This is a genomic window from Paraglaciecola sp. (assembly GCF_039942875.1).
Classification (GTDB): domain Bacteria; phylum Pseudomonadota; class Gammaproteobacteria; order Enterobacterales; family Alteromonadaceae; genus Paraglaciecola.
Genome location: NZ_JBDVBQ010000024.1, coordinates 230,687 through 346,029 on the forward strand (window position 1 = coordinate 230,687; position 115,343 = coordinate 346,029).

General features: G+C 38.5%; 92 protein-coding genes and 2 tRNA genes (2 of these 94 running past the window's edge). 63 read left to right on the top strand and 31 right to left on the bottom strand.

The window, feature by feature from the left end; translation table 11 throughout:
- Window positions 1-1,026 carry the 3' portion of a cystathionine gamma-synthase family protein gene (locus ABJE44_RS07580; protein ID WP_348112441.1) on the top strand. The gene continues 213 nt to the left of window position 1, outside the view, so the window shows 1,026 of its 1,239 coding nt (coding positions 214-1,239); its start codon lies beyond the left edge, outside the window; it ends in the stop codon at window positions 1,024-1,026.
- 228 nt (window positions 1,027-1,254) lie between these two features.
- Window positions 1,255-2,415: an FAD-dependent oxidoreductase gene (locus tag ABJE44_RS07585; protein ID WP_348112442.1), complete on the top strand. Its 1,161-nt coding sequence runs from the start codon at window positions 1,255-1,257 to the stop codon at window positions 2,413-2,415.
- 75 nt (window positions 2,416-2,490) lie between these two features.
- Here ABJE44_RS07585 and ABJE44_RS07590 read toward each other — a convergent pair whose 3' ends face one another.
- On the bottom strand, window positions 2,491-2,874 hold the full coding sequence (locus ABJE44_RS07590; protein WP_348112443.1) for a VOC family protein: 384 nt from the start codon (window positions 2,872-2,874) through the stop codon (window positions 2,491-2,493).
- 141 nt (window positions 2,875-3,015) lie between these two features.
- Between ABJE44_RS07590 and ABJE44_RS07595 the strand changes: the two genes are divergently transcribed.
- Window positions 3,016-3,825, top strand: coding sequence for a hypothetical protein (locus tag ABJE44_RS07595; RefSeq protein ID WP_348112444.1), 810 nt, complete (start codon window positions 3,016-3,018; stop codon window positions 3,823-3,825).
- Between the two features lie 60 nt (window positions 3,826-3,885).
- Here ABJE44_RS07595 and ABJE44_RS07600 read toward each other — a convergent pair whose 3' ends face one another.
- Together ABJE44_RS07600 and ABJE44_RS07605 are read right to left on the bottom strand one after the other, a co-directional pair.
- A complete protein-coding gene (locus ABJE44_RS07600) occupies window positions 3,886-4,278 on the bottom strand; it encodes an OsmC family protein (RefSeq protein ID WP_348112445.1) in 393 nt (130 codons plus the stop codon).
- Between the two features lie 8 nt (window positions 4,279-4,286).
- Window positions 4,287-5,135 (bottom strand): S1-like domain-containing RNA-binding protein, encoded by an 849-nt coding sequence (locus ABJE44_RS07605; RefSeq protein ID WP_348112446.1) that lies wholly within the window; start codon window positions 5,133-5,135, stop codon window positions 4,287-4,289.
- A 159-nt stretch (window positions 5,136-5,294) separates the two neighbouring features.
- Between ABJE44_RS07605 and ABJE44_RS07610 the strand changes: the two genes are divergently transcribed.
- The 3 genes from ABJE44_RS07610 to ABJE44_RS07620 are packed head-to-tail and all read left to right on the top strand — an operon-like array spanning window position 5,295 to window position 8,843.
- On the top strand, window positions 5,295-6,164 hold the full coding sequence (locus ABJE44_RS07610) for an aminotransferase class IV (RefSeq protein ID WP_348112447.1): 870 nt from the start codon (window positions 5,295-5,297) through the stop codon (window positions 6,162-6,164).
- Between the two features lie 32 nt (window positions 6,165-6,196).
- Complete coding sequence (gene alr / locus ABJE44_RS07615) at window positions 6,197-7,282, top strand: alanine racemase (protein WP_348112448.1); 1,086 nt, start codon at window positions 6,197-6,199, stop codon at window positions 7,280-7,282.
- Between the two features lie 40 nt (window positions 7,283-7,322).
- Window positions 7,323-8,843, top strand: a complete 1,521-nt coding sequence (locus tag ABJE44_RS07620; RefSeq protein ID WP_348112449.1) for a serine carboxypeptidase — start codon at window positions 7,323-7,325, stop codon at window positions 8,841-8,843.
- 27 nt (window positions 8,844-8,870) lie between these two features.
- Here the strand turns inward: ABJE44_RS07620 and cmoB are convergent, their stop codons facing one another.
- A complete protein-coding gene (cmoB, locus tag ABJE44_RS07625) occupies window positions 8,871-9,842 on the bottom strand; it encodes a tRNA 5-methoxyuridine(34)/uridine 5-oxyacetic acid(34) synthase CmoB (RefSeq protein WP_348112450.1) in 972 nt (323 codons plus the stop codon).
- A 134-nt stretch (window positions 9,843-9,976) separates the two neighbouring features.
- Window positions 9,977-10,708 carry a carboxy-S-adenosyl-L-methionine synthase CmoA gene (cmoA, locus tag ABJE44_RS07630; RefSeq protein ID WP_348112579.1) on the bottom strand — a complete coding sequence of 244 codons (732 nt, stop codon included), beginning with the start codon at window positions 10,706-10,708 and terminating at the stop codon, window positions 9,977-9,979.
- 313 nt (window positions 10,709-11,021) lie between these two features.
- On the opposite strand from cmoA, the gene ABJE44_RS07635 reads away from it, so the two are divergent.
- The 3 genes from ABJE44_RS07635 to ABJE44_RS07645 all read left to right on the top strand — a co-directional run bounded on the left by ABJE44_RS07635 (window position 11,022) and on the right by ABJE44_RS07645 (window position 17,964).
- Window positions 11,022-11,654: a response regulator transcription factor gene (locus ABJE44_RS07635; RefSeq protein WP_348112451.1), complete on the top strand. Its 633-nt coding sequence runs from the start codon at window positions 11,022-11,024 to the stop codon at window positions 11,652-11,654.
- Window positions 11,655-11,673: 19 nt separating this feature from the next.
- The gene (gene add / locus ABJE44_RS07640) at window positions 11,674-12,666 is read left to right on the top strand and encodes an adenosine deaminase (protein ID WP_348112452.1); all 993 of its coding nucleotides are present in this window, start codon (window positions 11,674-11,676) and stop codon (window positions 12,664-12,666) included.
- 507 nt (window positions 12,667-13,173) lie between these two features.
- Window positions 13,174-17,964 (top strand): PAS domain S-box protein, encoded by a 4,791-nt coding sequence (locus ABJE44_RS07645; RefSeq protein ID WP_348112453.1) that lies wholly within the window; start codon window positions 13,174-13,176, stop codon window positions 17,962-17,964.
- 276 nt (window positions 17,965-18,240) lie between these two features.
- Here ABJE44_RS07645 and nagB read toward each other — a convergent pair whose 3' ends face one another.
- Window positions 18,241-19,044 carry a glucosamine-6-phosphate deaminase gene (gene nagB / locus ABJE44_RS07650; RefSeq protein ID WP_348112454.1) on the bottom strand — a complete coding sequence of 268 codons (804 nt, stop codon included), beginning with the start codon at window positions 19,042-19,044 and terminating at the stop codon, window positions 18,241-18,243.
- A 213-nt stretch (window positions 19,045-19,257) separates the two neighbouring features.
- Here nagB and ABJE44_RS07655 point away from each other — a divergent pair, with 213 nt between their 5' ends.
- The 7 genes from ABJE44_RS07655 (at window position 19,258) to ABJE44_RS07685 (ending at window position 29,258) form a co-directional block, all read left to right on the top strand.
- A complete protein-coding gene (locus tag ABJE44_RS07655; protein ID WP_348112456.1) occupies window positions 19,258-20,265 on the top strand; it encodes a LacI family DNA-binding transcriptional regulator in 1,008 nt (335 codons plus the stop codon).
- Window positions 20,266-20,494: 229 nt separating this feature from the next.
- Window positions 20,495-21,769, top strand: a complete 1,275-nt coding sequence (locus ABJE44_RS07660) for an MFS transporter (protein WP_348112457.1) — start codon at window positions 20,495-20,497, stop codon at window positions 21,767-21,769.
- Between the two features lie 17 nt (window positions 21,770-21,786).
- Complete coding sequence (locus ABJE44_RS07665) at window positions 21,787-22,758, top strand: glycoside hydrolase family 130 protein (protein ID WP_348112458.1); 972 nt, start codon at window positions 21,787-21,789, stop codon at window positions 22,756-22,758.
- Between the two features lie 114 nt (window positions 22,759-22,872).
- Window positions 22,873-23,859: a type I phosphomannose isomerase catalytic subunit gene (locus ABJE44_RS07670; RefSeq protein WP_348112459.1), complete on the top strand. Its 987-nt coding sequence runs from the start codon at window positions 22,873-22,875 to the stop codon at window positions 23,857-23,859.
- Window positions 23,860-24,035: 176 nt separating this feature from the next.
- The gene (locus ABJE44_RS07675) at window positions 24,036-25,058 is read left to right on the top strand and encodes a LacI family DNA-binding transcriptional regulator (RefSeq protein WP_348112580.1); all 1,023 of its coding nucleotides are present in this window, start codon (window positions 24,036-24,038) and stop codon (window positions 25,056-25,058) included.
- A gap of 119 nt (window positions 25,059-25,177) precedes the next feature.
- A complete protein-coding gene (gene nagA / locus ABJE44_RS07680) occupies window positions 25,178-26,323 on the top strand; it encodes an N-acetylglucosamine-6-phosphate deacetylase (protein ID WP_348112460.1) in 1,146 nt (381 codons plus the stop codon).
- A 265-nt stretch (window positions 26,324-26,588) separates the two neighbouring features.
- A complete protein-coding gene (locus tag ABJE44_RS07685; RefSeq protein ID WP_348112461.1) occupies window positions 26,589-29,258 on the top strand; it encodes a TonB-dependent receptor in 2,670 nt (889 codons plus the stop codon).
- Window positions 29,259-29,394: 136 nt separating this feature from the next.
- Here ABJE44_RS07685 and ABJE44_RS07690 read toward each other — a convergent pair whose 3' ends face one another.
- Window positions 29,395-30,108, bottom strand: a complete 714-nt coding sequence (locus tag ABJE44_RS07690) for a DUF6445 family protein (RefSeq protein WP_348112462.1) — start codon at window positions 30,106-30,108, stop codon at window positions 29,395-29,397.
- Between the two features lie 148 nt (window positions 30,109-30,256).
- Between ABJE44_RS07690 and ABJE44_RS07695 the strand changes: the two genes are divergently transcribed.
- Window positions 30,257-31,144 (top strand): BadF/BadG/BcrA/BcrD ATPase family protein, encoded by an 888-nt coding sequence (locus ABJE44_RS07695; RefSeq protein WP_348112463.1) that lies wholly within the window; start codon window positions 30,257-30,259, stop codon window positions 31,142-31,144.
- Window positions 31,145-31,205: 61 nt separating this feature from the next.
- Window positions 31,206-33,509: a family 20 glycosylhydrolase gene (locus tag ABJE44_RS07700; protein ID WP_348112464.1), complete on the top strand. Its 2,304-nt coding sequence runs from the start codon at window positions 31,206-31,208 to the stop codon at window positions 33,507-33,509.
- 29 nt (window positions 33,510-33,538) lie between these two features.
- Here the strand turns inward: ABJE44_RS07700 and ABJE44_RS07705 are convergent, their stop codons facing one another.
- Window positions 33,539-35,350, bottom strand: coding sequence for a glycoside hydrolase family 3 protein (locus tag ABJE44_RS07705; RefSeq protein ID WP_348112465.1), 1,812 nt, complete (start codon window positions 35,348-35,350; stop codon window positions 33,539-33,541).
- Between the two features lie 652 nt (window positions 35,351-36,002).
- Between ABJE44_RS07705 and ABJE44_RS07710 the strand changes: the two genes are divergently transcribed.
- Together ABJE44_RS07710 and ABJE44_RS07715 are read left to right on the top strand one after the other, a co-directional pair.
- A complete protein-coding gene (locus ABJE44_RS07710; protein WP_348112466.1) occupies window positions 36,003-39,458 on the top strand; it encodes a hypothetical protein in 3,456 nt (1,151 codons plus the stop codon).
- A gap of 553 nt (window positions 39,459-40,011) precedes the next feature.
- Window positions 40,012-41,334, top strand: coding sequence for a methyl-accepting chemotaxis protein (locus tag ABJE44_RS07715; protein ID WP_348112468.1), 1,323 nt, complete (start codon window positions 40,012-40,014; stop codon window positions 41,332-41,334).
- 311 nt (window positions 41,335-41,645) lie between these two features.
- Here ABJE44_RS07715 and ABJE44_RS07720 read toward each other — a convergent pair whose 3' ends face one another.
- On the bottom strand, window positions 41,646-43,220 hold the full coding sequence (locus ABJE44_RS07720) for a sugar porter family MFS transporter (protein WP_348112469.1): 1,575 nt from the start codon (window positions 43,218-43,220) through the stop codon (window positions 41,646-41,648).
- Window positions 43,221-43,599: 379 nt separating this feature from the next.
- Here ABJE44_RS07720 and ABJE44_RS07725 point away from each other — a divergent pair, with 379 nt between their 5' ends.
- Both ABJE44_RS07725 and ABJE44_RS07730 read left to right on the top strand, forming a co-directional pair.
- A complete protein-coding gene (locus tag ABJE44_RS07725) occupies window positions 43,600-44,748 on the top strand; it encodes a histidine kinase (protein ID WP_348112470.1) in 1,149 nt (382 codons plus the stop codon).
- Window positions 44,745-45,563 (top strand): LytTR family DNA-binding domain-containing protein, encoded by an 819-nt coding sequence (locus ABJE44_RS07730; RefSeq protein ID WP_348112472.1) that lies wholly within the window; start codon window positions 44,745-44,747, stop codon window positions 45,561-45,563. Before ABJE44_RS07725 ends, ABJE44_RS07730 begins: the two co-directional genes overlap by 4 nt.
- A 35-nt stretch (window positions 45,564-45,598) precedes the next feature.
- Here the strand turns inward: ABJE44_RS07730 and ABJE44_RS07735 are convergent, their stop codons facing one another.
- Window positions 45,599-46,888 carry a DEAD/DEAH box helicase gene (locus ABJE44_RS07735; protein WP_348112473.1) on the bottom strand — a complete coding sequence of 430 codons (1,290 nt, stop codon included), beginning with the start codon at window positions 46,886-46,888 and terminating at the stop codon, window positions 45,599-45,601.
- A 395-nt stretch (window positions 46,889-47,283) separates the two neighbouring features.
- On the opposite strand from ABJE44_RS07735, the gene ABJE44_RS07740 reads away from it, so the two are divergent.
- The 6 genes from ABJE44_RS07740 to modC all read left to right on the top strand — a co-directional run bounded on the left by ABJE44_RS07740 (window position 47,284) and on the right by modC (window position 51,654).
- Entirely contained in the window at window positions 47,284-47,769 is a 486-nt protein-coding gene (locus ABJE44_RS07740) for a CreA family protein (protein WP_348112474.1), read from the top strand.
- 283 nt (window positions 47,770-48,052) lie between these two features.
- On the top strand, window positions 48,053-48,601 hold the full coding sequence (locus tag ABJE44_RS07745; protein WP_348112475.1) for an RNA polymerase sigma factor: 549 nt from the start codon (window positions 48,053-48,055) through the stop codon (window positions 48,599-48,601).
- Between the two features lies 1 nt (window position 48,602).
- Window positions 48,603-48,968, top strand: a complete 366-nt coding sequence (locus tag ABJE44_RS07750) for a DUF6768 family protein (RefSeq protein WP_348112476.1) — start codon at window positions 48,603-48,605, stop codon at window positions 48,966-48,968.
- 118 nt (window positions 48,969-49,086) lie between these two features.
- Window positions 49,087-49,854 (top strand): molybdate ABC transporter substrate-binding protein, encoded by a 768-nt coding sequence (gene modA, locus ABJE44_RS07755; RefSeq protein ID WP_348112477.1) that lies wholly within the window; start codon window positions 49,087-49,089, stop codon window positions 49,852-49,854.
- A complete protein-coding gene (gene modB / locus ABJE44_RS07760; RefSeq protein WP_348112478.1) occupies window positions 49,851-50,546 on the top strand; it encodes a molybdate ABC transporter permease subunit in 696 nt (231 codons plus the stop codon). Before modA ends, modB begins: the two co-directional genes overlap by 4 nt.
- On the top strand, window positions 50,536-51,654 hold the full coding sequence (gene modC / locus ABJE44_RS07765) for a molybdenum ABC transporter ATP-binding protein (RefSeq protein ID WP_348112479.1): 1,119 nt from the start codon (window positions 50,536-50,538) through the stop codon (window positions 51,652-51,654). The genes modB and modC overlap by 11 nt, the downstream gene beginning before the upstream one ends.
- Before the next feature lie 29 nt (window positions 51,655-51,683).
- On the opposite strand, the gene ABJE44_RS07770 is transcribed toward modC, so the two are convergent.
- Entirely contained in the window at window positions 51,684-52,586 is a 903-nt protein-coding gene (locus ABJE44_RS07770; protein ID WP_348112480.1) for a LysR family transcriptional regulator, read from the bottom strand.
- 142 nt (window positions 52,587-52,728) lie between these two features.
- Between ABJE44_RS07770 and ABJE44_RS07775 the strand changes: the two genes are divergently transcribed.
- The 11 genes from ABJE44_RS07775 (at window position 52,729) to rpsO (ending at window position 64,150) form a co-directional block, all read left to right on the top strand.
- Window positions 52,729-53,181 carry a MaoC family dehydratase gene (locus ABJE44_RS07775; RefSeq protein WP_348112481.1) on the top strand — a complete coding sequence of 151 codons (453 nt, stop codon included), beginning with the start codon at window positions 52,729-52,731 and terminating at the stop codon, window positions 53,179-53,181.
- Window positions 53,182-53,503: 322 nt separating this feature from the next.
- Complete coding sequence (locus ABJE44_RS07780) at window positions 53,504-56,191, top strand: TonB-dependent receptor (protein WP_348112482.1); 2,688 nt, start codon at window positions 53,504-53,506, stop codon at window positions 56,189-56,191.
- A gap of 143 nt (window positions 56,192-56,334) precedes the next feature.
- Window positions 56,335-56,637 (top strand): 4a-hydroxytetrahydrobiopterin dehydratase, encoded by a 303-nt coding sequence (locus ABJE44_RS07785; protein WP_348112483.1) that lies wholly within the window; start codon window positions 56,335-56,337, stop codon window positions 56,635-56,637.
- A gap of 210 nt (window positions 56,638-56,847) precedes the next feature.
- A tRNA-Met gene (locus tag ABJE44_RS07790) sits at window positions 56,848-56,924 on the top strand.
- Window positions 56,925-57,009: 85 nt separating this feature from the next.
- Window positions 57,010-57,086 (top strand) — tRNA-Met (locus ABJE44_RS07795).
- 541 nt (window positions 57,087-57,627) lie between these two features.
- Window positions 57,628-58,086 carry a ribosome maturation factor RimP gene (rimP, locus tag ABJE44_RS07800; RefSeq protein WP_133470456.1) on the top strand — a complete coding sequence of 153 codons (459 nt, stop codon included), beginning with the start codon at window positions 57,628-57,630 and terminating at the stop codon, window positions 58,084-58,086.
- 50 nt (window positions 58,087-58,136) lie between these two features.
- Window positions 58,137-59,630, top strand: coding sequence for a transcription termination factor NusA (gene nusA, locus ABJE44_RS07805; RefSeq protein WP_348112484.1), 1,494 nt, complete (start codon window positions 58,137-58,139; stop codon window positions 59,628-59,630).
- 22 nt (window positions 59,631-59,652) lie between these two features.
- Entirely contained in the window at window positions 59,653-62,262 is a 2,610-nt protein-coding gene (gene infB, locus ABJE44_RS07810; protein ID WP_348112485.1) for a translation initiation factor IF-2, read from the top strand.
- Window positions 62,263-62,375: 113 nt separating this feature from the next.
- Window positions 62,376-62,804: a 30S ribosome-binding factor RbfA gene (gene rbfA, locus ABJE44_RS07815; protein ID WP_348112486.1), complete on the top strand. Its 429-nt coding sequence runs from the start codon at window positions 62,376-62,378 to the stop codon at window positions 62,802-62,804.
- Between the two features lie 3 nt (window positions 62,805-62,807).
- Window positions 62,808-63,764, top strand: a complete 957-nt coding sequence (gene truB, locus ABJE44_RS07820; RefSeq protein WP_348112487.1) for a tRNA pseudouridine(55) synthase TruB — start codon at window positions 62,808-62,810, stop codon at window positions 63,762-63,764.
- A 116-nt stretch (window positions 63,765-63,880) separates the two neighbouring features.
- Window positions 63,881-64,150 (top strand): 30S ribosomal protein S15, encoded by a 270-nt coding sequence (rpsO, locus tag ABJE44_RS07825; protein WP_133470461.1) that lies wholly within the window; start codon window positions 63,881-63,883, stop codon window positions 64,148-64,150.
- 129 nt (window positions 64,151-64,279) lie between these two features.
- Here the strand turns inward: rpsO and gltA are convergent, their stop codons facing one another.
- Window positions 64,280-65,560: a citrate synthase gene (gene gltA, locus ABJE44_RS07830; protein ID WP_348112488.1), complete on the bottom strand. Its 1,281-nt coding sequence runs from the start codon at window positions 65,558-65,560 to the stop codon at window positions 64,280-64,282.
- A gap of 540 nt (window positions 65,561-66,100) precedes the next feature.
- On the opposite strand from gltA, the gene sdhC reads away from it, so the two are divergent.
- The 10 genes from sdhC to ABJE44_RS07880 all read left to right on the top strand — a co-directional run bounded on the left by sdhC (window position 66,101) and on the right by ABJE44_RS07880 (window position 78,610).
- Window positions 66,101-66,475, top strand: coding sequence for a succinate dehydrogenase, cytochrome b556 subunit (gene sdhC, locus ABJE44_RS07835; RefSeq protein ID WP_348112489.1), 375 nt, complete (start codon window positions 66,101-66,103; stop codon window positions 66,473-66,475).
- On the top strand, window positions 66,469-66,816 hold the full coding sequence (sdhD, locus tag ABJE44_RS07840) for a succinate dehydrogenase, hydrophobic membrane anchor protein (protein WP_348112490.1): 348 nt from the start codon (window positions 66,469-66,471) through the stop codon (window positions 66,814-66,816). The genes sdhC and sdhD overlap by 7 nt, the downstream gene beginning before the upstream one ends.
- Entirely contained in the window at window positions 66,817-68,586 is a 1,770-nt protein-coding gene (gene sdhA / locus ABJE44_RS07845; RefSeq protein ID WP_348112491.1) for a succinate dehydrogenase flavoprotein subunit, read from the top strand.
- Window positions 68,587-68,597: 11 nt separating this feature from the next.
- Window positions 68,598-69,308, top strand: a complete 711-nt coding sequence (locus ABJE44_RS07850; protein WP_289031785.1) for a succinate dehydrogenase iron-sulfur subunit — start codon at window positions 68,598-68,600, stop codon at window positions 69,306-69,308.
- A 128-nt stretch (window positions 69,309-69,436) separates the two neighbouring features.
- Complete coding sequence (locus tag ABJE44_RS07855) at window positions 69,437-72,265, top strand: 2-oxoglutarate dehydrogenase E1 component (RefSeq protein ID WP_348112492.1); 2,829 nt, start codon at window positions 69,437-69,439, stop codon at window positions 72,263-72,265.
- 9 nt (window positions 72,266-72,274) lie between these two features.
- Window positions 72,275-73,750, top strand: coding sequence for a 2-oxoglutarate dehydrogenase complex dihydrolipoyllysine-residue succinyltransferase (gene odhB / locus ABJE44_RS07860; protein ID WP_348112493.1), 1,476 nt, complete (start codon window positions 72,275-72,277; stop codon window positions 73,748-73,750).
- 125 nt (window positions 73,751-73,875) lie between these two features.
- Window positions 73,876-75,042: an ADP-forming succinate--CoA ligase subunit beta gene (sucC, locus tag ABJE44_RS07865; RefSeq protein WP_348112494.1), complete on the top strand. Its 1,167-nt coding sequence runs from the start codon at window positions 73,876-73,878 to the stop codon at window positions 75,040-75,042.
- Window positions 75,042-75,914: a succinate--CoA ligase subunit alpha gene (sucD, locus tag ABJE44_RS07870; protein ID WP_289031779.1), complete on the top strand. Its 873-nt coding sequence runs from the start codon at window positions 75,042-75,044 to the stop codon at window positions 75,912-75,914. Before sucC ends, sucD begins: the two co-directional genes overlap by 1 nt.
- A 666-nt stretch (window positions 75,915-76,580) precedes the next feature.
- Entirely contained in the window at window positions 76,581-77,933 is a 1,353-nt protein-coding gene (locus tag ABJE44_RS07875; RefSeq protein WP_348112495.1) for an AAA family ATPase, read from the top strand.
- A gap of 2 nt (window positions 77,934-77,935) precedes the next feature.
- A complete protein-coding gene (locus ABJE44_RS07880; RefSeq protein ID WP_348112496.1) occupies window positions 77,936-78,610 on the top strand; it encodes an RloB family protein in 675 nt (224 codons plus the stop codon).
- Between the two features lie 494 nt (window positions 78,611-79,104).
- On the opposite strand, the gene ABJE44_RS07885 is transcribed toward ABJE44_RS07880, so the two are convergent.
- Entirely contained in the window at window positions 79,105-80,028 is a 924-nt protein-coding gene (locus ABJE44_RS07885) for a manganese-dependent inorganic pyrophosphatase (protein ID WP_133468875.1), read from the bottom strand.
- 494 nt (window positions 80,029-80,522) lie between these two features.
- Between ABJE44_RS07885 and ABJE44_RS07890 the strand changes: the two genes are divergently transcribed.
- Entirely contained in the window at window positions 80,523-80,987 is a 465-nt protein-coding gene (locus ABJE44_RS07890; protein WP_348112497.1) for a hypothetical protein, read from the top strand.
- 143 nt (window positions 80,988-81,130) lie between these two features.
- Here ABJE44_RS07890 and ABJE44_RS07895 read toward each other — a convergent pair whose 3' ends face one another.
- The 6 genes from ABJE44_RS07895 to ABJE44_RS07920 all read right to left on the bottom strand — a co-directional run bounded on the left by ABJE44_RS07895 (window position 81,131) and on the right by ABJE44_RS07920 (window position 87,179).
- Window positions 81,131-81,670, bottom strand: a complete 540-nt coding sequence (locus ABJE44_RS07895; protein ID WP_348112498.1) for a redoxin domain-containing protein — start codon at window positions 81,668-81,670, stop codon at window positions 81,131-81,133.
- Window positions 81,671-81,831: 161 nt separating this feature from the next.
- Window positions 81,832-82,470 carry a hypothetical protein gene (locus ABJE44_RS07900; protein WP_348112499.1) on the bottom strand — a complete coding sequence of 213 codons (639 nt, stop codon included), beginning with the start codon at window positions 82,468-82,470 and terminating at the stop codon, window positions 81,832-81,834.
- A gap of 14 nt (window positions 82,471-82,484) precedes the next feature.
- A complete protein-coding gene (locus ABJE44_RS07905) occupies window positions 82,485-83,159 on the bottom strand; it encodes a HupE/UreJ family protein (protein ID WP_348112500.1) in 675 nt (224 codons plus the stop codon).
- Window positions 83,149-83,640 carry a DUF6644 family protein gene (locus ABJE44_RS07910; protein ID WP_348112501.1) on the bottom strand — a complete coding sequence of 164 codons (492 nt, stop codon included), beginning with the start codon at window positions 83,638-83,640 and terminating at the stop codon, window positions 83,149-83,151. Before ABJE44_RS07910 ends, ABJE44_RS07905 begins: the two co-directional genes overlap by 11 nt.
- Before the next feature lie 12 nt (window positions 83,641-83,652).
- Entirely contained in the window at window positions 83,653-85,350 is a 1,698-nt protein-coding gene (locus ABJE44_RS07915; RefSeq protein WP_348112502.1) for a DUF6152 family protein, read from the bottom strand.
- Between the two features lie 248 nt (window positions 85,351-85,598).
- On the bottom strand, window positions 85,599-87,179 hold the full coding sequence (locus tag ABJE44_RS07920) for an L-lactate permease (protein ID WP_348112503.1): 1,581 nt from the start codon (window positions 87,177-87,179) through the stop codon (window positions 85,599-85,601).
- A gap of 306 nt (window positions 87,180-87,485) precedes the next feature.
- Here ABJE44_RS07920 and ABJE44_RS07925 point away from each other — a divergent pair, with 306 nt between their 5' ends.
- Window positions 87,486-88,004 carry a GNAT family N-acetyltransferase gene (locus ABJE44_RS07925; protein ID WP_348112504.1) on the top strand — a complete coding sequence of 173 codons (519 nt, stop codon included), beginning with the start codon at window positions 87,486-87,488 and terminating at the stop codon, window positions 88,002-88,004.
- An 81-nt stretch (window positions 88,005-88,085) separates the two neighbouring features.
- Here ABJE44_RS07925 and ABJE44_RS07930 read toward each other — a convergent pair whose 3' ends face one another.
- Window positions 88,086-88,496, bottom strand: a complete 411-nt coding sequence (locus ABJE44_RS07930; protein WP_348112505.1) for a hypothetical protein — start codon at window positions 88,494-88,496, stop codon at window positions 88,086-88,088.
- Window positions 88,497-88,750: 254 nt separating this feature from the next.
- Here ABJE44_RS07930 and dapB point away from each other — a divergent pair, with 254 nt between their 5' ends.
- The 4 genes from dapB (at window position 88,751) to greA (ending at window position 94,856) form a co-directional block, all read left to right on the top strand.
- Window positions 88,751-89,554, top strand: coding sequence for a 4-hydroxy-tetrahydrodipicolinate reductase (dapB, locus tag ABJE44_RS07935; RefSeq protein WP_348112508.1), 804 nt, complete (start codon window positions 88,751-88,753; stop codon window positions 89,552-89,554).
- Between the two features lie 309 nt (window positions 89,555-89,863).
- A complete protein-coding gene (carA, locus tag ABJE44_RS07940; RefSeq protein WP_348112509.1) occupies window positions 89,864-91,009 on the top strand; it encodes a glutamine-hydrolyzing carbamoyl-phosphate synthase small subunit in 1,146 nt (381 codons plus the stop codon).
- Between the two features lie 44 nt (window positions 91,010-91,053).
- Window positions 91,054-94,272 (top strand): carbamoyl-phosphate synthase large subunit, encoded by a 3,219-nt coding sequence (gene carB, locus ABJE44_RS07945; protein WP_348112511.1) that lies wholly within the window; start codon window positions 91,054-91,056, stop codon window positions 94,270-94,272.
- Between the two features lie 107 nt (window positions 94,273-94,379).
- A complete protein-coding gene (gene greA, locus ABJE44_RS07950; RefSeq protein WP_133468886.1) occupies window positions 94,380-94,856 on the top strand; it encodes a transcription elongation factor GreA in 477 nt (158 codons plus the stop codon).
- 99 nt (window positions 94,857-94,955) lie between these two features.
- On the opposite strand, the gene ABJE44_RS07955 is transcribed toward greA, so the two are convergent.
- Together ABJE44_RS07955 and ABJE44_RS07960 are read right to left on the bottom strand one after the other, a co-directional pair.
- A complete protein-coding gene (locus ABJE44_RS07955; RefSeq protein WP_348112513.1) occupies window positions 94,956-95,711 on the bottom strand; it encodes an NUDIX domain-containing protein in 756 nt (251 codons plus the stop codon).
- Window positions 95,712-95,716: 5 nt separating this feature from the next.
- Window positions 95,717-96,751 carry an MBL fold metallo-hydrolase gene (locus tag ABJE44_RS07960; RefSeq protein WP_348112514.1) on the bottom strand — a complete coding sequence of 345 codons (1,035 nt, stop codon included), beginning with the start codon at window positions 96,749-96,751 and terminating at the stop codon, window positions 95,717-95,719.
- Between the two features lie 789 nt (window positions 96,752-97,540).
- On the opposite strand from ABJE44_RS07960, the gene ABJE44_RS07965 reads away from it, so the two are divergent.
- The 3 genes from ABJE44_RS07965 (at window position 97,541) to ABJE44_RS07975 (ending at window position 102,252) form a co-directional block, all read left to right on the top strand.
- Window positions 97,541-98,050 carry a hypothetical protein gene (locus ABJE44_RS07965; RefSeq protein ID WP_133468889.1) on the top strand — a complete coding sequence of 170 codons (510 nt, stop codon included), beginning with the start codon at window positions 97,541-97,543 and terminating at the stop codon, window positions 98,048-98,050.
- Window positions 98,051-98,173: 123 nt separating this feature from the next.
- Window positions 98,174-98,926 carry a hypothetical protein gene (locus ABJE44_RS07970; RefSeq protein ID WP_348112515.1) on the top strand — a complete coding sequence of 251 codons (753 nt, stop codon included), beginning with the start codon at window positions 98,174-98,176 and terminating at the stop codon, window positions 98,924-98,926.
- A 92-nt stretch (window positions 98,927-99,018) separates the two neighbouring features.
- A complete protein-coding gene (locus ABJE44_RS07975; protein WP_348112517.1) occupies window positions 99,019-102,252 on the top strand; it encodes an SPOR domain-containing protein in 3,234 nt (1,077 codons plus the stop codon).
- A gap of 72 nt (window positions 102,253-102,324) precedes the next feature.
- Here ABJE44_RS07975 and lnt read toward each other — a convergent pair whose 3' ends face one another.
- The 5 genes from lnt to miaB all read right to left on the bottom strand — a co-directional run bounded on the left by lnt (window position 102,325) and on the right by miaB (window position 107,830).
- Window positions 102,325-103,848, bottom strand: a complete 1,524-nt coding sequence (gene lnt / locus ABJE44_RS07980; protein WP_348112519.1) for an apolipoprotein N-acyltransferase — start codon at window positions 103,846-103,848, stop codon at window positions 102,325-102,327.
- A gap of 28 nt (window positions 103,849-103,876) precedes the next feature.
- The gene (gene corC, locus ABJE44_RS07985) at window positions 103,877-104,737 is read right to left on the bottom strand and encodes a CNNM family magnesium/cobalt transport protein CorC (RefSeq protein WP_348112521.1); all 861 of its coding nucleotides are present in this window, start codon (window positions 104,735-104,737) and stop codon (window positions 103,877-103,879) included.
- Window positions 104,738-104,814: 77 nt separating this feature from the next.
- Window positions 104,815-105,303: an rRNA maturation RNase YbeY gene (gene ybeY, locus ABJE44_RS07990; RefSeq protein ID WP_348112522.1), complete on the bottom strand. Its 489-nt coding sequence runs from the start codon at window positions 105,301-105,303 to the stop codon at window positions 104,815-104,817.
- Window positions 105,304-105,314: 11 nt separating this feature from the next.
- Entirely contained in the window at window positions 105,315-106,358 is a 1,044-nt protein-coding gene (locus ABJE44_RS07995; protein WP_348112524.1) for a PhoH family protein, read from the bottom strand.
- A gap of 44 nt (window positions 106,359-106,402) precedes the next feature.
- Window positions 106,403-107,830 carry a tRNA (N6-isopentenyl adenosine(37)-C2)-methylthiotransferase MiaB gene (miaB, locus tag ABJE44_RS08000; RefSeq protein ID WP_133468895.1) on the bottom strand — a complete coding sequence of 476 codons (1,428 nt, stop codon included), beginning with the start codon at window positions 107,828-107,830 and terminating at the stop codon, window positions 106,403-106,405.
- A 251-nt stretch (window positions 107,831-108,081) separates the two neighbouring features.
- On the opposite strand from miaB, the gene kdsA reads away from it, so the two are divergent.
- Window positions 108,082-108,933 carry a 3-deoxy-8-phosphooctulonate synthase gene (gene kdsA, locus ABJE44_RS08005; RefSeq protein WP_348112525.1) on the top strand — a complete coding sequence of 284 codons (852 nt, stop codon included), beginning with the start codon at window positions 108,082-108,084 and terminating at the stop codon, window positions 108,931-108,933.
- Between the two features lie 129 nt (window positions 108,934-109,062).
- On the opposite strand, the gene ABJE44_RS08010 is transcribed toward kdsA, so the two are convergent.
- Complete coding sequence (locus ABJE44_RS08010) at window positions 109,063-109,353, bottom strand: hypothetical protein (RefSeq protein ID WP_348112526.1); 291 nt, start codon at window positions 109,351-109,353, stop codon at window positions 109,063-109,065.
- A 220-nt stretch (window positions 109,354-109,573) separates the two neighbouring features.
- Between ABJE44_RS08010 and ABJE44_RS08015 the strand changes: the two genes are divergently transcribed.
- The 4 genes from ABJE44_RS08015 to rlmM all read left to right on the top strand — a co-directional run bounded on the left by ABJE44_RS08015 (window position 109,574) and on the right by rlmM (window position 112,669).
- Window positions 109,574-110,482 carry a transcriptional regulator GcvA gene (locus ABJE44_RS08015; protein ID WP_348112527.1) on the top strand — a complete coding sequence of 303 codons (909 nt, stop codon included), beginning with the start codon at window positions 109,574-109,576 and terminating at the stop codon, window positions 110,480-110,482.
- Window positions 110,463-111,083 (top strand): alpha/beta family hydrolase, encoded by a 621-nt coding sequence (locus ABJE44_RS08020; RefSeq protein WP_348112528.1) that lies wholly within the window; start codon window positions 110,463-110,465, stop codon window positions 111,081-111,083. The genes ABJE44_RS08015 and ABJE44_RS08020 overlap by 20 nt, the downstream gene beginning before the upstream one ends.
- Window positions 111,084-111,220: 137 nt before the next feature.
- A complete protein-coding gene (locus ABJE44_RS08025) occupies window positions 111,221-111,592 on the top strand; it encodes a DUF423 domain-containing protein (RefSeq protein WP_348112529.1) in 372 nt (123 codons plus the stop codon).
- A gap of 3 nt (window positions 111,593-111,595) precedes the next feature.
- Window positions 111,596-112,669, top strand: a complete 1,074-nt coding sequence (rlmM, locus tag ABJE44_RS08030) for a 23S rRNA (cytidine(2498)-2'-O)-methyltransferase RlmM (protein WP_348112530.1) — start codon at window positions 111,596-111,598, stop codon at window positions 112,667-112,669.
- Between the two features lie 158 nt (window positions 112,670-112,827).
- Here the strand turns inward: rlmM and bamE are convergent, their stop codons facing one another.
- From bamE to nadK, 3 genes are all read right to left on the bottom strand, one after another.
- Entirely contained in the window at window positions 112,828-113,184 is a 357-nt protein-coding gene (bamE, locus tag ABJE44_RS08035) for an outer membrane protein assembly factor BamE (protein ID WP_348112531.1), read from the bottom strand.
- 117 nt (window positions 113,185-113,301) lie between these two features.
- Entirely contained in the window at window positions 113,302-114,975 is a 1,674-nt protein-coding gene (gene recN, locus ABJE44_RS08040) for a DNA repair protein RecN (RefSeq protein WP_348112532.1), read from the bottom strand.
- Between the two features lie 95 nt (window positions 114,976-115,070).
- Window positions 115,071-115,343, bottom strand: partial view of an NAD(+) kinase gene (gene nadK, locus ABJE44_RS08045; RefSeq protein ID WP_348112533.1) — the end only. 603 nt of this gene lie beyond the right edge of the window; 273 of the gene's 876 nt are visible here — the last part of the coding sequence; its start codon lies off the right edge, out of view; the stop codon is at window positions 115,071-115,073.

Here is a 115,343-nt window from a genome sequence, read left to right on the forward strand (position 1 = left end):
AACCATTTAGAAAATGGGGTGGGGGCGATAACGTTTGCGACGGGCATGGCTGCTATAACTGCAACTATGCTTAGCTTATTTAAAGCTGGCGACCATATAATAGTGAGCCATTTTTTATTTGGTAACACCCGTAGCCTGATTGAAACCATGGAGTCTTTAGGCATTGAAATCAGCTTTGTAGACGTGACCGATGTCCAAAACGTAAAGTCCGCCTTAACAATCAATACTAAAGCAGTGTATTTAGAAACTATCGCTAATCCTGTTACCCAAGTCGCGGATTTAAGGGCAATAGGGCAATTATGCCAAGCTGAAAACATCCTGTTTTTAGTTGATAACACTATGACACCAGCAAATATGTTTGATGCGAAATCTGTACTAGCATCTCTTACTATTGGCTCATTAACAAAGTACATAGCTGGACACGGCAATGTGTTAGGTGGCGCTGTAGTGGATACTGGTGTATTTGATTGGGAAAGCTTTGAGAATATCCTGCCAATATACCACGGTGATGATATTGCTCAGTGGGGGTTAACTCAAATTAAAAAGCGGGGTTTACGTGACATGGGCGGGACATTATCACCCACCTCTGCCCATGCAATTTCTGTAGGGTTAGAAACATTAGCATTACGCACTGATAAAACCTGTGAAAATGCCATGCGCTTAGCTTCATATCTACACGGTCATGAACATGTAGCTGCAGTTTATTATCCTGGTTTGGCTGATCACCCTCAACACTTTTTAGCCAGAGAACATTTCAAAGGATACGGCGGTATTCTAAGTTTTGATTTGACAGATGATATTGATCCTATCGATTTTTTAAATGCATTGGATCTGGTAATTTGTGCTACCCATTTAGGTGATACTCGTACTTTGGCACTCCCTGTTGCTTCAACTATTTATTTTGAATGCACGGCTGAACAAAGGCAACAAATGAATGTGAGTGATAATATGATAAGAATGTCCATCGGTATCGAAGATATCGATGACCTAGTATCAGATTTTGAACAAGCATTCGCGCAGTTCTAAGCGCGAATACAGTGGTGCCGAATATGCCTTACTCAAGGCGTATTTAGTTCCATTTATCAGGATTCTCTTCAGGTTGACAGCGCTAACTTCTAACTTCATTTTTATCTGTTTTTTTAGCAAACGTTAAGTACTTGTCTTTAAAATAATTAGCAGGTGTTGCAAGGTATATCTCAAGCTTATATTCTAAATTTAAGCTTAAAAATAATAACAATAAAATTAGGAGCTATTATGCACAGACGAGATTTTTTATTTGGTGGCAGTACAGCTGTCGCGGCTTTATCCTTAGGGGGATTAAGTGGTTGTACAACTGCTCCAAGTCAGTCACATGTGTTCAGTAAGTATAGCCAAGTCCAACCCATTGGTTCGCCCATAACGCCCATACATTCAAGTTTAGACAGAGTAACTCGTTCGGTTGTAGGCTTACGACCTTTTCGTAAACCCGGGCCAAGGCTTGAAGCCACTACCATGGGTAATAAATATTTAGTGCATAATTATGGCCACGGTGGTGGTGGTGTGTCTTTATCATGGGGCGTGGCTGAAATATCAGCCGGTTTGATACGCCAGCAGGGAGCTCCTGATGTGGGGGTCCTTGGTTCAGGCGTTATTGGTTTATCTACCGCTCTTGAATTACAACGTTCTGGCGTTAACGTCACTATTTATGCAAAAGACTTTCCTCCTTACACTACTTCAAATATCGCAGGGGCAATGTGGCATCCAGTTACCTTGTTTGAGCAAGATCAAGTTTCGCCACAGACAATGAGTATGCTGCATTTAGCCGCCCAAATCGCTTTTAAACGGTTTATTACCTACGCTAACGACATGCGTTATGGCGTAACTTGGATACGTCAACATAGCTTAAGTAATAAACCTATGGATACCAGCCAAGCCTACATAGGTAGTGATGCACTTTACCCAGGTTTAGTGCGCAATCAATCAAGTCAAAATGCTATGTTTGGAATGCCTTATTACGATGCTTATTACACTCTGATGATAGATCCAGATATTTATCTTAGGGCATTGGTAAGTGATTTTAGAAGTGCCGGTGGAACTATGGTTGAACAGAACTTTGAAAGTCCAGACGACATTGCTAAATTACCTCAATCGTCGATTGTGAATTGCATGGGGTTAGGAGCTGGTAAAGTCTTTAATGATGAATCAATTATTCCGGCCCGTGGGCAGTTAAGCTTTTTATTACCTCAATCGAATATCGATTATGGCTATGCCATGATGCACCCAAATCATGGGTTACTGTATAGCTTCCCTCGTAAAACAGGGGTGTTAATTGGTGGTTCAGTCGGCAAAGGAGATTGGAATACAAGGGTAGATGAAAGCGAAGTACAACGTATGGTAAACGGACACGCCATGCTAGCTAACTTAGCTAATACCTAAGATTTATGTGTATGGGTGAGCTTTGGTAGCCTAGAAATCGGTATGCATAGCTAATTAGGGAAGACTCGCTATAAATTAGTTTTCATATAGCTCCAGAGGTAAACCATCAGGGTCGCTAAAAAATGTAAATTTTTTCTGGGTATATTCATCTATTCTGATGGGCTCTACTTCAATTGATTGATTCTGTAAGTACTCTGATATGACTTCAACTGACTCTACGGTAAATGCTAAATGGCGCAAGCCTTGTGCCTCAGGATAACTAGGTCTTGCAGGGGCATTATTGAAGGAGAATAGCTCTATTTTCCCACCATCGGGCAACTCTAAATCTAATTTATATGAATCTCGTGCTTCTCTGTAATGTTCGGCAATAATTTTCAACCCTAATATTGAGACATAAAAGTGTTTAGACTTTTTATAGTTAGAACAAATAATTGCAGCGTGGTGAATTGACTTAAGCATGGTAGAACTCTTAATAACAATATGAATAAGGTAGAGAATATAAAAAGTTTTTAGCTCTATTTTATTGTAATTACAAGCTATATTGCCAAGTCTAAATTAACACTTCACACTAAGACTATTGAGAGTACACAAATACACTTTATGCTTAAATTAACAAAACATAAATTAGCTTCCTTGGTATTTTGGTGGCTGGTTATCATTCCAGCTATTCCCTTTGTTCTAGTGACAATAGGGATATCGATTTATGTATATTGGCCCCGTGATTTTTCTTCGGTGAGTGAGTTTCAGATTGCAAAGGGAACACAATACATAACCTTGTCAGCACATGGTGTGAATGATTCTCCTAGTAGTTGGAGTGATGAATTACAGCAAGCTATGACAGCAGAAATCTATCCTCAATTGCAGTCTGTTAATCAGCATCATCAAAGTATTGATTGGCAAGACTATTCAGATAATGTGTTTTTATGCTCGGTTGCGGGTAAAAAAATTGGTTTGGAAATAGGCGAGCGCCTGGCTGAGGTATTAAGTCTTAAAGCAATCCACGCAGTAGGCCATAGTTGTGGTTCGTTTGTTGTGTTAGGAATATGTGAAGGGCTGAAATCAATGAATTCAAATATACTGGTACAAACTAGCTATTTAGACCCAGTATCTGTGTATTCTGGATTTTACTGGGATTATGGAATTGAATACTTTGGGACTTGTGCTGACTTTACCGATAACTATATAGACACCCGTGATACTGTACCCGGTAGTAATATCCCTTTACCCCACGGGTTTACTTTTGATGTTACACTGCTTCAAACACCAGAATATTCTCTAATACCGCCTCATGCTTGGCCAACTCGTTATTATTTAAATGCTTATAAAGCACAGCAGGTTCCGATTTTGTATTTAGGAAATGCAAACACCTTACAAAGCTATAAAAAAGGTGAGTCTTTGGTGCTACATTAAGTTTGTACTCTGTTGTTTCTTTTGAGGGGGGAAGTAATGCGCCAGTGACTGGCGCATAAGTTAAATTAAGGCGTAGCTTGTCGTTATTTCGACGTTTCCAGCTAACATCAACATTACAGAGCAGTATTTTTCGGCAGACAATTGCACAGCCCTAGCAACGATCTTCTCTGATAAGTCGTCTCCAGATACGATATAGTGGGCATGTATTGCTGTAAAGACTCGAGGTGCGTTTTCAGCACGTTTTGTGTCTAACTCGCATACACAACTGTTAATGTGTTTACGAGACTTGCGAAGTATGTCAACTACATCAATTGATGAACATGAGCCAACGGCTAAAAGTACTGATTCCATAGGAGATATACTTTTACTGCTAGCGTCCATCTCTAAGCTATGACCAGTGTCTGTTTCGCCAATAAATTTTAGATTGTCCTGCCAGGTTACGGTTGCTTTCATAAGAATATCTACTTTTCTGCCAATGTTACTTTTTGTTTGTCTAACAAAATACGCTTTTGTTTATACAAAGAGCCCAACGCTTTTTTATAGGTATTTTTACTCACATTAAAGCGTTTTGATATTTCGCCTGCGGGGCTTTTATCCGTTAGAGTTGATAGTCCACCGTGGGCAATGAGATCTTCAATTATTTGCTCTTCTAACGCATTGCGGGCACTTGGGTCATGGAATTGAAAACATAAGTCAATCTTGCCATCTTCACGCACCCTCTTAATATAGCCTTCCATAGAATGACCAACTTTAATTGGGTGAAACACTTCATCTCTAAAAATAAGACCTAGATGAGAGCCATTGATCACCGCTTTGTAACCCATATCTGTTTGTCCACAAATCAATAAATCGACTTTTTGTTTCGCTTGATACAAGCCTGATTCACTATTGGACTCTTCGTATAAAAAGTCACTCAATTTAGTTGATGCAGCCAGTCTGCCTGTTTCTTCATCACAAAAAACATACACCACATATGAAACACCTTCGGCCATGGGGTAATCTTGCTCACTAAAAGGTACTAGTAAATCTTTTTCTAACCCCCAATCTACAAAGGTGCCAACTTTAGTAATACTCACAACTTTTAAAAAAGCACAGTGATCCACCAATACCTTAGGGCGTTTGGTGGTGGCAATAATACGGTCGTCACTGTCGTGGTAGATAAAAACGTTAACCTGATCATCTATCTTACAGTCTAATGGGGCTGATTTGCTTGGTAATAGTATTTGAGTTCCGTCACCGCCATCTAAGTAAAAGCCAAAGGGTACTTCTTTAGAAACGGTTAATGTATGGAATTTTCCGACTTGTAACATAATAGATTCGATTGTGGACTGCTAAATAATGAACCCATTGTACCTGATTTATTATTGAGCCAATACGTTACTAAAAAATAAACACAGTTCAGTTCACTTCTTTTCATGAATTGATTCATGGCATAATTAGGCACCTGCAACCTAAGTTAGTTAAATACAATGGATATGAATACGAATACGGTTTACCTAAATGGTGAATTTATGCCAATGGATCAAGCTAAAATCTCTCCTTTAGACAGAGGCTTTTTGTTTGGCGATGGGATATATGAAGTTGTACCTTCTTATGATGGGAAACTAGTTGGGTTTGCTTTACATATGGAACGTATGCAAAAAGGCTTAGATACCATTGGAATTAAATTATCTAAAACGTTAGATGAGTGGCGAGAGTTATTTGATACGCTTATTAGTGAAAACGGATCTGGAAATCTAGGGGTTTATTTACATGTGAGTAGGGGCGCTGACACAAAGCGTTTTCATGCCTACCCTGATGACGTAACACCTACAGTTTTTGCTTTCGCCTTTGAGATTGCCGCTGCTACAGTGGCTGATAAAAAGTTTGTTAAAAAATTCAAAGTCACTAGCACCGAAGATCTTCGTTGGAAACGCTGCCAAATTAAATCTACTTCACTGCTAGGTAATGTGATGCACTTTCAGCAAGGAATTGATGCCGGTGTAAATGAAATATTGCTACATAACTCCGACGGACATCTAACCGAAGCTGCCGCATGCAATGTATTTATTGTTAAAGATGGAAAGGTCTTTACCCCTCCTTTAGATAACCAAATTTTGGCTGGGGTAACCCGTAACATGTTGTTAGATATTTTGCGTAACCATAGCGATATCGAAGTTCAAGAAGATAGTATTAGTATGGATCAGGTTAGACAGGCTGATGAGGTTTGGTTGACTAGCTCCAGCAAAGAAATTGCACCTGTTGTCGAGTTAGATGGTGAACCCATTGGTGATGGTGAAGTAGGGGCAGTGTGGGAGTTTGCTCAAAGACTGTTTTCTGCGAATAAGTTTTTTTACTAATTTCATATTTTTAAATAATAAGCACGCAATTTATGTCAAGACCCGCAAAAATATTTATTGATTTAGCTGCTGTTGAAGCTAATTATAAATATGCTCAATTACTTGCTCCTAATTCAAACGCTATAGCAGTTGTGAAAGCTGATGCTTATGGTCATGGTGCCGTAGAGGTAGCGAAAAAACTTGCTTCCTCTGCAGAGCTTTTTGCTGTGTCTTGCCTTGAAGAAGCTTTGGTACTTCGAAAGGCAGGTATTGAACAATCAATATTATTGTTGGAGGGCTGTTTTAGTCAGGATGAAATCCCGTTAGCTGTCACTCAAAATTGCCAGCTTGTGGTGCATACTCAACAACAAATAGATGAATTGCTTAATGCGGATATTAGCCAGCCAGTTTCGGTTTGGCTAAAAGTTGATACGGGTATGCATAGATTAGGAATACAACCTGATGAAGCTGCACTAGCTTCTCTGACACTTAAGGCCAGTAAAAATGTTAAGGCCGTACTTTTAATGAGTCATTTTTCTAGTGCTGATAACCTTGCCTCTGATGGAGTGAGTAAGCAGCTAGATGTATTTGAAAATTGTGTTAGCACAATTGAAGAAATTGGCATTCAGAAAAGTATGGCTAATTCCGCGGGTATTTTAGCTTGGCCTAACAGCCATAAAAACTGGAACCGCCCCGGCATTATGTTATACGGATTGAGCCCATTTTCAGAATACCAGCCCCAAGCTAGCCAGTTACAAGCCGCTATGTCTTTTGAGTCCGAAATTATTGCAATGCGTGATGTCTCTGCAGGTGAGTCTGTTGGATATGGTGATACATGGGTTGCTAATCGACCATCTGTTGTTGCGACTGTAGCGGTTGGGTATGGCGATGGTTATCCTCGGACGGCTAAGTTAGGCACTCCAGTACTTGTAAACAAGCAAAGAGTACCTTTAGCTGGACGTGTATCTATGGATATGATTTCAATTGATGTCACAGGTTTACAAAACGTAAATATTGGCGATAAAGTTGAATTGTGGGGGAAAAATCTAGGGGCAAATGAAGTTGCATTTTGGGCAGGTACCATTGGGTATGAGTTAGTTACTCGCATGCCAACGCGTGCAAAACGATTGTTTATATAACCAGTCATAAATGAGTGTTGGTTTCTAAAAGGGTAAGGTTATGTTTCATTTTAAAATATTAAAAAACAGTGTATTGGCTTTAGGCTTGTTAGCAAGCATGAGCGCGATCGCTAATGACTCTGTTGATAATGACGTAAAAAAGGCCACAGATATTCCCAAGTTGCTGGAGTTTAAAACCTCACACAAAGGAAAATTTAATGGGGTAAAGGTTAGTTATGATGTTGTTGCATCAGAAACCGCATTATCTAATGATAAAGGTGAAGTCGTAGGACACCTGTTTTCGACTAGTTACTTTAGAACCAATGACAATAATGAAAACCGTCCCATTGCTTTTGTGTTTAATGGTGGCCCAGGCTCTGCGTCAACTTGGTTACATATGGGGCTACTTGGCCCTAAAACAGTTGATGTGGTAAGCGATGCATCAACTGATGACGGTGCAGCTCCTTTTAATTTAAGTAACAATGATCTGACAATTTTAGATAAAGCGGACTTAGTGTTTATTGATCCTATTGGAACAGGTTACAGCCGTTTAGTCGGTGAAGGTAGGCCAGAAGATTTTTGGAGCCTAAAAGCGGATACAAGCTCGATAGCTGAATTTATTCGTATCTGGATCACCGAAAATAAGCGCTGGAATTCGTCTAAATACCTTATTGGTGAAAGTTACGGGAGCCCTAGAGCTGTGGGTGTTGCTAAAGCGTTGCGGTCAAATGGTTTAGATATAGCATTAAACGGTATTGTGATGATATCTCAGGCAATGGATTACACAGGGAGTACACCTGTTGACGATAACTTAGTCGCTTTTGTGACTTATTTTCCTACGTTAACAGCAGTCGCACACTTTCATAAAAAAGCCGGAGTTGGGGAGTCTTTAGAATCATTTTTAGATAAGAGCCGAGCTTTTGCTGTAGATGAATATTTGCCTGCTCTGTTTAAAGGTAATTTATTAAGTGACAACGAAAAGAACACAATTGCCGCTAAAATGGCGACTTTTATTGGGTTAGATAAAAGCTATATTTTGCAATCTGATTTAAGGGTTTTATCAGCTCGATTTGCTAAAGAATTACTCCGTGATGAAGGTAAAACTGTTGGGTTATTAGATGGCAGATACACTAGCGAAGAAGTTGATGTTATTGCTGGTCGCCCTTCTAGTGATGCAGCAAGTCAAAGTATTAGTAGTGCATATGCTGTGGCAATAAATCACTATATGCAACAAGATTTACAAGTAAACGTAAAAACTCCTTATTATCTTAGCTCATCAAAAGTGGGTAAAAATTGGGATTGGGCGGCGATTGAGCCGAATGCCTATAACGAACCTGAGTATGTCAAAGTAGCGAGAATACTCAGCAAAGAAATGCGTAAAAATAAAGACTTAAAATTGTTAGTAGCCAGTGGCTATTATGATTTAGTCACGCCGTTTTTCGATGCAGAATACACTGTGGCTCGCCATGGTTTTAAACGGGAAAGCATCACCATGACATATTACCCAGCTGGCCATATGATGTACGTGAATAAACCTTCACTTCAACGTTTATTGAAGGATATTCACGATTTTATTAATTAGAGTGACTCTTAAATAGGTTTAAATTATTTACTTGTTTGCAATTAGCACAGCCCTTACTGGAGCAGGGTAACCTTCAATAGTTTTACTATGATCATCAGGGTCTAGAAAATCCACTAGAGACTGAGTGTCCATCCACTCAGTCGCCCTTTGTTCTTCTATGGTTGTTGCTGCTACATCCACTACCCGAATGTTCGTAAATCCTACTCTTTGCAACCATAATGTTAACGCTGCGGTACTAGGTAAATACCATACATTACGCATTTGTGCATAACGCTCTCCTGGCATAAATACGGTTTGAGCATCACCTTCTACTACTAAGGTTTCCAGTACAAGCTCACCGCCTTTTTTAAGTTGGTTTTTTAACTGATACAAAAAGTCGATAGGGCTACGCCTATGATATAGAACGCCCATTGAAAACACAGTATCAAAAGCGTTTAGCTCTGGGAGTTGTTCTACTCCGACTGGCATTAAGTGAATTCGCGAGTCAGGGTTAAAATGTTTTAGTGCTTGGAATTGCATTAAAAATAGTTGTGATGGATCTGCACCTACCACCATTTGGGCGTTTTCTCCTAACATGCGCCACATGTGATACCCACTGCCACAGCCCACATCTAATACGTATTTATCTTTTAGGCTTTGAATATGTGGTTGCACGCGATCCCATTTCCAATCAGAGCGCCATTCGGTATCAAGGTGTACACCGTGTATATTAAATGGGCCTTTACGCCATGGCATAAATTGCTTGAGTAAGCCGCTAAATTGTTTTTGGGTATATTCGTCCACGTCAGAGGCAACACCAAATTGAACTGCGTCTTTGATATTAATTGTCGAAACTTCAGTTTTAGGAAGCTTGTTAAGGAGTTTCACCCACTTATTAAAATCTCCGTGTAGTTGTTCCTTTTGCCATGTTGCAATTTGTGCAGGTAATACTTCCAACCAATGGCTAAGGGGGGAATCGGCTAACTGCCTATAAAAATCGTTGAACCACGTAACAGCCAAGAGGCCTCCTAAATATGGCAATTAGCTCAAAATAATGAGCCTTTAGTAAAATTAAAACTAATGAAATTTAAATAAAAATAACGCGATTATAATGTTTAGGGGATTACTTATTAAAGTAATTAGTCGCCCATAACCTAGGCTTTTACAGCAACCATGGATGAAAAATTAAAGCAGGTAAACCAGCGAATGACGTCGTTAAACCCTGCGTTTTTTAAACGAGTCTTATGTTGCTCAAAAGACTCAATGCGCATTACATCTTCAAGGGCTGTCCTTTTTTGGCTTATTTCTAGCTCGCTATAACCATTTCTGCGTTTAAATTCATGGTGTAGCTCTATCAGTAATTCATTACCGCTTTGGCTAGTGTGACTAAGTTTTTCAGAAAGTATTAATATTCCTCCGGGTTTTAAGCCTTGGAATATATTTTTAATAATGTCGTCGCGCTGTTCAGGGACGATAAACTGCAGAGTAAAGTTCATTATTACAACGCTGGCATTGTTCACTTCAATGTTTTGAATATCATCACAAACAACCGTTATTGGGGTCTTGGATTTAAACGCTTTTACGTGCAACTCACAGCGTTTAGCCATTGCTTCTGAGTTATCAACTGCAATAATTTTACAGTTTTCTGCTTGTATATATTTACTTGCTGATAAACTAGCAGCGCCCAATGAACAACCTAAGTCATATATTGAGGTGTCAGCTTGTGCATATTGGGCGCTAATTTGTCCTATGGTATCAACAATTGTATTGTAGCCTGGAACAGAGCGCTGGATCATGTCTGGAAAGACTTCTGCCACAGATTGGTCAAAGCGAAATGCGCCTACTTGTTGTGGTTGGGAATAAATGGCGTCTTTGCCTTGATGCATCATAAAAAGTAGCAATTAATTGAAATTTCCACAATTCTACCTGTGTGCTTAATTTCAATCAATTTCCATTGTTTCAAAACTTTTGACAGAGAGAATAAGAATTCATTAGAGCAAGATTTACGATTTAATTCATGGTTATTGTTTTAGAGACGATATTAGTTGGTTAGATTATAAAAAATAGAGGTAAATTTGATCTGGATATAAGTTTGGGTATATCCACAAGTCTTTATTCTTAGTATTCTTATAAGAATATTAAATAGTCGTATTTGCAAACAATGAATTTCGCAGGAATTACAAAAACAAGGTTAATTGAATGACAACATTTTTAATTGCAGATGATCACCCGCTATTTCGAGAAGCATTGGTTGGTGCTTTATCACCATTATTCGCTGATCTTGAAATTAAACAAGCTGACTCCTTAGAATCTACTATTACAACACTGAAGAAGAATAAAAACTTTGATTTGGTTTTGTTAGATCTAAATATGCCTGGGTGTGACAGTTTTTTGGGGTTGATTAGAGTATTAGAAGATTTTCCAGGTCTACCCGTAGCTGTTGTTTCGGCAAGTGATTCATCTCAAGTTATTAGTAAGGTAATGAGCTTAGGTGCTAAAGGCTTTATTTCTAAAGCTACTCCTACCGATACTATTGCTGAAGCATTAAAACAAATCATGAAAGGGAACATTTGGTTACCTGAAGGATATGAGGAGTTTAGTTCAGAAAATTGTTCTACCATAAATGTGGCTAATTTGGTTGCTGGCTTAACACCTAAACAATTTAAGGTTGTAAAACTACTACAAGACGGTTTACTAAATAAACAAATTGCAGCTGACTTGGAGATTACAGAAGCCACAGTAAAAGCGCATATTAGTGCGATATTTAAAAAGTTAGGCGTAAAAACGCGAACTCAAGCCGTTCTTTTATTAAAAGAACTAGACATCGAATAATCCTAAATATTGAGCAAAAGTGATTAATAGGTCTTTACCGCTAACGGATTTACACCGTCATTTAGACGGCAACATTCGACTGTCTACCATTTGGCAATTAGCACAAGAGTTTTCTATTGAACTTCCGTACTCGTCCTACCAAGAGTTTTCGATTAACGCTTTCAACCACAGTAATGTCACTGACTTGTTAGCGTTTTTAAATAAAATGGAGTTAGGTGTTTCGGTATTAGCATCAGAGCAAGCTTGCTACCGTATAGCTTATGAAAATGTGGAAGATGCTAAATCGGCTGGTTTACATTACGTTGAGCTTCGCTTTTCCCCCAGTTTTATGGCTAGACATCATAATCTTTCAATTGAAGCGGTTGTTGAAGCAGTAATTGCTGGGGCTAATGATGCAAGTAAAAAGCTCAATATACCAATGCAACTGATAGGTATTTTAAGTCGAAGTTATGGCGTCGAACTGTGTAAATTAGAGCTCAAAGCCTTACTGCAATATAAGCAACATTTGTGTGCTTTGGATTTAGCTGGAGATGAAAAAGGGTTTCCCGCTAAGGACTTTGCAGAGCACTTTAGTTCAGCACGAGATGCAGCTTGGCAAATTACTGTACATGCAGGAGAGGCTGATGGGCCTGATAGCATATGGCAGGCAATTCGTTACTTAGGGGCCACAAGGATAGGGCACGGTGTTGCAGCCTCTCAAGATAACAAGTTGATGGACTATATGCTTAAAAACAGTATTGCACTTGAGTGTTGTTTAACGTCCAACTATCAAACTGGTGCATGTATTGATACGGCTAATCATCCGATAAGGACGTTTTTAGACTATGGACTCATCACCACCTTAAATACAGATGATCCTGGGGTGTCTGGTATCGAAATAGCAAATGAATACCATGTCGCTAAAAATATTGTTGGCTTGACAGATACCCAGTTAAAACAAGTTCAAATTAATGGTTTAAAAGCTTCCTTTGCACCTAAATCGCTTAAGGAAAAATTATTATTGTCCCATTAGGCTTTTATCACTGTTTAGTTATCTTTAAAGTATGTTTTAACAAACTTAGTGGCTAGCTTACTATTAATACGGGCTCATCTTATGAGCAACGATAATAATAGAAACTAATACTAGTTTTATGTTTTAACACAAGTTTTTATGACAATTTTGTACTTAGAAATTTACTCATTCCGCGGTTAAAGAAATACACTCCACAAAACATGACTTTAATTAGGTATTTTAGTTAATACCTAGATGTATTCCCTTACATGTTTTCATCAAACATATTGCTATATTCTACTTGAAATTCTTATTCATATTGGCGCTATCCCGCCTAAAACTAGGCCAACTAAGTTGATTAAAAATATTTGTTTAAGTCTACTGTTAGTGAGTAACACAAGCCTTGCAGTGGGACAAAAAATTCTAGAGCAAAGTGTAGAGAATATAAATTTGGGGTTAACTATTGGGGCTTCTATATTAGGGCTCCTATTATTAATTCTACTTATCTCCAAATTTAGGTTCTCTCGCTTGCGTAAGGTTTTAGCTCGTCATAATGCTGAAATGGCAGCTAAGCAAGCGCTACTGACAGACTTTAAAATAGGTATGTTACATCTTAATAATTTCGGTGAAATTATTTTCGCTAATACTGTAGCGGCTTTCTTGCTAGGTAGTAACCAACAAAAATTAATTAATAAATCTATATTTGATTTTTTCGAAGCTGAAGAGCAGCCCTCAATAACACAAGGGCTGTCTTCACCTAAATATAGCCATTACCAAACATATATTGGGAACAGTAAACGTCACCTACAAGTTGGCTTTGTACAACATATAGATGACATTAACGGTATTGCTAATGTTATTTCCCTTACGGATATCAGCAATTACCAAACACAGTTAGATATTCAAAAAGATCAACTTGGTTATTTTGAAAGTGCTCTTAATAAAAATGGGCTAGGGCAGTTGACTCTTGATTTAGAAGCAAAGATTTTCTCGGTCAATTCAATACTTGCAAACCAACTAGAACGGGAATGTGGTTTTGAAGGTGAGTTGAAAGATTTCACTGCAATGATTGATAAAAAAGACTTGTTTAATTGGGAACAGATTTTAGATAGAGCTAAAAACCAAGAATCTCTAGAGATTAATTTAGGCATATCAATTTTTGATACATTTTCAGTACCAAGCCAAGGCAGTGAGCCAATGGATAACAAACCAGCTAAGGTTCTACCTGTAAGACTAGTTGGTTTATGTCGTCAAAAAGATAAAGAGGGTAATAACTGTCGTTTTGATTTTATCGCTTATGACCTATCTGAAATTGAAAAATCTAAAAATCAGGTACAAGCCAGCCAACAAAAAATTAAAACATTAATCCAAAATAATCCTAATCCAGTTTATATTTTAGATGAAGAAAGTAAGTTTATTGACTGTAATCCCCCTTTTGAAAAGTTATTTGGTCTGAAATTAAAGTCAATAACCAACAAGGGGGTAGATAACATTTTGGGGTTGCCTGAACACATAGTTAAATTACATAGTGATACAGGCTCAGGCTTCGGTAGTCTTAATGTGGGCCACGAAAAAGAGTTTGAGTTGACCTTAGAAAACGGTGCCGTGCATACTTTGAAATTGAAGCTGAAATTTTATTCTGATGAGCAAAATAATCGGGCTGGTGTGGTTTGTATGTTACAAGACCTTAGCGAATTAAAGCTGGCTAAAGAGCAACTAGTTCAAGAGCGGAAGCACTTTACAACTATATTAGATTTAGCTCCAGCTGCTGTAGCAACAATAAATGCTGAGGATAGAATTATTCAAGCAAACATTGCCATGACTGATCGCTTGGGTTTAAGTGAAAGGGAGCTTAAAAAAGACACTTTCTATCAATTGTTTAACGATCCAAGTAACGCTGGTAATGCCGCGAAACAAATTCAGAAAACCGGCCGTTTAAGGGCATTTCAGGCAAAGCTGAAGGGTAATAAAGGTGAGCTGCATCCTAGTGAATTGCATGTTGATCTCTTAAATAAAGAGCGCCAAGAATACTTGTGTTGGATTTCTGACAGAACCGGCGAGCAGTTCCATCAAGATAAGTTTGATGGTTTATTGCAACATAGCAGTATGCCAATGGCAATTTTAGGGGAGCTAGGCTTTACCAAGCTTAACCCCGCCGCTTGTGACTTTTTCGATGTGCAAGATGAGCATGATTTAATAGGTAGTTCACCTTTTGCTGATGATTTAAATATTGATCAAGAAGCGAGTCAAGAGCTAGAACGTCATATCACCAAAGTTAAACTAGATGGTCAAGCTAAGTCTATGCCTTGGCAGCATCAAGTTAATCAAGCACTTTTGCCTTGCCATGTTACGTATGTACCTATGTACAAAGGGAAAGATTTCGATTCTATCTTGTGTATATGGGCAGACTTTCGTGAAATTCAGCAAGCAGATCAAGCTAGAATAGAAGCGATAAGCCAGCATCAAGCTGCAGCACAGCAAGCGGCAGAAAAACAAAAACTGTTTGAGTCAAGCCAAAAACAACTAGCGACCAAAACTCGTAGCTTGGTGGATACAGAAAGTAAGCTACAAGTTGCTCAAGAGCACTTATCAGAAAAACAAAGTGAATACAGCGATTTACAACAGGCTCATGAAAGCATCACCAATCACTTACAGGAGTTGCAACAAGATTATAGCTCCAGCCGTGAAGAATTAAACCGCGTTCAAATTGCCAATTCTGAATTGACCAATCAATTAAAAGAGTCCACTGAGCAAGTAAATGGCTTACAAGAGCAAAGGAATCAAATTTCAGATGCGTTGCAAAATAGTGAGCGTAAGTTTAAAGCGGCGCAACAAGAACTATTGGCAAGTGAAAGAAATAGTGAAGAATTACAACAACAGCAATTGATCCAACAAGCAAGAATGGAAGATTTTGCGTCTGAAATAGAAGAGTTACAACAATCTATTGGTGCAAAAGACAAGCAAATTACCGAAGTAGGTAGTCAGATTACGTCATTACAATCAGAGTTAAATCGCTCTGGTGATGCCAGTGATAAACTACGTAAACAATTGATGAACCAGCGAAAAGCCAGTGAAGAGGCTCAAAAACAAAGACGAAGTATAGAGCAAACCTATAAAATGGCGCAGTCTGAATTAAGTAATAAAGTCCGCCATGTTGAGCATTTACAAAACGAAATGCAAAAGTTTGAAGAAATGTCCAATCAGCAAAAAGGAGACATGGAAAAACAACAAAGCCAATTAACTCAAGAGTTAGCGCTAAAACAGCAACAGTTACAGCAAACCCAAGAAAAGTTAGATGACACTAAGCGCACTGCAGCCAAAGAAAAGCAGGCTAGAGAACAGCAACAAAAACGCTTTGATCAGTTGCAACATGAGCTAACTGAAATGGAAAGTCGTAGTCAGTCGCAACAAGAAGAAATGGCTAAAATCGAGCAGCAATGGGTCAGTAAACAACATAAAGTTCAGCAAGAATTAGAAGCTAAGCAAGCTCAGCTGCAAGAAACTGAGCAATACTTACATCAAGCGAAGCAGCAAAGTGAAGCTGAAAAAGCGCAGCGAAAACAACAGCAAACTGTGTTTGAAACCTTAAAAGTAGAACTTGCAGAGATGGAGCAGCAAAAGCTGAAGCAACAACAGGAAAGTGCTTTAAGAGATCAAAAGTGGCAGCAGCAACAACAAAATATGCGTCAAGAGTTGTTAGCAAAACAACAATTACTGCTAGAAACAGAGCAGAATTTGAAAAAAGCCAAAAAACAAACCAAAGAAGAGAAGAGAGAGCAACAAGCCTTATTCGATAAGTTACAGGCCGAATTAGTTGAAATGGAGTCTCGAAATGCCGGTCAGCAGCAACAAATGGCTAAAAGTGATGCAGAATGGCAGTTGCAGCAAGAAAATATTCAAAGAGAGCTGAAAGCTAAGCAGCAACAGTTACAACAAACGGAAAAGCAATTACAACTAACCAAACAACAAACAGAGGCTGAAAAGGCTCAGAAAGAGCAACAACAAGCACTATTTGAAAAGCTACAAGCTGAGTTGTTAGAGGTAGAAAAGCGCAGCCAGCAACAACAGCAGGCTATTGCCCAAAGTGATCAAGATTGGCAATTACAACAACAAGCGTTGAAAGACGAAGTAGAAGCTAAACGTCAGCAATTGCAGAACACCCAAGTAAATTTAGATGATATTAAGCGTCAAGCAGACGCAGAAAAACTCGCTCGTATTCAACAGCAACAGAAGTTAGAACAATTAACGGTTGAACTAACTGATGTAGAAAGTCGTGCAGTTAAACAACGGGAGATGATCCAAGGTAGTGATGAACAATGGCGTAAGCATCACGCAGAGATTGAACAGCAAAAGAAACAATTACAACAAGCCTTGGTTGACGCTGAAAAGCAAAACAATCAATTGAAGCAAAAATTACATACTAACTTAGAGCAATTGCAAGACGCTGAGTCACAAGTAAATGAGACGCAAAGTGCGGAGCAAAGTCTACAACTTGAACTTAATACGGCTAAACAACAAGCAGATTTTTTACAGACCCGTTTGGCACTGCAAGAGAAACAAGAGAAAAAGCTCCAAGAGCAATTAAATCAGCAACAGCAATCGTTACAAGGGAGTGAGCAAAATATTCAATCTCTCGAAGAGAAACAAGCTCAGCTGACTAAAGAGTTAGAAGCAGTACAAAAAGAATACTCTCAAAGTAAACAGAGCTTAAATGCTCAACATAATGATCATGAAGCCTTAACTGGACAATTGCAGAAACTAGAAAAAGAATTACATAGTAGTAAAGCGCAATTAGATAACAAAGAGCAAGCATTGCAAGAAGCCCAGCAACAGTTACAAACCAATCAGGCTAAATTAGCTGAGCAGGAAGACGCATTGTTAACGGCTCACAAGGAAGAGTTACAACAAGCGGCTGAACAACAACCAAGCATTGAGAATGAAAAGCATACCGCTATCGCAAACATTGAAATGCCAAGTAACCCAAATGTATGGTTTGATTTATTACCTTACTTACAAAAATATCAAAGTGATAAAGCATTACCGGTGGCTTTAAAAGAGCTAATGGATGAATTACAACAGGGAATCGAAGATACAGATAACGCTGTAGAAGAGGATGATGTTACTAAGATACTAAGAGGAGCTCGAAAGCTCAGTGTAGTTGCCAATAAGGTCAATTCTGATGCGTTAACGGATGTTGTGAATAGACTTGAAGCAGATTGTCGGCAAGGTTTGGTGGATAACATTGCTATATCTTGGCCAACAGTGCAAAGGTCTCTTAATAATACATTGAGAGTGATTTACTCTCATTTGAACTCATAAGCAGTTTAAGTCCAGTGACCTATAAACCATGATACCAAAGGGATTTTTCATCACTACATGCTTCACTCATTTTCAGTGAATTTAGGATCGTAGGCAACATTCATAGCGCCTTCATGATAGCTAATGTTACTATAATTGCCATTACCTCTAAGGTGCTGATAAGTTTAACTGTTACTAAATCAATGGATATTTTAAAACTAAAGGTAACTAAAAATAATATAGAATTAATTTCTAAGTATTCAAGTTTGGCCAATAGCTTATATGTAATAGTCTCGACTAGATCTGAAGTTTTTTAATGGCTTCGCTTTCCAAATTAGTAAAGTAATTAACGGTCTTAACTTTCAAGTCTTGTGTTGCCGGATGATCACATACAACCATAGCTCTTCGGTGAAGTTGTATGGCGGAAACTGTCCATAGATGATTTACGCTACCCTCAACTGTCGCTTCTAGAGCTCGTGATTTATTATGGCCACTAGCAAGTACAATAATTTCTTCTGAATTCAATACTGTGCCAACACCAACAGTTAAAGCTAATTTCGGTACCTTGCTTAAATCATTGTCGAAAAACCTGGAGTTGGCTCTACGAGTTTCTTTAGTAAGTGTTTTTATGCGAGTCAAAGAGGATAGGCTTGAACCGGGTTCATTGAAAGCCAAATGGCCATCATGGCCCATTCCTCCCAAAAATAACCTGATCCCCCCGACTGCATTTATCTTACTTTCATATTCTTGGCATTCAGACTCTAAATCCAGCGCATTCCCATCTAACATATTGATGTTCTCGGCAGGTATGTCAATGTGGTTAAAAAAATTATCATGCATGAATGTTTTATAACTTTGCGGGTGTTCTGCGGGAATTCCCACATATTCGTCCATATTAAAGGTAATTACGTTTTTGAAACTGACTAAACTCTCATTATATAACGTTATTAATTGTTTGTAGGTTGTTAGTGGTGTACTACCTGTTGGTAGTCCCAGTACAAATGGTTTATTTGGTTTTGCGAGTTTATTAATTAAACTCGCTATGTAATGAGCCGTCCACTTTCCGATAAATTCTTTATCGTCTAATATTATTAATCTCATTTAAAAACTTCTCCCATGAGTTACTCCAATTCTTTCAATGTAATCGGTAACATTGATATTTTTAGTTACTATACCGATATTATTTTGTGGAGTAAAAATATAAATACTCAATATATGATTTTTTAAAAATTCTTTAATTGAAAGAGTTTTGTAAGAAAATTTGGTGTAACATTTTGTGCCTTAACTTTATTTTTAACATTAAATCATATAGATATGACAAACATTAGAAAGGTGAGTGAACTTGCTGGAGTTTCTACAGCTACCGTTAGTAGGACGCTTAAAAGTCCAAATTTAGTTAAAGAAAAGACTCGTGAAAAAGTCATGTTAGCGGTAAAAAAGTCTGGTTATCGCCCAAATTGGTTAGCGAGTAGTGTTAAAAGAGGCAAGTCTCAAGCAATAGTAGTGTTAGTTCCCAATTTTGTGAATCAGTTTTTCTTGCGTATCATTGAAGGAATCGAAAATGCTGCGCAAGCATCAAATTACTCCGTACTATTAGGTGATACTCAAGGTAACCGGTCTTTAGAAAATAAATATGCCAGTATGGTATTAACATCTAGGGCTGATGGGCTGATTCAGTTAGGGCAATCCTTCCCGTTTTCTAAAGAAGATGAAGAGTTAGGTGAGATATCACCTCTTGTATCAGTTTGTGATCGTATTGTCGGTAGAAAGTTCCCATTTATTGAACTTGACAATTTTGGAGCATCTCGTGCAATCGCTCATCATTTGATGGCATTAGGACATAGTAGAATAGCAATAATTGGTGGACAGAGAGAAAGTAAAATATTTGAGGATAGGGTGAGTGGGCTAGTTCATGCTTTATCTGAAGAAGATATTGAGTTTGATTACGACTTGTTAGTTGGGGACAATTATAGTTACGCTAATGGAGAGGTTAACGTTGAAAAATTAGTTAAGATGCCTTTGCCCCCTACAGCTGTTGTTTGCTTGAATGACGATATTGCAATTGGAGCAATTAGAAAAATAAAATCAATGGGACTAAGTGTGCCTGATGATATATCGGTTGTGGGGTTTGATAACATTCCTGTTGCTCCCTATATTGATCCTCCTTTAACCACAATAGACCAACCAGCGTTTGAGATGGGACAAAAAGCATTTCAAATGCTCTTAAACATCATTGAAGGGAATACACCTAAAAGGCACAGGAATGTGGTGCCTTTTGAACTAATTTTAAGAGAAAGTACTGCAAACTGTTCTTTATTGTAAGCTTTAATAGATATCAATTAACCCTCTTCTTTGTTGTTTGATATATACGCGTAATGGACCGTTAATATTCATAATTTTATTGACATATCGTTATCTCAAGTATTATTCTTTGTTTAAATGTTACCGGTTACATTTTGTGATTCTCTATCATGATTGGAAAGGTTTGAGAATATCTACCACTAAACAAACCCTGCTGTGGTTATTTTAAATTGTAAAGTAGAGAGCTAACGTGATTAACGAGAATAGAACGATTGAAGTAAGAGCGGCTAGTTGGATACCGTCAGTGTATTTTGCAATGGGGTTGCCTTTTGTGGTTATTGCTCAGGCATCGGCTTTGATGTACAAAAATATGGGAATAAGTGATGCAAAAATCGCGTTATGGACAAGTCTCATTATGCTCCCTTGGTCCTTGAAACCATTGTGGAGCCCAATTCTAGAAATGTTCGGCTCCCAAAAGCAATTTGTAGTTGCCACTCAACTTTTCACCGGTGTTACTTTCGTACTTTTAGCATTTACTTTACCACTGGATGACTTTTTTAAATATTCAATTGCGCTGTTAGGCTTAATTGCATTTAGTGGGGCGACCCACGACATCGCCGTAGATGGTGTGTACATAAATACACTGACTCCAGCACAGCAATCTAAGTATATAGGTTGGCAAGGGGCCGCTTACAATATTGCTAAGATAGTCTCGGGCGGCGGATTTGTTTTTATTGCAGGTGAATTAGAAAAACAAGTTGGAGTTGTCACGGCCTGGATGTCTGTTATGGGGCTATATGGAGTTTGCATGGTCTTACTTGGTTTATATCACATCAAGTTTTTACCCAAGATTCAAAATGCTAACGATAAAGTGAAATCCTTTAAAGAAGGGGTTGATGTTTTATTAGATGTTGTCAAAACGTTTTTCAATAAAAAGTTTGTAATGTGGTATGTGTTTTTCATTATTCTTTATCGATTTGCTGAAGGGTTTGCCATAAAAATTGCACCATTATTTTTCAAAGCAAGCATTGAGGAAGGCGGGTTAGGGTTAGATACTTCTGAAATCGGTTTAATTTACGGTACCTTTGGGGCCGCGTCATTTATTGCTGGCTCATTGTTAGGTGGGTATTACACTTCTAAAATTGGACTTAAAAAGAGTCTATTTAAACAAGCGCTGATGTTTAACATACCTTTTGCAGTGTATGCACTTTTGGCTTTTTTCCAACCAGAAAACCTTTGGATAATCTCTTTAGCAATAGTCTTTGAGTACTTTGGGTATGGTTTCGGTTTTGTCGCATTAATTTTATTTATGATGCAGCAGATTACTCCTGGTAAATATAAAACGGCACATTATGCCTTTGCCAGTGGGATCATGAATTTGGGCTTCTTATTACCCTCTATGATGAGCGGTTACTTAAGTGATTGGCTAGGATACCAGATGTTCTTCATCTGGGTCTTAATTGCAACCATTCCAGCTTTGTTGGCTGCCAAATTAGTACCTTTTAGTAATAAAAATAATGATTAATTTAGAGAGTATTTTAAATGACTAGTAGTAAAACCATTCCTTGGGAAAGTCGGCCGGAAGGTTGTAACGATGTAATGTGGCGTTATTCAAAAAACCCAATAATTGATAGATATGCAATCCCTACTTCAAATAGTGTTTTTAATAGCGCAGTTGTGCCTTTTGAAGATGGTTTTGCTGGTGTTTTTCGATGCGATAACAAAGCCGTTCAGATGAACATTTTTGCTGGTTTTAGTAAAGATGGGATTAATTGGGATATTAATCATGATCCTATTGTTATGCAGGCTGGCAATACAGATATGATTGACTCTGATTACAAATATGATCCTCGCGTGACCTTTATTGAAGATAGGTATTGGATCACTTGGTGTAATGGCTATCATGGCCCTACTATTGGCATGGCATATACATTTGATTTTAAAACGTTTCATCAGTGCGAGAACGCATTTCTTCCGTTCAATCGTAACGGTGTTTTGTTTCCTGAAAAAATCAATGGCAAGTATTGTATGTTGAGCCGCCCAAGTGATAACGGTCATACACCATTCGGTGATATTTATTTAAGTTATAGCCCTGATATGAAGTACTGGGGTGAGCACCGTAATGTGATGAAAACCACTCCTTTTGAAGATAGTGCATGGCAGTGTCTTAAAGTCGGGGCAGGTGGCGTTCCTGTTAAAACCGATGATGGCTGGTTGATGTTTTATCATGGTGTTATCAAGACGTGTAGTGGTTTACGTTATTCTATGGGAGCCGCTCTTTTAGATTTAGAGCAACCAGATAAAGTTCTATATAGAACCCAACCTTATTTACTGGCTCCAGCTGCATCATATGAGCTACAAGGCGACGTCCCAAATGTCGTATTTCCTTGTGCTTCGTTGCATGATGAAGACGGAAAAATAGTGGTTTATTACGGTGCTGCTGATACTGTGGTTGGTATCGCATTTGGTTACGTCAATGAAATTATCGAGTTTATTAAAAGTAATTCTTTATAGCCATATAACCTGAGCATCTGAAGATGCTCAGGCTCTAATTCACACTTAGAAAACCTAGTTATTCCATTGTCCGAGTCGAACGACTCAAAATTACCATGAGAGAATAAAATATAGATGGATCATCTATTAAAATTTAAGCCTATATTAAAGTCTAAAATATGGGGCGGTGACCGCTTATCTGCAATTTATAGTAGTTCAGAAGCCGACTCAAAGCACTTACCTGTTGGCGAAAGCTATTTGCTATCTGGCCTAACATGTGACGAATCTATTGTCTTAAACGGTGAGTTTGCAGGTCAGTCTTTGAGCCAGCTTATTGAGCGCTTTAAAGGTGAGCTTATCGGCGAGTCATCATATGAAAAACATCAACTCGAATTTCCTCTTTTAATCAAGGCAATTGATGCAGCGCAAGATTTATCTGTACAAGTTCACCCAAACGATGAACTTGCCCAGCAGTATCAACACGCTAATGGTAAAACAGAGTTATGGTACATAGTAGATGCTGAAAATGATGCCACCTTAATATCAGGGTTTTCGCAAAAGACGTCAGAACAAGAGTTTAAACAATATTACCAAGATGGCCGACTTATGGAATTGTTAAATGTCAAGCCCACTCAAAAGGACGATATTTTCTTTATTCAAGCCGGCAAAGTACACACCATAGGAAAAGGTAATCTAATCATTGAAGTTCAGCAGTCTTCAGATTTGACTTATCGAATTTTTGACTTTGACCGACGAGACGATGAGGGTAATTTAAGAGAATTGCACCATGATTTGGCTTACGAAGCGATGGATTATGATGACACAGATTCTGGAAGAGTATTAAATAGAAACAATGAGCTATCAAAAGACCCGATCATCGCGTGCGATTACTTTACTATGAACATGTTAAATGTTTATCAGACAATGGAGTGCAATTACGCAGAGTTAGACTCTTTTGTTGTATTGATTAACGTGGGCGACGATGCCCGATTACAATCAAAGTCTGATAGTTGTTCTGTTAATTTTCTAGAGGCGATATTGGTACCTGCAAAATGTCAAGGTATTACCATAGAACCTGAGTCAGATAATTGTAAGTTTTTAGAAGTATTTATTGAAAATTAAAGCTAGCCTATAATTTTTTAAATAAATGCTTGGCAGGTGGCGTTATATTGGTAACATTTGTCTCAGTAAATATTATTTAATAATGCTATGACTAATGTGAATAGAAATAATGGTAATCATATTGTTCACATATTGAAGTCGTAATATATCACTCTAGTTAAGAAAATTTAATGTCAATGAATGCAACGATTAAAGATGTCGCTAGTCTAGCAGGTGTATCATTTAAAACGGTTAGCCGGGTTATTAATGAAGAAGCCACCGTAAGTGAAGCATTAGAAAAGAAAGTCAAACAGGCAATAAAAGAGTTAAATTACAAACCTAACTTAAGTGCTCGGGGCCTTCGAGGTAGTACGTCTTCTATTGGTTTTTTATACGACAACCCGAATAGTAACTATGTTATTGATATGCAAAAAGGGATATTTGAAGAATGTAGCGCTTCGGGATATGAACTGCTTATTCACCCTTGTGATAGCACCAGCCGTCACTTAGATAGTGAAGTTTCAGAAATGATAATGCGCTCTAGAGTAGGTGGGTTAGTGTTAACACCTCCCATTTCAGACAACATTGACTTAATAAAAATATTGCATAATAAACAGATAAATTTTGTTCGAGTAGTATCAGGGGCGGCAATTCCTGATGAATTTGGTCCTTTTGTATTGATTGATGATAGGCAAGCAGCTTACGCTATCACTAAACACTTAATCAAATTGGGGCATAGTAATATTGGCTTTTTATGTGGTGATGTTGAGCACAAGAGTAACGCAGAGCGTTTGAAAGGTTTTAAGCTCGCGTTAGCTGATGCAGATATCAAGTTAGATGCCAATAATATAATTCCTGGTAGTTTCAGTTTTGACTCAGGGGTATCTCGGACAAAGTCTTTAATTGAAATCCGCAGAGAGCATTTACCAAGTGCAATATTTGCTTGTAACGATGAAATTGCAGCAGGTACCTTATTTGCTGCTCGTGTGGCGGGAATTGATGTTCCAAGTCAATTAAGTATCGCTGGTTTTGAGGATAGTCCTTTCTCTAGGCAAGCTTGGCCTTATCTTACAACAGCAAAGCAGCCAACTTTAGAAATTGCTAAAATAGCCACCAAACTGTTAATTAAAAAGGTTAGATCAGCAGATGTAACAGAGCAAGACTGCCAGGTATTTTGCCCCGAATTACTTATTCGTGACTCAACGGCTAGTTGTCGTTAACGTTTACAACTTTATTTTTTGATTTTAATGACAACGTTGTCTTTGTTGGTGGATGCATCGATAGTTGTTAAACGTCTTAGTTTTTACACTTCGGATTTAAGTTCGTACAGGAGAGTTAAATGTTATACGGGTTGAAGAACATGAAATTACATCAACCAAATCAAGGCTGGTTGGAGGATTATGTGGTTATTGTAAAAAACAAGATTATAGAGGCGATTGTTCCTCTCAGTGATACGCATTCAAGTATCCCTTTACATGACTTGGGCGGGGCGTACTTAACGCCTGGCTTTTTTGATACTCAAGTAAATGGTGGTGGTGGTGTATTATTTAATGATGAGACCAATGTTGAAGGAATAGCTAAGATTTTTGACGCTCATCTCCAATTTGGAACGACAGCAATTTTACCTACTTTAATTAGTGATGATCTTAGTAAAGTATCTACAGCCTTAGCGTCCATTGATAGTGCTATTGAAGCAGGTGAGGTGGGTATACATGGGGTTCATATTGAAGGGCCATTTATCAATCCCCAGCGTAAGGGAATTCACAATCAAGATAAGTTTAGATTACTTGACAAGGACTCTGTGAAACTACTGTCTTCTCTGAAACATGGAAAGCTACTTTTAACTGTGGCTCCTGAATTGCAAAATTTAGCGCATCTAACGTCTTTGGCTGAAGAAGGTGTCATAGTCGCGGCAGGACATACGGCAGCCACATATCCGCAAATGGTAGCTGCACTGAGATCTAATGTAACGTGTTTTACCCATTTGTTTAATGCAATGACTCCTTTGGCTACGCGAGAGCCTGGAGTTGTCGGTGCAGCTCTTGAAGACATCAACAGTTGGGTGGGTGTCATTGTAGATGGTCATCATGTACACGATAGTACCTTAAAAATTGCGCTAGCTGTAAAGCCTAAAGGTAAGGTTTTTTTAGTTACTGATGCAATGTCTACAGTAGGAGACGATAAAAACTGGTTCACTTTAGATGGTCAGACTATCACGTGTAATGGTGGCATGTGTGCCAGCGAAGAGGGAACACTTGCAGGCTCGTGTTTAGATATGCTGAGTGCAGTTAAAAACACCACAGTTAGACTGGGAGTTAGCTTTCATGAAGCGGTCAATATGGCGAGTTTATATCCAGCACAAATGATGGGGTTAGACCATGCGATTGGAAGTATAGAAGTGGGAAAAGAAGCCTCAATGTTAGCTATTGATAGTGAGCTTAGCATTACGCGGATATGGGTAAATGGAGCACTAAGGTCTCGATAATGTTTCAATTTTTTACCCTAAGAGTCTCAATATTCAAAAGATTAATAAATAAACACAAATTATTTTAAATTAATGTTAATTCTTGTTTGACAACGTTGTCTTATCCTAATAACTTATGCTCAACCAAGCCAAAAAAGTAATAATTATAATTTATAAAATTGGAATGTGGTCATAAATGTGCTTTAAATGACAACGTTGCCATTGGCTTGTTCATAACTGTAAATGTGATACTCATTAACAATAAAATTATTAAAGAGGGATTCCTATGAGTCTTTGGCTTAAAACTAATACTAATAAACATAAGAAATTTGCATTGTCTGCAACCGCAGCTTCAATTATTACTGCTATGGCAGGGGGGGCTTTTAGTGCTAACGCACAAGAGGTTGGAAGTGATGCAGACGAAGCTGAACTAATAGTCGTCAGAGGCGTAAGAGGCGCTTTGGAGAAGTCTGTTGCTTTGAAACGTGAAGCCGTTGGTATTCTTGATGCGGTGTCAGCCGAAGATCTAGGTAAATTGCCTGACTCTGATGTTGGAGAATCGTTAGGGCGTATTCCGGGAGTTAGTGTTGGTAGAGCATTTGGACAAGGCGCATCGGTTTCTATTCGCGGTACAGATCCTCAAATGACTTACACGACATTAAATGGTCAGTCAGTTTCTTCTACTGGTTGGTATGATCAAGAGGCAATTGATCGTTCATTTAACTATTCTATGTTGCCATCTGAACTAATCAGTGAAATGGAAGTGTACAAAACTGCTCGTGCTGACCTACCAGAAGGTGGTATCGGTGGAACAGTCATTGTTAAAACCAGAAAGCCACTATCACTAGACGCAAACTCTTTGTATTTAGGAACTAAATATTCTGTTGGCACGGTAAGTGACGATGGAACTGAGTTTTCAGGTTTATACAGTTGGAAAAATGAAGACAACAATTTTGGTGTTCTTGTTGCCGCCGCTGTGACTCAAGGTGACTATGTACGTCGTGGTACTGAAGCTGATACACGCTGGTCTAGCGATGTATCACCAACTACATTTATTCAAGAAAGAGATAGAAAGGCGTTTGATTTATCAGCTCAATATCGTCCTACTGATGCACTAGAAATTGGTTTTCATTTACTGAGCATGGAATTGGTGGGGGATAACTCTAACACCAGTCATTACATTTTCCATGAAGACAATTGTTCGTCTCGCAATGATGTCACATCTAATTACAACCCTAATGGCGTGTGTGTGTATAGTGAGACAACAGCAGACAATGCAACTGATTCATTTGTGCAGACGTGGGCTAGAGCCGCGTCTATGACATCTGACAGTGTTACATTTGACTTAAGTCATACAGGTGATAACTTTGAGGTTGATGTTGTTGTAGGTAAAACTAAGGCTGATGGCGGTACAGATTTAACTACTAACTACTCATATGGCTCATGGACTGAAGGAGCAAACTTACCTACCTGGACTGGTACGGTAGATGCAACCGGTAATCAGATAAAATTGACTCCAACCTCAGACCAAACGGTCACCTTAGATCATTTCCCAGATGAAATTAGTCCATCAGGATCTTGGGCTACCTTTAAAGGCCCTAATTCAGACCAAGAATCATATGCACAAGCGGACTTTGAATATTTCCTTGATAACGGTGTGATATCATCATTTAAAGGTGGAATTCGCTCAACTAGTCATGAACTAGAAAAAACCTCATACGCTTCAGTATGGGCTGATAGCGATGATATAGTGACCATTTCAACCAGTGAGTTATACAATGGTACATTAGAGATGGGGGCTAATGGTTGGTCTCACCCTATGCCAAATATTTCTGCAATGGTCTCAAATACACTCGATAATGTTGCTTCATGGGTAGAAGGGCGAGCCAATTATGGTTTGATTAAAGAAGATAATTTTGCTGTCTACGGTATGTTAGTATTTGAAGGTGACAATTATAGTGGTGATGTTGGTGTTAGGTATATTAATACAGACTCATCAGCAACAGGTTATAGCCTGGATGGTACTGAGTTAAGTGATGGTGATATTTCTGCTAACCAAGGTTGGGGTTATAGCTTAAACACTGTTGAATCAAGCTATGATGACTTTCTTCCTAGTTTTAACTTGAAGTATGAACTAGATGATAACGTTGTGGTTCGAGTGTCAGCAGCCCAAGCGATAACTCGTGCTAATTACGATAATATGTTTTTAGCGGCAATGAATGGCTATCAAGATACAACTCAAGGAAACGAAGAAGTTACCTTTGGTGACCCAGGTCTTTTACCGCAAAAAAGTAGTCAAGCAGATGTTGCCTTTGAGTACTATTACGGTGAAGGAAACTTAGTTTCAGTTGGTTTGTTTACAAAGAGCATTTCTAACTTTATTACTACGGACACTAAAGTTTCTCAATCAATCGGTGTGGTAAGCCCTGACATAGACGCTGACAGCTGGACAGTAAACCAGTATGTTAATGCAGGAAGCGGAAAAATAAATGGTGCAGAGTTCCAAGTTCAACATGCTTTCGAAAACGGATTTGGTGCTGTAGTTAACTATACATATGCTGATGCAAGCGCGCCGAAAAGTAGCTTTACTGATGAGCTACCTGTATTTACTTTGTCATCTAAGCACACTGCTAACGTAGTAGCATATTGGGAAAATGACAACTTTTCTGCAAGAGCCGCATACAATTACCGTTCAAAATACATGGTTCGTGAAACAGGCTGGTATGGTAATCGTATGCATGACGATTACGGAACGCTTGATGCTAGTTTTGGTTGGAATCCTAACGATGCCTTTAAAGTGACGTTAGAAATTGTAAATATTCTTGAAGAAGATGATATTCAATATGGTGCAGCTGACAAAGATACTGACGTCAAAGATGCATTAAAAGAAGGCTTTCCAGCTTGGTCATTTATTGGCGAGCGAACTATGAAAGTTGGACTTAGCTATAAATTCTAAATCGTAATTTTAGTTAAGTTAGTAAAATGAAAGCCCAACATATGTTGGGCTTTTTGTTTGTTGCAAGTTATTTAATATCACTGCAAATAATGAATACGCAAAACCTTGTGCCTATTGTCTTTCGATAAGTATTAAATTAGAAATTAAAAAAAGTATTAATTGTAAGGCGTCCATTATCGGGCTTAGTGCTAATACTTAAGTTTGGATTTGGGACAAAAGGGTTGTGTAGAATCGAACCAGGGTAAACGACTAGGCGATTGTATACTGCGTCAATTGAGCCGACTTTTTCAAAAAAATCACTGTTATTCAGACAATATGTTGGCTTAGGGAGTCGAGTGTTTAGCTCGTCATAATAAGCATCTAGGTATTTATCTACATTTTGTTTAGTTAACCTTTGAAGGCCGGTAGCTTTATGTTTGTAAAATGCAGTACCGCCTTGTTGTGGAGAACATAAATAAAATACCGCTGCAATATGTTCGGGTTCACTTGAGTCAAAATGTGGGGTGGATTGCAATGGAGTTAGTAATGACTCAGGAGTTGTCAACAAAGACATGGCGCACATACTTTTACGAATATCTTTGTTTTTACCAACATTAAATGTATTTTTTATTAAAGGTTCTAAAAATTTCGTTAAATTACATGAATAGTTTTCAGGGGCTGAGGCTCTGACTCCAGGATAGCCTTTACCTTCTTCGTAGCCAGGATACGGAGTAAAGCTACTCTCTCGTGCATATGACTCAATTGTATTAGGTTGCATTAGAAAGTTATCAATGCAAAGTGCTTTGAAATCTCCAATATTAACTGTTTTGATAATCTTATTTTTATTTATTTCGCAAGTTAAATTTTTCATGATAATAAGAAGATAATTTCGTTCTGGTATAGGTAAATATTGTACAATGCTTTATAATTATTGACAACGTTGTCTTTGTTTGGGTTTTATCAAGTATAAGACTATATAGGCCGTTGATTTTATAAGTATTATGAAGGAATTTTTAACGATGGTGCGAAGCAAGGCTGAACGATATTGGGTTGGTGTAGATGGTGGTGGAACTAAGTGTAAAGTTGTCATTATGAATGACCGTTTGGAGGTGTTAGCTAATTACATTAGCGGCCCCGCCAATCCTTACCAGGACTTATCACTGGCCATTAACTCTATTTCGTTGGGCATAGAAGAGGCAGCTAAGTTAGCGGGTTTACATAATAGGCAAAACAAATTTATCGTAGGGATGGGACTCGCTGGAGTTAATGTTCCTAGGGTATTTCAGCTTGTAGATAACTGGCAAAACCCATATAAGTCTTGTCATTTAACCACAGATCTTCATATTGCATGTTTAGGTGCTCATGAATCTGATGAAGGTGCTGTCATTGTTGCGGGAACGGGGTCTTGTGGCTATGCGACATCTAAAAATGATTCATTGCTAATCGGGGCTCATGGTTTTCCGGCCGGAGATAAAGGTAGTGGAGCATGGCTAGGGCTTAAAGCGGTAGAGTCAGTTTTACTCGCAGATAATGGCCTTTATCCTCCAACCATGCTAACTGAGTTGTTATTTGAGCAATTACAGGTCACAAGTTGTATTGAAATCGTGGATTGTATACAAAAAGCAAATCAAAATTATTATGCTCAATTTGCAATCCAAGTATTCTGTGCCGCAAATAAAGGTGATGTGGCGGCTCTCAAAATAGTTGATGATGGGGCTAAATACTTAAGTGATGTAGGCTTTAAATTACTGGATTTTGGCGCAAAAAGGTTAGCTATGATAGGTGGCGTAAGTCAAGCAATGAAAAAATGGATGAACCAAGAGTTGATAATGGAAGAGAGTGAACCTTTAAACTCACCAGAGTTTGGGGCCGTTTTGTTTGCTCGAAATCATGAAATGACATCATAGCCTAATGTAATTGTGATACATAAAGTTAGATATTTTAAAAACAAGATAACGCCAGTACAATATGAATAGCAATGTAAACTCGCTCACCGTTATACCCAAGCCTTATGAATTTAAGTGCCTAAAAGGGCGCTTTGTATTTAAACCTAATATAAAAATATGTTGTACTCCGTGTTTTTTAGGTGAGCTTAAGCGCGGGGTAAATTGGTTACAATTACGCACAGGCATAACATTTAAAATAGAAAGCTCAGGAGCTACAACTACTGATGATTTTGACAGAAAGTCAGATCCTTCCTCCAAATATTCTATTTATGTGACCAAAGATATTAACCTTAGTATAGAAGAATATTATCTACAGATAAATGAAGATTACATCAGCATTATTGCTTCCACAACAACTGGTATGTTTTACGCATTACAAACATTAAGGCAATTGTTGCCCAACTACGTTGAAACCAAAGATCTAAATTGTTGTGACGTTTACTTTGTTCCAGCTTTAGAAATAAGAGATTTACCAAGATTTTCATGGCGTGGAATGCATTTAGATGTTGCTCGCAACTTTATGTCTATGTCGTTTATTAAGCGTTTTCTGGATATCCTTGCATTACATAAGATGAACCGTTTACACCTACATCTTACTGATGATCAAGGGTGGCGAATCGAGATTAAGTCATTGCCTAAGTTGACTGAGTCTAGTTGTTGGAGGAAACAAACTACTGTTGGGCATGCTCTTGATTCTCATTTAGGATCTGATGGTGTTATTCATGGAGGATTCTATACGCAACACGAAATTCAAGAGTTAGTTGAGTATGCTGAAAAACGGCATATTACTATTGTACCAGAAATTGATTTACCCGGGCATATGGCAGCATTTCTCCACGCATATCCTGAATATGGTTGTACTAGTGCAATACCTGAGGTAGAAGAAAGTTTTGGTATATTTGAATACTTATTGTGTCCTTCTGAGAAAACATTTTCGATTTTAAATAAAATTTTTGCAGAGATAGCCGCACTATTTCCGGGGGAGTATATTCATATAGGTGGTGATGAAGTTGTTAAAAAACAATGGGAGCAAAGCTCTATTGTATCTAAGTTGATGCAAGAAAATGACTGGTACAATTATGAGCATGTTCATGGTTACTTCATTACTAGAGTGTCTAAAATACTTAACTCATATGGGAAAAAAGCAATTGGGTGGGATGATATTTTGCAAGGAGGTAACGCATATGGGACAACAATTATGTGTTGGCAAAGCACTGAAGTTGGTCGGAAAGCTGTTTTATCAGGTCACGACGTCATTATGACACCTTCCGCGTTTACATATTTCGATTTTTACCAATCATTCTCTGTAGATGAACCTCTGGCTATTCATGGCTGTACGTCACTATCAAAAGTTTATCACTATGAACCTGTTCCTAAATCACTTTCTAGTGCTCACGATGCAGGTAAAATCCTTGGAGTACAAGGTCAATTATGGAGTGAGTACTTTCACTCTCAAAGTCACGTTGAATATATGGCATTGCCTCGATTGACTGCACTAGCTGAAGTAGCTTGGTCTTCAAGAGCTGGCAAAGATTGGTATGACTTTAGTAAACGGTTAACATTTCTTTTAAAACGATTTGACGTGATAGGATTGGAATATTCGCACTCTGCGTTTGCTACTACTATTTCTTCGCAATCTTATGGTGAAGGTTTAAGTAGGAAGCATCATATCACTCTTCAGTCTGAGTTGAGTGAAGGTCTAGACTGGTATTATACTACGGACGGTTCATCACCCGTAAACGGGAAGAAGTTCACCTCTACATTTTTTGTTTCAGGTAATACTTTGGTTAGAGCGCATGCCAGGTGTATATCAAGTGGACGATGTTACTCAGAAAGTATTTTCCAAAGTATTAAAAGTAAGCTAATTGGTGCTAAAGTTAGTCTAAACAACTCTGTAGTGAACAGAGAGTGGAATTCTGAGCCAGAGAGTACACTAGTAAATGGTATTAGTCGGACAAATAATGTTTTTCATGCTGACGAGTGGGCCGAATTTCCCGAAGGTGAAATGATTGCAGAAATAGATACATCTAACGTACCAACATTTAAATGTATTACTTTAGGGTATACTGCCAACTTAAATCGACATTTTTTACCACCTAACTATATCGAGGTATGGAGTTCTGAAGATGGAGTAAGGTGGGATAAAATTGTTGCCGCTAGTGATGGTGATTTAACAATTAGTTCAAATCAAGTTTCTGTAAGTTTTCCAGAAATTACCTCTCGTTATCTAAAGTTAGTCGTAACGAACAGACGAGTCATTTTTGATAGACAATCCATGACTCATAAAAAGTCGGCATTATTTTTAGATCAAATAGCAATTTTATAATTGCAGTGCCGCTAATTCCTCTTTTAGCTTTAGGCAGTGGTTAATCCGTAACCACACTTAAAAAGAGGCTTTTTAGTCTCATGTTGAGGCCATTCGAAAGCCAATCTACCTTTAAAGTTTTTATCTCCAAATAAAACGTCAGCGACTCCTTGTCCTTCTGAACCGGGTAACCAAGCGGCGACAAAAGCAGATGACAGGGCTATCTCTTTATCCACAATAAGTGGTCGCCCTGAGACAAGTACCGTTATGACCGGTACGCCTCTATCAGTAATATTCTTGATAGTTAGTATATCTTCGGGGTGAAATTCACTTAACTCACGGGAATGGCCATAGGCTTCAAGCACTTTTACCTGACCATTGATATTGGTGCCGGATTCAATGACCTTTTTGTCATCTTTACGAATATCTCCTAAACCTTCAGAATAGGGGGTTTCGCCAATAACTACAATTGCAAACTCGTGCTGTTTAGGATCTGCATCTTTACCTTGGTTTTGACTGAGGCTAGCGTGTTCAGCCAATGAAGTAATCCCGTCCCATATTGACGTTCCACCTTGGATACTTTCGTTACCAGAGACTCCTTGCCAATTTATAGTAAACCCGCCGCATTGATGGCCTAAATTATTAGCATTTTTACCAGCCACTAAAAACTTAGCTTTTTTATCTAATGGCAAAATATTCTTTTCATGTTTGAGTAATACTAGAGATTTTTGCACAGCCTCACGAGCAACCTCTCTATGTTCAAGGGAACCAAATGAAGTATGGTTAGACCACTTTCTGTTTGCAGGGCTTGGTTTATCAAATAATCCAAAAGCAGTTTTAACTGTTAAAATACGCCTAACTGCATCATCTATTCGCGCTATGGGTACCGTTCCAAGTTGCACATGGCTGAGGAGGTTGTCGATAAACATAGCCCAATTTCGAGGAACCATGAACATATCGATCCCTGCATTAACCCCCATAGCTACCGCGAGGTAAAAGTCATCTGCTAGATAATCAATCCCTTGCATATCAGAGACAACAATTCCTTCAAACCCTAACTTTTCTTTTAATATGTCTGTTAATAAAAACTTGTGTCCATGGCACTTATCACCATTCCAGCTGCTAAAAGACACCATAATACTCAAGACTCCAGTATCAATCGCTTTTATGAAAGGAGGGATGTGAGTCTTTTGCAATTCTTCCCACGACAATATTGTATCGCCATGGTCAATCCCGTAAGTGGCTCCACCATCACCCACCCAGTGTTTCGCACATGCCATGATATGATCTTCTGATAAGTCTCCCTGTAAACCTTTCACTATTTCGGCTGCAAATTTGCCTACAGGTTTAGGTTTAGATGCATAGCTTTCATAGGTACGACCCCAGTGAGTATCGTGGGCAATAGCTAAGTTCGGCGCAAAACTCCAATCAACACCGGTTGCCAGTACTTCTTTTGCTGTGGTTATCGCGATTTTTTGCAATAGCTTAGTATCATTGGCTGCGCCTAAACCAATATTGTGGGGAAACACAGTTGCGCCAGTCACGTTGTTATTACCATGTACCGCGTCTAATCCATATAAAGTAGGGATCCCTAAATGACTCCCATCAGCTTGGCTTGACGCTTGCCAGTAGGCCTCATTCATTGCAACCCAACCCTCTGGGTGGTTGTTTTCAGGTCTAGAGCCTGCGCTACTTAATATTGAACCGATATGATATTGCCTAGCTTGCTCGGGTGTGCATGACATACGTTCGGCTTGCGTCATTTGACCTATTTTTTGCTCTAAGGTCATTTTACTAAGCAAATTATCCACTTTTTGTTGTATTACTCTATTCGCGAGTAAAGGTTGATCGGATAATTTCATCTAATATCTCGAACGAAGAGTGAATAAATATTGCATCTTATTTAACGTAAATTTTCGATTATTGACAGTGGCATGATAAATACGCCCTAATAATTTTACTGTTTTTAAGTTGCATAGTATTGGGTTCGAAGTGTCACTTTGAAGCATTACAGATTTTAGACTCGGTTTTCTTTACACTGATAGATTCATAAATAAATTTAATTTTGATACTTTTTATTAACATTATAACCATATTTTACTTTGATATTTACACAATATAAATAAGTTAAAATGAACCCAAGGTAAGGTCAATCGGACCGTTTTAATGAAAACGTTTTCTTAAATGTTAATATTAAAGTTGAAAATGTTAATGTTTAACAACTAGAACGTATGCATCCAAATCTAGTTTTCAACACTATTTTTGGATAGTTTTCTTCACATTTCTAATGTGGTTATTTAAAAATATTTAATCTTTTTGGTCGTGATATCGGTCCTTCTTGGCTTGTTTTTATTGCGTAATTTATTTGATTATTTAGCCTTCACAGTTTTTATATCAAGCAAGTATCGATTGCATTGCTGATATTAGAATTTAAGCTCATTCCTTCCTTAGTTAATTTTATATTGTCAATTTGAGGGAAGTACCCAAGTTACCCCTATTATATATGAAGAGATCATGGCGATGACAGTGTTTGCGCAACAATACCCAATGACAAGCGGTGAGTTCATCGATATGGCAGGAGAGCGTTATTACGCTATTCACCATGTTGATGAAATGAATCCATTTTTTATCAGTCTAGTGTCTGATAGCGATCATTGGATGTTTGTATCATCGACAGGCGGCTTAACTGCTGGGCGAGTATCACCTGAAACTGCGTTGTTTCCTTATGTACCAGTAGACCGCATTCATGATAGCGCATTACATACTGGCCCTAGGACAATGTTTAACATAGTTAAAGATTCAGAGGTTTATCAATGGCAGCCGTTTAACAGAGATTTTAATCGGCAATATAACACGGTCCAAAATCTATATAAGAACACTCTAGGTGACAAACTTTGTTTTGAAGAAATTAATCTAGACCTACAATTGGCGTTTCGTTACACCTGGAAAACAACAGATGAATATGGATTTAGCCGAGACTGTGAAATTGTAAATTTAAGCGATGGTCAGGTATCTATTGATTTGCTTGATGGTTTGCAAAATATTTTACCAGCAGGTACTCCACGTTTAACCCAAACTGTTTCAAGTAATTTAGTGGATGCCTATAAATGGACTGAATTAGACATCAACTCTGGTTTAGCTATGTTTACTGTGTATTCGGGGATAACAGATAGAGCTGCGCCTAGTGAGTCTTTGAAAGCTAATACAGTGTTTTCAGTTGGCTTGAAATCTCCAAAAATCTTGTTGAGTAGTGAGCAGTTAGAAAACTTTGGTAAAGGTAAGTCGTTGTCAACAGAGCACCATAAAAGAGGAGTTCGTGGCGCATATTTTGTAAATTCTAAGTTAACTCTGCAACCAAAAGGCAAGCAAACCTGGCAATTGGTGACAAACGTTGAGCAGAGCCAAGGCCAAATTATTAGTCTTATGACTAAATTGAAGGACAAAAGTGAATTATGTCACTCAATAGCTAAGTCAATTTCAGCTGGCTCTGATCAGTTATTGAAAATAGTAGCGGCAACAGATGGACTACAACTTTCAAATGAAGAAAATGTAGGTGTTCATCATTACGCCAATACTTTATTCAATAATTTACGAGGTGGGGTATTTGAAAATAAATACTCAATATCTACAGGGGATTTTATTGCAACTGTAAAGCTCTTTAATCAAGGGCTTTATAAAAATCATGTAGTAGCGTTGCAGCGATTAGCTAACACTATTGAGCTTAGTCAGTTTAATAGCGCTATTACAAAGCTAGATGATCCACAATTACAACGCTTAGCGAATGAATATTTGCCTATTAGTTTCGGGCGAAGGCATGGAGATCCTAGCCGGCCTTGGAATCAGTTTGAAATTAAGCTTAAAGACGATGACGGACAACCTTTATTGTCCTATCAAGGTAATTGGCGAGATATTTTTCAAAACTGGGAAGCGTTAACGTTTAGTTACCCTGAATTTATCGAAAATGTGATTTCTAAGTTTGTAAACGCTTCAACCGTTGATGGTTATAACCCATATAGAATCACCAAGCAGGGAATCGATTGGGAAATTGAAGAGCCCGAAGATCCGTGGAGCTTTATTGGTTATTGGGGTGACCATCAAATTATCTATCTTCAGAAAATGCTTGAGTTGTCCCATAAGTTTCATCCAGAACGTTTAAGTCAAAGATTACGCCAAGACGTATTCAGTTACGCCAATGTCCCTTACCGTATTAAAACATTTGAGAATATCTTACAAGACGCTAAAAATACGGTTGTCTTTGATGAGTACGCGGCGCAAATAATTGATAAGAGAGTTGAAGAAATTGGCTCAGATGGTAAATTGATTCTGGACGAAAATGACGAGGTGTACCAAGTTAATTTACTTGAAAAACTACTCGTACCTTTGTTGTGTAAGCTTGGAAATTTAGTGGTTGATGGTGGCATTTGGTTAAACACCCAAAGGCCTGAGTGGAATGATGCTAACAACGCCATTGTAGGCCAAGGGTTGTCTATGGTGACGTTGAACTATCTACGTCGTTATGTATGCTTTTTTCAAGACTTAATTGAAAAAGAGCAAGGGGATGTCTACGTCTCTTATGAAGTCGTCTTATGGTTACACGAGTCGAGTAAAATACTGTCAAGTTTATCTCCAAAATTGAATGGCGTTGAGATATCAAGCAGCTTACGTTTTCAAGTTTTAGAAGGCTTGGGTAAAGCTTCGTCTCGTTATCGTCAAGCCGTGTACCAAAATCAAAGGTTTAGCCATAAAATAGAATGTAATATAGAAAAGATAAAAGCACTATTAAGTTGTTCTTTAGTGGTTATCGAGCACAGTATTAAAACTAGCCAAAGTAAAGATGGGCTATACCACTCTTACAATTTACTGGAGTTATCAGCAGGTACTGCCGAAGTAAGAAATCTATATCCAATGCTAGAAGGGCAAGTTGCGGCCTTGAGTTCAGGGGCAATGTCGACCGAGCAAGCCATAGGCGTTATTAATAAATTGTTTGAGAGTGATATTTATCGCTCAGACCAAAAAACATTCATGTTATACCCTGATCGGACTCAAACCCCGTTTTTAGAGAAAAACCTAATATCAGAATCGTTAATTAAGAGCTCAACATTCCTCGTCGAGATGCTGAAATTGAAAGATGAAAATATTGTCTTGAAAGATGCTAATGGCTGTTATCGTTTTAATTCTAACCTTAAAAATAACAGCGATCTTTTAGTTCAACTGGATAAAGCAAAGCTAACCTATGAAAAACTAGACGGCCAAGAAGTGAGTCTAATTGAAAGTATTTATGAGGAAGTATTCAATCATAGTGCTTTCACAGGGCGCTCTGGAGGAATGTTTGGCTTCGAAGGCTTAGGTTGCATCTATTGGCATATGGTATCTAAGCTACTCTTAGCGATTAAAGAAAATTACGACTTGAGCGTTAGGAAAGGTGCTGATGCTGAAGCCCTAAAAATCTTGGCAGAACTTTATTATAGAGTGAGAGAGGGAATAGGATTTAATAAAACACCTGCTGAATACGGTGCGTTTCCTTGCGACCCTTATTCACATACTCCCAAGCATGCGGGGGCGCAGCAACCAGGTATGACAGGGCAGGTTAAAGAGGAGATTCTGACTCGTTTTGGGGAGTTAGGTGTTGAAGTTGTAGCTGGTAAAGTAAATTTTGCTCCCAGAATGTTAAGGCAGAAAGAGTTTCTTCATGAGTCCCAAAACTTCCACTACCTTGATGTAAATGGAAATTGGCAACAGACTTTGTTACCCGAAAATAGTTTGGCGTTTACTTGGTGCCAAGTGCCAATTATTTATGAGTTATCTGCAGAAAATCCACAACTATCCCTTACTTTAAGTGATGGCCGCATCATTCGAGATGAAAAATTAACTTTAAATTCTGAGTTTAGTCGTGCTTTGTTTTCACATAATGGAATAATTAATCAAGTACACATTACTGTTAACCTAACACAGTTATATCAAATACATTAACCTCCTCTCGGAAGCTATTCATTTTGTCAGCACACTAGGAATTGTGTTGACAAACCTTAGCACCAATTTTTTGATTCAAGCTAAAAATAAACACATCATTCATTGTCTTTTCAGTTTTAAACCGAGCAATTTTTCATCCTTATTTTGATTTAAAAAGCAATTACGATTGCTTTTTATAAGCTATTGCCTATTTTTTAATGGTAATAAGTACCTTTGAGTTGCCATTGTTCATAAATACAAATAATAAAGCTTTCATTTTGTTTTGTATTAATTGAGTTTTCTCAAGTTAGAGTTAGCTTCTGGCAAGGTTAACTGGGAACACTTTAGAAAACTAAGATAAAAATTAAACAAACCTTGTTGTTCTGCCGATGACCAAAGGTAGAGGGTAAATTAATTGCCATAATTCTAATGGTGTTTATTGCTTATATAAACATAAAATAATTCATGTTTAACCTAGACACGTTTAGTTTGAGCTTCAAACTTTTTGTGGGCCAAGCCCGATAGACATAGTAATCAGGGATACTTTGATAGATAACAGGAAATTGGATAAAAGATGTTTAACAATAAAAAGTCACAAGTGGAAATTTCAAAGCTAAAAGAATGTCTGCACCTCAAAAGACAAGTCTTAGATAGTTTAAGTCAAGAAATGCTTCATATAGAGCTATCGGAACAGGGAGTTATTCAGAATGTTAATCCACTGTTTTTATCAGAAACTGAATTGCCAAAACAATATGTAATCAATGCTAAATTCACGGATTTAGTTCACAAAAAGTCACGTACAACCCCACACTTTGGTCAGTTAAAAAACGCGATTGAAAAAAAGTTACATTGGTCAGGTGCCGTGGAGTTACAAAATGGCGATAACGTAATTTGGTTGCGAGTTATTTTGCAGCCAATTGTTGATATTAGCGGAAAATGTAAGTCATTTGATGTTTTTGCAAATAATTTAACTAGAACCATAGACAAGTCGGTTCATCAGGACAATATGATGTCGGCCTTGCTTAGATCTATGGCGGTTATCGAGTTTAATCCGGATGGATTAGTTGAACATGCAAATGAACTCTTTTTGCAGGGCATGGGTTATAAATTTGAAGAAATTCAAAATAAACATCATAGAATGTTTTGCTCTGATGAAGAAACCAGCTCACCAGAATATGCTGAGTTTTGGAGAAAATTGAATGAAGGACAATTCATTGCATCCCGCTTTAAACGAGTTGATAAACATAACAATATAGTGTGGTTAGAAGCAAGCTATAACCCTATATTTGATAACTATGGAAAACTTTATAAAATTGTAAAATTCGCAACTGTGATTACCGATCAAGTGTTACTAGAGGAACGTACAAATAATGCGGCTATGATTGCATTTGATATTTCTCAAACGACGGATGAAAATGCGAAGCAAGGTGCTGAGTTAATGCAACAAACAGCACAAGTTATGCAGCAATTAGATGGACAAATGACATTTGCGTCGGAAAATATCGATGCGCTAGAAGTTCAATCAAAAACTATCAGTACGATTATACAAGCCATCAGTAGTATTGCGGATCAAACTAATTTACTCGCATTAAATGCAGCGATAGAAGCAGCAAGAGCAGGTGAACAAGGAAGAGGATTTGCTGTGGTTGCAGATGAGGTAAGAGAGTTAGCGTCACGAACTAGTCGATCAACAAAAGAGATTGTAGATGTGGTTTCAAAGAACCAAGAGCTGACAAATAAAGCTGTATCTACTATTAATGACAGTAAAACAACAGCCAATGATGTGGCTGAACGTTTGAGCCATACTAATAATGTTATCGAGGAGATTCGTATTGGAGCGCAGAAAGTGGTTGAAGCAGTGTCGCAGTTTGTGACTAATTTAGATGAAAAAAAGTAGTCGACTCCTTTTAAATGTTGTTTATATATTTTAGCAATTTAGAAGCTCAAATACTAATTTAGCCCTTTGGTCATTATTTTATCTAAGGGCTTTTTACTGTCTAACATTTAACTTTTTGTAGGGGCAAGCCTTAGTATCAGGCTTTAATAATGTATATTTTGATAAATATTAAGATCTTATTTAGGTGGGTTGGGTAGGTAAGGGATTGCCCGTGATGAACAGTAGGTCAATAAGACAACTGAGTGAGAGCATATTAATTACGTGATTTAAGCCTTAAAACAGCTACGCACCCAGTTATATCCGCTAAATATTTAGTCTTTAATTAAAATAGTTTCTAATTCTTCTAATGATTTACCTTTTGTCTCAGGCAAAAATTTAAGAATAATTGCAAGGCCAATTAACGCAAATCCTCCATAAAAAGCGAAAGTGAATGCAGCCCCTAGGTTAGCTAATTCCCAAGGAAATAGTAGCTGTACTAAAAAGCTTACCCCTGAGTTAATTAATCCCACAAAAGAAATAGCGATACCGCGAATTCGGTTAGGGAATAATTCTGAAAACAATACCCACATCACAGGCCCAAGTGAGACTGCAAAGCAGGCTACAAAGCCTAAAATACTTAATAATATAACCGCTCCATTCATTTGTATTGCGGCTGCCACTAAACTTGATTCATAAGACGCAGCTTGGGTTGAACCTAATAGCTCTAATAACGCCGCTTTAAAGGTTAAATCGCTTGTAAATGTTGTCCCTATAATAGTTTGTAGGCTGGTTATATCTATGCTTGATGCTAGTGGTGCCAAAGACTGTGCGGTTAATGTATAAGTGGCCGCATTAAACTGATATGCCAAAGTAAACATACACACAACTATACCTGATACACCTATGACTAATAGTAATTTACGGCCAATTTTATCAATGAGTGCTATGGCAACTAAGGTAAATACCACATTAGTTATGCCTACTAGTATTGCTTGTATAAATGAAGCGTCTGTCCCTATTCCGGTTTGTTCAAATATCATCGGAGCGTAGAAAAATACGGCATTGATACCGGTAATCTGCTGTAGTATTGCGATAGAAATACCTACAACCATCACTAATCGCATTGAAGGTTTTAACAGATCTAAAATGGACCCTTTATTTGGGTTCTTATCAGTTGATAAGCTCAAAGTAATTTGCGCTAATTGTTCGTTAGCCTCTTGTTCTCCTTGAGCTTTTTTTAGAGTCACTAAAGCTTTATCATATTTGCCTTTCATTATTAGCCAACGAGGGCTTTCTGGAACAAAAGACAAACAAATGAAATAAAGTAGGGCAGGTATGGCTTCTATACCTAACATCCAGCGCCAATTTGATGAGTCTAACTGTAATGTCTCAATGAATTGGTTATCCCAATCTGTAGCTTTCAATATTAGAAAGTTTGTAAAGAAAGCAACGGAAATGCCTAAAACGATATTAAGTTGGTTCAAGGAAACCATACGCCCACGGTATTTAGCAGGGCCTATTTCTGCAATATACATTGGGGCAATAATTAATGCCGCTCCAACGCCCAATCCTCCTAACATGCGAGCAATGACTAGCGTGAGAAAATTTGGAGCAAAGGCTGAAGCTATGGCCGATAGAAAAAATAAGGCAGCTGCACATTTTAATATGACTTTTCTACCGAATTTGTCGCTTAAAGGTCCAGCGGTCATCATTGCGAAAGTGGCGGTTAAAGATAATGAAGCAACGGCCCAACCTAATTCAATTTTTGATAAGTTAAACTCAGGTTCAATAAACTTCACAACTCCAGAGATTACAGAGGCGTCAAATCCCATTAAGAAGCCGCCCAAGGCGACAATCAGAGATACATAAAATACGTAAGCAATGGAAATTGGCTGTTTTTTATTCATTAATATTTCCCCGAAAAATTCAATATTTTAATTTGTTAAGGGCTTGTTAGGATAAGAATGTTGGCAACGCTAGACTATTTGTTAACAAATAGTTGTCAATTGCGTTTAAGCGGTCTGCATTATAGACAAGGTGGACCATTATACTGGCTACGTAAGTTTCGCGAGTGTAAACTGTTTTTTGTTATAAATGTTAGTGGTAAGTGAATTTTTGCTACTTTATTTGTTTGAAATTAGTAACGTGTTTTTAGTGTTACTTAGTAAACCAAGGTGTGTTTTTAGTGTGCAATAAATTTTGTTTACAGCAGTTTGCAATTATATGTAGTGGTAAGGCTTTATGGTAACTATGGAACCATATAAGGCAAACCAAAAGAATAAAAGTTTGGTTATATATAAATTTTGGCTACTTCATGTTGGCTTTTGGGTTTTTGTAAGTGGTATTAGTTTTTTATCTTTAACCCTTTGGTATGGTCCATATAATTGGAGTCATTTATTGCATATGTTTTTGCAAGCTGTCTTTGGCGTAATGTTAACCATAGGTTTATACTTTGGCTTTATACGTATCTGGCATGCCAAGTTTAGTTGTCGCACTATTTTAGGGTTAAGTATGGTGATAGCTGTATCTTTTATTTGGACATTTTTTAGAATAGAAGCGTTTATCTTGTTAACTGGTCAACAAACTGAATGGGGGGAGTTCGGGGGCTGGCATTTCGCAAGTATGTTTATATTTTTGTGTTGGGCCGGATTGTTCCATGGCATTCGTTACAATGATTTGTTGCAAACTGAGCATAGCATTATGCTAAAGGCTGAAGCTGAAACAAGAGAAGAACAATTAAAAAGAATACGCGCACAGTCTATTGCCAGAGACGCACAAATAAAAATGTTGCGTTACCAGCTTAATCCTCATTTTTTATGTAATACCTTAAATGCAATTAACTCTCTTGTTGAAGTTGGGGAGCCTGAAAAGGCGCAAAAGATGACAGTTCAACTGAGTCGATTTTTACGCCATTCCTTAGACAATAACCCAGACACAAAAATAACGCTAAAAAATGAAATTGCAGCTATTAATTTATATTTGGAGATCGAGAGGACTCGTTTTGGTGAACGGTTAGGGTTAGATTTTAAAATTGAAGATGATGCGCAAATTGCGCTGGTACCAAGTTTATTATTGCAACCCATTATTGAAAACTCTATGAAACATGCTATTTCACTAAATGAATTAGGAGGCATGATCTGCCTAGAGGCACGTGTCAGGGAAGGGCGTTTAATTTTAGAATTGAGTGACACCGGTAGTGGCAGTAAAATTGGTAAGAGTAAAATGGAAAGCTCAAAAGGTAGGGGGGTGGGCATACGTAATACCAATGAAAGGCTGAAAGCCTTGTATCAAGAAGATTTTTCCATCGATATTGATATTCTTGCCTCTGGTGGTTTGAAGACCACTATTAATATTCCTTGGGAATACGCATCAACGAATATTAGTTTTGTTAAAAGTGAAGGTATTTTGAGTGCCCGTGATGAGCTGCATATATGATTAAATTAAAGACGCTGATAGTTGATGATGAGCCATTGGCTTTAAAATTACTTCAAGCAAAAATAAGTAAAATTCCAGAAATTGAAATTGTAGGTCAATGCGGTAATGGGCGAGAAGCTATCGCAGCCATCATGGACTTGGCCCCAGATTTGGTTTTTTTAGACATTCAAATGCCTGGCCTTAATGGGTTTGATGTGGTTAAAAATTTACAAAGTGACGTTGCTCCACTTATAGTATTTACTACGGCTTATGAGCAATATGCATTAGATGCGTTTGATGTGCATGCAGTGGATTATATTTTAAAGCCAATCGACGATGAAAGAATTACAAGAGCTATCGAACGGGCTAAGCAACGTGTAACAAGTACTCAATCGAACGGTAGTAAACCGAGTATTTTAGGGGCGATAGACGCTATTCACCATAATTATCAAAACGAAGCTTTAATGCCAATAGTCACGCCTGCCACTATTATTGAGCAAAAGGTTGAACCTAAAGTTGTTATTAAAGATCGCGATGAAATCACTATATTGAAACAATCTGAAGTAGAGTGGGTTGATGCCGCAGGTGATTATGTGTGCCTTCACGCTAAGGGACAAACGCATATAAAACGTAGCACCTTAAAAGAGTTATTGACTGAGTTAGACGAAACATTATTTAAGCGCGTACATAGGTCAACTATTGTTAATTTAAACTTTATTAGAAAAGTTATCCCCCACACGAAAGGAGAGTTTTTTTTACAGTTGGGCGAGTATGAGAAAATTAAAGTTAGTCGCAATTATAAAGATGCGATAAAACATTTTTTAGCCGGTGAATAACGAAAAGTCTCAGTTACCAAGACTTTTCGTATGCGCTACTTTTTAGGTTTTCGTGAAGAACTATATTTAGATTTAGACTTTTTAGCTTTATGGTCTGCAGATTTGTCACGGCTGATCTCTGTAGATGTCGCTTTGTTACTCCGATAGCCACGGGTGTTTTTAGATACGCTTTTTAGCAAGCTGACACGATTACTTACTTCAAATCCTGGCTTTACAATGCGTTTAATTTTACTACCTATTAATTTTTCAATTCGTGCAACTGTACTTTCTTCTTCACGGCTTACAAAAGATATTGCATAACCTTGGTTGCCGGCGCGTCCAGTTCTGCCTATTCTATGAACATAATCTTCTGGCAGGTAGGGCAGATTGAAATTTACGACATAGTCCAAACCTTGAATATCTAAGCCTCTTGCAGCTACTTCTGTGGCAATCAATACTTGTAGTTTAGCTGATTTGAAATCTGCAATCGCACGTCTTCTTGCTCCTTGGCTCTTATCTGAATGACAAACCGCTGCATCAATTTTACTCAGCTTTAAGGCTGCCATTAAGCGATCTGCTTGCTCTTTAGTACTGGTAAATACTAATACTTGAAACCAATTTTTTTCTTTTAATAAGGAATTAAATAGGTCTACTTTTCGAGACTCTTCAACCGGATACATGACATGGGAAACTGTATCGGCTGTGGTATTTATTTTGGTGACTCGTATTTCAGAGTGATTACGCAATACTTTGTGGGATAGTTCATTTACGGCTGCTGAGCTAGTCGCTGAAAATAACAAGGTTTGACGATTTTTGGGTGTCTGAATAAGTAAGTTTTGCACATCAGCAATAAAGCCCATATCTAACATTCTGTCTGCTTCGTCTAACACTACGAATTCTGCATGGGCTAAAGTAACGTTACTTAAAGATATGTGTTCCATCAAACGCCCAGGGGTAGAAATAAGAATATCGACACCTTGTTTTAATTTTGCACTTTGGCCGCCCATTTTGACCCCTCCATATAAGGCAGTCACCGTGATGTCACAAAACTGGGTGTAATTACCAATTGCATTAGCGAGTTGTTCGGCCAGCTCTCTGGTTGGCGTTAAAATGAGTGCTCTAGGATTATTGGGGATCCTAGCTTTAGGTACGTCTAGTATCTGCTGGATGATCGGCAGTGAAAATGCGGCGGTTTTACCTGTACCGGTTTGAGCATTAACTAGTAAGTCTTTGCCTCTGCGTGCTGGTACAATGGCTTGTTCTTGCACAGGCGTCATCTCAGTATAGCCACAGACGTTGAGTGCCTCTTGGATTTCACTGGCTAAACCTAAATTTGAAAATTTCATATTATTCCTAAACCTGGCAAAAATGAGCGCGGAATATACAGCATTTATTAACAAAATGGTATTCGCTAATCTTAGAATTGGAATATAGAACAGTGTTTACCGGTTAATTGTGGGACAGTTTGCTTCGAAGTAGGTTGGTTAACAATGAGCGAATAGATCAAAAGATAAGTGTATTAAACAAAATATGTCGAGATAGTATGTGTTTGTTAGGTAATATGCTTACTCAAAGTAAAAAGCCGCTAGCATGAAGAACATGCTAAACGGCCCAGGGAGTTGGCAGTTCACTACGCTGCCAATAGTAAGTCGCTATTTTAGGATGAAAAGTTCAAATTATTATGAATTTTTTTTAATAAAGTATAAATCTTTCGATTTGTTTGAGTTTTTAGGATGAAATTATGAATAAGTGCGGTGTTTCTTTGATGGTTGTTCTAATGCTAGTAGGGTGTGATAAAAATGAGGTGGGAGATATTTCATTGGGAGCGTTTACAACTAAAGATATTAAGCTTAATACTCTAGTTGACCCCATTGTTACAGGGGTGACTTGCCATGTAGCCAGTATCGAAGCTGACCTTAGTTTGTCCGATCCATCAGATAGTTCCATCGCGTGTCGTCAAACCGGTGAAATTACCTTAGCTATGATTGATGCCATAGATAAATCAAAATCTGGTGATGTAGTGTTTAAAAAGTCAAGAAGTATCTTTTTTAAAAGCATGAAAATTAGACGTATTTATGATGAACAGAGTCAAACTTTGATGTATGTGTCCTATTCGACAAAAGAAACATCTGGGAGTTTTAAGCATAGTTTGTCAACTGTTCCATTATGGGGTACTCAAGCTTATAAAAATCTACTAAACCAAGGGGGGGAGCGGCTAGTTCTTTAATCAAACTAGGTAGAGCTAGAGAATGTTGCACTCTTTGGTTCAATTCTAAATTTGAAAATACTGAAAATGTATGAGGTTGGTCATAATTTTAATCACACCTGTTTTAAAGAGATTTTAACCAACTAAGTTTTAACCTTTCTATAAGGTATTACTTGCTTTTATCTGAATTTTACAACTACTTACTAGTGATTATACAAAACTACGACTTGCGCCCATTTTTATACTTGCCTAATTATTGTTGTTTACCGTGAACCAAATATTAACCTTCAACGACCTTTAATATATGAAACGAAGTAGCGAACAAATTCTTACAGAGTGGCTGGTCATTAATTGTCAAATGGGCGATGTGATTGCTATGCAAAAACTGTTAAAAATTTGGTATCCAAAGTTGTTGCGGTATGCCTTTCGTCAGATTGGAGATCAGCAGAAGTCTGAAGACGCGGTTCAAAATGCTTTAGAAACAATGAGCGCTAAACTAAACAAGCTGAAAGACAGCGCTGCCTTTCCAAAGTGGATTTATCAAATTCTTCATCATAAATGTGTGGATATTATCCGCCAAAATCAGCGACAAAAAAACATAGTAAATAGTTATCAAGAGTTTGTTTACTCAGAAAATGAATATCTTCTTAATGCAAAAACTGAGGATAATTTGTGTTTTGATGAAATGGTTAACCATTTGCCCACTGAAATATATCAACTAGTACATTTGTATTATTTAGAAGGATTAAGTGTTGTGGAAATACAGCAAGTTTTGGATATACCTTTAGGTACAGTTAAATCTCGCTTACACCATGCTCGTAAATTGATAAGAAATAATTTAACAGGAGATTGAGATGAGTGATTTAAATCAGAAAATTTTAGAAGCCCTTAAAAATGATGAGAAAGCCGAAGGCTTTTCAGAGGAGCAAGCTAATGCATTACAGTTAATTACTAAAAGCTTTAATGGGACTTTTCGGTTAACCTTCGCTGTTATTGTGTTATTACAGATCATTTTTGTTGGTCTAGCTATTTACTGTGGTTATCATTTAATAAATGAGTTAGATATTGGTTTAAAGATAAATTGGTTGGCTGGAACATTGTTAAGTGGAGTCGCTTTTGCAATTAGTCGTTTATGGTTTTTTATGGAATTGAATCGTTTGTCTGTCCTTAGGGAAATAAAAAGGGTCGAGCTGCAAGTTTCTCTGTTGGCTAAGCGATAACATTCAGTGTTATGTATGCAGTGTTTTGCAAGTAGAGCTATTAATCGAAATATAAAATTATGTACGCTAGTTGGGATACAGAAGTGGCACCCTTGATAGTTGGAGTTAGCTTAATTTAATGAAGTTACAAAACATTTTTGTTGCAAGTATTCTGGGGATATTTGTTTCTTTTATCACCTTAGCTGAAAGTGCGCATTTAGCCGTTGCTGCTAATTTTCGACAATGTATGCTGGCCTTAGTTACTGAATTAGAAAAAGAATCTAACCATAGGTATGTCTTATCTTTTGGCTCGTCTGGCAAATTTTACGGACAAATATTGCACGGCGCTCCATTCGATATGTTTTTTTCGGCTGATGTTGTTAAGCCTCTAGCAGTTAGTGACGCTGGTTTAGGTGTCTCTAACAGCCGATTTACTTATGCTATCGGTCGACTGACCTTAGTAAGCAGATTTAAAAAGAGTGCATTGGAGCTAGAACAGATACTTATTAACGGAGCTTTCAATAAAGTTTCTATAGCAAACCCCAAATTTGCTCCCTATGGTATGGCCAGTCTAGAAGCATTAGAGCATTTAAATCGACTTGATGAATCAAAGTCTAAATGGGTTTTGGGAGAAAATATCGCCCAGGCTTATCAATTTGTAGACTCTGGAAATGCCGATTTAGGATTTGTAGCTTTGTCTCAAGTGATGCTGGAGCAAAAATATACGGGTTCATATTGGTTAATTCCGAGTAGTTGGCATAAACCAATTCAACAACAAGCCATCATATTAAATAAGGCTAAAAGTAATTCAGCGGCGTTAGCGTTAATTAATTTTATACATTCTAAAAAAGGCAATGAAATTCTGACAAATTATGGTTATCTAACTTTAGAGAACAACCCAGTTTGAGCTTATCTCCTGATGATCTAGACGCCATTTGGCTTACATTGCGGTTAGCTACATGTGTCACACTACTGTTGTTATTGTTGGCAACCCCACTAGCTTGGTGGTTAGCTAAGACAAAATCCTGGTTGAAAGTGCCTATAGGGGCGTTAGTCGCTTTACCTTTGGTCTTGCCCCCAACAGTTTTGGGTTTTTATTTGTTGGTGTTTATGGGGCCTAATGGGCCTATTGGTGAATTCACACAAGGTTTGGGATTAGGTACATTACCTTTTACCTTTTCTGGGCTGGTTATAGCTTCAATGATCTATTCTTTACCTTTTGTTGTTCAGCCAATTCAAAATGCAATTCAAAGTATCGGTGATAGCCCTATAGAAGTAGCTGCAACTTTGGGAGCTGGGCCATTTGACAGATTTTTTAGTGTGGTTTTACCATTAGCGAAACCAGGCTTTGTAACAGCCGCTATTCTTGGGTTTGCACATACAGTGGGCGAGTTTGGAATAGTGTTAATGATAGGAGGTAGTATCCCAAAAGAAACGAGAGTGGTGTCTATTCAAATCTATGACCATGTTGAAGCATTACAATATGATAACGCCCATTTTCTTGCAGCAATTATGTTGAGCTTTTCGTTTATTGTGTTACTGGGTTTATATGGTTTTCAACGTAAACGTTCTGGTATAGGGCTACATTATGGTAGGTGAGCCTTCGGGTATCGAACAGCAAATATTAAAGGCACGCTTTCAATTAATGCATGCTAATAGAAGTAATGGTTGTTTTACTCTTGATGTTGACTTTTCAGTTCAGTCTAAGGGCGTGACTGCAATTTCTGGTGAGTCTGGTTCTGGTAAAACAACCTTGTTACGCTGTATTGCTGGTTTACAAAAATCCCCATCGGCCTATTTGTCTTTTAATGGTGAAGTTTGGCAAGATAAGGCTACCTTTAAAGCTACCCATAAGCGGTCAATTGGTTACGTCTTTCAAGATCCAAGCTTGTTTGAGCATTTAACGGTCATGGGTAATTTATCTTATGCCATTAAACGCGCCAGTAATAAGCCTAGTGATGCATTCTATTCACAAGTTATTGATGTTTTGGGTATAAAAAATTTATTAGCACAGGGGGCAAATCAACTTTCTGGAGGTGAAAAACAAAGAGTAGCGATTGCACGAGCATTGCTATTAAAGCCTAAATTACTATTGATGGATGAGCCTTTAGCTTCTTTAGATGTAAAACGTAAGCTAGAGATTTTGCCTTATCTAGGTAAGTTAAAAGCCAGTTTTGGAATTCCTGTTTTATATGTAACTCACTCTGTGGATGAAATTATGAGTTTAGCAGACCGCGTTCTAATCTTGGAAGGTGGTAAGTTAGTTAACCAAGGTGGCGTCCCAGAGTTGGTTTCAAATATTCATTTTGCAGCACAAACTCGTGATGACATAGGTATTGTTCTTGATTGCAATATTTTAGAAGTAGATGAGCAATGGCAATTGATGAAAGTGGCGTTTGACGGGGGGCAACTATGGTTACCCAAGCGGCGAGATGAATTATCAAATTCACAATGTAGATTAAAAATACTGGCAAATGATATTAGCGTAACCATAGAGTCACAGCGTGATACTAGTATTTTAAATCAATTGCCTGTAGAAGTAATTGCAATGATCCCCGAAGATGCGTGCGCAACTTCGCTGCTAAAAGTTAAAGCTGGCGCTACGACTATACTTGTCAGGGTAACGAACAAGTCTTTATCGCAACTTGCATTAGTAAGTGGTCAAAAAGTATGGATACAAGTGAAAACAGTAGCGATTATTCGCTAGCACAAGCTTGTTTACACCTTTTTGAAATCCTAAGTAGGGTGGTAGGCCTTAACCATTTGTGCAATTTGCTCTCGCATCCAAATGTGAGCATCATCCAAGTCAGAGCTAACATGCCAATATAAAAAGTACTCAAGTAAAGGTAACTCAAAGGGCATTTCATAGAGGGATAAGTCATAATGCTTGGCAAGGTGATAAGGAAGACAGGCAATCAGCTCGGTTTTAAATACGGCTGAAGGGACGGTTAAAAAATGTTGTCCACGCATTACTACTGTTCGTTTTTCTCCTAATTTATCTAGCGCAACCTCTATTGGTCCTGGTCCTGTTCTTCTTTGGGATACATTGATATGCCCAAGTCTTAAAAAGGCCTCTAGGCTCATACCATTAGTAAGATCTGGATGATTTTTACGGGCAATAACCACGAAGCGATCTTGTGCTAGTTTTTGTTTACAAAGGTATTGATCACTAAAAGATGACGCATCGGCATAGAAATCTAGGTTACCACTAGCCATTGCCGACACAATATTTTTACGACTCACTTCGTAATTAGTTACAGATATTTTAGGGGCACTCTTTTGCAATAACGCTAGCAACCTGGGCATTATTGTTGCTTCTAATAAATCTCTGGTCGCAAAACTATAGGTCTTTTCAGCCTTTAAAGGGTCGAAAATATGACTCTCTTGAACACTTTTTCTTAACAGTCCTAAGGCTTCTCTCGCTGGGCCTATAATATTCTGCGCCACAGGGGTTGGCGTCATACTATGTCCTGTTCTTACAAATAATGGATCGTTCAACATTTCTCGTAAGCGAGCCAGTGAATTACTTACTGCTGGTTGCGTTATACATAAGACATCTGCGGCTTTGGTTAGGCTACCTGCAGTGTAGATAGCGTCAAAAACAGCAAATAGATTCAAATCAATACGGTGTAAATTCATGGAAAAGTACTCATGTGGCGAATTCACCAGATGATACGTTATTTATTAGTTAAATCAATGTTAAAGTATGTTAAATATTCATTATATTGATATTTTAATTCTTGCTAGAGTAGGTTGACTAAATTCTTTGTTGGAGATTTGTATGAATAAAAAATTATTGGAATTAATGGAAGGGGAACAGTTGCCTGTTAGTGAATGGGTGAAAATAAAACAATCAGATATCAATTTATTTGCTGAAGCGACGGGTGATCATCAATGGATACATGTTGACGAAGATCGTTGCGCTAAAAGTAGCCCTTTTGGCTGTACCATAGCCCATGGATATTTCTCTGTTACTCTAATACCTCAATGCCTTTATGGTTGTATTCAAGTCGACCCTAAATTTCCAACATTGCTCAATTACGGAGTTGATAAAATCCGTTTCATTGAGCCTGTTCGCGTTAGCGATAAAATTCGTTTTCATTCAACTTTAAAAAAAGTGGAACGAAAAGCATCAGGTCGCTTATTTCATTTTGAAACTACTGCGGAAATTGAAAATAGAGACAAACCAGCTTTAAAGGGCGTATTTCTTACTTTACTAGTGGGTGCAACTTAACCTTGCCTCATCTTTACAAGACGTAGTTATTTTCTATTTTAATACTTGATTTGGCTACGTTTAGTATTCTTTCTGCCTACTTTAGTATATCTGGTCAGACCATCTGGTCTTGTTATGTTTACATATAAATAACAATTTATTTACACTTGGTCTTAAGCCGCCTACTATATTTTTAAGTTCTGAAATGTTCGTTCTTCAGACACTTATTAATAACAACATTATTGGAGTTAAATTGTTCAGCGACTTTTGACGTTATAGGTTTTTAGTCTGAGGTCTTTGTAAGTGTATTTAATATCTAATAATCACCCACTGGGAACACAGTATGAGACTAAAAACACAATTAACGATATTGGCTGCAGCAATTTCTACTCAACTTTTTGCAGCAAACAATGTTGCTTTTGCGCAAGAACAGGAAGTTGAACAAGATCAAGAAATAGAATTAATTATGGTGACAGGTAGCTTTGTGAGACGTAGCGAAAATTTCGAATCACCATCCCCTTTAGCAGTAATTAATAGTACTAATATCGATTCTATTGGTGCAAAAAGTATAGCTGACATAACTCAATCACTCACTATAAATACTGGGGCTGAAAATAACCCTGATGCATTCACGCAAAACGCGACCGCTGGCACATCTAATATTAATTTACGCGGTCTAGGTGTTGCTTCAACGCTAGTGTTGTTAAATAGCAAACGACAGGTAGTAAATTCACAGCCAACAAACGAGGGCTTGAATTTTGTTGATACAAGTTCTTTAGTACCTATGATTGCAATTGACCGTATGGAAGTGATTAAAGATGGCGCCTCAGCCTTATATGGTTCAGATGCTGTGGCCGGTGTCGTTAACTTTATTACTAAACGTAATTATGAAGGTGCTAAAGTGACGCTGGATTATCAAGATGGAGCTTATGGTGATAACAGCGAATATAATATTCAAGGGCTTTGGGGAGCTGTTGGTGACAAGGGCAGCGTAATGGGCGCATTAAGTTATACCAATCGTTCTCCTTTATTCATAAGCGATAGACGTTTATCTCGTCCTCAAGATGACACTAGTAACTTGGGTAACCCTGGTTCATTTTTTGGTGTTCCTGGCGTCCCTGCAGGTGTACCCGTTATTGATCCCACAGGATGTGAGGAATTTGGGGGGACTATTAATGATCTTGGAGCGGGTATTCCTGGCATTGGATTATGTCAATTTGATTTTGGACCTGGGTATTCTTACGTACCAAAAGAGTCACGATTAAATGTTTATTTTAGTGGTACTTATGAATTTGACAACGATATGGTTTGGACTTCGGAGATAAGTTTGGCACGTAATCGAGCTGAACGGGGTGGAGCACCTAGCTTCCCAATTCTAACTGGTCCTGTTGTACCAGCTAGTCATCCTGATAATGTGTTTGGCGCAGATGTTGTATTTTTTGGCCGTGCAGAGGGAAATGGTATTGACGCTGATCCAGCGAATACAGAGTCAGATACATTCCGCTTTAATACAATGTTAACAGGTGAGCTTGAAGACGGTTTTTGGGAATTAAGTTATACCAACGCCAGTAATGATTTCATGTTTAGGGTTGAAGATGTTATCAAAGATAAATTTACCCTTGCATTAAATGGTTTAGGGGGCCGTGGTTGTGATCCTATTTCGGGCACTCCAGGTGAAGGGCTGTGTGAATATTTCAACCCATTTGCTACATCGTATACAACATCGCCTAATTCCGAAAATGTTATTAACTCATTTTCCGGTGAACAAGTTATCGATTCAAATGCAGATTTAGAAGTACTAGAAGGCTTTGCTTCTATTAGTGTTTTCGAAATGGATGGCGGCACAGCTGGTCTGGCATTTGGTGCTCAGTATAGAAAGGAGCAACTGAGCCAGGACTATGATGCCTTATCTAATGAAGATTCCTTTACATTTGTTATTGGCAATCCTGATTTAAAAGGTGACTTAGACGTAATAGCGGCCTTTGCAGAGCTTGCATTACCTGTTCTTGATACTCTTGACGTGCAACTAGCGTTGCGTTACGAGGATTACGGCGGCACTATTGGTGATACCCTCGATCACAAATTGGCGTTTAACTATCGAGCGACGGATGATTTTTCACTGAGAGCATCATTATCATCATCATTTAGAGCACCATCAATATTTATGCGTGACGGCGGTGCAACAAGTTTGCAGCAATTATCCGATCCTTTAATAGGAGGTGGAAGTGCTTTTGCAGCGGTAAGAACCTCGGGTAATGAAGATTTAACTCCTGAAGAGTCGGATGCTTACAACCTTGGTTTCTCATTTGAACCCTTAGATGATTGGTCTATCGAGATGGATTATTGGAATTTTGATTTTGAGAATCTGATAATTCAAGAAAATGCACAAGCTATATTAAATTTGGACCCTTCAGATACGACTCGATTAAACCGAGCTGGAGATCCTGAAACCGGTCCTCTTATAGGTGTCAACAACACCTATGTTAACGCAAGTTCGTTAAATACGGCTGGGGTTGATTTCGTAACTAGTTATAAAATTGATACCGAGAGTGCTGGTACGTTCACCCCAAATATTACAGCCACATACGTCACTAAGTATGACTTAGATGATCCCCAAGCAGGAAAAATAGACGGTGTTGGGCGCCGTAACTTTTCAAATATTGGTGTGTCGTCTCCTGAGTTACGTGCAAACTTTGGTTTAGGTTGGCAAATGGAGGCTTACAGTGCCAATGTTTATATACGCTATATTAGTTCATATGATGACGACCAAAACTGTGCTGACGGTAATGCCTATACAAGCAGCTGTGCGGTGGGCTTTAAAGAAGTGGATAGTCATGTGACATATGACGCACAATTTAATATTAATGTGTCTGCCTTACTTGAGACAGAAACTGAATATGTATTTACACTTGGTGGGGTTAACCTTACCAATGAGAATCCTCCACAATTATTTACCAATAGTGGCTTCGACTCAAAAGTACACGATCCAAGAGGTCGACAAGTATATGCTAGGTTGGCAATTGAATTTTAATACATACAATGAGTTACTAATTCCCGATTAGTTCGGGAATTTTTTTATCTTTATTTTTGCTCGTTAAGATAAACCAAACATGTTAATTGCGTAGAGTTAACTGTCCAAATAGGGGGATAATTTTGAGCAAGGAGATAATCAATATGAAGCTATATTCAGATCAGCAAATGCAGAAAGCATTAACCCAACTTAACTCAGAGCTATATGACGGGCACAGGTGGTCTGTTGAAAATCATAAACTAATAAAATCTTTTACTTTTAAAAACTTTATTGATGCATTTGGATGGATGTCACAAATAGCAATTTGTGCAGAAAAATTAAATCATCATCCCGATTGGTCAAACTCCTACAACAAGGTGGTTGTTTCACTTACCACACATGAACTTGGTGGTCTCAGTGAGCTTGATTTTAAACTAGCAGAGAAAATGGATTTCTACATTAAATAAAAATTTCTAGTAAAATTTAAAGTGCTACCGAGTTGCAAAATCAATATATCTGATGATTATTTCAACATCCTGTATGTAGATTGAGCGGTTACACAGCTTTTTAATCTTTATAGGTATTAACTGCTTGCACCCCAATCTTTGCTATGTATAATACGCCCCACTCAAGACGAGGCAGTTGTAAAACAGCTTTCAATTGAAGAAGATTTCAAGCGCGGGATGGAGCAGTCTGGTAGCTCGTCGGGCTCATAACCCGAAGGTCGTAGGTTCAAATCCTGCTCCCGCAACCATATTTTGTATCATTAAAATTAACGTTTTAAAGGAACAAATAGCTGCTTGCAAATAGGTAATATTTGCGAATTAAAAGATTTCAAGCGCGGGATGGAGCAGTCTGGTAGCTCGTCGGGCTCATAACCCGAAGGTCGTAGGTTCAAATCCTGCTCCCGCAACCATATGATTAAAACCATAGCTAAATATTAAATTAGTTATGGTTTTTTTTTGATTCAAATAATGTAACTCGTATTTACATTCAAAATATTACTGGTTTCTTTTAGTAATATTATCAGATTTTAGTTTTTTATTTAAAAAAGCACATCTAGCTAGTATTTTATTCGTTAAAATCATAGGTTTTTGGGTATTCAGTAGGGCACACTGTTGCAAGTATCTTAGCTGGTCTGTACAATACGTCGCACTTGAGAAGTGAACTCCCTCATCAATTGATGATAGTAACGCTTTATTTGTGGGAACTGTTCGAGATGTTTTTTGATTAATTATCTTTATTTAAGTTGCTCTCGTAGCCCGCAACCACTTTTAGAATTTGGTACAATGCCATATTTCTAGTTTAATAGTGGACTAGGGTCCAGAAACAAATTCCCCCGCTTGTACGGGGTTTTTTGTGTTCGTAATTTATACTCTTGATGGTAAATGTAAGAGTCTACGGGTAATTCATATTTTCTGGGCATTCGGCCCTTTTTTTGTTTCTGGAGCAATATTTTGTCGCAACTCGAACAAAAGTTAACTGAGATGTTAACGTCGCCAGTCGAAGCTTTAGGTTTTGAAATGGTAGGTGTTGAGTTTATCCGAGCCGGTAAACATTCAACATTAAGAATATATATTGATCATCCCGATGGTATTGGTGTGGAGCATTGTGCAGAGGTAAGTCATCAAGCAAGCGCAGTGTTAGATGTGGAAGATCCAATTAGTACGGAATACAACTTAGAAGTGTCGTCACCAGGAATGGATAGGCCTTTGTTTAAAGAAGCTCATTACCAAGCCTGTTTAGGTGAAGTGGTTTCAGTAAAATTAAAGATCCCTATGGGTGATAGACGTAACTATAAAGGTAAGGTGTTAGGGTGCGAAGCAGGTAACCTAACGTTAGAAGTTGATAACCAAACTCATGTTTTGGCTATTGCAAATATAGAGAAAGGTAATCTCGTCCCCTCTTTTGATTAAGATGGTGACCTGACAAGGGCTTTCGTAAGAGAGTAATCAGTGAGGCAACAATGAATAAAGAAATTTTGTTAGTGGCTGAAGCCGTTTCAAACGAAAAACAGGTTCCAAGAGAAAAAATCTTTGAGGCATTAGAATTTGCTATTGCCAGTGCCACTAAAAAGAAAAATGAAGGCGAAATTGAAGTACGTGTAAGTATTGACCGCGAAACTGGTAATTTTGATACGTTTCGTCAATGGTTGGTAGTTGCAGATGATCATGAGCAAGAAAACCCAATGGCTGAAATGTCTCTATCTGCTGCGCAGTTAGATGAACCTGATATTCAATTAGGCGACTTTGTTGAAGATCAAATTGAATCTATCGCATTTGACCGAATCACAACACAAACAGCTAAACAAGTTATCGTGCAGAAAGTACGTGAAGCTGAACGTGACCAAGTAATAGCTGAATATCAAGACCGTGTTGGTGAGTTAGTTACTGGTACAGTTAAAAAGGTAAATAGAGATAACGTTATTATTGATTTAGGCAATAATGCTGAAGGCGTAATTTACCGTGATGACATGTTACCTCGTGAAACATTTCGTCCTGGTGACAGAGTGCGTGGTTTACTTTACGTGATTCGCCCTGAAGCACGTGGTGCTCAATTGTTTATTAGCCGAACTCATCCTGATATGTTGGTTGAGTTATTCCGCATTGAAGTGCCTGAGATTGCTGAAGAAACCTTAGATATAAAAGCAGCAGCTCGTGATCCAGGTTCTAGAGCAAAAATTGCTGTAAAAACTAACGATAAGCGTCTTGACCCAGTAGGTGCTTGTGTGGGTATGCGTGGCTCTCGAGTCCAAGCCGTATCTGGTGAGTTAAGTGGTGAGCGCGTAGATATTGTGCTTTGGGATGATAATCCAGCTCAGTTCGTTATTAATGCTATGGCTCCAGCTGAGGTATCTTCAATCGTTGTAGATGAAGATAAACAGTCTATGGATGTCGCAGTCGAGCCTGATAATTTAGCGCAAGCTATAGGGCGTAGTGGTCAAAATGTTCGATTAGCAAGCCAACTTACAGGTTGGGAATTGAATGTTATGACAACTGAAGAGTTAAGCTCAAAACACGAAGAAGAAAACGCTAAGGTACTAGGCGTATTTACTAACGGTTTGGATATTGATGAGGACTTTGCTTCTGTATTAGTAGATGAAGGTTTTACTACATTAGAAGAAATTGCTTACGTTCCAATCAATGAATTGTTAGAAATAGAAGGCCTAGAAGAAGAGATGGTAGAGGAGCTGCGTAGCAGAGCTCGTGCAACCTTAACCACTCGAGCTTTGGCAAACGAAGAAACCTTGGAAGCAGCAGAGCCTAAAGAGGAACTGTTGAATCTTGAAGGGATGGACAAACATCTTGCCTATATGTTGGCCAGTCGCGGGATCACTGATCTTGAAGGACTTGCAGAACAGGGCACAGATGAAATTTCAGATATAGAAGAACTAAGCGAAGAAAAAGCCGGTGAGTTGATCATGGCCGCTCGTAACATCGTTTGGTTCAACGAAGAATAGGTCACCAGGAGGAATACCAATTATGGCAGAAGTATCCATAGAAAAACTCGCCACTGATATAGGCACTTCAATTGACCGTTTGGTTCAACAATTTAAAAGTGCAGGTATTGTTAAAGCAGCCGGTGACAGTGTAACAGAGGACGAAAAACGTGTTTTGTTAGACTTTTTAAGCAAACAGCACGGTGGAAACGGTTCAGAAGCCCCTAAACGTATGACGTTGCAACGAAAGACAACCAGTACACTAAACATGGGGAAGTCGAAAGCTGTAACTGTTGAAGTGCGTAAAAAGCGTACTTACGTGAAACGCTCAGAAGTTGAAGAAGCTAAAATGGCTGAGGAAGAAGCTAAACGTTTAGCCGAAGAACAGCAACTTAAGCTTGAAGCCGAGCAAAAAGCAGCTGAAGCGGCCAAAAAAGCAGCTGAAGAGAAAGCAATTAAAGCTGCAGAAGCAAAAGTTAAAGCAGATGCTGAACGTGCAGCTCGTGCTGAAAAAGCTAAAGAAGTCGCTGAAGCTCGTCAAGCTGAAGAGTCAGTATTGAGCCCTGAAGAGCAAGCTGAGCAAGATCGTATTCGTGCAGAAGCTGAAAAGCTTCGTAAAGCTCAAGAAGAAGAAACCCAGCGTAAGCTTGAAGAAGATGCTAAAAATGCGGCTGAAGAAGCTAAAAAACTAGCAGAAGAGAATTCTAGACGTTGGAAAGAAGAAGAAGAGCGTCGTAAGAAGCAAGAAAAAGAAGAAGTCCATGTGCATTCGAACCGTTATGCTCAAGAAGCCGAAGACGTAGAAGATATGCAATCAGAGCGTGGCGGACGTAGACGTAAGAAGTCTAAGAAAAATGCCGGTTCTGAACTTAAACACGCATTTAATAAGCCAGCAGCACCCGTTGAAAAAATGGTACGTATTGGCGAAACCATTACGGTTGGTGAGTTAGGTAGCAAGTTGGCAATTAAAGCCACTGAAGTTATCAAAACACTTATGAAAATGGGTGAAATGGTTACCATTAACCACGTACTTGACCAAGAAACTGCTGTATTAGTAGTTGAAGAAATGGGTCATAAATATGAATTAGTTAATGACAATGCATTAGAAGATGAGTTAATCGCTGATGTGACTGGTGGTGAAAAAGCTAGTCGTGCACCTGTTGTAACTATCATGGGCCACGTCGATCACGGTAAAACTTCATTATTGGATTACATTCGTCGTGCCAAAGTCGCAGACGGTGAAGCCGGTGGTATTACTCAGCATATCGGTGCTTACAGTGTTGAAACTGACAACGGCCGAATTGCATTTTTAGATACTCCAGGTCACGCCGCCTTTACAGCTATGCGTGCTCGTGGAGCAACTGCTACTGATATTGTTATTCTAGTAGTAGCTGCAGATGATGGTGTGATGCCGCAAACCAAAGAAGCGGTTCAGCATTCAAAAGCTGCTGGCGTACCGTTAATTGTAGCGGTTAACAAAATTGATAAAGAAGCAGCTGATCTAGATAGAGTTAAAACTGAATTATCACAAATCGAAGTGATTTCAGAAGAGTGGGGCGGCGAACACCAGTTTGTTAATGTTTCTGCTAAAACCGGTCAAGGTGTAGATGAGTTATTAGAAGCTATCAACTTACAAGCTGAAGTACTTGATTTACAAGCCGTACCTACTGGTCCTGCTAAGGGTATTGTTATTGAGTCTCGTCTTGATAAAGGACGTGGTCCAGTTGCCTCAGTACTTATTCAAGAAGGTGAGCTAAAAGCCGGTGACATTATGTTGTGTGGTGAAGAATACGGGCGTATTCGAGCTATGCGGGATGAAAATGGTAAGGATGTGAAATTTGCAGGTCCTTCCACTCCAGTTGAAATTCTTGGTTTATCTGGTGTACCCATGGCAGGTGAAAATGCATTAGTTGTACAAGATGAGCGTAAAGCTCGTGAAGTAGCCACTAAGCGCCACACTAAACAGCGTGAAGTTAAACTAGCCAAGCAACAAAAAGCTAAGCTAGAAAACATGTTCGCAAACATGGAAGCCGGAGACGTGAGCGAGTTGAACGTTGTGCTTAAAGCTGATGTTCAAGGCTCGATTCAGGCCATCTCTGATTCTTTAACTAAATTGTCAACTGATGAAGTTAAAGTCAACATTGTTGGTAGTGGAGTTGGCGGAATTACAGAAACCGACGCAACATTAGCTGCAGCCTCAAGTGCAATCGTAGTTGGTTTTAACGTACGTGCTGATGCTTCAGCCCGTAAAATTGTTGAAACTGAAGAAATTGACTTACGTTACTACAGCATTATTTATCAATTGATTGATGAAGTTAAACAAGCCATGAGTGGTATGTTAGCGCCAGAGTTCAGGCAAGAAATCATTGGATTGGCTGAAGTGCGTGATGTATTTAAGTCACCGAAGATTGGTGCTATCGCTGGTTGTATGGTGACTGAAGGTATTGTTAAACGTAGTAACCCAATTCGTGTATTACGTGAAAACGTTGTTATTTACGAAGGTGAACTTGAGTCATTGAGACGTTTCAAAGATGATGTTCAAGAAGTCCGTAATGGCATTGAATGTGGTATTGGCGTTAAGAACTACAATGATGTTAAAGCGGGTGACCAAATCGAAGTGTTTGAAATCGTTGAAGTTAAACGAGAGCTTTAATATTTAACAAGCTAATAGGTTTTACCTATTCCGAGTTAAGTTAATTTACGGAGGCCTCGGCCTCCGTTTTGTTTGTATACAGATACATAAGTTATGTGTCAGGAGAAATCAAGATGGCAAGAGAGTTTTCACGTACCGACCGTGTCGGACAACAAATTCATAAAGAAATCGCCAGCATATTACAGAATGAATTCAAAAACCGCGATCCTCGCTTAGGTATGGTGACAGTATCAGGTGTCGAAGTTTCACGAGATTTAGCCCATGCTAAAATTTATGTAACGTTTTTTGAAAATGATGAAGAGCAAATCAAAGAATACTTAGCAATTCTTGAAGACAATAAAGGCTTCATTCGTAAACTATTAGCTAGTCGTATGCGCATGCGTGCAGTACCAGCCGTTAAATTTGTCAGAGATGGTTCTTTAACTGAAGGTATACGTATTGCTAATTTAGTGAGTGATACCTTAAACAAAGATGCAGAACGGGCAAAGATTGCTGGTCGCTCACTTGATGATAACGAAGAAGATAGTAACGAGAATAGCTAATAGATGGCCAGAAAACGAAAAGGTCGTTTAATTAACGGCATCATCCTCTTAGATAAAGGCTTAGGGTTATCATCTAATCACGCGTTACAACAAGTAAAACGCATGTTTAACGCCGCAAAAGCGGGGCATACAGGCGCTCTAGACCCACTTGCTACTGGTATGCTTCCTATATGTTTAGGTGAAGCGACAAAGTTTTCTCAGTTTCTATTAGATGCTGATAAAACCTATAAAGTTACAGCAAAACTAGGTGTAAGAACCACCACATCTGACGCTGATGGGGAAGTGGTTGAAACTAAGCCCGTTGACGTTTCTGAGCAGCAGTTAAATACAGCATGTGAGCAATTTAAGGGGCCAATCAAGCAAGTTCCTTCTATGTTTTCAGCTTTAAAGCATCAAGGTAAACCATTGTACTTTTACGCTCGCCAAGGTATCGAAATAGACAGAGAAGCAAGAGATATAACTATTTTTAGTTTGATCATCGAACGCTTTGAAGCTGATGAAGTAGATATGATAGTACATTGCAGTAAAGGTACTTATATTCGGTCTTTAGTGGATGATATTGGGCAGGTACTAGGTTGCGGTGCTTATGTTAGCAAATTACATCGTACCCAAGTGACTGATTATCCGGTAGAAAGAATGATGACGATTGAAACGCTACAAGAGATCAGAGATAAAATAGATAACGAAACAGCTGATTTATTAGATAATGAAACATTTTTTGAGTTAGATAATTTATTACTACCCATGGACTCAGCGGTAAAAGAATTATCTAAAGTAGCAATAGAAGAAATCGGCGAAGGCTTTTTCAGAAATGGTAATCCAGTGAATTTTATGGGCATGTCAGAGTTTGCTGAAGGTACTCTAGTTAGAGTGTATAGCCAGCAAAGTGGGTTATTTTTAGGGGTCGGTTTCATTGATGAAGATGGAAAAGTTGCCCCTAAACGCTCAGTCGTTTATTAATTAATAATTAGCGCTTGTTATTGTTAGATGCATAGCTATAATACGCGCTCTTTTTGGCTTGCTGAATTAGTGATCGGCGAGTTGTATCTTTAAACTCTTATATTTTGGAGAAAATTATGTCACTAAGTACACAAGAAACTGCAGCAATTATTGCTGAATATGGCGTTAAAGAAGGCGATACTGGTTCACCTGAAGTTCAAGTTGCTTTGTTAACTAATAACATCAATAAACTTCAAGGCCACTTTGCAGACCATAAAAAAGATCACCACTCACGTCGTGGACTTTTGCGTATGGTTAGTCAACGTCGTAAACTTCTTGATTACCTTAAAGGTAAAAATGTAGAGCGTTATCAAGATTTGATTAAACGTTTAGGTCTACGTCGTTAATTGACAAAGATTTTTTAAAAAGACGCGAAAGCGTCTTTTTTTATGTCTACAAAAATTATAAATAAGTGACTATTATTTTTAGTCATAAAAAAAGCGACCTTAAGGTCGCTTTTTGTTGAGTAATTACATCTATTTTTCAATTTTACTATATGGGCGTTTTGCTTCACCTGTATATAACTGGCGAGGGCGACCGATTTTTTGACCTGGTTGGCTTAACATTTCATGCCAATGAGATACCCAACCAACAGTACGTGCAAGTGCAAAAATACAGGTGAACATGTTAGTAGGAATTCCAATAGCTTTCAAAATGATACCTGAGTAGAAATCAACATTCGGGAAAAGTTTCTTTTCAGCAAAGTAGGGGTCGCTAAGAGCAATTTTTTCTAGTTCCATAGCTACGTTAAGTAGTGGATCGTCGATATTCAGTTCTTGTAATACTTCATGGCAACTTTCGCGCATTACTGTAGCCCTAGGATCAAAGTTCTTATAAACCCTATGACCAAAGCCCATTAATCTGAAATGGTCGGCCTTGTCTTTTGCGCGGGCAATAAACTCAGGAATACGATCAACAGAGCCAATTTCTTCAAGCATAGTTAAACATGCTTCGTTAGCCCCACCGTGAGCAGGCCCCCATAAAGATGCAACACCAGCAGCAATACATGCATAAGGGTTAGCACCTGATGAACCAGCTAAACGCACGGTAGAGGTAGATGCATTCTGTTCATGATCGGCATGTAAAATGAAAATTCTATCTACGGCTTTAGCTACAGCAGGCGTAATTTTATAATCTTCAGCTGGTACAGAAAACATCATGTTTAAGAAGTTCTCTGCATAGCTCAAATCGTTTCTAGGATAAACAAAAGGTTGACCTATATTATATTTGTAACACATGGCTACCATAGTAGGCATTTTAGCCACTAGACGATATGCACTACGTAATCTTTGCTCTGGGTCACTAATATCTAAATCATCGTGATAAAAAGATGACATGGCGCCAACTGTTCCACACAACATAGCCATTGGGTGAGCATCTCGTCTAAAACCTCGGAAGAAGTTATTAACTTGGTCATGAACTAAGGTATGACGAGTAATAGTATCTTTAAATTCTAAATATTCTTCGGTGTTAGGTGTTTTGTCGTGAAGAAGCATATAGCAGACTTCGATATAGTCAGCTTCTCGAGCCAAATCTTCAATCGAGTAACCTCTATGTAGCAAGATACCTTTAGCACCGTCAATGAAGGTAATTGAAGATTCACAAGAACTCGTGGCCATAAAGCCAGGATCGTGAGTGAAATAACCGGTGGCCCCCAAAGTACGGATATCAATGACATCGTTACCTTCAGTACCAGATAAAATCGGTAGTTCTACTTCTGTATCACCTGCTTTCAAAATGGCTTTGTTATCTGCCATACAATGTTCTCCTCAGAATCGTTTTTATGTTCCAAATTAGCTTTTGACGCTAAATGTAGGGGGTGAAATCGCCGCTATTTGTACTGACAATACGGCCTGATGTCAATTTTTATGCGTTTTCGTACAGTAAATATTCACTTCTTTTACATGTTAAAAGCAAATAAGATTTTTGCATAGCTTGGTTAACATCCATATTAGAACCTGTTAACACTTGATTATAACTATTGTGAATTCTAAATGAGAGAAATGTATAACGATTATTTTATTATCTTAATTTAAAGCATACCTAGAGATAAGGCAATTCAAAGATGTGTATTGTTAAAATAGTTAACCCTTTAATAATGAACAATAATTGTATTTCCGGTCGTCGCTGGATATACTTCCTTCGCTTTCCGTGCTGAAAATCAAATTGCACACTTGTTGTTAACGGTTTATTTACATGGCGTTAACAGGTTAGTGGGCATTTTTAGCTGTTAATCGACATGCTAAATGTCGATTGCAAAATGTTTAAACAACCTTCGGGTAAAAAGAGCGATAAACGTGAAAAAACAAAGACCAGTTAATTTACAACTCAATACTATTAGTTTTCCTCCCGCAGCTATTACTTCCATTCTCCATCGTATTACAGGTGTCGCACTATTTTTTGCGCTGATGTTTGTGATCTGGGCTTGGGCCGTATCTGTATCATCTTCTGATGGGTTTGCATTTGTTCAAGAACAGATGAATGGACCTTTAGGATTATTCGTTTCGATTGGAACTATTTCTGCCCTTTTGTTTCATGTGTTAGGTGGTGTTAGGCACATGATTATGGATTTGGGACATTGGGAAGAGCTTCAATCAGGTGATTTAAGTGCAAAAATTATCATTGCCGCTTGGATTATTCTTACTGTCGTAATAGGAGTTGTATTATGGTAACCGGTCAAGCAAGTTTAAAACGCAATGGCGTGCAGGATTTCGTAACGATACGAGGTACTGCTATTATCATGGTTGCGTTTGCAATATTTATGGGCGGATTTTTTGTATGTACGCCAGAAGTAACATTTGAAATTTGGAAAGATTTATTTTCAAATCTAGCTATGAAGGTATTCACCTTTGCAGCGTTAGTGTCAATTATGTTGCATGTACGTATAGGTATGTGGCAGGTGTTGACTGACTACGTTAAAGCGCCAGGCTTACGAGCGTTTATCCAATTTATTCTTAACCTTATTGCATTTGTATATGTAGCTGTAGGTTTATTTGTTTTGTGGGGTGTGTAAATGAGTATTCCTGTTCATGAGTACGATGCAGTTGTTATTGGAGCCGGTGGCGCTGGTATGCGCGCGGCATTACAAATATCAGAGTCTGGAAAATCTTGTGCATTGTTATCAAAAGTATTTCCAACACGTTCACATACAGTTTCGGCTCAAGGTGGTATTACAGTTGCCCTAGGTAACGCCCATGACGATAACTGGGAATGGCACATGTACGATACGGTAAAAGGTTCTGATTACATTGGTGATCAAGACGCTATCGAATACATGTGTAAAACTGGCCCAGAAGCGATTATCGAAATGGAGAACATGGGTTTACCTTTCTCGCGTTTTGAAAATGGAAAAATTTATCAACGTCCTTTCGGTGGACAATCAAAAGCATTCGGTGGTGAGCAAGGTGCTCGTACAGCGGCTGCGGCTGATAGAACTGGACACGCATTATTACATTTGTTGTATCAACAGAATGTTAAAAACAAAACTAAAGTATTTAGTGAATGGTATGCCCTTGATTTAGTTAAAAACCAAGACGGTGACGTTGTTGGTTGTACAGCTATTGATATTGAATCTGGAGAAGTGGTTTACTTTAAATCTAAAGCGGTTGTTCTAGCAACCGGTGGTGCAGGACGTATCTATGCCTCTACCACTAATGCTCATATAAATACTGGTGATGGCGTAGGTATGGCCTTGCGCGCTGGTGTTCCAATGCAAGATATGGAAATGTGGCAGTTCCACCCAACAGGTATAGCCGGTGCTGGTACGTTAGTAACTGAAGGTTGTCGTGGTGAAGGCGGTTACTTATTGAATAAAGATGGCGAACGTTTCATGGAGCGTTATGCTCCAAATGCTAAAGACTTAGCTGGTCGAGACGTTGTTGCTCGTTCAATGATGACAGAAATTCGTGAAGGACGTGGTTTTGATGGCCCTCTTGGTCCTCATTGTAAGTTAAAACTTGATCATCTAGGTAAGGACGTTCTTGAGTCTCGTCTACCCGGCATACTTGAGTTGTCTCGTACTTTTGCTCACGTTGATCCAGTTAAAGAGCCTATTCCAGTTATTCCTACTTGTCATTATATGATGGGCGGTATTCCAACGAATGTTGATGGCCAAGCACTAAGTATCGATGCAAATGGTAAAGAAAGCCCAATCAAAGGGTTATTTGCTTGTGGTGAAATTGCTTGTGTATCAGTACATGGTGCAAACCGTTTAGGCGGTAACTCACTATTAGATTTAGTTGTCTTTGGTCGTGCTACTGGTTTACACCTTGGCTCTGCAATTGACGGTATTGATGCTCGTGAAGCATCTAGCGATGATGTTGATGCTGCGCTCACTCGATTCAATCGTTGGGAAAACTCTGAAGCCGGTAAAGGTGAAGATCCAGTTCAAATTAAGAAAGACTTGCAACAATGTATGCAATTAAACTTCTCGGTATTCCGTGAAGGTGATGCAATGGCGACAGGTTTAAAAGAATTAGGCGAAATACGCGAAAGATTACAACATGCTCGTTTAGATGATAAGAGTAATGATTTCAATACTATGCGTATAGAATGCTTAGAGTTAGATAACCTGATGGAAACTGCCTACAGTACAGCTGTTGCCGCTAACTTTAGAACAGAAAGCCGTGGTGCACATAGTCGTTTCGATTTCCCTGAGCGTGATGATGAAAATTGGTTATGTCACTCAGTGTTCTTACCAGAAAACGATGCCATGCTTAAGCGTGAGGTGAATATGTCACCTAAATTACGCGAAGCTTTCCCACCTAAAGCAAGAACGTACTAGGAGTAACGACAATGCAAATGAATTTTTCTATTTACCGTTACAATCCTGATGTAGATAATGCGCCACGCATGCAAGACTATCAGTTAGAGGTCCAAGAAGGCCAAGACATGATGGTTTTAGATGCTTTGATCGCATTAAAAGAACAGGACGCAACTCTATCATTTCGTCGTTCATGTCGTGAAGGAGTTTGTGGCTCTGATGGTGTGAATATGAATGGTAAAAATGGTTTGGCATGTATTACACCTTTATCAGCCCTCAAAAGCTCTAAAATTGTAGTAAGACCTTTACCAGGATTACCTGTTGTTCGCGATTTAGTTGTGGATATGACACAGTTTTACACTCAATATGAAAAAATTAAACCATTCTTAATAAATGATGATAACCAACCTCCTGCTCGTGAGTTTTTGCAAGCTCCTGAAGAGAGAGAGAAGTTAGATGGCCTTTATGAGTGTATATTGTGTGCTTGTTGTTCTACATCATGTCCATCTTTTTGGTGGAACCCAGATAAGTTTATCGGACCTGCAGGTTTGTTACATGCATACCGATTCTTAGCTGACAGCAGAGATACCGCTACTGAAGAACGTTTAAATGACCTTGATGACGCATTTAGTGTCTTTAGATGTCACGGCATTATGAACTGTGTCAGTGTATGTCCTAAAGGTTTGAATCCGACCAAAGCAATTGGTCATATCAAGTCTATGTTATTAAAAAGAGCAGTATAGGGGCTTTAGACCAATGCAACTAGCATTGGTCTTATTAACTCTATAAAACGGGTGTTAACCCATCGATAAATGTTAAGCGTGCACTTGCACAACTTAATTTGCAAGTCTGATTAAACCAAGGGAAGACAATGCAACAAAGCGTGATGAAAGCATGGTGGGATTCATCTCACATGTCTGGCGGCAACGCTACTTATGTAGAAGATATGTACGAAGCCTATCTTGAAGATGCGCAAAGCGTTTCTGAAGAATGGCGAAGTGTATTCGATAAATTACCTGAAGTTGAAGGTGTGGCTGTTGAAACTAAACACAGCCAAGTACGAGACCAATTTCGAGCATTAGCCGCGTTGGGCCCAGCGGCAAGAGCAGGGGCTGGAGCAGTTGCAACACAAGCATCTGGTAGTGGTGATGAAAAACAAGTAAAAGTATTACAGTTAATTAATGCTTATCGCTTTAGAGGTCATCAACATGCTAATCTTGATCCACTCGAACTATGGAAACAACCTAGAGTTCGTGATTTAGAATTATCCCACCACAACCTTTCCGAAAGTGACTTTGATACCAATTTCAATGTAGGCTCTTATGCTGTAGGTAAAGAAACCTTACCCCTTGGTGAATTATTTAAGTCGTTAAATCGTACATACTGTGGCTCTATCGGTACTGAATATATGCATATTACCGATACCGACCAAAAACGTTGGTTACAACATCGTATTGAGTCTGTTCAAGCCAAACCTGAAATATCTAGAGACGAAAAAGTTAGCATTCTTAAGGGGCTAGTGGCCGCTGATGGTATGGAAAAATACCTAGGCGCTAAGTTTCCTGGAGCTAAACGGTTTTCCCTAGAAGGTGGCGATGCGTTAGTTCCCATGCTTAAAGGGCTAATTAGTCATGCAGGCACCAAAGGCACTAAAGAAGTGGTTATTGGTATGGCTCATAGGGGCCGTATTAATACCCTGGTGAATGTTCTTGGTAAAAACCCTTCGGTATTGTTTGATGAGTTCGCTGGTAAACATGACGATAGTCTAGGAGCCGGTGACGTAAAATACCATGCTGGTTATTCTTCTGACTTTGCTACCCCAGGTGGCAATTTACATTTAGCGCTTTCTTTTAACCCTTCGCATCTAGAGATTGTTAATCCAGTTGTTATCGGTTCAGTGAGAGCAAGATTGGATAGGCGTGGTTGTACTGATGGTTCTGTTGTATTACCTATTACCATTCATGGTGATTCAGCTATTGCTGGCCAGGGTGTAGTACAAGAAACCTTCAACATGTCTCAAACTCGGGGCTTCCAAGTAGGCGGTACTGTACGTATTGTTATCAACAACCAAGTTGGCTTTACCACTTCTAAGACTGAAGATACTCGCTCTACACAGTACTGTACTGATATTGCGAAAATGGTCCAAGCGCCAATTTTCCACGTGAACTCTGATGATCCTGAAGCGGTTTTGTTTGTTACCAAATTGGCGCTAGATTACAGAAACCAATTCAAACGTGATGTTGTTATTGATTTGGTTTGTTACAGAAGACATGGTCATAACGAAGCTGATGAGCCAAATGCAACTCAGCCTTTGATGTACCAGAAAATTAAAAAACACCCTGTACCTCGTCAAATTTACGCAGAACAGCTTATTGCTGAAGGCAGTATACAAGCTCACGAAGTTGAAAAGCTTATTAGTGAGTACCGAGCTGCTTTAGATCATGGAGCTTGTGTTGTAGAAGAGTGGCGTCCAATGACAGAGCACTCTGTAGATTGGACCCCATATCTTGGACACGATTGGGATGTGAAGTTTGACGGCGCAATCAGTGCTGAAAAAATCATAGAGCTAGGCAATAAATTATGTACCTTCCCTGAAGATCATAAATTACAGTCTCGTGTTGCTAAGTTATATCAAGACAGAAAAGCGATGGTTGCCGGTGATAAAGCTTACGATTGGGGCATGGCTGAAAACTTAGCATATGCATCAATCGTTGATGGTGGTGCAAATATTAGAATGACAGGTCAAGATTCTGGCCGAGGTACGTTCTTCCATCGTCATGCAGTTTTGCATAATCAAACTGATGGCAGTGACTATATGCCACTACAAAACTTGCACTCCGAGCAAGGCACTATGGAAATCTATGATTCTGTATTGTCAGAAGCGGCAGTGCTTGCATTTGAATTTGGTTACGCTACGGCAGAGCCAGGTACATTAACGATTTGGGAAGCACAGTTTGGTGACTTTGCCAACGGGGCTCAAGTGGTTATCGATCAGTTCTTAAGTTCTGGTGAAGCCAAGTGGGGCCGTTTATGTGGTCTGACAATGTTACTACCTCACGGTTATGAAGGACAAGGTCCAGAGCATAGCTCAGCCAGATTAGAACGCTTCTTACAAATGTGTGCTGATCACAACTGGCAAGTATGTGTGCCATCCACACCAGCTCAAGTGTTTAATATGTTGCGCCGTCAATCTTTACGACCTATGCGTCGCCCTTTGATTGTGATGTCACCAAAATCATTGTTACGTCACCCATTAGCAACTTCATCAGTTGATGAATTAGCGGAAGGTGTTTTCCACAATGTAATTGATGAAGTAGATGACATTAGCCCAAGCAAAGTCAAACGTGTTGTGATGTGTTCAGGTAAAGTCTATTACGACTTATTAGAACAACGTCGTAAGAACGAACAAGACGATATTGCTATTATACGTATCGAACAGCTCTACCCATTTCCTCATGAGGAGATAGGGCAAATCGTAAGTAAATACAAAACAGCAAAAGATTGGGTTTGGTGTCAAGAAGAGCCACAAAACCAAGGTGCTTGGTATTGTAGTCAACATCATTTTTGGGCTGCATTGCCAAAAGGTGCGACATTGACCTATGCTGGCAGAAAAGCGTCTGCTTCTCCTGCAGTAGGATATATTTCAGTTCACAACCAACAGCAAAAAGACTTGGTTGATGATGCATTAACAATTAAATAAGGAACCAGTATGACAATCGAAATCAAAGTACCGGTATTACCTGAATCAGTGGCAGATGCATCAATCGCGACCTGGCACGTAAAGGTCGGTGATAAAGTCAGCCGAGATCAGAACTTGGTTGATATTGAAACAGATAAAGTAGTACTAGAAGTGGTAGCGCCAGCAGATGGGATTGTATCAGAAATATTCCAAATGGAAGGCGACACTGTTTTAGGCGAGCAAACAATAGCAAATTTCGAAGAAGGTTCAGCAACTGCTAGTGCTTCAGTGCCTGTTGCAAGTGCGGAATCAAGTCAACCATCCGGTAATAAAGGTGAGTCAGTGGATATTAAGGTACCTGTTCTGCCAGAATCAGTGGCAGATGCAACAGTAGCAACATGGCATGTTCAGCCAGGTGAAGCAATTTCTCGAGATCAAAATTTAGTTGATATCGAAACAGATAAAGTAGTGTTGGAAGTTGTTGCTCCGGCAGACGGCTCACTAAGTGAGATTTTATCTCCTGAAGGTGAAACCGTAACAGGTGAGCAAGTGATTGCTAAATTTGTTGCTGGTGCCGCCGCTGCAGCGCCAGTAGCTGAAGCTCCAGAAGCTACATCAGAAGACAATGATGCACTTAGCCCGTCTGTACGCCGTTTGTTAACTGAAAAGGGTATCGATGCATCAAGCATTAAAGGTACAGGTAAAGGCGGACGTATCACCAAAGAAGATGTTGAGAAGTCTTTACAAGCGCCAGCTGCTAAAGCTGCTGCTCCAGAAACATCAGCGCCAGCTGTTGCGCTAGGTAATAGAACAGACAAACGTGTGCCAATGACTCGTTTACGTAAAACAATTGCTACGCGTTTATTAGAAGCTAAAAACAGCACAGCAATGCTAACGACTTTTAACGAAGTTAACATGAAACCAATCATGGACTTACGTAAACAGTATCAAGAGCAGTTTGAAAAGCGCCACGGTATTCGTTTAGGCTTTATGTCGTTTTACGTTAAAGCGGTAACTGAAGCGCTTAAGCGCTTCCCAGAAGTTAACGCCTCTATAGATGGTGATGATATTTGTTATCACAACTATTTCGATATCTCTATTGCAGTATCTACACCTCGTGGTTTAGTAACACCAGTACTTAAAGATACCGATGCGCTAGGCATGGCTGGTATCGAAGGGGGTATTCGTGAGTTAGCACTTAAAGGTCGTGATGGTAAATTGAGTCTTGCAGACATGCAGGGCGGTAACTTTACTATTACTAACGGTGGTGTTTTCGGTTCATTAATGTCGACACCAATCTTGAATCTTCCACAAAGTGCTATTTTGGGTATGCATAAAATCCAAGATAGACCTATGGCAGTGAACGGCAAAGTAGAAATTTTGCCGATGATGTATTTAGCACTTTCTTATGATCATAGAATTATCGACGGTAAAGAGTCGGTAGGATTCTTGGTAACCATAAAAGAAATGTTAGAAGATCCAACACGCTTATTATTAGACGTGTAATTGAACGAGGCAGGTAAGAAACATTCTTACCTGCATCTCGCTGTTGCTAGTTGTAAATGGTAACAGCATAAAAAATAAAGCAGCTAACAAGCCGCTTTTTTCTTAAATAAAACGGGTAAAAAACCATGAATTTGCATGAATATCAAGGCAAGCAATTATTCAAAGAATATGGCTTGCCAGTGTCTGAAGGGATCGCTACAGATTCTCCAGAAGAAGCTGCAGCAGCGGCAGATAAAATTGGCGGAAGTGAGTGGGTGGTTAAATGCCAAGTACACGCAGGTGGCCGAGGTAAAGCTGGCGGTGTTAAATTAGTTAAGTCTAAAGAAGAGATCAAAGCCTTCGCAGAAAACTGGTTAGGTAAAAACCTAGTTACGTTTCAAACAGACGAAAACGGCCAACCAGTAAGTAAAATATTAGTTGAATCTTGTACTGATATTGCTGACGAACTTTATTTAGGTGCTGTTGTTGATCGTACTTCACGTCGTGTTGTATTCATGGCTTCTACTGAAGGCGGTGTTGAAATTGAAACCGTTGCTGAAGAAACGCCAGAAAAAATTCTAAAAGCTGAAATCGACCCAATCGTTGGTGCTCAGCCTTATCAAGCTCGTGACATGGCTTTCCAACTAGGCCTTAAAGGCGTACAAATTAAGCAATTCACTAAGATTTTCTTAGGTCTAGCTAAAATGTTTGTAGATCTTGATATTGCACTTATCGAAATCAACCCACTAGTAATTAAAGATGACGGCGATATTCACTGTCTAGATGCTAAAGTTGCTATCGATGGTAACGCTGCTTACCGTCAGCCTAAAGTTAAAGCTATGCACGATCCATCACAAGATGACGCTCGTGAAGCTGAAGCGGCTAAATGGGAGCTAAACTATGTAGCTCTAGACGGAAACGTTGGTTGTATGGTTAATGGTGCCGGTCTTGCTATGGGTACTATGGATATTGTTAACCTTCACGGTGGCAAGCCTGCTAACTTCCTTGATGTTGGGGGCGGTGCAACTAAAGAACGTGTTGCTGAAGCATTCAAAATCATTCTTTCTGACAGCAATGTTAGTGCAGTACTAGTTAACATCTTTGGTGGAATTGTACGTTGTGACATGATCGCTGAAGGTATTATCGGTGCAGTTAAAGAAGTAGGTGTTAAGGTGCCTGTTGTTGTTCGTCTTGAAGGGACAAACGCTGAACTAGGTCGTGAAGTATTAGCTAAGTCTGACCTAGACATCATAGCTGCAAGCAGTCTAACTGATGCAGCACAACAAGTTGTTAAAGCCGCGGAGGGCAAATAATGTCTGTATTAATTAATAAAGACACCAAAGTTATCTGTCAGGGTTTTACTGGTGGTCAAGGTACTTTCCATTCTGAGCAAGCTATTGCTTATGGTACAAAAATGGTTGGTGGTGTAACTCCTGGTAAAGGCGGAACAACTCACCTAGATTTGCCTGTATTCAATACAGTACGTGAAGCGGTTGAGACAACTGGTGCTACTGCATCTGTAATCTATGTACCTGCTGCATTTTGTAAAGATTCAATCGTTGAAGCAGCAGACGCTGGCATCGAATTGATCATCTGTATCACAGAAGGCATCCCAACTATCGACATGTTATTCGTTAAAGAATACTTGAACGTTAAAGGCGTTCGCATGATCGGTCCTAACTGCCCAGGTGTTATTACTCCTGGCGAATGTAAAATCGGTATCATGCCTGGCCACATCCATAAGCCTGGTAAAGTTGGTATCGTTTCACGTTCTGGTACGTTGACGTACGAAGCCGTTAAGCAAACTACAGACGAAGGTTTCGGCCAATCTACTTGTGTAGGTATTGGTGGTGACCCTATCCCTGGTTCTAACTTCATCGACATCTTGAAATTGTTCCAAGAAGATCCGGCTACAGAAGCAATCGTTATGATTGGTGAAATTGGTGGTTCTGCAGAAGAAGAAGCTGCTGAATACATCAAAGCTAACGTAACTAAGCCTGTTGTATCTTACATTGCTGGTGTAACTGCACCAGAAGGTAAGCGTATGGGCCATGCTGGCGCAATTATCGCAGGCGGTAAAGGTACTGCTGATGAGAAATTCAAAGCATTAGAAGCGGCAGGTGTTAAAACTGTACGTTCTCTTGCTGATATCGGTAAAGGTTTACGCGAAATTACTGGTTGGTAATTTGCGTTAATTTTTAACGATTTTTCCAAATACAAAAACCCGCTGATAGCGGGTTTTTTATGGTTCGCAAAAAGTGATGAGGCCGTGGTTCCGGTGGTCTTTTGAGCAGGAATCGGTTTGGCATATATGTGCTGCGCTCACAAAGATTATTCACTTCGTGAACCAAGCATGCGCTATGCGCACTCAAAATAATCGCTACGCTCACCAAAATCCATTGCGGGTTTGATACGGCATCTCTGCCGCACCAGATACTTCTTTTCAACAGCAAAAAGAAGTATCCAAGAAATACCGCGATTTAACAAAACTCTTCATCCAATTTTAATTTCAATTTAGCAGGTCGTTTTTCATGCGTTCCCGACGCACAAAAACTCAATTGGCTATCCATGCCAATTGCCCTACTAAACTCTCAATAAAATTGGCGAGTTTTCAGTCGCTCTAAGAACAAAAAACATGTGCTTCGCACACTAAAAGGAAAAAACTTCTTTAAGTAATCATTCCGGTAGGCTTTTGAGCTGGGAAGAGTAAACATAGCTGTCCTGCTAGTATGTAACTTTACGAGAAATTAACACCTAAAATTGACATTTAAATTCAATAATATATAGTTAATTAAAATTTAAGGTGATAATTTCACATTAACCTCGGTGTAAATCAGTGCTAGTTTATTTTATGGCTGAAAATTTTCGTTCGATAGGTTCAACTATTGAACTAAATTTAAAAGCAGCTCCTAGGATGAGAAGAAAAAAATCTCATGTCCGAACTCCAACTAAGATTAAAGACTTAAAAGTACTCAAAACTGGGGTTATTTATGGTCCAAATGCGTCCGGTAAATCTAACATATTAAAAGCTTTAGAGTTTTTTAAAGAATTAATCGTAGACTATAGAAAACCAAATACTTTTATTGAGTTTGATCAATTTAAAATGGATGAGAAACCAAATAAAAATACAAAATTTTACATTGAGTTTGTATGCGCTGAAGTTTTGTTTGGATTTGGTGTCGAGCTTAACAATGAGCGAATTGTAGAAGAGTCCTTAATTGCTATCACAAAGAATGAAGAACATAATATTTATAATCGAAAGTTCGAAAATGGAAAATATATATTTGATTTAAACACTGATGTTATAGATAAAAATTTGACTAAGGAGCAATCGAAAGAGCAATTCGATGCCTTAAAATATATAGGTGCCTATACAGCAAAGAATAAGCTTTTCATTTCAGAGTGTAATGAAAGGAATATTTCTGAACAACATAGTGATTTTATTGGGAACATTGTTAATATTTTTTTCAGATATCATTTAGTACTGATTTTTCCTGAAACGAAATATGCTGGATTGGTTACTGATATAAAAAATAGAGCGAAGGGGGAGTGTGAATATATAGATTTATTATCCGACTTAGATACTGGATTAGATGATATTGCTTTAACGGAAGTTCAAGAGTCGGCAATTGATAAAGAATTATTAGATAAAATAAAAGAAGACTTAAGTCAATCCAACAATGATATTTCATTTGAATTTGCAAAAAATCAATACCAAATAGAATATACAAAAGAAGGTGAATTTAAAGTTTATAAACTTGAGGCGGTTCATAAGCTAGCAAACAATAAACAAGTTAAATTTAGTTTATATGATGAATCAGATGGAACTAAAAGACTCTTAGATTTGATGCCTGCAATATGTAGAAAAAGAAGCCAAGAACATGATGTAACTTACGTTATTGATGAGTTCGATAGAAGTCTACATCCTAATCTAGCTAAGTTATTCTTAGAAATGTTTTTGGATAGTGAAGATGATGTTAATTCAGATCAATTGATAGTAACGACACATGAAGCTGAATTGCTAGACAAAGATTTATTAAGAAGAGATGAAATTTGGTTTGTTCAGAAGGAAAGAAATAAATCAACCTCTTTATATTCATTGAATGATTATAGTACTAGGTTTGACAAAGATATTCACAAAGCCTATTTAGAGGGTAAGTTTGGAGCAATTCCCAATATAGTTAAGAAATTTAAAAGGATTTAACTTTGACGTTTAAAAAGTCAGGAAGTCGGTATGCGAATAAAATAGACCCCGTGACTATCTACATCGCCTATGAAGGGGCTGTAGACGAGAAAAAATACTTTGAAGCACTAAAGTTAAGTATTCCTAAACGGTTTGATAAATTGGTGTCTTTAATCCCCGTAGAAAAATCGACTACAAATAGTGCTCCGACCAAAGTGCTAGAAGATCTTGACAATTTCCTTGACTCTAATCAGATCAAATTGAATAAAAATAATAAAGGGTTTATCGTCATTGATAAAGACCGATGGGATGAAGGAACTCATAAAAAAGGCCTTAAAGACACAATAACTAAATGCAAGCAGAAAGGTGTGACATTGCTTTGCAGTACTCCTAGCTTTGATCTTTGGCTGCTATGTCATTTTGTAGATATCTCTGTTGAGCCTAATGAATTTAAAGACAAAGCTAAGTCAAATTTGAGAAAAACTAAAAGCTCGAAAACATTCTTAAAGTCTGAATTATCTAAACTTAGTAAAATAGACATGAAGGCGTTAATAAGTAAAACTTCTATTGCTATTAATAATGCAGAAAAATTAAATCATCCTATCTCTTCCAACGGTAATTTAATTCCGGATCAACTTTTTACAAATGTATTCTTTATTCACAAGGAATTAGCAAAAAACAAAATTCCAATTCTCTGATCTTCCCCCTAACCTGCGGTCAGGAATAAAAGGAACTGCGGGGTCAGGTTCTGAGGTATTCCCACGAATAATCTAACTAAATCAATAAGATATTAAATTAGTAGGGAACATTCACGGCATTTGGTGACCAGATCTATCGCCAAACAAAAATGAACAGGTCATGCCATGAATGTAAACCGTATTGTCGCTTATAGAGACACCCATTGTAACCAGTTTTAAAAAATAATTTAAAATCAATTAGTTATGGAGGTTGTCTCAAAAAAATCTGACTTGGCCTCAACAGCAGTTGTCAGCGCCACCGATGTATCATTGCCCCTGTGAGTCGGAGGAGTTAAAAGTAGTAAACATATATGGAAACCCAAGACAAATTTGGTTGTTTTTGATGGCTTAGATTGTAATGAGAAGTCTAAATAAAAAGCCCACATTTCAAAAATGTGAGCTTTTTAAATAAGCTACATGCCGCCTTTATATTAAAGAAGGCCTTAGCACTTTATTTACGCGAGTGAGTCTTGTAATGGTGGCACAACTTGCTTTTTACGGCTCATAATACCATCAACCCATACTTTTCCATCAACCAGTGATTTACCATAAGCTTTGTCTGTTAAATCTGCGTTATCGCTTACTACTAGGATTTCAGAGCCTTCTTTCATTATGTCTGTTAGTAATAACATAACGCTATGGCGCTCACCTTCGGTTTTCAATGTGGCTAAGTCAGCTAAAAATGCTTCTTTCATTGAGTCGAAAACACTTAAGTCGATGACTTCTAATTGACCAATTCCGACCTTTTTACCATGCATATTAAAGTCTTTGAAATCTCGTAATACTAAATCACGTATGGGTGTACCTTCTACTGCTGATTTAACTTTAAACATTTCCATGCCTAAGGCTTTATAATCTTCAATGCCTGCTATTTCAGCAAGCGCTTCAACACATTTAATATCCGCGGTTGTACAAGTTGGTGACTTAAAAATAACAGTGTCAGATAAAATCGCACACATCATAGCGCCAGCGATGTTTTTAGGGATTTCAACATTGTGAAAATCATACATCATTTTAATAATAGTGTTGGTGCAACCCACTGGACGAACCCATATTTCTAGAGGGGTAGAAGTGGTTATATCACCTAATTTATGGTGGTCGATAATACCTAATACGGTTGAATCATCAATATCATCAGGGCCCTGAATACGGTCAGAATGGTCAACAACATAGATACCATCTGTGTCTGCAAATGTTAATTTTAATTCTGGTTGTTCTAAGTCAAACTTTTCTAAAATGAATAAGGTCTCTGGAGATAACTCACCTAACCGTGCTGGTTTTACATCTTCGCCTGTGACTGTTTTTAGATAGGAAAGCGCAATTGCTGAACAAATTGAATCTGAATCTGGAACTTTGTGTCCCACGGCATAAGCTGACATAAAAAACTCTCTATTTGTAATAAGTTAGTAAGTTTAACGAGTAACGTTTAATGTTAATTATTCTACCAAAGATTAATGCTAGTCGCATAGCAAGCATGATTATAAATTATTGAAATACTAGTAATCATCTTGTTTAGTGTGCTTAAAAGTTCGAGCTAATAAGGCATTAAGAGTTTTGAGATGGGTTGCTAGAAAATATGTTGTCGATTTTTGTTATTTTTTAAATAACGAAATATTCTTTCAATATATTTTATAAATAGAGGCAAGTTATCTCTAATTAAAAGTGGGTGTATAGTAAAGTATGCGACTTCTTGATGTGATAATATCACATGAGGTATGTCAGGCTTTTAGAGTAATAAAAATTATTTTATAAATGTAATCTAACCCAACAATAATCAATGATCATTCGCGGGAAAAATTACAGTCTCAGATGCGCTTAGTTCCAACTTAAAGACTTAAAAAGATTTCAGCCTTAAAGGAGTAATATATACATTATGTTTACTAAAGAATCAGTCCACACAGCACTGCAAATCTGGTGCGACAATGTTGTAAAAGTGGGTAAAGTTCATGCCGAAGGAGGTGATGTACAAGCATTTTCTCTTCAGGTGTTATCTGAAAGTTATGATTATGACAATGGTAAGGTGTTATTTAAACCTACGCTAACTTTTGGGCAGCAGACTTTTCGACCGACTAAAGAAGGCGCTTTATCTTATTTCGTGGGAGGAAACAGCGAATTTCCGAGCGATAATGGCTTTAAATTAAAACCTTGGGTAAAGGTTTGGTACAGCAAAGAAGATTTTATTCTCCATGGTGACTTAGCCATTGTGCAATGTAATGTACATTTTATTGGGGAAGACGATAGTCATATTTTTGTGAACAAAAGCTTCGTATTTAAAGAGTGTGATGATGGTAAGGTACGCATTATTTTGCATCAATCTTCACTACCATATCAGCCATAATTCTACTTGCTGGTTATTACATTTTGTTAAATTGGATTTATCCAATCACTAAACACACTTAAATGGTAACCTCTTTATATTCAAAGAAAAGGGGCTATTTAGTAGTAAATAGCCCCTTTTAATTTATCTATTCGCATGCTGATTTAAGCGCTTTTGAAAGTTCCACGTATAGGATAGTCTTTAGACTGAATAAACTTTATGCCATCTAGTAATTTTTTAAGGTCTGGTCTAGAAAACGGTGCATTACTCTTATCCACTATATGTAATTGGTTATCTGGGTTAATGACTAATACACAGGGCTCTGCAAAAGGGTGATCTGTTTCTTCAGGACTTCTAGGCTCTGATATGTACAAACCTAATAGATTCATTTGTGAAATAGATAGCTCACCCAAAACTTCAAAACTTAGGTCGTTAACTTTTTCTTTTAAGAACGAATTTAGTTGTGATACCGAGTCAGCAGAAACCGCTACAACGTCTATATTAGCGTTTTTGAAGTCATCATGTATTTCATTTAATTCGTTAAGATATGTCGCACATATTGGGCAGTGTACGCCCCTATAAATTACAACCATTTGCCAATCGTTAGCAGCGGGATGCACACGCGTCAGAGGTGTATCAATATTATCTTTAGATTTAGCAAAAAGTTCAGGGAAATTGCTTCCAGGGGTAATAGTTGTTTGCATTGTACTTCCTTATTAGACTAAAAGTACTTTAGAATTGCATTACCCATGCCGCATTAAAAACTCTTTAAAAACAATTAGTTATGACTTTTGGGAACGTGGAAGTAAGTAATAAATACATTGTTTTTGAAGATTATTCACAATTTTTGATGACACTATTTAGGCTAAAACTTTACATTTTTAATCACTTTTCCCTCAATTGCTCGGTACATTTCCTGGTGGTCTTGCCAATATCCACTAATTACGAGCCTAACTATAATTGGACCCTCTTCGATATTCATAAAGTAAAATCCATGATAACCAGTAAACGGACTGGTGAAGGAACCATTTTGTGAAGTACCTTCACCTCTGGCGTAAGCCATTTCGAATTTGTCTGGATAATGTTTAGCGTCTGCACTTGAGGGGTGCCCATGAAAATCATAGTAAACGCCTTCTCCTCTAGAGTTAAGAACTTCCCAGCTATAAACGAAACTTGTATCTGATGGCATGATGAATTTGTACTCCACTTCTCCTAAGTCTTCAATTTCAATATCAATAACTTGGGATTGAAACGGGACTTCTTCTAAATGAATTAATCCTTGCACTGATTCATTAATACGCTCTGCTTTTGGGTCGTAATTACCAATGTTGAACGATAAATCATGCTTGAATGAAGTTGTACTTGATGATTTTGATAACACTAATAGTCCTAGTTTTTTACCTAGCCCTGTAGCATCAATACCGTACTCAGCGGGTAATATAGCCACAATTAAGATCGTAGCACTACAAAATGGAGCTAGACATAGTTTTGTTAAAAGCGTCAAAGAGACAACTCCTTTTATTGTAAAAAGTATCCAACGGATTGAAAGCCAAACAGTATTAGCCCAGCAGAGAACAATAAAGTATTGGTTGTAGAAGCAATGGCAACAAAATGGTGTTGATTACGTAACCAAGTAAATAGCCAAAATAAAAAGGTGAGGGCGATCACTTGGCCCACTTCCACCCCTAAGTTAAATGCCAGCATGTTGGCAATAAGTCCATCACTGGATATTGAGATATCTTGGAGTTTACTAGAGAGACCAAAACCATGAACCAGCCCAAAAGTAAAAACCATAAACTTAGGGTTTAACAACTGAATTGTACCTAAATTCTCTAAGGCTTTATAACAAACCGAAAGCCCAATAATGGCGTCAATTAGATAGGGATTGATATGAATGCCTGATAGAACACCGGTCAGTAAAGTCAGTGAATGCCCAATGGCAAAAAGGCTCACAAACAGAACCACTTCTTTGAGTCTGCCTAAAAAGAAGATGACGCCAGCTAAATAGAGTAAATGGTCATATCCAGTAACCATATGCTTAGCACCTAAATACAAATAGGGCACTAGGTGTATGCCAGATGCTCCTGCTAAAAATCCTTGATCTTGCTGTGTTACCCCATGTGCAAAAGTATCAGAGGCGATAATAAAACACAGCAAAAAGTAAATGCTGAATTTAGTCAGTCTATTCCACATAGGGGATAAAACGTCCAAGAATAATGACTAAAGCCCAACATATCAAAGATAGCCACGCTACCACGTGTGCACCTTTAGTAAGTTGATTAGACTCTATACCTAAATCTAGTTGGGGTTTAATACGCCTGATGAAAAAAAAGGTATTTAGACCAGCCAGCAAAATTACACCCATTTTTGTCCAAAAGGCAATGTTGACTAGGTAACGATCAGAGTCACCTACTACAAACAACAATCCAGAGATAAGATTGATAGCAAAGCCGACAATTGCCCACTTTACAAAAGCTTCTACATGGCGCATTGGGACGGCTTTGGCGAAGCCAATAATACGTAAATCTACGATGAGTAGTGATCCAAACAATAAACTTAGCCCTAAAAAGTGCGCCATTTCTAATGCCGGGAATACAGCAGCATTATTCATTACCCAATGACTTAGAGAGGTTGCATTAAGAGTTTCTATAATCCAAGACAGTAAATTATTCATCCTATTTTCCTCTTAAGACCAATAACCAATTAGACGACCAGCAATGATAGCTGCTACCCACGTTGCCGAGGTAATGGCCGCTAATTTTATATGTGCTTGGCTAATGATCTCTGAGCGTCTGATACACATTTTTACCAGCCACCAAGTCAGAAGCAGCCCAACAATTACTAACATAATTTTAATTCGGAACGCCCAATTAAAGTAAAGCTCTACAGCGTTTCCACTAAATAGTGCGGCACCAGACAGTATATTCACAACAAAGCCAGCTTGGGCAATATGCCAGTAAGACGCCATAGCCGTCACGGGTATTGCTGAGGCAAAGCCTAATACTCTGAAAGTTAACATTAAGGCCACACCAACCAAAATTGCCATTCCTAAAGCATGTAATGAAAGTACAATTGGGTAGCCCCATTCAGTACTAGAAATAGTCTTACCCACTATAGAGTCTTCAAGCCAAAGCAATACTGGCATTGAATTTTGGCTGTTTGTTTTTTCAGTTACGTAATTTGCAGGCTTGTTGACCATTTTACTACCTTCAGGTTGACGTTCAGTGGTCAAATCATCGCAGGCATAAGGTTCATAGGCGTCAGTGGTGAAGGTCACCTTATCGGCACCAGTAATTGGTGCTTGAAGGTTAATTGGGTCAGTTATTGTATATTTTCTTGATAACTCTGTACCCTCTTTATTTAAAGTGAAGTATTCGATAATAGTGAGCTCTGGGCTATTTTTGGCAGGTGAGGGAGGACCTCCTCTGCCTTTAGGCGGCCTTACTAGGCGTTTGTCTTCGGTATCGCTGCCTTCTTGTGCAAGCTTAGCCCTGTCTTTAGGTGGGCCGCGGCGTTCTCCCCCCATTGGAGCCATAATCCAGCCAACGTCAAACCCCGTTGTAGTTACAACCAAAGTATTGTCTTGCCATTCACCTGTTGAAAATCCGCTCCGGCTAGGAACATAGTCCTGCGGCATCTGGGTTCCATCTAAATAAATGGTGCGCTGTAAGCTCATAAAGCCATAGGTTAAATCAATATGGGAATCACTTTGTTCTATAGTGTTGACCATTTGATCAAACCACCAATCCATAATTATGTTCGTTGCTTTGCATTGATATCTTGGGTTTTCTGCATCCGTTGCCCCCTCAACGGCTGCTTTTCCTGCGTCAGTTAATAATACCGGTGAACTGCCGCCAGCTCCAGGAGGAGCACCTCGTTCACGGACCATAGCCCAATTTCCATCAATATTTGGCGTGCCATCTTCACGCTTAATTAGACGAGGTTTAATTGTTTCTTCTTGTGATGGGGTATCTAAGTTTGTTGCTAAGGTGCCATCGTTATTGAATACACTGTTACGTGTGGCAGTTATTCCGTTTTCGAAGGTGATTTTATTCATATAACAGGTAGTCGGATCTGTTCTATCTGGTGAACCTAAGATACTAATTTTACTACCTGTTTTGAAAAGTTCGGTGGTCCAGCCTCTTCGCTTAAGTAAAGAGCCAGATTGCAACTCACATCGCATATTAGTAACCTCGCCCTCAGATTCAATTACATCAAAATAAACATAAGAATGGGGGTTCACTAACCTAATCCGAGTAATCTTTCCACTCACGGTATAGGTTTGATTCGTATCAAATTGGCCGCTACTGCCGTGGTGTCCAAGTGCACAGAAAGGTGAAATTAAAAGTAGGGTCATAACGATAAAAAATCGTATATTCCTCATGTTTTTGATCCTTAATGAAATTCAGAAATTACAGGGCGGGAGTATGGTGTGTACCATAAGTGTTTGATTTTATGGTTAATAGTTTTAATCCACAAGAGAAACCTTACTCCAAAACGTTAATCTGCATGTATAGTCTGTTAATCGTTCTAGTAAGTTCACTACCCTTGATATTCTTTATACTCTCTTTACGTTAAAGGAGTTAAGGTCCTTACATAAACTTCACTCAAGAGGCTGCTAATATTTTTTGATCATGTTAGCAAAACTCCCATAGTTGAGGCGATCGCTCCATAAACGAATAAAACAGCCATGCTTCGTTTTAAAATATAACCTTCAACATTTTTTAAAGCTAAAATTGACGTTACAGCCACAATATTATGAATACAAATCATGTTCCCCATCGCAGAGCCAACAGCTTGTAGCGCCATGATAGTTGACACATTTAAGCCTAAATCTGTAGCAATGGAATATTGAATACCAGCAAAAGTTAAATTTGAAATGGTGGCAGACCCTGAGAAAAACGAACCTAGCGCTCCTAAGAATGGAGAGAATATGAGCCACTTGTCACCACTTATATTCGCTAGGTTTTGGCCGATTAAACTCACAGCAGATTGGGTACCTCCCAACATCATTAAATTAACGAAGACTAAAGCCCCCATTAAAGCAATCACTGGTTTTTTTAAACTGGCTCCTGTGTGTTGGAATACTGCCAAAATTTTGCCTTGTTTAAACCACCACAAGCTAAGGATCCCTATTACTATAAACGGTAATATAGACGGGACATATAATAAGTTGTGTTGCCACAAAACTTCGGTTTCTAGTATGTTTTCAAGTTTAAAAACTAGGGCGGCACTGAGGCTAAAGTCACCTAAAAATCCAAGACTTAATTGCCAAGCTGGGCTGGTGAGTTGCAGTAGGCTTTTAATTCCCAGTTCAGGTATTCGGGTGATTACCAATAAAAGTACTGTCCCCCATAAAGGAAAGCTAGCCTTAAATACAGCGCTTAACGATGGGGCTGTAGAGTTGTCAGTCAGTAATTTTTTTGTGTCTAAACCAATACTAAATTTTGCTAGTAATAGGGTAATTATTAAGCCAATTAGTCCACCAATTAATGACGGAAATTCTACGGTTATAAAACTGAGTAGCAAATATGGCAAAGTACAAGAAAAAGTAGATAACACAATAAAAACAATATTTCGTTTTAGCTGTTGTTTTTCGCTGACAACAAAAGCTAACGCACCTAACACAACAATAGGAGCTGCAACCGTATTGATGAGCGCGGCTTTCCAAGCCACTTGATTAAGAATTAATGGAGACAAGTCTGTCATAGATAGACCAAACCAAATGGGGGTGCCCACTGCGCCGAAAGTGACTGGAATGGAATTAAGAATTAGGCAAGCTACCACCACGCGAACTGCAGGAAACCCCAACCCAACAAGTATTGGAGCCGCTATGGCGGCAGGTGTACCAAAGCCACTTGCTCCTTCAATCAAAAAGGCAAATGCCCAGCCCACTATCATTAGTTGAGCTATTTGATTATTACTTAATTGATTTAACCAAAGTCGAACAATGTATAAAGCACCACTAACTTCCATGCAGCGAAACAAAAAAATTGCGCCAGCTATTATAGTAACTGGAGTTAAAGCCATTAATAAACCACTCAACACTGAGGCATGTATTAAGTTACTGTCTAGTTTAAATACCCCAAAGACCACAATATAAGCAACAGAAGCACATAGAGGTAGGGCTGCACTGGCAGCCACGCTGTGTTTTTTTGTCATCAAATAAATTAACAACATTATGGGGAAGTACGCACTAAACAGTGTCAGCATATTTTAGTTAACCCTAAATTATTATTAAATCTGAAGACTAAAACGCTACGCAATATAGGCTTATAGTTAAATGCTTCACTAATTTTAAATGGCGCTTAAGCTAAATATTATTGCATGGGGTAGACTTTTAACATTGACACAGGGCATCTATTTGCTCGTTTATTTAAAAATAAGCTTGCTTCATAACAATACTTTGCTCAGCTCCTTGTTTGATATCGCTGCTACAAACCATTAATTAAAATAGGAAATCCTTTAGTAGTCATTTACATTAGGCGTTCATTTTTAAAACAGAGCTTTACTTGGGATATGCAGCTAATTAAACGCTTTGAATATTGTAATGCTAAGACTTGCAGCCAAGAACTGCTTGCTTTAGGTCAGCATAATATGAAAATGTGGAATGTGTTCACTTGGCTAGCTGAACATGGTGAATTACAACACGGCACCCAAGCAGAGCTGATCAAGTTGTATCTTGATAATGAACTTGTAGCTTATAGTTTGTTTGAAAATTACCAGAGCCGTAAGGATAAGGTGACCTTATACGATGGACAAGTGTATCAAGATTTGGGGGTGGTACATTTTGTCACACTGCCGGAGCATCGTAACAAGGGCTACGCAAGTTCACTTGCAGACATTATGTACAAAGATGTGATTAAGCCACTACTAAATAAGCCTAGTAGTCATAATGTTTACGTAACCGCTTCTGGCAAAGCAGTACCTTTAATGCAGCAAACAGGTATTGCTACTAAGAATCTGATTACTCAATTTTATTCTGAGCTTAGCTTTAAAAGGAAAGTAGTGGATCTTATTAACAATAGTTACTTTTGATATTGACTAAAAAGCACAGCTATTGGAATGTTCAGGTATTCAGATTACTTCCCAAAAGTCTGTGCTTTTTAGACGTCATTTTTAAATTGTAAATTTAACGTCTTCGTCTCGCAGTAAATAAAGTGCAAAACAAGCCGCCCACATTGGCCATGCTGTGAAGAACAACAGGTTGTTGAAGCCGTCAATATATTGGTTATAAGAAGACAAAGTTGATAAACCGTGCGAAATGAAAATTACCCCGTAGGTAATACGTTTCTGAATACCAGCAACAAAAGCTAAGACTAATAATAGTTGTAATGCGCCTAAAACATAAGCCACAGTATCCGTTGAACCGCTAACGCCATAAAAGTGTTCGAATATGCGAGCACTGTGTCCTGGATTTACAAACTTATCGAGTGTCCACATCAACATTACTATAAAAACCCCGAGACGCAGCGCTAAAAGAGACCATTGCAGGCGGTTTTGAAAGTCAGTAATTGAGGTGTTTGTCATAAGATGTCCTTTAAAAGGTTAAAATAGTTATTGAGTAAACCAAGACCGAGCAACTTTTTATTTATTTCATATTTTATTAAAAATAATAGCGAGAAGGTTTTTGTTGGGACAAGCCGTGGTCACTTAAAGTGAGGCTTTAATACTTGTTATCGTCTTAGTTATAAATAAATGTTAATGCCGCAACTACTGCAAAAATTACAGAATTGAGGCACAATTCAGGTATATCTTTTTTATGTTTAAGTTATCGGAACACTATGAGTAAAATTGCAATTTTTGGCGCTAATGGTCGTATGGGTAGAGTATTAATTGATGCAGTCAACCAAAGCCAGAATGATGAACTTAGCGCTGCAGGAGTAAGAGATTCGTCTTCTTTTGTTGGAGTTGATGTGGGTGAATTGGCTGGTATCGGCAAAGTGGGTCTTGAGGTCACATCTGACCTATCAAATTATCTTGCAAGTACAGACATTTTTATTGACTTTACTTTACCAGAGGCGCTTGCAGATAACTTGGAGTTTTGTGTAGCCCATAAAAAGCCTATTGTGATAGGCACTACAGGTTTGTCTGAAGAGCAAAAATTATTATTACAAGAAGCGGCCAAATCTATTCCAATTGTTTTTGCTGCTAACTTCAGTGTAGGTGTTAACTTGATGCTTAAACTGGTTTGCCAAGCCGCATCTGTTATGGCAGAAACAGCTGATATTGAAATTTTAGAAGCCCACCACAGATTCAAAAAAGACGCTCCTTCAGGAACAGCTGTTGCTATTGGCGAAGCTATTGCTGATGAAATTGGTCGCGACCTATCGAGCTGCGCCGTTTATGGTCGGGAAGGTGACACAGGTGAGCGAGATCACAATACTATTGGTTTTGCCACGGTGAGGGCAGGGGATGTAGTAGGCGAACATACCGCTTTATTTGCAGATATTGGTGAACGCTTAGAGATTACCCATAAAGCTTCCAGTCGTTTAACGTTTGCTAAAGGTGCGGTAAAAGCAGCGGCTTGGTTAGTCAATAAACCTGCTGGCCTTTACGATATGCAAGATGTCTTGGGATTTAACTAAGGTTATTTAATTGTATTGCGTGAATTTTCTTAATTGTGATTTTTACCCCTTATGTATAAAAATTATGATTAAAGCCTTGTTTATACACTTTTTAACAAATGGGCGTGGATCTAAAACGATTCGGCATGTATAATGTTGCGAATTTGCCAAAATTTAGTGAAGTCGTTTGATTTTCACCCTTTTAAAGATAGCAAATTGACAAAATGTTCATATGAATCATATGTTTGCATGAATTTATTGGGGTGCTGTTAAATTTGTCAAAGCACAGCACCCTAGGTTAACCCGTTAATAATAAACCTGGAGGTTGATTTGGCTAACTCTGCCCTTTTAGTACTTGAAGATGGCTCTGTCTTTAAAGGTACTGCAATTGGAGCTTCTGGTGTATCCGTGGGTGAGGTTGTATTCAATACCTCAATGACAGGTTATCAAGAAATTTTAACCGACCCTTCTTACGCTGAACAAATTGTCACCTTAACTTATCCCCATATCGGTAATACCGGTATCAATCAAGAAGATTGTGAATCCAATAAGATATGGGCCAAAGGCCTGATAATTCGTGATTTACCATTAATTGTTAGTAATTTTCGTAGTGAAAAAAGCCTTTCTGAATACTTAGATGAAAATAACATTCTGGGTATAGCTGATATCGATACCCGTAGGTTAACCCGCATATTACGTGATAAAGGCGCTCAAAATGGCTGTATTATAGCTAGTAGCACGCTAGATACCGTAGAGCTTGATGAAGCGATGGCTTTAGCAAAAGCAAAAGAGTTTGCCGGACTTAAAGGAATGGACTTAGCTAAAGAAGTAACCTGCGACGAGTCATATCAGTGGACAGATGGAAGTTGGGTATTAGGCGAAGGCTTTGTTAATGACCAAGAGCGTACTGATTTTCATGTAGTGGCATACGATTATGGTGTTAAACGGAACATTCTAAGAATGTTATCTGACCGTGGTTGTAGACTAACGGTAGTTCCAGCAAAAACCACAGCTGAAGAAGTACTCGCACTAAAGCCAGATGGTGTGTTTTTATCAAATGGCCCAGGTGATCCAGAACCATGTGACTATGCAATAGACGCTATTGCTACATTATTAGAAACCAACATTCCAATTTTTGGAATTTGTTTAGGCCATCAATTATTGGCTCTAGCTAGCGGCGCTAAAACTATAAAGATGAAATTTGGCCATCATGGTGCTAATCATCCAGTAAAAGATATAAAAGGCAATAGAGTGATGATCACCAGTCAAAACCACGGTTTTGCTGTTGATGAAACAGACTTACCTGCTCACCTTGAGGTGACACATGTGTCTTTGTTTGATCAATCTTTACAGGGCATACACCGCACTGATAAGCCTGCGTTTAGTTTTCAGGGACACCCAGAAGCTAGCCCAGGGCCTCACGATGCAGCACCTTTGTTTGATCATTTTATTGAGTTGATGCAGCAAGCTAAATAGCACGCCATATTAACAGCACAAAATTTTATAGAGTAATTAGTGACATGCCAAAACGTACCGACTTAAAAAGCATTCTGATACTAGGGGCTGGGCCAATTGTAATAGGCCAAGCTTGTGAATTTGACTATTCAGGGGCCCAAGCCTGTAAAGCGCTTAGGGAAGAAGGTTACCGAGTAATCTTAGTTAACTCGAACCCTGCAACTATAATGACAGACCCTGAAATGGCTGATGCCACTTACATTGAGCCAATTCATTGGGAAGTGGTTAGAAAAATCATTGAAAAGGAACGTCCTGACGCGGTGTTACCGACTATGGGTGGGCAAACCGCTCTTAACTGTGCATTAGATTTAAACAAGCACGGAGTATTGAAAGAGTTTGGTGTTGAAATGATAGGTGCCACGGCTGATGCAATTGATAAAGCAGAAGACCGTGAACGTTTCGACAAAGCTATGAAGTCGATTGGGCTTGAGTGTCCTCGTGCAGAAATTGCACACACAATTGATGAAGCCTTTGACGTTAGTACCCGTATTGGGTTCCCTTGTATTATTCGTCCGTCTTTCACTATGGGGGGATCTGGCGGTGGTATCGCTTACAACAAGCAAGAGTTTAAAGAAATTTGTACCCGTGGTTTAGATCTGTCTCCTACATCAGAATTATTAATTGATGAGTCATTGATAGGCTGGAAAGAATACGAAATGGAAGTGGTCAGAGATAAAGCAGATAACTGCATTATCGTTTGTACCATTGAAAACTTTGACCCAATGGGTGTTCACACAGGCGACTCTATTACGGTTGCTCCTGCCCAAACTTTAACAGACAAAGAATTCCAAATTATGCGTAATGCAGCGATTGCTGTGTTGCGTGAAATAGGCGTAGAAACTGGCGGTTCAAACGTACAGTTTGGTGTAGACCCTAAAACAGGTCGCTTGGTTATTATAGAGATGAACCCTAGAGTGTCACGTTCATCAGCATTAGCGTCAAAGGCAACGGGCTTCCCTATTGCTAAAGTGGCTGCAAAACTCGCTATAGGTTACACCCTAGATGAATTAGCAAATGACATAACAGGCGGGTTAACGCCTGCTTCATTTGAGCCGACCATTGATTATGTTGTGACTAAAATACCACGCTTTAACTTCGAAAAATTTGCCGGTGCTAATGATCGCTTAACCACACAGATGAAATCTGTGGGTGAAGTGATGTCAATTGGTCGTAACCAACAAGAATCACTACAAAAAGCACTGCGTGGTCTAGAAGTTGGCGTGAATGGTTTAGATTCAATCATCGATATTACTTCTCCTGACGCTAAAAATATTATCGTCCGCGAATTGCGTGAACCAGGCGCTGAACGAATTTGGTACATAGCAGATGCCATACGTATGGGCATGTCAGTTGATGAGATATTCACCCTTACTAATGTTGATAGATGGTACTTAGTTCAAATTGAAGAACTCATTATTCTAGAGCAAAAGCTAACAGAGATTGGGTTGTCTGCCATTGATAGTAAACTTATGACAACGCTTAAACGTAAAGGGTTTGCTGACTCACGTATCGCAGAATTAACAGGTGTTGATGAAGTTGACGTGCGCGAAGTGCGTCGTGGCTTTGATATTCATCCTGTGTACAAGCGAGTCGATACTTGTGCGGCTGAGTTTTCATCTGATACCGCTTACATGTACTCAACTTACGATGAAGAGTGCGAAGCTAATCCTTCAGATAAAGATAAAATAATGGTGATCGGGGGCGGTCCAAATAGGATTGGTCAAGGTATCGAATTCGATTACTGCTGTGTTCATGCTGCATTGGCTATGCGTGAAGACGGTTACGAAACCATTATGGTTAACTGTAATCCTGAAACCGTTTCAACAGATTACGACACATCAGACCGTTTATATTTTGAGTCAGTGACTTTAGAAGACGTGCTAGAAATTGTACGTATTGAGAAACCTGTTGGCGTAATAGTACAATATGGTGGCCAAACACCTCTTAAATTAGCTAGAGACCTAGAAGCAGCAGGTGTACCTATTATCGGTACGTCACCGGATGCCATAGATAAGGCTGAAGACCGTGAACGCTTCCAAAAAATGGTTAATAAACTAAATCTTAAGCAACCTGCCAACGCTACGGTTAGCAATATGGAACAAGCGTTAGTCGCCGCTGAAAAAATTGGCTTTCCATTAGTGGTACGCCCTTCTTATGTGTTGGGTGGCCGAGCAATGGAAATTGTTTATGACCTCAATGACCTGAAACGTTACCTTAACAATGCGGTTAAAGTGTCAAATGATTCCCCTGTATTGTTAGACCGTTTCTTAGACGATGCTATCGAAGTGGATGTTGACGCCATTAGTGATGGTAAAGATGTGATTATCGGCGGCATCATGGAGCACATTGAGCAAGCAGGAGTTCACTCTGGTGATTCAGCCTGTTCGTTACCTTCTTATTCTTTGAGTAGTGATATTCAAGATGTGATGCGTCAGCAGGTTAAAGCAATGGCTTTGGAGTTAGGTGTTGTTGGCCTAATGAATACTCAGTTTGCCGTTAAAGATGGCCAAGTGTATTTGATTGAGGTTAACCCAAGAGCAGCCCGTACGGTTCCATTTGTATCAAAAGCGACGGGTATTCCATTAGCTAAAATCGGAGCTCGTGCTATGGCTGGGCAATCTCTGGAATCTCAAGGTATTACTAAAGAAATTATTCCACCATTTTACTCTGTAAAAGAAGTGGTGTTACCGTTCGCCAAATTCCAAGGTGTAGATCCTTTACTTGGGCCAGAAATGCGTTCTACTGGCGAAGTAATGGGAGTGGGTGAGAGCTTTGAAGAAGCATACGCTAAAGCCAACCTTGGTGCTAGCCAGCCTATACCTACTGGTGGTAAAGCCCTTCTTTCGGTGCGTTTAAATGACCGTAATCGTGTTATTGAATTAGCGCAAATCATGATTGCTAAAGGGTTTGAGCTCGAAGCTACATCAGGGACTGCCAAGGTTTTAAATAATGTAGGTATAGCTTGCAGTGTGGTTAATAAACTTAGTGAAGGTCGTCCTAATATCGTTGATGCAATTAAGAATGGTGAGTATTGTTATATTGTGAATACCACAGAAGGACGTCAAGCTATTGATGATTCTGTTTATATTCGTAAAGAAGCGCTGCTAAATAAAGTGTCTTACACTACGACTATGAATGCTGCTTTTGCAACAGTCAATGCTAACAAAGCTGATGACAAAGCACGGGTAACCTCTGTGCAAGAGTTACATAAACGTATTCATTAACCCTCCCAAATAAGTCGGCTGAATGTTTAGTGTTGAAATTAAGCATTTAGCCCTTATTGTAGATATAGATTTATCTATTAAATAACAAAAATAAGAGAGTTGTTGATATGACCCAATATCCAATGACAGCGAAAGGCGCAGAATTACTGCGTGAAGAGTTGAAACATTTAAAATCCGTAAAAAGGCCCGAGATCGTTAAGTCGATTGCAGAAGCTCGTGAACACGGTGATCTAAAAGAAAATGCTGAATATCATGCCGCTCGTGAACAACAAAGTTTCTGTGAGGGGCGTATTCAAGATATTGAAGGCAAACTTTCTAATATTCAGATTATTGACGTTACTAAAATGCCAAATAATGGCAAAGTGATTTTTGGTACGACAGTCACCATTATTAACTTAGATACCGATGAAGAAATCACTTACCGAATAGTAGGGGAAGATGAAGCCGATATTAAAAATAACTTAATTTCTGTGGGTTCTCCTATTGCACGAGGTTTAATTGGCAAATCTCTTGATGATGTTGTCAATATTCAAACTCCTAAAGGAACGATAGAGTTCGAAATTTCAGAAGTTGAATATATTTAGTGTTTAGTGCTGCCTCTATAATTAATAAAAACGAAGCCTTGCGCTTCGTTTTTTAGTTTAAGCATGTGGTTATACTGCACCTAAATAAATGGCTAGAGGTTATGGCGTATCAGGAGCAGTTAAAAACATTTCGTGTTTTAAATTAGAGAATTGCCTTAGATCTAATGTTGATTTAACTAGTCCTTTACCGTTGAGTAACGATTTAACTAAGTATTTATTAAATAGGTTGTTGTTGTCATCGGCCAAATAGTCTTTAGGTGTGATCCACCTAGCGTCATCTATTTCTTGGGTATCTAGAATATTAATATCTTCTGATAATGGAGTTAATTTACATATTATGTAAATATTGGATTTACCAAAGCGGTATGGGTGAGTGCTAGCCATACCTAAAATTGTATCAAATGTTGAATTAATTCCAGTTTCTTCAAGTACTTCCCTAATCACTGCATCTTCTATTTTTTCACCTAACTCAATATGGCCTCCAGGGAGTTTATAATTTCTAGCGCCGTGCTCTTTAATTACCAGTATCTCACCGTATTTGTTTTGTACTAACCCTCCAGCTCCTAGCGAGTGAGTGGGAATAAAGGGTACAAAGTCTTGCGGATTAGTTTTAAATACTAATGTTACTTCTTCAGGTAAACAGTTGTGAAAAGTAAAGCCTTGGTCTGTCGAAATTGAAATTAAGTGCGATAAGTTAATAGGTAAGGTTAACCAAACAACAGCTTTATTCTGTTGTTTGGTATATCTTAAAAGAGCACTTAATTGGTTTGAGAATATCTCGCTGTTTTCAGGTATCCGGTCACTATTTATAATGACACCATTAAATTGGTTGTATTCAAACGCTAACAAAAACATCTCACTTATTTTAAGGTGAAAATAAACTGCCCCTTGGCATTGAGCTCACGACTGCATTCACCTGCAAAGTACAAATAATTGAGGTGAGCGAATGACTCCGCGATTGCGAAGAATATATTACGTGAGTTTAGCTTACGCTTAAATAACACTGGCAAACATTGTTCAATAGTTTTGCCTTGTTTACAAAAAGTTCTTAGATTGTTTAGGTGTTCATGATGGTGATTAATCAATTCATTGACTCTAGTGTGTAACCCATAAAATGGTTGTTTATGTGAGGGTAAAACCAAGCAATTTTCTGGCAACCGCATGAATTGAGGTAAGGTTTCAAGGTACTGTTGTAAGGAATTCGCATCTGGCTCGGTATTGTATACCCCAATATTAGGAGAAATCCCCGGAAGTATATGGTCGCCAGAAATTAAAATATTAGTGTTAGCATTATACAAGCAGACATGCTCCGGTGAGTGGCCTCTGCCAATATAAACCTGCCAGTTATTGTTACCTATCGCTAATGTATCTCCCTCCTTTAATCGCGCATATTGAAGGGGGATAGGCGTAATTACACGTCCAACACCGGTACTGTCTTTTTTATTTTTTTTAGCCGTTGCAATCTCATCTGTTGATATACCGCATCTAACTAAGTACTGCTCATCTTGCCAATCTGATGCTCCTCTTGCTCCTGCTGCGATAGCGCGCCCGACAAAGTATTCATCATGACTCATGTAAAAAGGCACTCGGAACTTTTCAACCAAATAACCCGCCATACCGATATGATCAGGGTGCATATGAGTCACGATCACTTTTGTAATAGGCTTATTTATAGTTTGCAGTAACTGCTCCCAGATATCAGTGGTTTGCTGGGTGCCTATACCCGTATCAATTAAAGCAAACCCTTCCTGTTCAGCTTGATTATCTTCAATTAGGTAAAGGTTAATATGATCTAAATCGAAAGGAAGGGGCATTCGTAACCAAAATATACCTGTGGCAACCTCTTGAAGTATCCCTGCTGCCGGTATTTTTTTATCAATAAAACTTAGTTCCATTGTACTCCTCTCCGGTTCGACCCCTTAAGGCTATGTATAATCGTTAATTGAGTCGCCATTAGAGCTGAAAAATCTCAACACTTCCAAGCACAATTATGTATTGATAAACATCATACTTTTTGATTAAGGGCTAGATATTGTAAAAATTACCTTTAAAAAGCCTTTAGAATTGATTGGATAATTAATTCAGTTCGTTTGAGTGAGTAGGTTGCCCCATCTTTTTAAACTTTGGGCACTGATAATTATTTGAATCTGTTTCATTTCTTAAATTTTTAATCTAAACCATAGTTTTTTCGGTATGTTTTCATATACCAAAAATGGTGTTTTGGGTCCACAAATTACCCATAAAGATAAATATAAGCCACCGCAAAAATTTTCTGAAAGTCTCTATCAAACATAGGTATTTGAAACGATACGCTAATATTTTGGACTGTAAATTATGTGTTTTACTTAAGTTATATAATGGTTAATAAATTGTAATGGTCTGTAAGTTGTTGTTTTTATTCTGTTTATAATTAATGTGATCTTTTGTATGTTTTATGTGTGTGGAGTTTTTTATTACTCTAATACTTTAGTATAGTTTTTCTATTTTACTGATTTATATGGATATTTTTCTCATTCAAAAGCTTTGTTTATGCATACCTATACTTTTTTGAGATAAATTTCTATGTTCAAATAGTTTCCGTTGATTAGGAACATACATAAGCCACAACGGCATAATAAAAATAACTTAACTTTCTAGTATCGGATGACTGAGTAGTTAATATCTAAAAATATTAGGGTATAAAAATGAATAAGAAAATCTTGGCTGCAGCACTACTAACAATTACTTCAAGTTCTGCTTTTGCAGCAAGTGAAACATTCCAAGCAACTGTAAATGCACTCTCAGATTCGAGTATTGCTAATACGACTGGATTACATTTTGGTGCGATGCAGCCTACTGCTGGTTCTGTTTGTACTATGGATGATGCTGGTGCGATATCAGGAGATTGTGATGCATCAAATGGTAATATTGCTATTGGTTTGGTTACTGTATCTGGCCTTACTGCAAACACGCCTTTAAATGTAACTGTGTCTGGTAGTGCAGGGTCTAACGTAACATTTGCTTCAGTGATTGATATTGATAACGCCACTGGAACTCATGACGCTATTGTTGATGCAACAACAACTGCTGTTGTAACTAATAGTACTGCAGATGATTTGGCTATTAATATTTATGGCTCTATGACTGTCGATACTGTGTTAACCCCTGGTGATACTTATACAGCTGACTACATTGTTGATGTTTCTTTTCAGTAAAAGTTAATCTACGAAAAAAGGCGGCATCTATGCCGCCTTCCGCTTATCTACAAATTCGTTTTTGAGTATATAGCAGGCTCTCGCCCATTATATATTTATGTTTTATTTTGGATTATCCGAGCAATGGTAAATTTCATTAAGATACTCACCCCATTAGTTTTATTCATACTTTCACTAAATGTTAATGCGAATGTCGCACTATCTAAACATCGTTTGTTTTTTGACAATAATACTCGTACTGAAGCTTTACAGCTTAGAAATACAGGCCCGGTTACCATGGAGTATAGTGCCGAGTTATCATTAGTTGAAATGACTGAGGAGGGGACACTACGTAAGATTGAAGCAGATCCATTCTCTGCAATAAAGCTGTTACGATTTTCACCCAAGCGAGGCACGATAGCACCCGGTGGTAGGCAGGCATTACGTTTTGCAGTTAGAAAACCTGCTAATTTACCAGTCGGAGAATACCGAGCTGTATTAAATCTTACTAGTACCTATAAAGGTGGAAGCCTAGGTAATGTCAACCTGAATACAAAGCTCGCATATAACGTTCCAGTCATCATTCGTCATGGTAGAACAGAGGCGACAAGTGAGCTTCTTGAGCCAAAACTTGTGATGCTTGAAGACGTACCACATATCGAGGTTTGGCAGAGTCTTGATGGGAATCGTTCATTATTTGGTAATTTTATTGCTACTGATAAAAATGGAAATGAAGTTGGGTTAGTTAATCACATAGCAGCTTATATGCCATTGAGTCGTCGTAAAGTTTTCATCCCGTTAACCAAAGAAGTATCTGGTTTGGTTACGATCAAATATAATGAAATAGCGGAATTTGGTGGCAGTATAGAGTCAACTACCACGCTTGATATCGAATAGCTTGGAGTGGTGCATTTCCCCAAAGTGTCTATTTTCGTTTATTGATGTTCGATAAAATTAAGCTGTTTTATCATCAAAATGTAAGTTTATTGGTGAGTTCGGATAAGTATGTTTGTTACTTATTTTTACTCATGATTTTTCTATGCCTGTTATCTCCTAAAGCAATGGCGATAGAGTGTAAAAAACTAGCAAACTGGCAACGAGTAGATATTAATGAAGATGCATTACTATTACCCGTACTTAGATTAAATGGTAGACCCATTTCAGCTAGTATTGATGTGTTTCCCCACAATGATCGATTCATGGTGCCCGTTTCGTCTCTAGAGTCGGTTTTTAAGTTAGGTTGGAGTATCGATATTGCTGCAGCCACCTTCAATTTTAACAATTCAAGTCAGCTTATTGATTTTTGTGATTTTGACATTGACCTAACAGAGCAAGACGATCCCCATGGGTATTTTTGGGCGAGAGATGATTTTGATATCTATATAGATCTTAGAGCCTTGGATACGATTTTAGGGGGGAGTTATGCTTTTAATTATGAATTACTCCACTTAAATATATTTAACGATAAGCCTTTTCCTGGCTTAAAAAATGAAGTTAACGTCACTGTGCCAACGTTCGAAGGACCAGCGGAAATGCAACCTTCTAGAAGGGTTGCCGATCAATATCATGTTATTTCTCCCCCTTTAATTCACTATAGGGTCAATGGTTCTCATGATTCAAGCTTAGGTACATCAAAGTTAAGTGGCAATTTAAACGGCTTTTTTGATTTATTTAAGCACGAAACTGAGCTGCGTATAAACGCTAATCAAGACACCAGTAATCAATACCTGCGGCTAAGTAAAAATTTAGATATCAGTGGCGCTGACCAATCCGTGAGCCTATTAAGATACGAATTAGGGGATATACAGTTACACAGTGATGAGCTTATCTATAGCTCCAAACAAGGTGCTGGCGTATCTATATTTAATTTCGATCCAAACTACTCCCGCTCATTTACAACTTCAACACTAGAGGAGGTTGTACTACCTGGTTGGAGAGTACAATTGTTTCGAAACGGACAATTTATAGCCGAGGTGTTTAGCGACGATGAAAATAGAGCCGTGTTTGAAAATGTTGATACATTTTATGGCAATAATTTGTTCGAGTTTAAATTGTATGGACCTGAAGGTCAGCAAGAAACCCGAACTCAAACCATCAATGTTGGCAATGAACAGCTATCTCCTGGCCGGTTTAACTATTTAGTAAATGTATCAGATGCAAGTAAGCGTTTTATTGATGAAGATAATGAAGAGAGCACATTTGACAAAAATGTTTCTGGATTAATTTCCTATGGATTAACTGGTAATACAACAATAGAAGCATCCGTTCATTCGTTGCAGGGAGCAGGACAAAAACAAAAATACCTATCTTCAGCTTTATATATGAATTTCTCAGCTGCAGCGTTCAAGAGTCAAGTTGTAAAGGATCTGAATGCCGGCGGTGCGATTTTTACTGGTATTAATACAAGCCTTTTTGATAATAGATTACGTGCGAACCTAAGTTATCGGATTTTTAATAACTTTGAAAGTGATGCTTATGCCGCTTCTCGTGACTTAAAATCAGAAACTCGTACGCGCTTTAATGGAAGGCTTGATTGGTTAAAAGGCGCTAGCTGGGGATTAAATTACTTGCATCGTAGCTATAATAACCAATCAGATGACAACGTATATTCAGTCAATTTTAATAAAAACCTACTAGGTGGGACATTTTCAACAACACTGAGTCGAAATGAAGGTATTGAAGATGAAACTTTAGGACAAACCCTTTATTGGTCCAAAAACTTTAATGGGTGGCAAATCTCTAACTCTATGTCTTGGTTACCTTTTGATGATCAAGAGGTGTTGAATTATTACTCTAATATTCGTTGGCCACAGCAATATAGTACTTACAATGAAAGTAGGATTGATTACAGGCCTTCAAGGGAACACAAATTTGAATTAAGGCACCAACTGAATTGGAGAAGAAAACAGTTTAATTTACAGTTTGGTACAACTGTAAATAATGGTGGTGAGTGGACAGTGAACATTGGTATCGCTGGGGATATCGAATACAACCCTTATGAAAAGGCCCTTGATTTTTACCAACCTAGGGGATCGAATACAGCTAATATAAGGGCTTTTGCTTTTTTAGATAATAATCGTAATTCAATTTTTGATAGTGATGATTCAGCATTAAATGCTGTGACTGTTTCTGGAAATCATGCATGGCGAGAGTTAAAAACCAATCAAATGGGGAACATTCAATTAGCAACGACAAAGCGTGAGCAAAGAATTTCAATAGATGACGCTAGTTTACCTGACCCATATATGTCTGCGATCGACGAAATGGTTTTGGTAAATACGCACAAGGGAGGCGTTAATACCGTTTCCTTACCTGTAGTGACCTTTAACGATATTGAAGGGGCTGTTTATAGAGTGAAAAATAATAATAGCCGAGGTGCATCCGATCTTAAAATACGCTTAATTAATCAAGATTTGGAGCTTATAGCTGAAACTATTTCAGAAGTAGATGGCTTTTTCTTTTTTACACAAATACCCCCTGGGCATTACCAGATTCAAGTCGACCCTGATTTCCTTACCCTAAATGAATTAACCATTTTAAATCTACCAAAAATTATTGAAGCTCCAAGTGAGGGAGATTCAGTGAGGATCAACGATCTCTTATTAGTTAATCTGGTTACAAGCGAGTTTGCTGAAATTGTTACATCAGAACAAAAAGAGTTGTACTTTGTTCAGCTTGGCGCCTTTAAGAAGTTTCGGTCAATTTATGAAGTGATTAAATATCTACCAACCGATGAGTTTAATTTAAAGATATTCCGTAATCATGAAACAGCCATGAGCCATGTTGCAATAGGTGGATTTAAAACAATCGATGAAGCAAAAAGAGCAATAAAGCGGATAACCCATATACAGCCACTTAAACATATTTTTATTACTAGAGGTGAGAGATATTATTCTTCAGGGTGGGATTTAGAGTTTCAACTGAATGATTTTAGTGATTATATAAATGCTTCTCATAAAAAAATAAAGTTAGCGGACCCTAAAATGCGTCTATGTCAGCTAGCATCCTATCGTTCAATGACCTCAATAAGGCAAGTTTTGTTTGATAATCAACCCAATGTACATATTGTCAGGCGTTTAGTTTCAGGTAAGCGTTTTTATACACTATTGGGAGATTTGAAAAAGGCATCTAAAAGTTGTGCATCTGAATTTCAGGGCCTAACTCCGGAATTGCCGATTGAAATTAGTATCAAGAAAATAGTGGCAAGCTTAGATGAGTCTTAAAGGCTATAAAAGTGTGTGGCGATTATTAAGCTATTAGAAGGTGAGGGGCAACCCAAAAAGCATGGCTTGGTACTAGCGATACTTTTTAAACCACAAAGCGACTAAAAATAATATTAAAGATAAGCTCCAAATAGTGATATTTCCAAATGAGCGGTACAAGGTGTAACCGGATACTTGCTTAATTTGGTCGCTAAGCACGGCCGCTTCAAATTGTGGTAATCGACTTTGGACTTCTCCGGTGTGATCGATAAAAGCAGTAATGCCATTATTGGTTGCACGTAATACTGGAAGACCAAATTCTTTTGCTCTGACTTGGGCAATTTCTAAGTGTTGGTCTGGTCCATGAGATGCACCAAACCAAGCGTCGTTACTAACGGTAACGATAAAATCTGTGTTGTGGTATAGGTTGGCAGATATCTGTGTTGGAAAAGCAATTTCAAAACAAATAGCGGGAGCAAAGTGATAGCCTTTTGCGAGTAAATTTTCTTGTTTATAAGCGCCTCGACTAAAAGAAGACATGGGCAAGTCAAAAATGGGGGCTAAGCCTCTTATCCAGTTTTCAAATGGAATGAATTCACCTATAGGGAGTAAATGATGCTTCGAAAACCTATTATTATGGAAATAGTAATAGTGACCTCTATTGAGATTTTCGTGTTCAGTTGAAGGAGTATTTTTTAGGCCGAGCCCAATTAAATTGTTGTAAGCTTCTCGGGTTTCGAAGTTGTAATTGACTATACCTGTTATTAAACCAGCCTGATTCTTAGCCGCCACTTGGTCAAGCTCTGCAAGGTACTCTTGTGCAATGGGCTCTAGTTTTGGAATGGCAGCCTCCGGCCAAATGATGACATCACTTTCCCAATATGTTGCTGTCATATTGCGATACTTTTCCATAGTGGGTTGGTCTTGTTCAGGAGTCCAACGCAGCTCTTGTTGGATATTACCTTGCACCATCGCAATATTAACAAGTTCACCCGTCGGTTTAGCCCATTGGTAGGTATTTAATACTGCTCCTGAAATAAGCATGACAGACAGTAATAACGTTAGTTGAAACCATTTTTTGTTAGGTATCCAAATGGCTATGCTGGCACAAAGCAGCACTACTATCGTGCTTACACCTATTTCGCCTATTACTGGCATCCACCCCGATAGTGGCCCAGTAAGCTGAGCATACCCTAAAGAAAGCCAAGGGAAACCGGTAAACAACCAGCCTCGTAGTGTTTCAAAAAACAACCAAATAAACGGTAAGGCCAATGGCCAGTATTTGAGATCAAAATATCTTTTTAATATTAAACTCGCTAAGGCAGGGTAAATAGCTAAATAACTACATAAAAGCAGCATTAAGGCAATGGAGGCGATTAAAGGAATACCTCCAAAGTCCGCAATACTAACGTGGACCCAACTAATACCCGCACCAAACCAGCCTAGCCCAAAGGCAAAGCCTAGTTTAAAAGCTTGGCTTTTTGGCACACTTGATAATAGGTAGATAAAGCTAGAATAGCCCAGTAACATTAGCCACCAAAGAGAAAAGGGGGCGTAACAAAAAGTTAAGCTAACACCAGATAGTAAAGCGAGAAACAACTTAACTTTTAAAGGCATTTGCTTAACTTTTGACAAGATGTTGTTGTTAGCCTTCATCTTCTGGCAAAGTAACTTTCAACTGCAGGAGTCTGCGTTTATCGGAGTTAGTTACTTTAAATTCAATGCCCTTAATAGTTACTTTTTCGTCTCTTTGTGGAAGGTGGCCAAAGGCTTTTAGAACAATACCGCCAATAGTGTCGGCATCTTCTTCATTAAAGTTAGTTTCAAAAAACTTATTGAAATCTTCTAACGTAGTCAATGCTTTTACTGAGTAAGTGTATTTATTAAGAGGGCGAATACCGTCGTAATCGTCTTCTTCTACGTCATGCTCATCTTCTATTTCACCAACAATGAGTTCTAGTATATCTTCTATGGTTACTAAACCTGATACGCCGCCGTATTCGTCGACAACAATCGCCATGTGGTAGCGTTTTTGCCTAAATTCTTTTAATAATACATCCACACGTTTACTTTCAGGAACAATCACCGCAGGACGTAATATATTCTTTAATTCAAACTCTTTGCCTGGGATAAATGCATATTCTAGCAAGTCTTTAGCGAGCAATATGCCTTCAATATGATCTTTATCTTCATTAATAACGGGAAAACGTGAGTGCGCCGACTCCAGTAATATGGGTAGGAACTCTTCCACATTTTGATCGATTTCTATGGTTCTCATTTGCGCGCGAGGGATCATGATGTCCCTTACTCGCATCTCACTGACTTCCATGACACCTTCGATCATTTCCTTGGTTTCAGGATTGATGACCTCGCGTTGCTCAGCTTCTGCTATGACGCCAAACAACTCTTCCTTATTTTGCGGCTCTCCCGTAAAGGTCTGGACTATTTTGTCTATCCAGCCTTTGTTGGCAGAACCGTTTGTAGACGGGGGATTATCTTCGCTCATGATCTCGTTATTTTGTGGTTTAGTAATTATATTAACAAACTGTTGAAGCCTAGCTTGTTGTATCTAGATCTGCATCATTAATGATCTTGGTAGGGGTCGTCAATGGCTAATTGCTTTAATATGGCAATTTCTAACCCTTCCATTTCATTTGCATCGGCATCTTCAATATGGTCAAAACCTAATAAATGCAAGCAACCATGAATAATCATATGCGCCCAATGATCGAGGTTTTGTTTGTTTTGTTGTTTGGCTTCTGCCTCTACTACTTGGCTGCAAATGACTAAATCGCCTAAAAACACCGGCATCTCATCTAGTTCATTATCATCTGATTGTAAGACTATATCTGGCATTTCAAATGGAAAAGACAATACATTTGTGGGGCTGTCTTTTCCTCTAAACTCGCTGTTAAGTGCCTGACTTTCTTCAACATCAACTATGCGTACAGTGATTTCTTGTTGAGTTAAGTCTTGATGAAGTAGGACGGTATCAAGCCACAACTGCACATTGTCTAGAGTAGGAATAACCTTAGAGGTTGTGGCGATTTGTAAATCAATAATTGCGCTCACAGAGTCATCACTTAAGTATTGTCCTGCTGCTTGGCTAAGGCTTCTTGTTGTGCTTTCTTTTCAAGGCGCTCTTTTTCTTTTTGGCCCTCGTATTCTTCATACGCTGTTACAATTCTGGCAACAACTGGGTGACGAACCACATCTCCGGCGCTGAAAAAGTTAAATGAAATATCATTTACATCTTTAAGTACTTCAATAGAATGTCTTAGCCCTGAGCGTACCCCACGTGGTAAATCTACTTGAGTAATATCGCCGGTAATTACAGCTTGAGAGTTAAAACCAATTCGAGTTAAGAACATTTTCATTTGTTCAACCGTGGTATTTTGGCTTTCATCTAGAATTATAAAAGCGTCATTTAAAGTACGGCCACGCATATAGGCGAGGGGAGCAACTTCAATGACATTGCGCTCAATGAGTTTTTCTACTTTTTCAAACCCCAACATTTCGAACAAGGCATCGTATAAAGGTCGTAGGTAAGGATCGACTTTTTGCGAGAGGTCTCCCGGCAAAAAGCCTAATTTTTCACCCGCTTCTACGGCTGGACGAGTTAACAAAATACGACGAATCTCTTGTCTTTCTAATGCTTCAACTGCACAAGCTACTGCTAGATACGTTTTACCGGTCCCTGCAGGTCCAATACCAAAACTAATATCGTGATTCATTATATTAGCTACATACTGTGACTGATTAGGGTTGCGGGGCTTAATCACGCCACGCTTAGTTTTTATATGGATCTCTTTACCGTAATGACCCGCTTCAGCGCGCTCTAGACATTTTGATTCTTGGATTGCTAAATGCACTTTATCTGGTTGAATGTCGGGTATTTCACCTCTAATGGGCTGAGTTTCCAAATACAGCAATTTTAGTAATTCGACAGCCCCACTAGACTGCTGAGGTTGACCAGTCACCTTGAATTCATTATTTCGGTAGGTAATTTCTACCCCAAGCCTACGCTCTATTTGTTTGATGTTGTCATCAAATGGGCCACACAAACTTGATAAACGTTTGTGATCTGAAGGCTCTAATAAAAATTCACTGCTTGTAAGTTCGCTCAAGTATTTACTCTCTACTTTTTTATTTGTTTATTTATTTTTATCAATTAGGGGGCGAAGGTTGCTACGCCTAATTCATCAATGTTTGCTGCGTTTTTCGCTAACAAGGTTTGCGGTGATAGGTCGTTACGTAAATCCATTTCGGCTTCAGTTCTAACAAGGTCGCCACGTAAAGAGTTAGCGAACACATCCGTGATTTTGATATCAACAAATTTTCCTATCATATCTGGGGTACCTTCGAAGTTCACCACACGATTGTTTTCGGTTCTTCCACTAAGCTCCATTGGATTTTTCTTAGATGGACCTTCTACTAAAATGCGTTGTTCGGTATCAAGCATATTTCGAGCAATACGCAAAGCTTGTTGGTTAATACGTTGTTGTAATAAACTCAAACGTTGCTTTTTCGTATCTTCGGTTACGTCATCAGGCAAATCTGCAGCTGGTGTACCCGGCCGAGCACTATAGATAAAGCTGAAGCTTAAATCGAAATCCATGGCTTGAATCAAGTTCATAGTCGCTTCAAAGTCAGCGTCGCTTTCGCCAGGAAAACCTATTATAAAATCCGAAGACATACTTAAGTTAGGTCTGATTTTTCGTAATTTACGGATTTTGGACTTGTACTCTATAGCAGTATGGCCACGCTTCATTAGGTTGAGAATACGGTCAGCACCTGACTGTACAGGCAAATGTAAGTGGTCTACTAATTCAGGAATATGGGCGTAGGCTTCAATAATGTCATCTGTAAATTCGACTGGATGAGAGGTGGTATAGCGAATACGATCGATGCCATTGATCGAAGCTACCAGCTCTAACAATTCGGCAAAAGTACAAATGCTACCGTCATAGTTAGGACCTCTGAAAGCATTAACATTTTGGCCAAGTAGGTTGACTTCACGGACGCCTTGCTCAGCTAATTGAGCGATTTCTAATAATACATCATCAACAGGCCGGCTGACTTCTTCACCGCGAGTGTAAGGCACAACGCAGAAAGTACAATATTTAGAACAGCCTTCCATAATTGATACAAAGGCAGAAGGGCCATCGGCTTTTGGCTCGGGTAAACGATCAAACTTTTCTATTTCTGGAAAACTTACGTCTACTACGGATTTATCTCCGCCTTTAATTTGATTAATCATTTCAGGCAAGCGATGCAAGGTTTGAGGCCCAAAAATTACATCTACAAATGGGGCCCGCTTACGGATAGTTTCGCCTTCTTGAGACGCAACACAACCACCTACACCGATAATCAGGTTTGGCTTATCTTTTTTAAGATTTTTCCAACGGCCTAACTGATGAAATACTTTCTCTTGGGCTTTTTCGCGAATAGAACAGGTATTTAGCAAAATCACATCAGCGTCTTCGGCTTCAGTTGTGGCCTCATATCCATGGGTAGAGTCTAATAAATCTGCCATTTTTTCCGAGTCATACTCGTTCATCTGGCAACCCCAAGTTTTAATAAATAGCTTTTTTGTCATAACAGATTTTTAATTTACCCTACCATTTGCAGACGTTCACTCTTATTGAATGAAGGCCTAATTCTACGCACTAAAAACGAACCGCGCATTTTACTTGGTATTTGTATAAATCGCTACTTTTAGCGCAATCTAAAGCGCTTTTGAATTAGATGTTGAGGGATAAGCTGTTTTGTTGTGATTTTGGGATATCTTGAAGGCTTTTGAGTTGTTATGCTAAACACAATTAATAACAAAGAGTTAAATAAGTTCAGATGCAAAATTTACAAAGTATTTCTGTTGGTGAAATTGAGATTGCTAACGACAAACCTTTTGTGTTGTTTGGTGGTATGAATGTGCTTGAGTCGCGCGATATGGCAATGAAAATTGCTGAGCATTATAAGGAGATCACTACAAAACTTAATATTCCTTACGTGTTTAAAGCGTCTTTTGATAAGGCAAATCGTTCTTCGGTTAATTCTTATCGTGGCCCGGGTATGGAAGAAGGGTTAAAAATATTTGAAGAAATTAAAAGCACTTTCGATGTGCCTTTGATTACTGATGTACACGAACCCCATCAAGCAGCGCCAGTAGCCGAAGTTGTGGATGTTATTCAATTACCCGCTTTTTTAGCCAGGCAAACTGACTTAGTGGTAGCAATGGCTGAAACAAATGCCATTATTAATGTCAAAAAACCTCAATTTTTGGCAGCCCATGAAATGCGTCATATCATTACAAAGTTTGGCGAAGCGGGAAACGATAAAATAATCTTGTGTGAACGAGGTTCGTGCTACGGATACAATAATTTAGTGGTTGATATGCTTGCTATGGATGAAATGAAAGCTTTCGCACCTGTTATTTTTGATGCTACCCATGCATTACAGAAACCTGGTGGGCGCACTGATTCTGCTGATGGTAGGCGGGCTCAAGCTGCGCAACTTGCGAGAAGTGGAATGGCTTTAGGTCTAGGTGGATTATTTATTGAAGCACATCCTAATCCAAATGAAGCTAAATGTGATGGACCCTGTGCATTAGCCTTAGATAAGTTGGAACCGTATTTACAGCAAATGAAAGCGTTAGATGATTTAGTAAAAAGCTTTGCACCTTTAGATACGAGTGCGAAATAGTGAGCGTTATAAAAGTTTGAGTTAAGTAAGTTTGCTGTGTCGGCGCCAGAATGCATCTGATATGCAATGGTTCGACACAGCGCTAACTTACTAAATCAATGTTAACGAGCAGACAACTTTAAATATGTACTAGTCAGCAATAACTACTTTAAATTTAAATTTCTGTAATTGTTCGTTGTTGCTACGAACTAATTCATTCGTTTGTAATTCTAATGCTGCTGAATTCATTTCTTTAGCAATATCTGCTTGTGAGACAGGAGCTTCAGTAAAGCCAAGCATAGTATTAATATTTTGCTTGATTTGCGCTTCAAGGCTAGATGCTTGAGAGCTTTCATTGATTTTTGCATTGGCAACAGAAGTTGATAAAACTGTGGCAAGTAATAAAGAGCTAAGTAGAGCTTGTGTAAATATATTTTTCATTTTGTTAACCTTAAGTTTGTTAATGTAAGTTAAATAGAATTTTTCTAATTTAGTTAATCTGCTTTGGAAGTTTATTAATTGTTTTAAAACAATTAATTTCTTTCACGGGTTAAATTCTATACAAATATTAAGTTTTTATAAAATGACTATTTGTATTGTTGCGCATTAGAAAAACTAATGCTTAAATAGGCATTAATAATTATTCACGGTTTCTTCATAAATGCCCAGGCGATTACCCCCTTTAAATTCACTAAAAGCCTTCGAGGCTGCGGCTAGGCACTTGAGCTTTACCAAGGCTGCAGATGAGTTATTTGTAACTCAAGCGGCCGTGAGTCATCAAATAAAAGCGTTAGAAGACTTCTTATCAATGAAATTATTTGTGCGTAAAAATCGTGCTCTATTTTTGACTGAAGAAGGACAGAGTTATTACCTTGACCTAAAAGATATATTTCATGCATTACATGAGGCTACTGATAAATTGGTAGCAAAAGGGGAGAAAGGTGCGATTACAGTAGCGCTGCAAACAAGTTTTGCTATTCAATGGTTAGTACCCAGAATTAATCAATTTACTCAAATTAATCCAGATATAGATATCAGAATAAAAGCGGTTGATGGTGACGAAGGCTTCTTAACGGACGATGTTGATGTGGCTATCTATTTTGGGAGAGGAAAGTGGCCAGGTTTAGTGGCAGATAAATTACATACTGAATATTTAACTCCTGTTTGCTCTCCACTGCTATTTCAAGGAGATAAACCATTAAATAAGCTAGATGACCTTTCTAAGCATGTATTATTGCATGACTTATCCAGAGAGCCTTGGGAGGAGTGGATTAAACACTTTAATGTTTTAGGGGTAAATGTTAATCAAGGGCCAATCTTCAGCCACTCTATGATGGTTCAACAAGCAGCGGCTTTAGGACAAGGTATAGCCTTAGGGCATAGTGTTCTCGCTAGGCAAGAAATCGAAGCCGGGCGCTTAGTGTGCCCATTTGACGAGAAATTGATTGTTAAAAATGCCTATTACCTAGTGTGCCACCAGTCTCAGGCAGATTTAGGTAAAATCACCGCATTTCGCGAGTGGCTATTAGAAGAAGTAACGGCAGACCAAATTGATCAAGACTTTTATTAATCAGGCAGATAATGCCATTGCTACTTTAGTGTTTGCTCATGGCGCAGGTGCAGGGCAACATAGTGAATTTATGGAGCGTGTGGCAGAAGGAATTAGCCAGCACCACATAAACGTAGTGCGTTTTAATTTTGCATATATGGCTTTAGCTGAAGAGTTGTGCAAAAGGCGGCCACCAGATAGAGCCGATAAGTTAGTAGCCTGCTACCAGGCAGTCTTAAAAGAACTCGATAGCAGTTTGCCGGTTTTTATCGGTGGTAAGTCAATGGGGGGCAGAATAGCGAGTATGGTGTTAGAGAGCTCTATTGCTAAAGGCTGTATTTGTATGGGGTATCCGTTTCACCCACCTACTAAACCTGAAAAATTGCGTACTGAGCATTTAAAGCAAATAGGTAAACCTGTCTTAGTTTTACAAGGTGAGCGAGATACCTTTGGTACAAAGCAAGAGATAGAAGGTTATGCAATGTCTCATAGAGTTCAGCTTAGGTACCTGACGGATGGTGATCACAGCTTTAAACCGAGAGTTAAGTCTGGAATGACATTGCAACAAAATCTAGAAATAGCAATTCTAGAGTCGGTGTCGTTTGTAAATAGGAATGTATGAGACCAAGCCATATTTTAACGCCATAATACCGTTGCTAGATATTTGATTAGATAGTTAGTTAAGGTTTTTGTTACCATGCCCACAATTTTTTGAATCTAGCTTCACTTTTTGAATACTCTGTTACTAGCGAGTTCTGAATGAAAATAATCTTGTTTTTTGCAGCCTTTAGCGGAATGTTATCGGTTATCTTGGGGGCATTTGCGGCCCACGGCCTCAAAAATAAACTATCTACGACTATGCTGGATACCTTTCAAGTAGGTGTGCAATATCAGATGTACCATAGTCTAGCGCTAATTTTATTGGTTATTTTATATCGTCAAATGCCCCAAGCTTTGTTGTTATATAGTGCTGGTTTTATGATCGCAGGTATTATCTTTTTCAGTGGTAGTTTATACCTGCTAGCTATGACACAAATTAAATGGTTTGGTCCAGTTACGCCACTTGGGGGCTTATTTTTTATTGTGGGCTGGGCGTTATTGTTGGCTTCTGCTTTAAAGGGAGTGAATTAAATTATGGCAGGTTTAGTTTTATATTGCCGTAGTGGTTTTGAAAATGATGTTGCCAATGAAGTTCAAGATAAAGCTAGTCTATTAAATGTGTATGGCTACGTTGAAGCAAAAAGTAATAGTGGCTTTGTTTTGTTCCATTGTTATCAACAAGAGCATGCTGAGGTCTTAAGTAAAAAGTTAGATTTTAGTCGATTGATATTCGCGAGGCAGCACTTTGCTTGCCAGCAAATTATTGAAAATATGGATATAACAGACAGAATTAGTCCTTTAATAGAGGCGGTTGCTGATTTTCCATTATGCGGTGAGTTAAGAGTTGAGTATGCAGATACAACAGATGGTCGAGAGTTATCTAAATTTTGCAGAAAGATAAGCGTACCGTTAAGACAAGCTTTGCGTAAAAAGAATAAGTTAACCAATAAAGACAATCCTAAAAAGCCAGTTTTGCATGTGTTTTTTACCAAAAATGACAAAGCTTATATTGGTTTTTCATTTACACATAATAACTCTCCTTTGCCCTTAGGCATTATGCGATTGAAATTTCCCTTTGATGCTCCTAGCCGTTCCACATTAAAGCTAGATGAGGCCTTTCAAACCTTTATTCCAAAGGATGAACATGATGTTCGTTTGCAAGGAGGGTTACAGGCTGTCGATTTAGGAGCTTGCCCAGGTGGTTGGACTTATCAACTGGTTAAACGGGGGATGTTTGTTCAAGCCGTAGATAATGGTGCTATGGACGAAGCGTTAATGGAAACAGGGCAGGTGACATACTGCCCAGAAGATGGCTTTAAATTTCAGCCTAAAAAGAAAAATATTTATTGGTTGGTATGCGACATGATTGAGCAACCACAACGCGTGGCTAAGCTAATGGCTACTTGGGTGGCTGAACAAAGTTGTAAAGAAGCTATGTTCAATTTAAAGCTACCTATGAAAAGACGTTATGAGTCGGTACAGGGAGCATTAGCCATAATTGAAGAAGTAATGAAACATGCCAATGTCGGCCGTTACCAAATGCAAACCAAACACTTGTATCACAACAGAGAAGAGGTAACTGTGCATTTAAGGTTATTAAATGGCTAATAAAAAGTGATGGGAATATTGATGGACTTACGAAGGGTAAATCAATAAAAGTCCTTTGGGTAAACTAACCTAGAGCCTTTCATAAATATTAACTGATTTGACTTTAGTCGAAGTTTATCCGATTAACGTAGAGTTAATCGGATAACTAACAAATAAATTTATTGATCTAAAGGAATATCAAACTCTTCGGATAATTCAAAATCACCGCTTACTTTAGCAATTTTGTTGTCCACAAACTCTATGGTGAGTTCCTTACGGAAATCTTCACCACGTTTTTTCATACCCCGCTTCATTTTGTAAATGTAGTACCAAGTGTCATGATCAAAGGCATCTTCTAGCACGGGCTTGCCTAATACATATTCAACCTGTTCTTTGGTCATCTCAATTCTAAGTTTTTTAACTTCTTTTTCGTCTAAAAAGTTACCTTGTGGTATATCAATACGAAAAATCCAATCGGCACAGGCTGATAAGGTCACGGTGGTTATTAAAACAATTAATAAATTCTTAAACTTCATTTTTACTCAATATCTTGGCGTTTGAAAAAGCAATAAATCGCGATTGATGGGATAAACCCTTCAACATTTGGCGAAGCATCCTAACCCAGCCACAACAGCTCAATCAATGCTTAATTTCTAGGAATTACTGATTTCTAGCAATTCTCTGGCATTAGCAATCGCAGACTCGGTTAGTGTGTCTCCTGCTAGTAGACGTGCCAACTCTTCAATTCGTTCACTTTCTTGTAAAGAAATCATATGAGTTTCTGTGGTATTTTTATCGCTGAACTTAGTCACAAACATCTGATTATGAGCTCTGGCAGCCACTTGAGGTAAATGGGTAACACAAATAACTTGGGTCGATTCTCCTAATTTTCGGAGTAATTGGCCCACTACAGAGGCAGTTGAACCACTTATTCCACTGTCTACTTCATCAAATATCATAGTAGCAATATCACAACTACTCGAACTAATTACTTGAATGGCTAAACCTATACGAGATAATTCACCACCAGACACAACTTTTTCAAGATTATCTTTCGCCTGGCCTTTATTGGTAGATACCATAAAGTGAACACTGTCTAATCCTAAATTATGTGGGGTACCATGTTCGTCATGATTTATTACTATTTCAAATTGAGTATCAGCCATATTCATTTGATGAACATGCTGTTCTACTTCTTTAGCAAAAGCTTTTGCTGACTTTTTACGTGATGTACTTAACCGTAAGGCTGCTTTTCGATAATCACTTTCAACAACCAATAATTGTTCTTTTAACTCCTCTAATAATGAATCATCTTGAACTAGAGCTTTGTATTCCGTATTCAAATCTTGATGAAACTCAAATAAAGCTTCAGGTTGAACATTATGCTTACGAGACAAGTTAAGGGCTTGAGAATATCTAGCTTCAACGTTTTGCATTCTCATTGGGTCTATCTCTAACTGTTCTGTATAGGCCCTTAATTCATTGGCAGCTTCATCTATCTGTATACATGCCTCAGTTAGCATCGAAACAATAGGCGTTAAACTAGGGTCGTGATCCTGTAGCTCTGTTAATCTGTCTACACTGCCTTGTACAGCCGATAAAGCGTTAAAGTCATCGGCTTCGTATAACTGATGAAAACTAATTTGGCTTTGTTCTAATAGGGTTTGACTGTGACTTAATTTTTTATGTTCGCTTTCTAACTCATGAAACTCGCCTTCCAATAATGCAAACTCGTCCAGTTCTTGTATTTGATAAGACAGAAGTTGGCTGCGGTCAGCCCTTTGTTGTTGTCCTTCAAGCAAACTTTGATACTGTCGTTTTTGAGTTTTTAGGGTTTGATAGCTGGCCGACACTTTCTCTATCAGGTGTTGATGTTCAGCATATTGATCTAGTAAGTTTCTTTGGTTGTCACTTTTTAGTATATGTTGATGGGCATGTTGCCCATGAATACTTAACAAAAATTGCCCGAGGCTCTTCAATTGTTGTAGTGGTACTGGCGTACCGTTAATAAAGGCTTTTGAGCGCCCCTCAGAAGATACAACTCGGCGAATAATCACCTCATCTGCGTCTGTTAGCTCATGCTCTTCTAGCCATTTTAGTGCGCCTGCTAGGTTTTTTATGTAAAAAGTGGCACTGACTTCTGCCTTAGTTGCACCAGTTCTCACCATACCGCTATCTGCACGCTCGCCTAGGCATAAACCTAACGCATCAACAGATATAGACTTACCTGCACCAGTCTCCCCTGTAATAGCAGTCATGCCTTGGGTAAAATCGACATTTAAAGTTTTTACAACGGCAAAATTGCGAATAGATAAATGAGTAAGCATGAGACACAGTTCCAAGTCATGTTTAAATATACAGTGCATGTAAATATAAACAGGTGTTGGGCTTGTGTCCAGTAATTAGTTGCTTTTATGGCGGATTAATAAAGCTTGCTGCCCCAGCTTAATTTTGTACGTAGTACATTAAAATAATTGTAACCCTTAGGGTGTATTAAGGTTAACTTAGCAGGGTTTTTACAGATTTTAATTTCATCGCCGGGTAATACTGTTAGCACTATATGGCTATCACAGCTTACCTGCAGGTTATCAGTATTTTCTGGGGAAACTTTCAAGGTCACTATGCTATTAGCGTCAACTACTATGGGTCGGCTACTCAAAGTGTGAGGGAACATAGGCACTAAGCTTAAAGCGTC

Excerpts from the sequence above, each read along its gene's own strand:
- ABJE44_RS07585 (WP_348112442.1), top strand. The coding sequence starts at position 1,255 with ATGCACAGACGAGATTTTTTATTTGGTGGCAGTACAGCTGTCGCGGCT.
- ABJE44_RS07590 (WP_348112443.1), bottom strand. The coding sequence starts at position 2,874 with ATGCTTAAGTCAATTCACCACGCTGCAATTATTTGTTCTAACTATAAA.
- ABJE44_RS07595 (WP_348112444.1), top strand. The coding sequence starts at position 3,016 with ATGCTTAAATTAACAAAACATAAATTAGCTTCCTTGGTATTTTGGTGG.
- ABJE44_RS07600 (WP_348112445.1), bottom strand. The coding sequence starts at position 4,278 with ATGAAAGCAACCGTAACCTGGCAGGACAATCTAAAATTTATTGGCGAA.
- ABJE44_RS07605 (WP_348112446.1), bottom strand. The coding sequence starts at position 5,135 with ATGTTACAAGTCGGAAAATTCCATACATTAACCGTTTCTAAAGAAGTA.
- ABJE44_RS07610 (WP_348112447.1), top strand. The coding sequence starts at position 5,295 with ATGGATATGAATACGAATACGGTTTACCTAAATGGTGAATTTATGCCA.
- alr (WP_348112448.1), top strand. The coding sequence starts at position 6,197 with ATGTCAAGACCCGCAAAAATATTTATTGATTTAGCTGCTGTTGAAGCT.
- ABJE44_RS07620 (WP_348112449.1), top strand. The coding sequence starts at position 7,323 with ATGTTTCATTTTAAAATATTAAAAAACAGTGTATTGGCTTTAGGCTTG.
- cmoA (WP_348112579.1), bottom strand. The coding sequence starts at position 10,708 with ATGCATCAAGGCAAAGACGCCATTTATTCCCAACCACAACAAGTAGGC.
- ABJE44_RS07635 (WP_348112451.1), top strand. The coding sequence starts at position 11,022 with ATGACAACATTTTTAATTGCAGATGATCACCCGCTATTTCGAGAAGCA.
- nagB (WP_348112454.1), bottom strand. The coding sequence starts at position 19,044 with ATGAGATTAATAATATTAGACGATAAAGAATTTATCGGAAAGTGGACG.
- ABJE44_RS07655 (WP_348112456.1), top strand. The coding sequence starts at position 19,258 with ATGACAAACATTAGAAAGGTGAGTGAACTTGCTGGAGTTTCTACAGCT.
- ABJE44_RS07665 (WP_348112458.1), top strand. The coding sequence starts at position 21,787 with ATGACTAGTAGTAAAACCATTCCTTGGGAAAGTCGGCCGGAAGGTTGT.
- ABJE44_RS07670 (WP_348112459.1), top strand. The coding sequence starts at position 22,873 with ATGGATCATCTATTAAAATTTAAGCCTATATTAAAGTCTAAAATATGG.
- ABJE44_RS07675 (WP_348112580.1), top strand. The coding sequence starts at position 24,036 with ATGAATGCAACGATTAAAGATGTCGCTAGTCTAGCAGGTGTATCATTT.
- nagA (WP_348112460.1), top strand. The coding sequence starts at position 25,178 with ATGTTATACGGGTTGAAGAACATGAAATTACATCAACCAAATCAAGGC.
- ABJE44_RS07685 (WP_348112461.1), top strand. The coding sequence starts at position 26,589 with ATGAGTCTTTGGCTTAAAACTAATACTAATAAACATAAGAAATTTGCA.
- ABJE44_RS07690 (WP_348112462.1), bottom strand. The coding sequence starts at position 30,108 with ATGAAAAATTTAACTTGCGAAATAAATAAAAATAAGATTATCAAAACA.
- ABJE44_RS07695 (WP_348112463.1), top strand. The coding sequence starts at position 30,257 with ATGGTGCGAAGCAAGGCTGAACGATATTGGGTTGGTGTAGATGGTGGT.
- ABJE44_RS07700 (WP_348112464.1), top strand. The coding sequence starts at position 31,206 with ATGAATAGCAATGTAAACTCGCTCACCGTTATACCCAAGCCTTATGAA.
- ABJE44_RS07705 (WP_348112465.1), bottom strand. The coding sequence starts at position 35,350 with ATGAAATTATCCGATCAACCTTTACTCGCGAATAGAGTAATACAACAA.
- ABJE44_RS07710 (WP_348112466.1), top strand. The coding sequence starts at position 36,003 with ATGGCGATGACAGTGTTTGCGCAACAATACCCAATGACAAGCGGTGAG.
- ABJE44_RS07715 (WP_348112468.1), top strand. The coding sequence starts at position 40,012 with ATGTTTAACAATAAAAAGTCACAAGTGGAAATTTCAAAGCTAAAAGAA.
- ABJE44_RS07720 (WP_348112469.1), bottom strand. The coding sequence starts at position 43,220 with ATGAATAAAAAACAGCCAATTTCCATTGCTTACGTATTTTATGTATCT.
- ABJE44_RS07730 (WP_348112472.1), top strand. The coding sequence starts at position 44,745 with ATGATTAAATTAAAGACGCTGATAGTTGATGATGAGCCATTGGCTTTA.
- ABJE44_RS07735 (WP_348112473.1), bottom strand. The coding sequence starts at position 46,888 with ATGAAATTTTCAAATTTAGGTTTAGCCAGTGAAATCCAAGAGGCACTC.
- ABJE44_RS07740 (WP_348112474.1), top strand. The coding sequence starts at position 47,284 with ATGAATAAGTGCGGTGTTTCTTTGATGGTTGTTCTAATGCTAGTAGGG.
- ABJE44_RS07745 (WP_348112475.1), top strand. The coding sequence starts at position 48,053 with ATGAAACGAAGTAGCGAACAAATTCTTACAGAGTGGCTGGTCATTAAT.
- ABJE44_RS07750 (WP_348112476.1), top strand. The coding sequence starts at position 48,603 with ATGAGTGATTTAAATCAGAAAATTTTAGAAGCCCTTAAAAATGATGAG.
- modA (WP_348112477.1), top strand. The coding sequence starts at position 49,087 with ATGAAGTTACAAAACATTTTTGTTGCAAGTATTCTGGGGATATTTGTT.
- modC (WP_348112479.1), top strand. The coding sequence starts at position 50,536 with ATGGTAGGTGAGCCTTCGGGTATCGAACAGCAAATATTAAAGGCACGC.
- ABJE44_RS07770 (WP_348112480.1), bottom strand. The coding sequence starts at position 52,586 with ATGAATTTACACCGTATTGATTTGAATCTATTTGCTGTTTTTGACGCT.
- ABJE44_RS07775 (WP_348112481.1), top strand. The coding sequence starts at position 52,729 with ATGAATAAAAAATTATTGGAATTAATGGAAGGGGAACAGTTGCCTGTT.
- ABJE44_RS07780 (WP_348112482.1), top strand. The coding sequence starts at position 53,504 with ATGAGACTAAAAACACAATTAACGATATTGGCTGCAGCAATTTCTACT.
- ABJE44_RS07785 (WP_348112483.1), top strand. The coding sequence starts at position 56,335 with ATGAAGCTATATTCAGATCAGCAAATGCAGAAAGCATTAACCCAACTT.
- nusA (WP_348112484.1), top strand. The coding sequence starts at position 58,137 with ATGAATAAAGAAATTTTGTTAGTGGCTGAAGCCGTTTCAAACGAAAAA.
- infB (WP_348112485.1), top strand. The coding sequence starts at position 59,653 with ATGGCAGAAGTATCCATAGAAAAACTCGCCACTGATATAGGCACTTCA.
- rbfA (WP_348112486.1), top strand. The coding sequence starts at position 62,376 with ATGGCAAGAGAGTTTTCACGTACCGACCGTGTCGGACAACAAATTCAT.
- truB (WP_348112487.1), top strand. The coding sequence starts at position 62,808 with ATGGCCAGAAAACGAAAAGGTCGTTTAATTAACGGCATCATCCTCTTA.
- rpsO (WP_133470461.1), top strand. The coding sequence starts at position 63,881 with ATGTCACTAAGTACACAAGAAACTGCAGCAATTATTGCTGAATATGGC.
- gltA (WP_348112488.1), bottom strand. The coding sequence starts at position 65,560 with ATGGCAGATAACAAAGCCATTTTGAAAGCAGGTGATACAGAAGTAGAA.
- sdhD (WP_348112490.1), top strand. The coding sequence starts at position 66,469 with ATGGTAACCGGTCAAGCAAGTTTAAAACGCAATGGCGTGCAGGATTTC.
- sdhA (WP_348112491.1), top strand. The coding sequence starts at position 66,817 with ATGAGTATTCCTGTTCATGAGTACGATGCAGTTGTTATTGGAGCCGGT.
- ABJE44_RS07850 (WP_289031785.1), top strand. The coding sequence starts at position 68,598 with ATGCAAATGAATTTTTCTATTTACCGTTACAATCCTGATGTAGATAAT.
- ABJE44_RS07855 (WP_348112492.1), top strand. The coding sequence starts at position 69,437 with ATGCAACAAAGCGTGATGAAAGCATGGTGGGATTCATCTCACATGTCT.
- odhB (WP_348112493.1), top strand. The coding sequence starts at position 72,275 with ATGACAATCGAAATCAAAGTACCGGTATTACCTGAATCAGTGGCAGAT.
- sucC (WP_348112494.1), top strand. The coding sequence starts at position 73,876 with ATGAATTTGCATGAATATCAAGGCAAGCAATTATTCAAAGAATATGGC.
- sucD (WP_289031779.1), top strand. The coding sequence starts at position 75,042 with ATGTCTGTATTAATTAATAAAGACACCAAAGTTATCTGTCAGGGTTTT.
- ABJE44_RS07875 (WP_348112495.1), top strand. The coding sequence starts at position 76,581 with ATGGCTGAAAATTTTCGTTCGATAGGTTCAACTATTGAACTAAATTTA.
- ABJE44_RS07885 (WP_133468875.1), bottom strand. The coding sequence starts at position 80,028 with ATGTCAGCTTATGCCGTGGGACACAAAGTTCCAGATTCAGATTCAATT.
- ABJE44_RS07890 (WP_348112497.1), top strand. The coding sequence starts at position 80,523 with ATGTTTACTAAAGAATCAGTCCACACAGCACTGCAAATCTGGTGCGAC.
- ABJE44_RS07895 (WP_348112498.1), bottom strand. The coding sequence starts at position 81,670 with ATGCAAACAACTATTACCCCTGGAAGCAATTTCCCTGAACTTTTTGCT.
- ABJE44_RS07905 (WP_348112500.1), bottom strand. The coding sequence starts at position 83,159 with ATGTGGAATAGACTGACTAAATTCAGCATTTACTTTTTGCTGTGTTTT.
- ABJE44_RS07910 (WP_348112501.1), bottom strand. The coding sequence starts at position 83,640 with ATGAATAATTTACTGTCTTGGATTATAGAAACTCTTAATGCAACCTCT.
- ABJE44_RS07915 (WP_348112502.1), bottom strand. The coding sequence starts at position 85,350 with ATGAGGAATATACGATTTTTTATCGTTATGACCCTACTTTTAATTTCA.
- ABJE44_RS07920 (WP_348112503.1), bottom strand. The coding sequence starts at position 87,179 with ATGCTGACACTGTTTAGTGCGTACTTCCCCATAATGTTGTTAATTTAT.
- ABJE44_RS07925 (WP_348112504.1), top strand. The coding sequence starts at position 87,486 with ATGCAGCTAATTAAACGCTTTGAATATTGTAATGCTAAGACTTGCAGC.
- ABJE44_RS07930 (WP_348112505.1), bottom strand. The coding sequence starts at position 88,496 with ATGACAAACACCTCAATTACTGACTTTCAAAACCGCCTGCAATGGTCT.
- dapB (WP_348112508.1), top strand. The coding sequence starts at position 88,751 with ATGAGTAAAATTGCAATTTTTGGCGCTAATGGTCGTATGGGTAGAGTA.
- carB (WP_348112511.1), top strand. The coding sequence starts at position 91,054 with ATGCCAAAACGTACCGACTTAAAAAGCATTCTGATACTAGGGGCTGGG.
- greA (WP_133468886.1), top strand. The coding sequence starts at position 94,380 with ATGACCCAATATCCAATGACAGCGAAAGGCGCAGAATTACTGCGTGAA.
- ABJE44_RS07955 (WP_348112513.1), bottom strand. The coding sequence starts at position 95,711 with ATGTTTTTGTTAGCGTTTGAATACAACCAATTTAATGGTGTCATTATA.
- ABJE44_RS07960 (WP_348112514.1), bottom strand. The coding sequence starts at position 96,751 with ATGGAACTAAGTTTTATTGATAAAAAAATACCGGCAGCAGGGATACTT.
- ABJE44_RS07965 (WP_133468889.1), top strand. The coding sequence starts at position 97,541 with ATGAATAAGAAAATCTTGGCTGCAGCACTACTAACAATTACTTCAAGT.
- ABJE44_RS07970 (WP_348112515.1), top strand. The coding sequence starts at position 98,174 with ATGGTAAATTTCATTAAGATACTCACCCCATTAGTTTTATTCATACTT.
- lnt (WP_348112519.1), bottom strand. The coding sequence starts at position 103,848 with ATGCCTTTAAAAGTTAAGTTGTTTCTCGCTTTACTATCTGGTGTTAGC.
- corC (WP_348112521.1), bottom strand. The coding sequence starts at position 104,737 with ATGAGCGAAGATAATCCCCCGTCTACAAACGGTTCTGCCAACAAAGGC.
- miaB (WP_133468895.1), bottom strand. The coding sequence starts at position 107,830 with ATGACAAAAAAGCTATTTATTAAAACTTGGGGTTGCCAGATGAACGAG.
- kdsA (WP_348112525.1), top strand. The coding sequence starts at position 108,082 with ATGCAAAATTTACAAAGTATTTCTGTTGGTGAAATTGAGATTGCTAAC.
- ABJE44_RS08010 (WP_348112526.1), bottom strand. The coding sequence starts at position 109,353 with ATGAAAAATATATTTACACAAGCTCTACTTAGCTCTTTATTACTTGCC.
- ABJE44_RS08015 (WP_348112527.1), top strand. The coding sequence starts at position 109,574 with ATGCCCAGGCGATTACCCCCTTTAAATTCACTAAAAGCCTTCGAGGCT.
- ABJE44_RS08025 (WP_348112529.1), top strand. The coding sequence starts at position 111,221 with ATGAAAATAATCTTGTTTTTTGCAGCCTTTAGCGGAATGTTATCGGTT.
- rlmM (WP_348112530.1), top strand. The coding sequence starts at position 111,596 with ATGGCAGGTTTAGTTTTATATTGCCGTAGTGGTTTTGAAAATGATGTT.
- bamE (WP_348112531.1), bottom strand. The coding sequence starts at position 113,184 with ATGAAGTTTAAGAATTTATTAATTGTTTTAATAACCACCGTGACCTTA.
- recN (WP_348112532.1), bottom strand. The coding sequence starts at position 114,975 with ATGCTTACTCATTTATCTATTCGCAATTTTGCCGTTGTAAAAACTTTA.